Annotated in this window: 112 protein-coding genes, 1 tRNA gene and 1 pseudogene (1 of these 114 running past the window's edge); 28 read left to right on the plus strand and 86 right to left on the minus strand. The window is 34.1% G+C overall.

The window, feature by feature from the left end:
* Positions 1-445 precede the first annotated feature (445 nt).
* The 3 genes from LAB100_RS01970 (at position 446) to LAB100_RS01980 (ending at position 2,486) form a co-directional block, all read left to right on the plus strand.
* Complete coding sequence (locus LAB100_RS01970; protein WP_162894181.1) at positions 446-1,582, plus strand: CAP domain-containing protein; 1,137 nt, start codon at positions 446-448, stop codon at positions 1,580-1,582.
* A gap of 152 nt (positions 1,583-1,734) precedes the next feature.
* Entirely contained in the window at positions 1,735-2,265 is a 531-nt protein-coding gene (locus LAB100_RS01975; protein WP_119326196.1) for a hypothetical protein, read from the plus strand.
* A gap of 11 nt (positions 2,266-2,276) precedes the next feature.
* The gene (locus tag LAB100_RS01980; protein ID WP_119326195.1) at positions 2,277-2,486 is read left to right on the plus strand and encodes a helix-turn-helix domain-containing protein; all 210 of its coding nucleotides are present in this window, start codon (positions 2,277-2,279) and stop codon (positions 2,484-2,486) included.
* Between the two features lie 71 nt (positions 2,487-2,557).
* On the opposite strand, the gene LAB100_RS01985 is transcribed toward LAB100_RS01980, so the two are convergent.
* The 3 genes from LAB100_RS01985 to LAB100_RS01995 all read right to left on the minus strand — a co-directional run bounded on the left by LAB100_RS01985 (position 2,558) and on the right by LAB100_RS01995 (position 4,701).
* Positions 2,558-3,199, minus strand: coding sequence for an NAD(P)H-binding protein (locus LAB100_RS01985; protein ID WP_119326194.1), 642 nt, complete (start codon positions 3,197-3,199; stop codon positions 2,558-2,560).
* A 148-nt stretch (positions 3,200-3,347) separates the two neighbouring features.
* Positions 3,348-3,752 carry an arsenate reductase (thioredoxin) gene (gene arsC / locus LAB100_RS01990; protein WP_281273970.1) on the minus strand — a complete coding sequence of 135 codons (405 nt, stop codon included), beginning with the start codon at positions 3,750-3,752 and terminating at the stop codon, positions 3,348-3,350.
* 100 nt (positions 3,753-3,852) lie between these two features.
* Positions 3,853-4,701, minus strand: a complete 849-nt coding sequence (locus LAB100_RS01995; protein ID WP_119326192.1) for an NAD(P)H-binding protein — start codon at positions 4,699-4,701, stop codon at positions 3,853-3,855.
* 129 nt (positions 4,702-4,830) lie between these two features.
* On the opposite strand from LAB100_RS01995, the gene LAB100_RS02000 reads away from it, so the two are divergent.
* Together LAB100_RS02000 and LAB100_RS11515 are read left to right on the plus strand one after the other, a co-directional pair.
* The gene (locus LAB100_RS02000; RefSeq protein WP_119326191.1) at positions 4,831-5,418 is read left to right on the plus strand and encodes a TetR/AcrR family transcriptional regulator C-terminal domain-containing protein; all 588 of its coding nucleotides are present in this window, start codon (positions 4,831-4,833) and stop codon (positions 5,416-5,418) included.
* Between the two features lie 57 nt (positions 5,419-5,475).
* Positions 5,476-5,711: pseudogene (locus LAB100_RS11515) on the plus strand (YbaK/EbsC family protein); the annotation flags it as partial.
* Between the two features lie 215 nt (positions 5,712-5,926).
* Here the strand turns inward: LAB100_RS11515 and LAB100_RS02005 are convergent.
* The 3 genes from LAB100_RS02005 to LAB100_RS02015 are packed head-to-tail and all read right to left on the minus strand — an operon-like array spanning position 5,927 to position 8,341.
* A complete protein-coding gene (locus LAB100_RS02005) occupies positions 5,927-6,313 on the minus strand; it encodes a nuclear transport factor 2 family protein (RefSeq protein WP_119326190.1) in 387 nt (128 codons plus the stop codon).
* 17 nt (positions 6,314-6,330) lie between these two features.
* The gene (locus tag LAB100_RS02010) at positions 6,331-7,068 is read right to left on the minus strand and encodes a LytR/AlgR family response regulator transcription factor (protein WP_162894179.1); all 738 of its coding nucleotides are present in this window, start codon (positions 7,066-7,068) and stop codon (positions 6,331-6,333) included.
* On the minus strand, positions 7,061-8,341 hold the full coding sequence (locus LAB100_RS02015) for a sensor histidine kinase (RefSeq protein WP_119326188.1): 1,281 nt from the start codon (positions 8,339-8,341) through the stop codon (positions 7,061-7,063). Before LAB100_RS02015 ends, LAB100_RS02010 begins: the two co-directional genes overlap by 8 nt.
* Positions 8,342-8,631: 290 nt before the next feature.
* Between LAB100_RS02015 and LAB100_RS02020 the strand changes: the two genes are divergently transcribed.
* Together LAB100_RS02020 and LAB100_RS02025 are read left to right on the plus strand one after the other, a co-directional pair.
* Positions 8,632-9,930 (plus strand): SLAP domain-containing protein, encoded by a 1,299-nt coding sequence (locus LAB100_RS02020; RefSeq protein ID WP_162894178.1) that lies wholly within the window; start codon positions 8,632-8,634, stop codon positions 9,928-9,930.
* Between the two features lie 80 nt (positions 9,931-10,010).
* Positions 10,011-10,481 carry a hypothetical protein gene (locus LAB100_RS02025; protein ID WP_119326186.1) on the plus strand — a complete coding sequence of 157 codons (471 nt, stop codon included), beginning with the start codon at positions 10,011-10,013 and terminating at the stop codon, positions 10,479-10,481.
* 61 nt (positions 10,482-10,542) lie between these two features.
* Here the strand turns inward: LAB100_RS02025 and LAB100_RS02030 are convergent, their stop codons facing one another.
* The 12 genes from LAB100_RS02030 to LAB100_RS02085 all read right to left on the minus strand — a co-directional run bounded on the left by LAB100_RS02030 (position 10,543) and on the right by LAB100_RS02085 (position 19,834).
* Positions 10,543-10,950, minus strand: coding sequence for a cytidine deaminase family protein (locus LAB100_RS02030; RefSeq protein WP_119326185.1), 408 nt, complete (start codon positions 10,948-10,950; stop codon positions 10,543-10,545).
* 59 nt (positions 10,951-11,009) lie between these two features.
* Positions 11,010-11,678: an SAP domain-containing protein gene (locus tag LAB100_RS02035; protein ID WP_119326184.1), complete on the minus strand. Its 669-nt coding sequence runs from the start codon at positions 11,676-11,678 to the stop codon at positions 11,010-11,012.
* Positions 11,679-11,701: 23 nt separating this feature from the next.
* Positions 11,702-12,280 (minus strand): helix-turn-helix domain-containing protein, encoded by a 579-nt coding sequence (locus LAB100_RS02040; protein ID WP_162894177.1) that lies wholly within the window; start codon positions 12,278-12,280, stop codon positions 11,702-11,704.
* Positions 12,281-12,425: 145 nt separating this feature from the next.
* Entirely contained in the window at positions 12,426-13,247 is an 822-nt protein-coding gene (locus tag LAB100_RS02045; RefSeq protein ID WP_119326182.1) for a Cof-type HAD-IIB family hydrolase, read from the minus strand.
* A 93-nt stretch (positions 13,248-13,340) separates the two neighbouring features.
* On the minus strand, positions 13,341-13,754 hold the full coding sequence (locus LAB100_RS02050; protein ID WP_119326181.1) for a hypothetical protein: 414 nt from the start codon (positions 13,752-13,754) through the stop codon (positions 13,341-13,343).
* 162 nt (positions 13,755-13,916) lie between these two features.
* Positions 13,917-14,738, minus strand: coding sequence for a Cof-type HAD-IIB family hydrolase (locus LAB100_RS02055; RefSeq protein WP_119326180.1), 822 nt, complete (start codon positions 14,736-14,738; stop codon positions 13,917-13,919).
* A gap of 101 nt (positions 14,739-14,839) precedes the next feature.
* Positions 14,840-15,808, minus strand: coding sequence for an electron transfer flavoprotein subunit alpha/FixB family protein (locus LAB100_RS02060; protein ID WP_119326179.1), 969 nt, complete (start codon positions 15,806-15,808; stop codon positions 14,840-14,842).
* On the minus strand, positions 15,809-16,606 hold the full coding sequence (locus LAB100_RS02065; RefSeq protein ID WP_119326178.1) for an electron transfer flavoprotein subunit beta/FixA family protein: 798 nt from the start codon (positions 16,604-16,606) through the stop codon (positions 15,809-15,811).
* A gap of 9 nt (positions 16,607-16,615) precedes the next feature.
* Positions 16,616-17,740: an acyl-CoA dehydrogenase family protein gene (locus tag LAB100_RS02070; protein WP_119326177.1), complete on the minus strand. Its 1,125-nt coding sequence runs from the start codon at positions 17,738-17,740 to the stop codon at positions 16,616-16,618.
* A gap of 255 nt (positions 17,741-17,995) precedes the next feature.
* The gene (locus tag LAB100_RS02075; protein WP_119326176.1) at positions 17,996-18,319 is read right to left on the minus strand and encodes a bacteriocin immunity protein; all 324 of its coding nucleotides are present in this window, start codon (positions 18,317-18,319) and stop codon (positions 17,996-17,998) included.
* Positions 18,320-18,429: 110 nt separating this feature from the next.
* The gene (locus tag LAB100_RS02080) at positions 18,430-19,395 is read right to left on the minus strand and encodes a 2-hydroxyacid dehydrogenase family protein (RefSeq protein ID WP_119326175.1); all 966 of its coding nucleotides are present in this window, start codon (positions 19,393-19,395) and stop codon (positions 18,430-18,432) included.
* Between the two features lie 73 nt (positions 19,396-19,468).
* The gene (locus LAB100_RS02085; RefSeq protein WP_119326174.1) at positions 19,469-19,834 is read right to left on the minus strand and encodes a MerR family transcriptional regulator; all 366 of its coding nucleotides are present in this window, start codon (positions 19,832-19,834) and stop codon (positions 19,469-19,471) included.
* Positions 19,835-19,896: 62 nt separating this feature from the next.
* On the opposite strand from LAB100_RS02085, the gene LAB100_RS02090 reads away from it, so the two are divergent.
* Complete coding sequence (locus LAB100_RS02090; RefSeq protein WP_119326173.1) at positions 19,897-21,111, plus strand: MFS transporter; 1,215 nt, start codon at positions 19,897-19,899, stop codon at positions 21,109-21,111.
* A 41-nt stretch (positions 21,112-21,152) separates the two neighbouring features.
* On the opposite strand, the gene LAB100_RS02095 is transcribed toward LAB100_RS02090, so the two are convergent.
* The 3 genes from LAB100_RS02095 to LAB100_RS02105 form a co-directional block, all read right to left on the minus strand.
* Entirely contained in the window at positions 21,153-21,899 is a 747-nt protein-coding gene (locus tag LAB100_RS02095; RefSeq protein ID WP_119326172.1) for a hypothetical protein, read from the minus strand.
* A gap of 87 nt (positions 21,900-21,986) precedes the next feature.
* Complete coding sequence (locus tag LAB100_RS02100; protein WP_119326171.1) at positions 21,987-22,604, minus strand: ATP-binding cassette domain-containing protein; 618 nt, start codon at positions 22,602-22,604, stop codon at positions 21,987-21,989.
* 4 nt (positions 22,605-22,608) lie between these two features.
* Positions 22,609-23,319, minus strand: coding sequence for a hypothetical protein (locus LAB100_RS02105; protein WP_119326170.1), 711 nt, complete (start codon positions 23,317-23,319; stop codon positions 22,609-22,611).
* Positions 23,320-23,547: 228 nt separating this feature from the next.
* Between LAB100_RS02105 and LAB100_RS02110 the strand changes: the two genes are divergently transcribed.
* Entirely contained in the window at positions 23,548-23,955 is a 408-nt protein-coding gene (locus LAB100_RS02110; RefSeq protein ID WP_119326169.1) for an iron-sulfur cluster biosynthesis family protein, read from the plus strand.
* Positions 23,956-24,076: 121 nt separating this feature from the next.
* Here LAB100_RS02110 and LAB100_RS02115 read toward each other — a convergent pair whose 3' ends face one another.
* Positions 24,077-24,391, minus strand: a complete 315-nt coding sequence (locus tag LAB100_RS02115; protein WP_119326168.1) for a DUF2628 domain-containing protein — start codon at positions 24,389-24,391, stop codon at positions 24,077-24,079.
* A 147-nt stretch (positions 24,392-24,538) separates the two neighbouring features.
* Here LAB100_RS02115 and LAB100_RS02120 point away from each other — a divergent pair, with 147 nt between their 5' ends.
* Positions 24,539-24,943, plus strand: coding sequence for a hypothetical protein (locus tag LAB100_RS02120; protein ID WP_119326167.1), 405 nt, complete (start codon positions 24,539-24,541; stop codon positions 24,941-24,943).
* Between the two features lie 6 nt (positions 24,944-24,949).
* On the opposite strand, the gene LAB100_RS02125 is transcribed toward LAB100_RS02120, so the two are convergent.
* The 4 genes from LAB100_RS02125 to LAB100_RS02140 all read right to left on the minus strand — a co-directional run bounded on the left by LAB100_RS02125 (position 24,950) and on the right by LAB100_RS02140 (position 29,450).
* Positions 24,950-26,704 (minus strand): BspA family leucine-rich repeat surface protein, encoded by a 1,755-nt coding sequence (locus LAB100_RS02125; RefSeq protein WP_162894176.1) that lies wholly within the window; start codon positions 26,702-26,704, stop codon positions 24,950-24,952.
* Positions 26,705-26,902: 198 nt separating this feature from the next.
* Entirely contained in the window at positions 26,903-27,706 is an 804-nt protein-coding gene (locus LAB100_RS02130) for an aldo/keto reductase (RefSeq protein WP_119326165.1), read from the minus strand.
* A gap of 75 nt (positions 27,707-27,781) precedes the next feature.
* Complete coding sequence (locus tag LAB100_RS11625) at positions 27,782-28,546, minus strand: DUF2705 family protein (RefSeq protein WP_211321944.1); 765 nt, start codon at positions 28,544-28,546, stop codon at positions 27,782-27,784.
* Entirely contained in the window at positions 28,539-29,450 is a 912-nt protein-coding gene (locus LAB100_RS02140; RefSeq protein WP_119326164.1) for an ABC transporter ATP-binding protein, read from the minus strand. The genes LAB100_RS11625 and LAB100_RS02140 overlap by 8 nt, the downstream gene beginning before the upstream one ends.
* 133 nt (positions 29,451-29,583) lie before the next feature.
* Between LAB100_RS02140 and LAB100_RS02145 the strand changes: the two genes are divergently transcribed.
* A complete protein-coding gene (locus LAB100_RS02145; protein WP_119326163.1) occupies positions 29,584-30,255 on the plus strand; it encodes a response regulator transcription factor in 672 nt (223 codons plus the stop codon).
* Positions 30,256-30,267: 12 nt separating this feature from the next.
* Entirely contained in the window at positions 30,268-31,161 is an 894-nt protein-coding gene (locus LAB100_RS02150) for a sensor histidine kinase (RefSeq protein WP_119326162.1), read from the plus strand.
* 104 nt (positions 31,162-31,265) lie between these two features.
* Here LAB100_RS02150 and LAB100_RS02155 read toward each other — a convergent pair whose 3' ends face one another.
* The 6 genes from LAB100_RS02155 to LAB100_RS02180 form a co-directional block, all read right to left on the minus strand.
* Positions 31,266-31,793, minus strand: a complete 528-nt coding sequence (locus tag LAB100_RS02155) for a VanZ family protein (RefSeq protein WP_119326161.1) — start codon at positions 31,791-31,793, stop codon at positions 31,266-31,268.
* 193 nt (positions 31,794-31,986) lie between these two features.
* Positions 31,987-33,615, minus strand: a complete 1,629-nt coding sequence (locus LAB100_RS02160; RefSeq protein WP_119326160.1) for an ABC-F family ATP-binding cassette domain-containing protein — start codon at positions 33,613-33,615, stop codon at positions 31,987-31,989.
* Between the two features lie 85 nt (positions 33,616-33,700).
* The gene (locus tag LAB100_RS02165) at positions 33,701-34,432 is read right to left on the minus strand and encodes a sulfite exporter TauE/SafE family protein (protein ID WP_119326159.1); all 732 of its coding nucleotides are present in this window, start codon (positions 34,430-34,432) and stop codon (positions 33,701-33,703) included.
* Between the two features lie 73 nt (positions 34,433-34,505).
* The gene (locus tag LAB100_RS02170; RefSeq protein WP_119326158.1) at positions 34,506-34,835 is read right to left on the minus strand and encodes a bacteriocin immunity protein; all 330 of its coding nucleotides are present in this window, start codon (positions 34,833-34,835) and stop codon (positions 34,506-34,508) included.
* 488 nt (positions 34,836-35,323) lie between these two features.
* Positions 35,324-36,214, minus strand: a complete 891-nt coding sequence (locus tag LAB100_RS02175) for an alpha/beta hydrolase (protein ID WP_371851199.1) — start codon at positions 36,212-36,214, stop codon at positions 35,324-35,326.
* A gap of 118 nt (positions 36,215-36,332) precedes the next feature.
* Positions 36,333-37,442, minus strand: a complete 1,110-nt coding sequence (locus LAB100_RS02180) for a PTS transporter subunit EIIC (RefSeq protein WP_246001211.1) — start codon at positions 37,440-37,442, stop codon at positions 36,333-36,335.
* A 269-nt stretch (positions 37,443-37,711) separates the two neighbouring features.
* Between LAB100_RS02180 and LAB100_RS02185 the strand changes: the two genes are divergently transcribed.
* On the plus strand, positions 37,712-38,119 hold the full coding sequence (locus tag LAB100_RS02185) for an iron-sulfur cluster biosynthesis family protein (RefSeq protein WP_119326156.1): 408 nt from the start codon (positions 37,712-37,714) through the stop codon (positions 38,117-38,119).
* A gap of 59 nt (positions 38,120-38,178) precedes the next feature.
* Here LAB100_RS02185 and LAB100_RS02190 read toward each other — a convergent pair whose 3' ends face one another.
* From LAB100_RS02190 to LAB100_RS02200, 3 genes are all read right to left on the minus strand, one after another.
* Positions 38,179-40,071: a fructose-1,6-bisphosphatase gene (locus tag LAB100_RS02190; protein ID WP_119326155.1), complete on the minus strand. Its 1,893-nt coding sequence runs from the start codon at positions 40,069-40,071 to the stop codon at positions 38,179-38,181.
* A gap of 276 nt (positions 40,072-40,347) precedes the next feature.
* A complete protein-coding gene (locus tag LAB100_RS02195; protein ID WP_119326154.1) occupies positions 40,348-41,574 on the minus strand; it encodes a GH25 family lysozyme in 1,227 nt (408 codons plus the stop codon).
* A 292-nt stretch (positions 41,575-41,866) separates the two neighbouring features.
* Positions 41,867-42,826, minus strand: coding sequence for a S66 family peptidase (locus LAB100_RS02200; RefSeq protein WP_119326153.1), 960 nt, complete (start codon positions 42,824-42,826; stop codon positions 41,867-41,869).
* A gap of 289 nt (positions 42,827-43,115) precedes the next feature.
* On the opposite strand from LAB100_RS02200, the gene uhpT reads away from it, so the two are divergent.
* From uhpT to LAB100_RS02225, 5 genes are all read left to right on the plus strand, one after another.
* The gene (gene uhpT, locus LAB100_RS02205; protein ID WP_119326152.1) at positions 43,116-44,501 is read left to right on the plus strand and encodes a hexose-6-phosphate:phosphate antiporter UhpT; all 1,386 of its coding nucleotides are present in this window, start codon (positions 43,116-43,118) and stop codon (positions 44,499-44,501) included.
* Positions 44,502-44,774: 273 nt separating this feature from the next.
* Positions 44,775-45,863: a bifunctional glycosyltransferase family 2/GtrA family protein gene (locus tag LAB100_RS02210; protein ID WP_119326151.1), complete on the plus strand. Its 1,089-nt coding sequence runs from the start codon at positions 44,775-44,777 to the stop codon at positions 45,861-45,863.
* Entirely contained in the window at positions 45,853-47,838 is a 1,986-nt protein-coding gene (locus LAB100_RS02215; RefSeq protein WP_119326150.1) for a glycosyltransferase family 2 protein, read from the plus strand. The genes LAB100_RS02210 and LAB100_RS02215 overlap by 11 nt, the downstream gene beginning before the upstream one ends.
* Before the next feature lie 14 nt (positions 47,839-47,852).
* A complete protein-coding gene (locus tag LAB100_RS02220; RefSeq protein ID WP_119326149.1) occupies positions 47,853-49,691 on the plus strand; it encodes an ABC transporter permease in 1,839 nt (612 codons plus the stop codon).
* A 22-nt stretch (positions 49,692-49,713) separates the two neighbouring features.
* Positions 49,714-51,579 carry an ABC transporter permease gene (locus tag LAB100_RS02225; RefSeq protein ID WP_119326148.1) on the plus strand — a complete coding sequence of 622 codons (1,866 nt, stop codon included), beginning with the start codon at positions 49,714-49,716 and terminating at the stop codon, positions 51,577-51,579.
* A 54-nt stretch (positions 51,580-51,633) separates the two neighbouring features.
* Here LAB100_RS02225 and LAB100_RS02230 read toward each other — a convergent pair whose 3' ends face one another.
* The 5 genes from LAB100_RS02230 to LAB100_RS02250 all read right to left on the minus strand — a co-directional run bounded on the left by LAB100_RS02230 (position 51,634) and on the right by LAB100_RS02250 (position 55,645).
* Entirely contained in the window at positions 51,634-52,449 is an 816-nt protein-coding gene (locus tag LAB100_RS02230) for an HAD family hydrolase (protein ID WP_119326147.1), read from the minus strand.
* Positions 52,450-52,531: 82 nt separating this feature from the next.
* On the minus strand, positions 52,532-53,389 hold the full coding sequence (locus tag LAB100_RS02235; RefSeq protein WP_119326146.1) for an aldo/keto reductase: 858 nt from the start codon (positions 53,387-53,389) through the stop codon (positions 52,532-52,534).
* Complete coding sequence (locus tag LAB100_RS02240; protein ID WP_119326145.1) at positions 53,389-54,396, minus strand: alpha/beta hydrolase; 1,008 nt, start codon at positions 54,394-54,396, stop codon at positions 53,389-53,391. Before LAB100_RS02240 ends, LAB100_RS02235 begins: the two co-directional genes overlap by 1 nt.
* A 17-nt stretch (positions 54,397-54,413) precedes the next feature.
* Positions 54,414-55,148, minus strand: a complete 735-nt coding sequence (locus tag LAB100_RS02245; RefSeq protein ID WP_119326144.1) for an SDR family oxidoreductase — start codon at positions 55,146-55,148, stop codon at positions 54,414-54,416.
* A complete protein-coding gene (locus LAB100_RS02250) occupies positions 55,145-55,645 on the minus strand; it encodes a DapH/DapD/GlmU-related protein (protein WP_119326143.1) in 501 nt (166 codons plus the stop codon). The genes LAB100_RS02245 and LAB100_RS02250 overlap by 4 nt, the downstream gene beginning before the upstream one ends.
* 113 nt (positions 55,646-55,758) lie before the next feature.
* Here LAB100_RS02250 and LAB100_RS02255 point away from each other — a divergent pair, with 113 nt between their 5' ends.
* Positions 55,759-56,637 carry a LysR family transcriptional regulator gene (locus tag LAB100_RS02255; RefSeq protein ID WP_119326142.1) on the plus strand — a complete coding sequence of 293 codons (879 nt, stop codon included), beginning with the start codon at positions 55,759-55,761 and terminating at the stop codon, positions 56,635-56,637.
* Between the two features lie 44 nt (positions 56,638-56,681).
* On the opposite strand, the gene LAB100_RS02260 is transcribed toward LAB100_RS02255, so the two are convergent.
* The 12 genes from LAB100_RS02260 to LAB100_RS02315 all read right to left on the minus strand — a co-directional run bounded on the left by LAB100_RS02260 (position 56,682) and on the right by LAB100_RS02315 (position 70,226).
* Positions 56,682-57,065: a VOC family protein gene (locus tag LAB100_RS02260; RefSeq protein ID WP_119326141.1), complete on the minus strand. Its 384-nt coding sequence runs from the start codon at positions 57,063-57,065 to the stop codon at positions 56,682-56,684.
* A gap of 9 nt (positions 57,066-57,074) precedes the next feature.
* Entirely contained in the window at positions 57,075-58,064 is a 990-nt protein-coding gene (locus LAB100_RS02265; protein WP_119326140.1) for an aldose epimerase family protein, read from the minus strand.
* A 33-nt stretch (positions 58,065-58,097) separates the two neighbouring features.
* Complete coding sequence (gene pgmB, locus LAB100_RS02270) at positions 58,098-58,781, minus strand: beta-phosphoglucomutase (protein ID WP_119326139.1); 684 nt, start codon at positions 58,779-58,781, stop codon at positions 58,098-58,100.
* Positions 58,782-58,847: 66 nt separating this feature from the next.
* A complete protein-coding gene (locus LAB100_RS02275; RefSeq protein WP_119326138.1) occupies positions 58,848-61,091 on the minus strand; it encodes a glycoside hydrolase family 65 protein in 2,244 nt (747 codons plus the stop codon).
* Between the two features lie 61 nt (positions 61,092-61,152).
* A complete protein-coding gene (locus LAB100_RS02280) occupies positions 61,153-62,256 on the minus strand; it encodes an ABC transporter ATP-binding protein (RefSeq protein WP_119326137.1) in 1,104 nt (367 codons plus the stop codon).
* Between the two features lie 88 nt (positions 62,257-62,344).
* The gene (locus LAB100_RS02285) at positions 62,345-63,001 is read right to left on the minus strand and encodes a hypothetical protein (protein WP_119326136.1); all 657 of its coding nucleotides are present in this window, start codon (positions 62,999-63,001) and stop codon (positions 62,345-62,347) included.
* A gap of 21 nt (positions 63,002-63,022) precedes the next feature.
* Complete coding sequence (locus tag LAB100_RS02290) at positions 63,023-63,835, minus strand: carbohydrate ABC transporter permease (RefSeq protein WP_119326135.1); 813 nt, start codon at positions 63,833-63,835, stop codon at positions 63,023-63,025.
* Positions 63,835-64,695, minus strand: coding sequence for a carbohydrate ABC transporter permease (locus tag LAB100_RS02295; RefSeq protein WP_119326134.1), 861 nt, complete (start codon positions 64,693-64,695; stop codon positions 63,835-63,837). The genes LAB100_RS02290 and LAB100_RS02295 overlap by 1 nt, the downstream gene beginning before the upstream one ends.
* A gap of 24 nt (positions 64,696-64,719) precedes the next feature.
* Positions 64,720-66,042: an ABC transporter substrate-binding protein gene (locus LAB100_RS02300; RefSeq protein ID WP_119326133.1), complete on the minus strand. Its 1,323-nt coding sequence runs from the start codon at positions 66,040-66,042 to the stop codon at positions 64,720-64,722.
* Positions 66,043-66,215: 173 nt separating this feature from the next.
* On the minus strand, positions 66,216-67,511 hold the full coding sequence (locus tag LAB100_RS02305; protein WP_119326132.1) for an alpha-amylase family glycosyl hydrolase: 1,296 nt from the start codon (positions 67,509-67,511) through the stop codon (positions 66,216-66,218).
* A 16-nt stretch (positions 67,512-67,527) separates the two neighbouring features.
* A complete protein-coding gene (locus tag LAB100_RS02310) occupies positions 67,528-69,186 on the minus strand; it encodes a glycoside hydrolase family 13 protein (protein ID WP_246001212.1) in 1,659 nt (552 codons plus the stop codon).
* 92 nt (positions 69,187-69,278) lie between these two features.
* Complete coding sequence (locus LAB100_RS02315; protein WP_119326131.1) at positions 69,279-70,226, minus strand: LacI family DNA-binding transcriptional regulator; 948 nt, start codon at positions 70,224-70,226, stop codon at positions 69,279-69,281.
* Positions 70,227-70,528: 302 nt separating this feature from the next.
* Between LAB100_RS02315 and LAB100_RS02320 the strand changes: the two genes are divergently transcribed.
* Positions 70,529-70,906: a hypothetical protein gene (locus LAB100_RS02320; protein ID WP_119326130.1), complete on the plus strand. Its 378-nt coding sequence runs from the start codon at positions 70,529-70,531 to the stop codon at positions 70,904-70,906.
* A 134-nt stretch (positions 70,907-71,040) separates the two neighbouring features.
* Entirely contained in the window at positions 71,041-71,412 is a 372-nt protein-coding gene (locus tag LAB100_RS02325) for a YxeA family protein (RefSeq protein WP_119326129.1), read from the plus strand.
* Positions 71,413-71,419: 7 nt separating this feature from the next.
* On the opposite strand, the gene LAB100_RS02330 is transcribed toward LAB100_RS02325, so the two are convergent.
* The 5 genes from LAB100_RS02330 to LAB100_RS02345 all read right to left on the minus strand — a co-directional run bounded on the left by LAB100_RS02330 (position 71,420) and on the right by LAB100_RS02345 (position 74,915).
* Complete coding sequence (locus tag LAB100_RS02330; RefSeq protein WP_119326128.1) at positions 71,420-71,683, minus strand: TfoX/Sxy family protein; 264 nt, start codon at positions 71,681-71,683, stop codon at positions 71,420-71,422.
* Positions 71,684-71,848: 165 nt separating this feature from the next.
* Complete coding sequence (locus tag LAB100_RS11790; RefSeq protein WP_371851207.1) at positions 71,849-71,974, minus strand: TetR-like C-terminal domain-containing protein; 126 nt, start codon at positions 71,972-71,974, stop codon at positions 71,849-71,851.
* A gap of 217 nt (positions 71,975-72,191) precedes the next feature.
* On the minus strand, positions 72,192-73,109 hold the full coding sequence (locus LAB100_RS02335) for an alpha/beta hydrolase (protein ID WP_119326127.1): 918 nt from the start codon (positions 73,107-73,109) through the stop codon (positions 72,192-72,194).
* A gap of 74 nt (positions 73,110-73,183) precedes the next feature.
* On the minus strand, positions 73,184-73,933 hold the full coding sequence (gene pnuC / locus LAB100_RS02340) for a nicotinamide riboside transporter PnuC (RefSeq protein ID WP_119326126.1): 750 nt from the start codon (positions 73,931-73,933) through the stop codon (positions 73,184-73,186).
* A gap of 418 nt (positions 73,934-74,351) precedes the next feature.
* On the minus strand, positions 74,352-74,915 hold the full coding sequence (locus LAB100_RS02345; RefSeq protein WP_119326125.1) for a peroxiredoxin: 564 nt from the start codon (positions 74,913-74,915) through the stop codon (positions 74,352-74,354).
* Positions 74,916-75,082: 167 nt separating this feature from the next.
* Between LAB100_RS02345 and LAB100_RS02350 the strand changes: the two genes are divergently transcribed.
* On the plus strand, positions 75,083-75,739 hold the full coding sequence (locus LAB100_RS02350) for an HD domain-containing protein (RefSeq protein ID WP_119326124.1): 657 nt from the start codon (positions 75,083-75,085) through the stop codon (positions 75,737-75,739).
* 146 nt (positions 75,740-75,885) lie between these two features.
* Entirely contained in the window at positions 75,886-76,413 is a 528-nt protein-coding gene (locus tag LAB100_RS02355; RefSeq protein ID WP_119326123.1) for a phosphatidylglycerophosphatase A family protein, read from the plus strand.
* A gap of 303 nt (positions 76,414-76,716) precedes the next feature.
* Here the strand turns inward: LAB100_RS02355 and LAB100_RS02360 are convergent, their stop codons facing one another.
* Positions 76,717-77,130, minus strand: a complete 414-nt coding sequence (locus tag LAB100_RS02360; RefSeq protein WP_119326122.1) for a universal stress protein — start codon at positions 77,128-77,130, stop codon at positions 76,717-76,719.
* A 107-nt stretch (positions 77,131-77,237) separates the two neighbouring features.
* The gene (locus LAB100_RS02365; RefSeq protein WP_119326121.1) at positions 77,238-77,663 is read right to left on the minus strand and encodes a universal stress protein; all 426 of its coding nucleotides are present in this window, start codon (positions 77,661-77,663) and stop codon (positions 77,238-77,240) included.
* A 136-nt stretch (positions 77,664-77,799) separates the two neighbouring features.
* Between LAB100_RS02365 and LAB100_RS02370 the strand changes: the two genes are divergently transcribed.
* On the plus strand, positions 77,800-78,099 hold the full coding sequence (locus tag LAB100_RS02370; RefSeq protein WP_119326120.1) for a hypothetical protein: 300 nt from the start codon (positions 77,800-77,802) through the stop codon (positions 78,097-78,099).
* Positions 78,100-78,166: 67 nt separating this feature from the next.
* Here the strand turns inward: LAB100_RS02370 and LAB100_RS02375 are convergent, their stop codons facing one another.
* On the minus strand, positions 78,167-80,125 hold the full coding sequence (locus tag LAB100_RS02375; RefSeq protein WP_119326119.1) for an elongation factor G: 1,959 nt from the start codon (positions 80,123-80,125) through the stop codon (positions 78,167-78,169).
* A gap of 139 nt (positions 80,126-80,264) precedes the next feature.
* Between LAB100_RS02375 and LAB100_RS02380 the strand changes: the two genes are divergently transcribed.
* On the plus strand, positions 80,265-80,774 hold the full coding sequence (locus LAB100_RS02380; RefSeq protein WP_119326118.1) for a sunset domain-containing protein: 510 nt from the start codon (positions 80,265-80,267) through the stop codon (positions 80,772-80,774).
* A 281-nt stretch (positions 80,775-81,055) separates the two neighbouring features.
* On the opposite strand, the gene LAB100_RS02385 is transcribed toward LAB100_RS02380, so the two are convergent.
* The gene (locus LAB100_RS02385) at positions 81,056-81,763 is read right to left on the minus strand and encodes a hypothetical protein (protein ID WP_119326117.1); all 708 of its coding nucleotides are present in this window, start codon (positions 81,761-81,763) and stop codon (positions 81,056-81,058) included.
* 100 nt (positions 81,764-81,863) lie between these two features.
* Positions 81,864-82,055, minus strand: coding sequence for a hypothetical protein (locus LAB100_RS02390; protein ID WP_119326116.1), 192 nt, complete (start codon positions 82,053-82,055; stop codon positions 81,864-81,866).
* 591 nt (positions 82,056-82,646) lie between these two features.
* Between LAB100_RS02390 and LAB100_RS02395 the strand changes: the two genes are divergently transcribed.
* On the plus strand, positions 82,647-83,420 hold the full coding sequence (locus tag LAB100_RS02395; protein WP_119326115.1) for a potassium channel family protein: 774 nt from the start codon (positions 82,647-82,649) through the stop codon (positions 83,418-83,420).
* A 519-nt stretch (positions 83,421-83,939) separates the two neighbouring features.
* Positions 83,940-84,416: a hypothetical protein gene (locus LAB100_RS02400; RefSeq protein WP_119326114.1), complete on the plus strand. Its 477-nt coding sequence runs from the start codon at positions 83,940-83,942 to the stop codon at positions 84,414-84,416.
* 88 nt (positions 84,417-84,504) lie between these two features.
* On the opposite strand, the gene LAB100_RS02405 is transcribed toward LAB100_RS02400, so the two are convergent.
* From LAB100_RS02405 to LAB100_RS02420, 4 genes are all read right to left on the minus strand, one after another.
* Positions 84,505-84,594: transfer RNA gene (locus tag LAB100_RS02405), tRNA-Ser, on the minus strand.
* Positions 84,595-84,630: 36 nt separating this feature from the next.
* A complete protein-coding gene (locus LAB100_RS02410) occupies positions 84,631-85,149 on the minus strand; it encodes an adenine phosphoribosyltransferase (protein WP_119326113.1) in 519 nt (172 codons plus the stop codon).
* Positions 85,150-85,170: 21 nt separating this feature from the next.
* Positions 85,171-87,480, minus strand: coding sequence for a single-stranded-DNA-specific exonuclease RecJ (gene recJ / locus LAB100_RS02415; protein WP_119326112.1), 2,310 nt, complete (start codon positions 87,478-87,480; stop codon positions 85,171-85,173).
* A 141-nt stretch (positions 87,481-87,621) separates the two neighbouring features.
* Positions 87,622-88,281 carry a class A sortase gene (locus LAB100_RS02420; protein ID WP_119326111.1) on the minus strand — a complete coding sequence of 220 codons (660 nt, stop codon included), beginning with the start codon at positions 88,279-88,281 and terminating at the stop codon, positions 87,622-87,624.
* A gap of 163 nt (positions 88,282-88,444) precedes the next feature.
* Here LAB100_RS02420 and galE point away from each other — a divergent pair, with 163 nt between their 5' ends.
* Complete coding sequence (gene galE / locus LAB100_RS02425; RefSeq protein ID WP_119326110.1) at positions 88,445-89,434, plus strand: UDP-glucose 4-epimerase GalE; 990 nt, start codon at positions 88,445-88,447, stop codon at positions 89,432-89,434.
* 62 nt (positions 89,435-89,496) lie between these two features.
* Here the strand turns inward: galE and LAB100_RS02430 are convergent, their stop codons facing one another.
* From LAB100_RS02430 to uppS, 20 genes are all read right to left on the minus strand, one after another.
* A complete protein-coding gene (locus tag LAB100_RS02430; protein ID WP_119326109.1) occupies positions 89,497-89,982 on the minus strand; it encodes an NUDIX hydrolase in 486 nt (161 codons plus the stop codon).
* Between the two features lie 78 nt (positions 89,983-90,060).
* Complete coding sequence (locus tag LAB100_RS02435; protein ID WP_119326108.1) at positions 90,061-91,371, minus strand: dihydrolipoyl dehydrogenase family protein; 1,311 nt, start codon at positions 91,369-91,371, stop codon at positions 90,061-90,063.
* A 66-nt stretch (positions 91,372-91,437) separates the two neighbouring features.
* Positions 91,438-93,282: a translation elongation factor 4 gene (gene lepA / locus LAB100_RS02440; RefSeq protein WP_119326107.1), complete on the minus strand. Its 1,845-nt coding sequence runs from the start codon at positions 93,280-93,282 to the stop codon at positions 91,438-91,440.
* Between the two features lie 655 nt (positions 93,283-93,937).
* Complete coding sequence (gene dnaJ / locus LAB100_RS02445) at positions 93,938-95,077, minus strand: molecular chaperone DnaJ (protein WP_119326106.1); 1,140 nt, start codon at positions 95,075-95,077, stop codon at positions 93,938-93,940.
* 124 nt (positions 95,078-95,201) lie between these two features.
* Positions 95,202-97,067, minus strand: coding sequence for a molecular chaperone DnaK (gene dnaK / locus LAB100_RS02450; protein ID WP_119326105.1), 1,866 nt, complete (start codon positions 97,065-97,067; stop codon positions 95,202-95,204).
* A gap of 42 nt (positions 97,068-97,109) precedes the next feature.
* Positions 97,110-97,676 carry a nucleotide exchange factor GrpE gene (grpE, locus tag LAB100_RS02455; RefSeq protein WP_119326104.1) on the minus strand — a complete coding sequence of 189 codons (567 nt, stop codon included), beginning with the start codon at positions 97,674-97,676 and terminating at the stop codon, positions 97,110-97,112.
* A 16-nt stretch (positions 97,677-97,692) separates the two neighbouring features.
* Complete coding sequence (hrcA, locus tag LAB100_RS02460; protein WP_119326103.1) at positions 97,693-98,739, minus strand: heat-inducible transcriptional repressor HrcA; 1,047 nt, start codon at positions 98,737-98,739, stop codon at positions 97,693-97,695.
* A 240-nt stretch (positions 98,740-98,979) separates the two neighbouring features.
* Positions 98,980-99,915, minus strand: coding sequence for a riboflavin biosynthesis protein RibF (gene ribF, locus LAB100_RS02465; protein WP_119326102.1), 936 nt, complete (start codon positions 99,913-99,915; stop codon positions 98,980-98,982).
* A gap of 12 nt (positions 99,916-99,927) precedes the next feature.
* Positions 99,928-100,839 (minus strand): tRNA pseudouridine(55) synthase TruB, encoded by a 912-nt coding sequence (gene truB, locus LAB100_RS02470; protein WP_119326101.1) that lies wholly within the window; start codon positions 100,837-100,839, stop codon positions 99,928-99,930.
* 103 nt (positions 100,840-100,942) lie between these two features.
* Positions 100,943-101,302, minus strand: a complete 360-nt coding sequence (gene rbfA, locus LAB100_RS02475) for a 30S ribosome-binding factor RbfA (RefSeq protein ID WP_119326100.1) — start codon at positions 101,300-101,302, stop codon at positions 100,943-100,945.
* A gap of 211 nt (positions 101,303-101,513) precedes the next feature.
* The gene (infB, locus tag LAB100_RS02480; RefSeq protein ID WP_119326099.1) at positions 101,514-104,408 is read right to left on the minus strand and encodes a translation initiation factor IF-2; all 2,895 of its coding nucleotides are present in this window, start codon (positions 104,406-104,408) and stop codon (positions 101,514-101,516) included.
* Positions 104,409-104,421: 13 nt separating this feature from the next.
* On the minus strand, positions 104,422-104,718 hold the full coding sequence (locus LAB100_RS02485; protein WP_119326098.1) for a L7Ae/L30e/S12e/Gadd45 family ribosomal protein: 297 nt from the start codon (positions 104,716-104,718) through the stop codon (positions 104,422-104,424).
* The gene (gene rnpM, locus LAB100_RS02490) at positions 104,718-105,026 is read right to left on the minus strand and encodes an RNase P modulator RnpM (protein ID WP_174233485.1); all 309 of its coding nucleotides are present in this window, start codon (positions 105,024-105,026) and stop codon (positions 104,718-104,720) included. Before rnpM ends, LAB100_RS02485 begins: the two co-directional genes overlap by 1 nt.
* Before the next feature lie 15 nt (positions 105,027-105,041).
* Positions 105,042-106,256, minus strand: a complete 1,215-nt coding sequence (gene nusA, locus LAB100_RS02495; RefSeq protein WP_119326096.1) for a transcription termination factor NusA — start codon at positions 106,254-106,256, stop codon at positions 105,042-105,044.
* Between the two features lie 10 nt (positions 106,257-106,266).
* A complete protein-coding gene (gene rimP, locus LAB100_RS02500; protein ID WP_162894199.1) occupies positions 106,267-106,740 on the minus strand; it encodes a ribosome maturation factor RimP in 474 nt (157 codons plus the stop codon).
* Between the two features lie 117 nt (positions 106,741-106,857).
* Positions 106,858-111,159 (minus strand): PolC-type DNA polymerase III, encoded by a 4,302-nt coding sequence (locus tag LAB100_RS02505; protein ID WP_119326094.1) that lies wholly within the window; start codon positions 111,157-111,159, stop codon positions 106,858-106,860.
* 194 nt (positions 111,160-111,353) lie between these two features.
* The gene (locus LAB100_RS02510; protein ID WP_119326093.1) at positions 111,354-113,060 is read right to left on the minus strand and encodes a proline--tRNA ligase; all 1,707 of its coding nucleotides are present in this window, start codon (positions 113,058-113,060) and stop codon (positions 111,354-111,356) included.
* A 14-nt stretch (positions 113,061-113,074) separates the two neighbouring features.
* Positions 113,075-114,343, minus strand: a complete 1,269-nt coding sequence (gene rseP / locus LAB100_RS02515; RefSeq protein WP_119326092.1) for an RIP metalloprotease RseP — start codon at positions 114,341-114,343, stop codon at positions 113,075-113,077.
* A 19-nt stretch (positions 114,344-114,362) separates the two neighbouring features.
* Complete coding sequence (locus LAB100_RS11655) at positions 114,363-115,157, minus strand: phosphatidate cytidylyltransferase (protein WP_119326091.1); 795 nt, start codon at positions 115,155-115,157, stop codon at positions 114,363-114,365.
* Between the two features lie 18 nt (positions 115,158-115,175).
* Positions 115,176-115,343, minus strand: the final stretch of a protein-coding gene (gene uppS / locus LAB100_RS11660) for an undecaprenyl pyrophosphate synthase (protein ID WP_119326090.1). It continues 576 nt past the right edge of the window; 168 of the gene's 744 nt are visible here — the last part of the coding sequence; its start codon lies off the right edge, out of view — the gene reads right to left on this strand; its stop codon occupies positions 115,176-115,178.

Consider the following 115,343-nt stretch of genomic DNA (forward strand, 5'->3'; position numbering starts at 1 on the left):
TTCTATATTGGTTTCAGTTATTATCTTCATTTTAATAATCATTCAATTATTAAGTAAAAGTGAAAATAATTTAATCTCTGATGCCATAATCTTAATCGCAGTAATCTCTTTCTTACAAATCTATCCTTGGTCACGGCAAGTAAATGCGATTCTCAGTTTTATTTTCTTTTTACTTTACTTTGGATTATTTGGCGGCTATAGAAATTGGACCTCATGGATTGTATTTATAGTTATATCAGCAATACTATCTTTGTCACTCTACTTTATTAGCCGACTGGTGGACAAATTTAACGGGAAATCACATTAAAAATATCTGATAATTCTGCCCATTGCATTGATATTTAATTTTAATTGATTGGCTAGACACTGTTTAAATCACCAAAACTAATATAGAATATTAACTATAAGCAATACATTCGGACAAATAATGAACGGGGGGATTATCATGTTTTCAAAAATAAAAAAGACTACTATTTTGGTCATTGCTAGTACGCTATTAACTACTACCCTTGGGGAAACTGTTATAAAAGCAGAAAGCATTGATAACTCTGCTGCTGAAACTGCAACAACTAATGATTCATCCCTAATGGCTACAACACAATCAAGTTATGAGGATATCGATGTAGCAGCAGTTAAAGCAAACATGCTAACAGAATTAAATCGTTTAAGATCTCAAAATAATCTACAACCGTTAATCTCCGTAAATGTTTTAACTAACTATGCTCAGAGCAGAACTGATTCATTTACAAATACTGGTGTCGATAATCACTCCAATTGGAATACCAGTGATATGTACCCTTATAATCTAACCGCTGAAGAGAATATTTCTCAAATGCCCTATTCTATGATTGGTACAACTGATCCACTAACTATTGCCCAAAAGGTTACCAATGAATTTTATTCCGAAGAATATGATAGAACTCCTGATTACGGTCATCGTAAAAATATCCTCAATCCTTACGTAACTTATGTTGGTATTGGTGTAACAGTTGCTGATAATGGTATGATTTATTTTTCACAGGAAATAGGTAATGACGAGGCATCGAGAGATAAGTTTGATCCAAGTACAATTGCTAATTATGATGCTACTAGACAAAACGATTATGCTAATCCATCAAAATACGATATTGCTGATAGTAAACGTACAAGTGCCGACTATACTACCCGAGATGATTATCAAATAGCCGATATCCGTGGTGGAGTTTCAACCAAAAATTACAACACTCCTTTGTATGACCGCTACGGCAATAAACGTGATAATTTAGATCTATCTCCTAATTCTGATTGGTTATCTGATATCATCGCTACAATTAACGGTAAAACATATTATCATGTCAGCAACGATGGTTTTGTTTCAAGTAAAGATGTCTTGCCATGGGCTAAATTTCTTTATGGATCAAGCATCACTACAACTACTGAAGCAAACATCTACGACAATAATGGTAATTTTACCGGACGAAAAGTAACTGCTGGCAGTAAGATGGCAATTGATCGTCGGGCTATTAATCCATTAACTAAAATCAAAATGTACCATATTGGAGTTAATGCTTGGGTACAAGAAAACCAAGCTAAATTAAATTAGAAAAACAATCTTTCGTAATTGAAAGATTGTTTTTTTAATACAAATATATTTTCAATATTTTAGTTTCTTTAAATTATTGTTTTGCAATAATTAATTATTGTATTGCATATATTTATTAATGTTATACAATAACTTTTGGGGGGGTGTTTCAAATGAAATATTTAACAAATTTTATTCTAAAAGCAGTATCTATTCTAACAATTGTTGCCGAAGTTATATTCTCCTTAGGTACATTTGGAGTTATCTTCTCCACGATCATGATGTTCATTATTTCGGGAAGTGATAAAGAAGATTTCAATAAATATATTCTTTCTTCAGGAAACTTAACCAAAGGAACTCTTTTATTGGCAGGTATAAATGCGATAGTTATTTTTGCATCGCTAATTATCACAATGCATTCACTTAGAAGAGTCGTAGATAATATATCTAACAAACAATTTTTTGTGGCTTCAAATTTATTAAATATCAAAAAAATGTTAATATCAGTTTCGATAGTCACTCTTTGCAATATTTTCAGTATGTTTTTCTTTGCCAGTGCTCATGTAAGTTCATTGAGCGGTGTCTTCTCTAATTCTTGGTCTCAAATTGGTATATATATCATATTTGTTGCTATACTCTATACGATCTACTTAGTTTTCAAATATGGATTTGAGTTACAAGAGGATTCAAATACAGTAATTTAGGTGTGATATTAATGATAAAAGTAAATCTTGACATAATGATGCTAAAAGCAAATATCTCTTCCAAGGACCTCGCTAAGAAAATTGGAATTACTCCAGCCAATCTATCAATTCTAAAAACAGGGAAAGCAAAGGGCATTAGATTTACTACTTTAGAAAAAATATGCAAAATTTTGCATTGTCAACCGGGAGACATTCTAGAATACATTGACGATAAAGAATAAATGACAGTCCTCGATTAAAGGACTGCCGTTTTTATTTAGGAGAAAATGTCCCCCTCTAAAACACTAAATTATTACATAAACCTAGGCTTATCTCCCTCAGTATTAGGTTTATTCAATCCAATGCTAGCTCTCAAATCTTGACGTGGTTTGTTGACCAATTTCAAAACATAATCGGCCACGCTAGCACGAGAAACTTCTGTCCCTTTAAATGACTGGTCCAACGTTGTTTCTTCGTAATCAACTTCATCATTATTTGTTAACCAAGCTGGACGGACTTCGGTGTAATAAATATCTGAATCTTCCAATAGCTTAGCCGATTCTCTAAAGCTGGGCAAAAAGGCAGAGATTGCTTGTTCATTCCATTCACCAAATTTACCTGATACTTCGTGATGAGCACCTAAAGCACTGATAAAAATCAAACGTTTTTTGTCTGCTTCTGCCATTGCCTCCAAAATACTTTTAGTTTGAGCTCCCAAATCAGTTCCACCGACATTTGAATAAATAATATCAGCTGGTTTCATTGCTTTAGCTAAGTCCTGAGTTTTCAAAACATCCCCATCAATCACTGTTACTCGATCATTATTTTGATATTGACTAAGACGTTCTGCTTTTCTTAAATAAAGGATTAAATTATTGTCAGTTTCATTTAATAAACGTTCAGTTAAAATTCTAGCTGTACCACCATTAGCACCAATAATCATTACTGTACTCATATATAATATTCCTGCTTTCTCATGTTTTATTAACTTATGAGAATATTTTAGATTCAGTTAAATCAAATGTCTAATACCTATAATTAATGGATAGCTATGCAAAAAATGAATAATAAAAAAATGGAGTCTATTTAAGAATAAACTCCATTTACTTTATATTTTTAGCCAAATCACTAATATTTTGTTTAATTTGATCTCGAACTTCACGAAAAACTATCAGTCTTTCCATTTCATTTCCACTTGCTTGATTGGGATCTTTTAAGGGCCAGTGAATCCTTTTTACAGAACTAGGAGTAACCGGACATTTATCCTTAGCATCACCACATAAAGTAACCACGATTGAACATTGATTCAAATAATCTGTATCAATTAACTTAGAAGTGTTATGCGAAATATCAATACCTACCTCGTTCATCACTTTAATTGCTAAAGGATTAACTCCATGAACTTCAACTCCAGCACTTCTCACTTCCCAATCTGAACCTAATATATCTTTTGCGAACCCCTCAGCCATCTGACTACGGCACGAATTGCCCGTACAAAGAAAATAGATTTTTTTTCATTATCCCATATACCCCTATTTTTGAATTTAGATGTTTTCTTAATATTACTATTATTTATTATAATCACCAGATATTTCCGAGCTTTTTTAACTACTTAAATAACAATTCTTTAATTGCAACAGGTAGTTTTGTCAAAGGATGACCTAGAACTTTTTCAAATTCAGCCGAATCGGCTAAATTCTCACCATTATTACCTTTCAAAGTATATTCTTGGTATCCTTCTGAAACCAAAGTTCCTTGGCTTGAAATACCAGCACTCATCAATTCAGGTACGAACTCACTCGAAGAAACTTGCTTAATATCTAAGTCAGTATCTAAAGCTTCTTGAGTTGCTAAGACAATTTGTCCATAGGTTTTAGGTTTCCCCGCCAAATTAACAATATGACCATAGTTTCCGTCTAAAATAACTCTTGCACCCGCTTCGGCATACTCTCTTTTCAAGGCAAAAGAAAGTTCTCCCTCTTTTGAAAAATATGGAAACTTTTTAGTTTTCTCAGCATAATCAAACAAAGCCTGATTAACCTCCATATACCAACTATTTCTTAAAAAAGTATATGGAATACCAGAATCTTCAATCCATTTTTCAGTTTGCTTATGGATACTTTCTAATCCAAACTTGGCATACTCTGGTTGATAAATGCTAGTATATGCAATATATTTTACATGATTAATTTGTGCGGCCTGTACAACATTTTGCTGAATGTTAGGTATGGAAACTGATACAAATAACAGACGATCAATCCCCTTTAAAGCATCAATCATCGAATTAGCATCGGTAAAGTCACCAATTCTAACATTGACACCCTTTTCCTTCAAAACCTGACCCTTAGTTTCATTTCTAACTAATCCATATAAATTGGCCCCTGGCACAAACTTTTTTAAATAGTCAATCGCGTAACTTCCATACTCGCCACTGGCCCCAGTTATCATAATATTCATAAACTTTACTCCTTCTCACTTTCAACTTATAAATAAATATAATCGGTAATTTAAGACTTTTCATTATACAAAACATATAAAATGTATAAACATTATATATAAAGCTGAATTTATATAAGGAAGGTTAAAATGTCACTAAAAAATCAAACCAAATTATTGTTCGCCCATGAACTAGAACAAATGCTGAAAACAATTCCCATAGACAAAATACGGATCGTTGATCTCTGTAAAAGATGCAATACAATACCCCAGACCTTTTATTATCATTTCCATGATAAATATGAATTAGTTGCCTGGATATTCTTGAATGATTTTTCAAAAATCTATGGTGACGATACTCCAGAATATTCCATTTCAAGTATCATTCGTAATCTGGAACAAATGGCAAAGCGTAAAACATTTTATCAAAGAACTTACACTGATCATTCACAAAATTCTATTAATCAATACATTCAAAAATTCAATGTTGCCTCGGCTAAAATCGCAGTTGAAAGTGTATATCAAAAAGATACAACTACAGAACAAATTTATGAAATCAAATATCACTCATATGGAAGTATGGGACTATTCAAAGAATGGTTAAACAGTGAAAGTTCTATTACCATTCCAGAATTAGCTACTCTTCAATATAACCACACACCTGATTTTTTACGAATTGCTTATCAAAATTATTCATTTAAAAATTCTAAACTAAAGCCCATTTTAAATTCTGATTAATAAAAAATGATGATACACTGATATAAATGCATTTGTTTTAATTTAGGAGGAATCAATATGGAACCAGCAGAACAAGTTGAACAAGCCTTAGATAAAATGAATATTGAATACCAAATCGTTTATCATCCAGTAGCACATACTACTGAAGAAGCCGATAATTATATAGAAGAAATTGTCGGCGTTAGGACTAAAACTATGTTTCTAACTAAAAAACTGAATGTTATTTATTAATTATGGACGATGCTAAAAGATTAGATTTCCACCAATTTCAAGAATTAACTGGTGCCAAACGTCCCATTTTGTCAAAACAACTGATATTTTACAATTCGCAAAGAATTTGGACTATGAATATCATATTTTAGAATTGGATAATATTGACTAAGTACTTGAGAAAACAAAAACTAAAAACAATTTTTACTTTATACATTAAAGGGAAATGGCATCTATTAAGAAACTCAGGTATATTTTATCCACCTTGGGTACTTCTTAATAGATGCCATTTTTATTTCTAGTAATGGTATGGAAATTCATGTTCACTATTTGATTTATATTCTCTAATACTAGTAATCATCCCTTGACGATCAAACTGGATAATTGAGATTCCATCAAAATTACATGCGGTCTTCTCCACACTAGTAAAATTCCAAAGTACAAAGAACGTGTTATCCATCGTTGGCCAAATCTTTTTAACATCCCAACTCAAGATTCGCCGTTTTTGTTTCTTCTCTTCAATCCACTTTTCAATTTCTGCTAACGAAAGAAAACATTTTCCTGAAGAATCTTGATAAGTACAGTCAATAGTCATAAGATCCTCTAAATGTTCAAAATCATTTGTTAGCCACATATTAAAATATTCATGAATTACTATTTCTTTTCTCTCAATTATTGATTCCAATGTACTCCCTCAATTCATTATTCTTGAACCATCTTAACTAATTTTCGACATGCTAAAACTGAACTTATAATCTTTTCACCATTGACCATAGTTATTTCTCTAGTGTGGCGGTCGATTGATTTAATATTATTAACGTTTACTACATAAGACTTATGACATCTAAAAAAGGCATCGTTTTCAAATTCTAATTCCTTAACTGTACTGTAAAATTCAAACTGACCATCGAGTAAATGAACAATAACCTTATGTGGAACCACGGAACTCTCAAAGAACAAAATATCCCTTACTCTGATAGACCTGACATGATTTCCAGTTTTCACCTGATAATAAACCTCATTATCGACCCCGCTTCTATTAAACAGATCATTACAAGCATTGATTACCTCAATTACACGTTTTTGAAGTCCTTTAGAATCATCCTTCAAAATGTAATCCAATGCTTCAAGTTTATATTTAAAGGTCAAAAATACCATTTCGGAATGGCTAGTAACAAATACGAATTTGCCATTAAAATCACGTTCTTTTAACTTATCGGCCAATTCTATACCATTTATATCCGCATTCAAATTGATATCCAACAAATACAAAGCTCGATCAACTTTGTTCTTTTCTAAGTATTTCAAAACTTCATGCGGATCTTCCGTTGCCAAAACAAGTTCCATATCTAAATTTTCAATCAAAAGGTAATTTTTCACATAACTAACAATTTGCTCCAACTGTTTCGGATCATCTTCACAAACAAAAATTTTAATCAATTCTGCTATCACCCATTTCAATAGTTATCTTCTGTAAGAAGATGCGATTCTTTTTCATCGTTTCTAAAGTTAATGCATGGTTTCGATCAATTATTTCTGATAGGTTACTCAGACCTACTCCCCGATTATTGCCCTTAGTCGAAAATCCCTTTACTCTCATCTTCCAAACTGGCACTTCATTATCTCTGATGGAATTTTGAACAATAATCGTTATTTCTGAATCATCACTAAAAATACCTGCTTGAATGAAACCATCTGTCTGCTGTTTTGTTTCCTCAATAGCATTATCAAGGATAATTCCTAGCGCGATAACCAGATCAAGTGAATCAACGTAGAAATCAGTAATTAATTTCTTACATTCAAATGAAACTTCGATTCCCGACATTTGGGCCGAATATAACTTGTTAAAAAGAATACTTTTCAATTCTTTATTTCCAACCCGACTTAAATCTTCTAAACCATATTTTTGATGATTCAACTGTGATGATATCGGTTTGATTGAAGTATTATAGTATTTTTTCAAGCCTTCAAAATCATCCGTTTCAATATACTCATCCATCGATAAGAGAATATTTTGATAATCATGCCGAAACTTTCGTAATTCAGCGTAATGTTTTTCCATCTCATAAATATAACGATTGTCGTTTTTAATCCGTTGATCCTTGCTACGAATGATAAAGGTTCTTTTTAGCCTCATCATTTTGTAGTAACTAGCAGCTAATAACATAATGGCAATTAGAAACATAATAATCACGTTATAAACGACATTATCAAAGGGATTATCTTTTATAATCTCTGTCATTATTATCATTAGGGTAATAATAGTAATAGAAATTAACGAAACTATAGTTTCCAAGTTTGAAACTAGTAACTTTTTAGAAGGACCGATTGAGCGCATTCGTTTTAATAAAAAATACATTACCAAAACGAATAAACAATTTATAAGAATAAAAAATAGTATATAGAACGTATTTGAATTAAAATTTCTTGTCAAAATATCAGCAAAATGATCAGCAATAGTATTCAGGGTAAAGGAAATCGCTTCAATCACAATTGATACTTTAATATCCCTCGTTATTAGTAGAATATAAAGTAAAAACATAACTTGATAACCGACAATTGCTAAGGATTGTGCATATTGGTACAACAACAAGAGTGCTGGAAACAGCACGAATAATATGAACCAATCGGCTTTCTTATATTTAAAATCATTCAAGATAACTCGAATATCAACCAAAAAACAGATACTTTGACAAATTAAAATAGATACCATTATTTCAATTCCTTCTTAAATCCTCTATAAAAATACATCTGAATTATATCAAACAAATATTCTCTTTAGATTTAGTTCTCATAATCAGTACTATTTTTATCAAAATCAATTTTCGATAAAAAACATTTCCAAACAACTACTTCTCGTTAATGACTAAAAAAGTATCTTTTATGACACTTCTCTCTCTTTATTATTCTATCTTGTAAAATGTGAATGGAAGCAAATTGTTTATAATCTGGTAGTTATCAAACATTTACTAATTAAAATATATGCTCAGGGAGATGTCTAAAGTGAATAAAAAAAAGATTTTATTAGCTTCAACATTGGCAGTTTTAATTGCTCCAACAGTTTTAAATAATATCGGGGATCAATCAACAATCGCTCAAGCTGATCCTATTACTATCAATGGAGATACACTCAATAATCCCATTGGTACAGTCGATTACGGTGGGATTGATGCCGTTGACAGTAACGGTAATAAAACAGGATTATTTCTTCCTGGAAAATCATCTTGGAAACTTGGTTCAGCAATTCAAATCAATGGTCAAACTTACTATGGAATAGGCGTAAATCAATATGTCAGTTTACAAGACATTGTAGTTTCTGATAATGTTCCTCCAGTTGAAAATACCTTAGTAAAAGAAACTGGCAATCAAATTGGAACTTTGAATCAAGCAGCCACAGTTATTGATATGTCCGGGAATGCTAACGGCATTGTTTTGCCTGCTGGTTCTTCTTGGAAATTAGGAAATCTTTACAGTATCAACGGTTCCAATTATTATCAAGTAGCTACTAATGAATACATTGCAGAATCCACTGTAAATACCAATAATTCAGCAGGATCACCAGTCGTTGCAACCCCAGAAAATACTGACATTGCTTTACCTACTGACACACAGATTTTCGACGACAACGGAAATGCCACTGGCAAATACTTACCAAAAGGTAGCTTCTGGCACTCTGATTTTTCAAAATCTATGAATAACTCTAGATATTATCGTATTGCTACTAACGAATGGGTAACGCTTGGCGGAAGTTCAACTTCAAATGTTTTTGATAATGGTCCAGTTACTTTGACTTTATCTAAAAACACTCAACTTTATAACTCATCAAGCAATACTTATACTCGTACTCTTCCAGCTGGTTCGGCTTGGAGAACTTTTAGTGCTGTCAAAAATAAAAATGATCAAATCTTTGTCAAAGTTTCTACTGACGAATGGTTACCTTTAAATGGAACTAATTTGGCTGATGGCTCCGTTACTTTTGCCGATATCGTCTACGCTGCAAATTATGATGCTGAATTTGCCGTAAACTACGATCAAGACAAAACCATAACGGCTAACTTGATCAAGGATCAAAAGGTTTATGACACTTCATCTAACTCAATGACTAGAACTCTACCTTCAGGCTCATCCTGGAAAATTTCTCAAGTAGTCCGTAATAACCAAAATCAATTCTGGGGTAAAGTTTCTAATAATGAATGGCTCCTAATTGATGCTAATACTATGAGTATGAATTATGGCGATTCCGATTCAGTTCCAAGCATGGCAACTAGCGAACCATCTTTTGCCACAAATATTGCTCAATAAATTCAACTCATAATATTGCAAAAACGTATCGTGGTCTAAGTTGACTATGATACGTTTTTATTAAGTACAAGGAAAACAACATGACTGATGAAAAATCAAAAAATTTAATTACTAAAATCATCTGGATAATCTGCGGTTTAATAATTCTTGGAATCTTCGGAATACCAAAGATCTATCAAAATTATCATTCAGCTCCCTATTACAATGCCTCTGGTCAAATGATCATTATTGAAAATAAAAAGACCAACACTCACAAATTAAATAAATATCAGAAACGTCAATTCACTAAAATAGCAAAAAGTACCATTGATAAAGAAGACGGTCCTTTCAAATGGAATAACTACCGAGTTGTCTCACTCGATGTTTACAAAACCAAAAAGAGGGCTCAATATGCTTTGGTCTTGAAAACTAAACCTAAAATAAATCTGAAGAACTCACAAGTTACCAGCTCAATGATAGTAGAATTGAAACACCGTAATCTGATTGATTACTATGATCTTTCAATTAAGAAATATTCATCAGATTTTTCTAACATTTTTAATTCTAAATGATTTTTGTATCAAATAAAAACAGACTAATATTCATGATTTTTCGTGAATATTAGTCTGTTTTTCATTTCATATATCCCCACCAATTAGGTAATAGCTCACCTACGGTGATAGTTTCTCTTTTATTATAATTGACCATAATTTCAGTATCTTTATTCTTTTCGGAAAACTCCATTAATGTTTCTCGACAACAACCACAAGGTAATCCATCAAGTCCTTCCGGGGGTGTTTCTCTGAAAGAAATCATTCGTTTAACTTCCATTTCTCCGCCTTGTAACATATTAAGTAAGGCTACTCTTTCAGCACAAAGATTAATAGTCCCACATAATCCCTCAACACAATAACCTGTATAGATTTTTCCAGATTTAGCTTCTAAGGCACAAACAACATTATTAGCATAAATAAATTTATTAAGTTCAGCCGGTTTGTACAGTGGACTTGCCGCCTGATATAGTTTATCCCAAATATCCATAATTTCACTTCTTTCAAAAAGATAAGCTTAATTATAGCATTTGATTAGTTTTTATTTAATTAAATTAACGTATTTAAATTATAATTAACCTTGTTATATTTTTTTAACACCTGAGCATTATCTGTTACCAATTTATGACTATATGTCTTATCACCCTTAGAATCTCTAACAATTTTCCATAAAATTGCCGCAACCTTTATCGGATACTGATAGTTGGCTGAGGACTTATCCTTATAGAAATCTTTAACAAAATTATTCCATTGATATGTTTTTTCTTCACTATTTTCATCCGTAATCTTATTATCACTTGAAAGCAATTTTATTAAATCTGCAACGGTAGCACCATTATCTTGATTCTTCTCAATTTCACGCATTTTTATTCCCATTGACTTACGAAATGTAAATTTTTTAACTCCAAAATAATCAGCAAAAAATTTTCTAGCCTCATTATTAAGTGAAAATCCCGAATTTAATAATTTGGTATCTAAGCGAATCTCTTCTGCCAATAGCTTTTTAGAGGTAGACCTACGATTTACTCTAATCTGTTTAATATTCTTCACTGGAATTCCTCTTAGAAATTCTCTTATATACTCTGACAGTTCAGCTTTAGTCCCAAAACTTGGTAATCCATATCTTCTACAAATAATTTCTAATTCTCTTTTATACCAATAGAATTTTTGAAAATCCTCTTCACTCATATGGTCATTAAATAATGGTCTTTCAGACATTTGAGGTACCTCCATTTAACACACTAATACAAAATCATTTTAACAATTATAATTACGATAAACGATAAAAAAGCTGTAATTAATCCACTGACCAAAATCAGTAACAATTCTCTCTTCCAGTATCCCTGACGATCTTTGACTTTTTCTTCCAAGCTCAATTCCTGATTATTAGTAAAAGCTACTATCTCTTTATATGTTTTCAAATCATTCTTCTTTTTAATCAAATCTACCCTAACCGCTGCTGCAAAGTAGATTACAAACAAGGTAGCTATAACTCCAATTCCAATCCAACCTAAAAAATAAGTCATCGGAATACCCACAAAAATTGCCAATAACCAAAAAATAATCATTACACCGGTCCAAATATCCATATCATGACTACTTAATTTCTTTTTCATCAGATCAACATCTCCCTTAATTAAAGTATCTAAGGAGATTTCAAATAATGAACTTAAGCGTAGTAAATTATCTATATCAGGATAGCTTTTACCATTCTCCCAGTTGGATATTGTTTGTCTTGAAACATATATTTTTTCAGCCAGTTCCTCTTGAGAAAAATTACATAGCTTTCGATATTTTTTAATCTGTTGATATACTTTCATTATTCTCATCTCCTCAACTTTAGGATAAACTGCTAATCTAAAAGAAACTATCAAACTTCTTTGACATTGAAAGCATTTGTTATAACGCCGTTATATAGTCATAAAAAAAGAACTAGAAATCCTAAAAATTTCTAGTTCTAACAAATTAGAAAACAAACTTATTGATCACTTCAGCCAAAGCATCATGATTATTATCAGCCTGGGTCACATATTTAGCAACATCTTTTGCTAAATCGATACCGTTAGATACACTAACTGGTAGACCCACAACCTTCAACATTGGCAAATCATTACTATTATCACCAGCAGCGATAATTTCTGACGGCTTAATTCCCAATAATTCACCTAGTTGAATCGTTGCACTACCTTTGTCAGTCCCAGCTGGATTAAATTCAACATAACGTCCCGAAGAAAATGTCACGGCTAATTTACTAGGATCAACTACTTTTTCAACATCATCACGCATTTGTTTACGTTCTTCAATCGTTGGTAAAGCCATGATAACTTTCATGATGTTTTGATCTCTAAATTGTTCGAAATCAGCAGTTTTCAACTCTTCAAAACTAACGCCACGATTCTTCAAGTAAGCTGAATCATCTGCTTGAGGATTGTAGATATACATTTCATCTTGAGTATATACATGAGTAGCAACTTTATCATTAGCGGCCCCTACTTCAAAAACTGCCTTAGCTACATCAAAGTCCATGGCATTGATTATTACGGGTCGATTATTTTTATTTTCAATAACCAAACCACCGTTATAGGAAATTGAATACTCATTTGGTTGGTTATATAAATTCATTTTTTCCAAATCATTTTGAAATGAAGCATAACCTCGACCTGAATTAACAACAAAACGGACGCCCTTTTTAGTAGCAGCTCGAATGGCCTTGGCATTTGCGTCTGACAAACTACCATCATCATTCATCAATGTTTCATCAAGATCGCACACAATCATTTTATACATAGAAAAACCTCACAATTTAAAAGTTAACTATTCCACCATATCGAAACCAATCATCAATTGCAACCGCTTTTATTACTTTATAAGTTAACTATTCTAATTCTCATTTATCATTGAAACACCGTTTTTAGTATTGTAGTTAAGATAGTTTTCTACCGTTAATCCGTGTTGTTCCATCTGAGCAGTATCTACGACACTAACACGATCAGGTTTGAAGTATTGGTTTTCCCCAACTTTCCACCAAGTCTTGCCATCAAGTTTTACTTTTTGAGCATACCAATGAGTGATTCTCGTTTTAGTAGTGATCTTCATGGTCCTGTTCGTAACTCTCATCGTGCCATTAACATATTGATAAACTCTTGCATCATTATTACTATCATCATCACCAATTGAAACAACAATTGTCTCAATTTTATTGGAATCATTTTGTACATCGGCTTGAGCTAGGTTAGTCGTAGTTACTGAAAACAATGAAAAACCTAACACCACTGCGATTACCAATCTTTTCATTAAATTAACCTCCGTATTATTAAGTACATTAAGCATAACATGAATTGCAAAAGAAAAAATCATCTTAATAATCAAAAAAGAACGGCGTCTGTTAAGAAATATTCAGGCATATAAGCATACCTTCCAATCTTAATAAACACTGTTCTTTTTTATTATAATCATCTATATCAACCGACTCAAAACGTTTAAAACACCTTCGTCATTATTCGATTCTGTAAAATATTCAACTTGTTGTTTGATTTTATCTTCGGCATTATCGACCACATAACCGTAAGGCGTCAACTTCAACATTGCCAAATCATTCTCATTATCACCGAAAGTCATAATTTCGTCGTCAGCAATATTGAATTTTTTCTGTAATTCATGTAGTCCCATGGCTTTATTAACAGAGTTATCACTGATTAACTCAGTATTGTAACCCGAAGTTTGACTTGATAAACCAGCTGGTAAAGATCCACGTAAGTTATTAACCATAGTCTTTATATCAACATGAGGGCCAAAAGTTATTCCGATACTAGTAATTTGGTCCTGCAAGCGAGTTGGTGTCACAGTTCCCAAATTATTCACACGCTGCAAATGATTATAGTAATGATATGTTAAATCATAAGCCGCTTGTGAAATAGTCTGATCGACATAAGCCGACTTAACTCCCACAACCAAGTGCTCTGCAATATCGGTTGGTTCAAATTGATGATTAATAGCATCCAAAGTAGCAGTAACTGCTTTTTCAGGAATTGCTTTAATCAATAATGGCTGATTATCACTATATACGACAGCACCATTTTGAGATACGAAATCCATTTCAGACTTAAACTCATCAAATTGATCTTGCAGACGTTGATACTGTGATCCACTAGCAGCGACTACACGAATACCTTGTGAACGTAGTTTTTCTAAAATTTCACCAAAACGTTGATGATTATAAGTATTTTTGTCATTAAGAAAAGTCCCATCCATATCAAAGGCGACTAATTTAATATTCATGGCTCTGCCTCCTTAAAAATTCATCATTTTATCATAGCACAATCTTTTATTAAAAATAAAATTAAAATGCTATTCCCAATGAATTTTTTATGGAATTCTCTTTACAGGTTTGCTTCCAAGGCTTTAGCAAACTCTTGAGCATTACCAACAAAATAATAGTCAGAGTACTTAAAGATTTGAGCCTTACTATCAGTATTAGCCGAAACAACTACTTTGGCATTAGCAATTCCTGCTGTATATTGAACGGCACCAGAAATACCAAGATTTAATAATAATTCAGGTGCCACCGTCTGACCACTTTGTCCAATCTGATCATCGATCGTAAAGTTATCTAAATCTGTTAACGGACGGGTTACCCCTACATTAGCGTGAAGCTTTTGAGCCAATTGCTGTGCTGTCTTAATACCAGGATCAGTTTTATCTCCTCTACCTAAAGCTACGATTCTCTTAGCAGTTGCTATATCGTCACTAGTCTTAGGTGGTAAAACTTGAGTTTTGATTTCTAGGTTGGAATCTTTTTGCCAATCTAAATTGGTAATATCTTCAATAGTCAATTCCGGATTGTCGTATTTTTCAGCACTAAAAACATTAGGACGAGCTGTTGCCATTTGAGGGCGATGATCGGGAATGATTATTTCACACATGATATTATCACCATAAGAAGGCTTAGTTTGAATTAACAAATCATCTTCAAACTTCAAGTCCAAACAATCAGCTGTTAATCCCGCTCTCAAACGAGCCTGAAGTCTTGGCGCAATTGAACGACCAACTACTGTAGCTGGAAAAATAAAAGTATTTGGAGTTCCTTTGAGCTTAATTAGATTATTCAGGGCATTAGTGATTTCCAAATCATCACCGTTAACCAAAGCATCGTCTTTAATGGTCATAATTTTATCAGGACCATATTCTGACAGTTGGTTTTCTAACTTATCAGCTTGCCCTTCAATCAAAACTACTACCACAGGATCATGACTGATTTGATTCATCTTAGTAATCAATTGATATGTTACCGGATTGATCTTTTGTAACTCAGTTTCCGCAAAGATCCAATTCTCTTTAATCACTGTCATCTATTCATCCTCCGCCAAAACATTTTGTTTCTTTAAAGCTGCAACCAATTCCTTAGCCGCAGCAACTGGATCATCAGCCAATTTATGACCTTGTTTAACAACTTTTTCAGGCGATGAAATTGAACAAACGATTGTTGGTGAGCCAGCCTGTCCAACCCGTGAATCTTCCAAATCCAAATCTTTTGCATGCCAAGTTGTAATTGTTTTATCAAAGCTCTTAGCAATTTCAACAACATTAGTATATTCAGGTTCATTAATTGTTTCTGTTATAGTTGCTAAAAGTGGTAATTTGGCCGTTATTTCTTGCTCAACAGTACCTAAATTCCGCTTAATCAATAAATTCTCATTTTTAGCAATCATTTTATCAGCGTAAGTTACTTGAGATACTTGCAACAACTCTGCAATAATTGGACCAACTTGACCAGTATCAGCATCAACTGACTGTTGTCCTAACAATACAAGATCAACATTGCCAATTTTTTCGATTGCTTTACCTAAAACATATCCCGTCGCCAAAGTATCTGCTCCAGCAAAAGCACGATCTGATAAAAGAACCGACTTATCGGCTCCTAAAGCTAAAGTTTCTTGCAAAGAAACAGCAAAATCATCTGGTCCCATAGTCAAGGTAATCACTTCACCGCCAACTTGATTTTTAATATCTAAGGCTGCTTTTAAAGCATGTAAATCATAAGAGTTGATCACGCCACCTAGGCCACGACGATCAATATTTTTAGTTTTTTCATCAATCTTTACATTGGTAGTTTCTGGCACTTGTTTTATACAAACAACTATTTTCATAATTTCCTCCTAGGCGCGATTCTTTGCTTCAATCAAAGCAATTTCAGTTCTCATCTTTTCAACTGTACCTTCGGCAATTTCCATTGCTCGAGCATCCCTGATCAAATGTTCTACTGGATAGTCCAAGCTATATCCGTAACCACCCAATATTTGTAAAGCATTATCACCAGATTTAACAGCACTACGACTACCATAGGCTTTAGCCATAGCTGCCTCTTGTTCATAATCTTGACGATGATCTTTTAGCCAAGCTGCCTTTTGATAAAGTAATTTAGTAGTTTCCTTAGCCACTGCTATATCAGCAATCTTTCTTTGAATACCTTGCATTTGAATAATTGGTGTATCAATAGCCTTTCGATGTGTAGCGTAATCAGTCACGATATTCAATTCATGTTCCATAATTCCGGTCAAAACAGCTCCCATTAAAACACGAGCATCATTATGAGCACTATCACCAATCTCTTTACCCATACCAATTTTGCCTAATAAGTGGTTTTCATCAACTTCAATATTATTCATGACAATTTCCCCAACTGGTACACCAGTTAATCCAAGAAAATTCTCCTGCTTACCATACTCAAAACCAGGCATATCTTTATCAACAACGAAAAATGATAATTCCTTAGGAGCTGTTTTAACTAAAACACAATAAATTTCAGCTAAACCACCATTGGTAATCATAATTTTGTCACCATTAATAATCCACTTGTCACCTTTTTTCTCAGCATGTGAAGCAATTCCTAAAGGATTAGATCCTCCACTAGGTTCAGTCATCGAAAAGGCAATGATTCTTGACTTAGATTGTGGTAAATATTCATCTTTTAATGCTTGATTACCATATTTAACAATTTGGTCGATCGACTTGAAATGTCCTTCCAAAGTAACTGCTAAGCTGGCATTGCCACGAGCAATCTCATTAATCATCGCAGCAGTCGTTTCACCGTCAAAACCTGCTCCACCGTACTCTTTTGGCAACATGGTACTCAAAAAATCATATTTTTTAATTTTATTGAACAAATCATTAACGTAAGAACGAGTATGATCAATCTCCATATCAAATGGAGCTACTTCATTAGTAGTAAATGACTTCACCATTCTTAAAAGGATTTCTTTACTTATTTGTTTTTGATCCATTAGAGTTCTCCTGTATGTTAATTTTTTCACATATAATTGTAAAAAAATATCCCATCTATATTGTGATGGTTTTATCATAAATCATTCGTTTAGACTTGTAAATATAATTATTTTATATCAAAAATAATAACGATAATAAATATTAAAGCTAAATCCCTCTGGCTTGGAATTGTAACCGTAAAACAAAATATAATTTTTTCTATAAAAAAATATCCGTATAACGACCAATATAATTGGTTACTACACGGATATTACTTATTCAAATTGAATTCTTAAATCGCCTAGACCAGTTGCCGTCCACTTATATCCCTTTAAACGAGAAATATCTTTCAATTGACTGATCAACTCGCCAACTCTCTTACCGTTTTTTTCACTCACATGATAACTATTAGTAAGAACTGTTATTGAGATTCCGTTAACCGTCTTAATAGCGACGATTTGAGCTGGCATACCATTATTCAGAGCCTTACCAGCTTTTAATAATACTTCTATTACTTCTGGATTATTATTTTCTGATTTGAAAATATGATACAGTTCATCAACTATTTCAAAAACTCTTTTAGAAATTTCATCTTCCATTTATCTCAACTCCCCATGTTGTAAATATATCATAACTAAACTTAAGTTTTCACAAAATATCCTGAAGCAAGACTTTTTTAATCCTAAACGTAAATTAAAATACATTACCCTTATAATCCATTAACAATATATTTAACCGGCTCACCTTTCAAAGCTGCAATTGTATTCTCAGCTACGATCGTAGCCATTGCTTCACGGGCTTCAACTGTCGCATTACCTAAATGCGGAGTTAATATAACATTTTTCATTTGTTTTAATTCATCGGAAACTTCTGGTTCATGTTCATAGACATCCAAAGCAGCACCGGCAATTACATGTTGCTGTAAAGCAGTTGTCAAGGCATCTTCGTCAATAATTGGACCTCTGGCAGCATTGATCAAAACTGCTGTTGACTTCATTTGAGCAAATTCTTTTGCACCCAATAAATGTTGCGTATGGTTATTCAATGGCAAATGCAATGTAACAATGTCAGATTTCTCTAGCAATTCAGTTTGATAAACAAATTTAGCTCCTAACTCAACTTCTCGGCTGACTGGTAAACGATGATGTTGCGTATAAAGAATAGGCATATCAAACGCGTGCATTCTTTTAGCAACTGCTTGTCCAATTTGTCCTAAACCAATAATTCCTAAAGTTTTACCCTGCAATTCATGACCCAAGAAAAATAATGGTGCCCAACCATTAAATCCTGTTGTCCGCATTAAATGGTCACCTTCAGCAATACGGTGCATTAAAGCAATAATTAAACCTGTAGTTGATTCAGCAGTTGAAACTGTTGAAACTATCGGTGTATTAGTAACTGGTATTTTTAATTTTCTTGCATAGTCTGTATCAATATTATTAGTACCGGCACCAAAGTTAGCAATTAACTTCAATTTAGGTGCGTGGTCCAAAATATCTTGATCGACCTTTGTGGAAAGTGGCGTTATCAAAAAATCACTGTCAGCGACATGTTCTTTTAACGTTGCCGCATCAATCAATTTATCATCCGTATACATATCAATTGTCAAATCAGTTGTCTTTAGTAAAGCAGCTGCCTTATCTGGAATTTTTCCAGCAATAAAAACTTTTGCCATTATTTAGACCTCCGTCTATTAATCTGATCTTTACTTTAATTATGGTCCCGCAAAGGTTTTTTGCCAAATTTTCTTACTTTTGATTTTCTAGAAATTTAATTTTTTCTTTTAAATACTTAATACTGGCAGTAATATCACTCTGTTTCTCTTGTAATACCGCAATTTTCTCATTCATCAAACGCACACGAGTTGGAATAGTTTCCGAACCTTGTCCACGGTAAGTTGTATATGTATATATTTCATCTATTGTAAAACCAGCTGCTTTTAATCTTAATAGCAATGCAACATGATCCACTTGTTTAGGTGTATACAAGCGTAATCTTCTAGGTCCATGATGTGGATGAATAAGCTGTTTTCTTTCATAAAATCTAATTGTATCTGGACTTAATCCCGTAATTTTTGAAAATTCTCCTATTGAATATAATTTTTTATTTGACATGGACTCAACTCCATTATGTAAGATAGAATCTGTTGTTTTCAGAAAATGGAGGATTTAATATATTGAATACAAATAATTCGCTTTTTAGTCGTGATTTTTGGCTACTAGCACTAACTAACTTTTTCGTTATGACCGGCTATTATAGCCTAATGGTTACCATTGGTTTATATTCCGTGAAACAGTTCCAAGCGCCAACTAGTATTTCCGGACTAATTGTTGGTATCACTGTAATCGGTATTCTTGTATCACGATTTTCTAGCGGTTATCTAACTCACATCTTCAGTAATAAGCAATTGATGATTGCAGGTACAATTTTACTTGTTCCTGCTACTTTATTATATCAGTTGGCTAGTTCCATTGTTTCTCTGATTATCGTCCGCCTTGTTCAAGGAATCGCGATTGGTCTTATTAGTACTGTAACTAATACTGCCGTCGTTCTACTATTCCCTAAAGCCAGAACTGGTGAAGGTATCGGTTATTTTAGTTTAAGTACGATTTTGGCAACTGCCATAGGTCCGTTTGCTGGACTTCTAGTAGAACAAAATTTTGGTTTCAATACCATGTTTATTATGGAAACTATCTTAGCAATTTTGGCATTATTCTTTTGCCTATTGGTTAATGGTCAAAAAATTGCTTTTCACTTCACTGAAAAACATCCCAAAATTTCAGTCCGAGATTTTATTGAACCCAAAGCTTTACCAATCGCCAGTACAATTTTTATTGTCGGACTAGGTTATGCCGCTATTCAAGCATACTTGAGTTTCTATTCTACTGAATTAAACCTTGCAACTTATTCTTCAATTTTCTTTTTAGTTTATGCTTTTGCTATTTTGATATCTCGTCCTTTCACCGGTAAAATTGTCGATCGATTTGGCGAAAATGCTGTCATCATTCCTTCTGCTATCATTAATATGTTGGGGCTATGTTTACTTGCAGTCACTACTTCGGGTTGGATGATGTTAATTTCAGCTTTCTTAATTGGTTTAGGCTTTGGAAACTTTCAATCAACTTGTCAAACGGTTGCCGCTAGAAGTGTTCCAATTGAACGACTTTCTCAGGCAACAGCAACTTACTTTATCCTTTTTGATTTAAGTTTAGGAGTTGGTCCCTATGCTTTAGGAATAGTTGAACCATTCACAGGATATCGTGGACTCTTTTGGTTAATGGGTATTATGGTAATAGTTGGTTTAGCCTGGTATTTATTAATTCATGGACATAAAAGTAAAACCGTCGATATAGATTTACCATCAGAAACTGTTGACAAAGAATTAGACTAAAAAGTGTGATAGCCATTTTGTTATGGTTATCACACTTTTTCTTATTTATTCAACTCTTTCGTCAATTTTTCTAGTCCCCGTTTTGCCACTGGATTATCATCCAACTTAGTTAATGCTCGTGGGTTATTAAGGTGATATTTTTTATCATTAGTATTCTTAACCCACATTCCATATTTAACATTAGTTAGATTATAAGTTTTAGCAAGTTTAAAATTGTCACTCTTCTTCACAGAAATTGAATTATTATTTTGAGGATCTAAGTCATCAACTGTTCCGACTGGTATCACACCCGCAATAATTTTTGAACCGATTTTAGGAAGTGGAATCTCTTGGTATTCTACCAGAATCTCATGATTGGCCTCTCGAGTTTGATTCCCATTTCGATAAAAGCTATTTGTCGTTGTAATGCCTCCACTAACTGAAGTATATATATCAGTGTTCTTTAGTGCTTTATTCCCTTTAATCACTCTATCAACATGAATCGTAACTTTTAAATCAGCCTTATTATCGGGACTTTTCATTCTTTGCAAATTATAAACTGTTCCCTGAATAATAACTTGATTGTGTTTTTTGAAATCACTCATCGAAGTAGGAACATACTTTGAATTATTTTCTAATCCCTTTGGATGTTCCACTGGTAAATCAGCAATTTGTTTATGCCATCTTTTTTGATTTTTTTGAAGCAGGGTCATTTGTTTATCACTACTTAAAGTCTGCTTTCTATTACCACAAGCCGAAAATGGCAAAACTAAAATTATTGTCATCATAACTATTAGAAGCTTCTTCATTAAGAATCCCACCTTTGGAACAATTATCCCATGGGCTTTAGAAGCTTAATACCTCAATTATGATATAGTATCCTATCGAAATATTAATCAAGGTACAATAAGAGATTTCACATTAGAATACTTGTCTACAATAACGTTTTGACTATTTTGAATATAATTAACGATATCGGTTGCTAAAATATTATCTAATTTGTGCGTTGTTACAATAACTGTTTTTTTCAAGGTTACCAGTTCACGGAGCCACTTGAAAATCTCTTGTGAGTTTTCGATATCAACTCCGCTTTCCGGTTCATCAAAAATATACAATTCACGATCTAGCATATAATTCAAAAAAACTAAGACAATACGTCTTTCTCCACCAGATAAGTTACCAAATTTAATATTTTGGATTTTTTGAATCACTTCTGGAATTGAAACTGATCTGACATTATTTAGTTGCTGTAAAAATTCTAACAAATCTTTGACCGTTAATTCCGCATTGATATTATTTCCTTGTGTCAAATAAGCTATTTGAAATTTTTTAGGAAAGTTTTTGAATTCATTCGACCTGTTATCATCAACATCAGCGATACAATCAAGCAAAGTTGATTTACCGATTCCATTCTTTCCCAAAATAAAATTAAGTCGACCTTCCATAAATAAAAAATCAACCTTTTCAAATAATTGCCTTTGATCATACTTAAAACTGAAGTTTTTGATTTCCATTATCTTACACCCGACTTAATTGACTTTTGATTGAAATGTTATGCAGATTCCAATATCCCATGCCCAAATAAATTACTGCAAAACCCATTACTAAGTAATTCAATAATATAGAGTTCTTTGGCATTGAGTAAAGTGCTAGAACAAATTGAAATGGATTGATAAGTGTGAATAAGTAATTCCAAATACCTCCAGGCCTAAAACCTAATAAACCTATTCCTAACAGTAAAAAGATATTTATCAAAACATTAAAAGTCCCCTGTTTTACCTTAAAAAGAAACATAACTGACAATGTCACTGTTGCAAAAATAGTTGTAATAAAGGTCATTAGGATGCCATACACATAAGTCATCAATGGAATTTGAATAACCATGAAATTCACTACTAAGTTAAAAATTAATATTTCCACCTGAATAATTATCATCTGAACAAAAACTGATGCCGTAATAATAGTAGATTTAGATCCTACCATATAAGTTAAAGTCTTCAATGATCCATTTTCGCGTAACTGAACAATGCTCGACATAAAGCCATTCAAAATTGAAGTAACTACGATATAAGACCAATAAATATAAAGTACACCGACATCTTTAAAATCCGATTGATTATTCAAAAAAACTATGATGATTGGGATAACCAATGTGTAGAAAAAAACTATTTTTTCTTTCAGAGCAATTTTGAATTGCAATTTAAAAGTTGCTAACCAATTCTTCAACATTATTGTTCGCTTCACATTCAATTAGATTTTTTTAATAAAATTAACGTTATCTAATTTTAATTATAATGTCAATGACCTTTCATAGATAATTTAATATCCTAACTAGACAATAAGAACAATATCCTATCAGACAGAATATTTGCATCACACTCATATAAGAACTAACTTTAAATAGTAGTTTTGCACAAATTGATTTTTTACAAGTAAAATATACGGAGGCACTTTATAATGAAAATAACTATTAAACCCGCAGCTCAAGAATTTTTGGCCAAGATAATTCCTACTAACGGTCATGTGATTCTAACAACTGATGATGGTTCCAACAAATATTCCAGTATTGGTGCAACTTGTGAACTAGCCGATAAGTTTCAATTAATAATTCTTAACCAAGATGATCCCAAATTTTCAACTATTTTAGAAAATAACACCGGTTATGATATCCGCATGTTACCTGCTGAAGAGTATCTTCTCGGAGTAGATCTCAATATTGATTTAAAGAATACCAAACTAATTTTGCAAGATAAAAGCGGTATTCTTGATAGCAACTTATCAGTTGTTGATTGGAGAAATGTTGCTCCAGAAACTGAAAAAGAACGTTTCGAAACCATGCAACGTTTAGGTGATCAAATCTGTTAAATTTTATTATTAAAAAAGAGCAGCACCTACTAGAAGATTCGGATATATTTTATATCTCGAATACTTCTCAGCAATGCTGCTCTTTTGATTATCCAGAATTTAAAATCAATCGGCTCTTATCTCAATTATTTGGCAAATATCCATGACTTCTTAAAATATTATAAGAAGTTTGATCCGCAGGTTTATACCCTTTAAAGATCAAATCCTTAACGTAAACCGGATTATAGAAAAAAGCAAAAATAAAAGTTACTAAGAAAGCTCCTCCGCTCCAAGTAAACGCTCCAAAAATAATTTCAGCCAAAGCTAAAATAAAGCACCATTTTAAATCACCTCTAAAAAGAGCAGTCCAAAAGCCAAAGAACATTTCTGTCCATGAAAAACCAACTTTAACGCTTTTATAATTCTGATATCTTTCATTTACTAACCTGGCATACATAATTTTTCTCCTATATTTATATACTCATTGTAGCAAATCAAAAAATCCTAATATGAATCTTTAAGTCAATATTCTAGCTATTATTAGCTCTATGTTTAAAATTCAAATTGAAAACATATCTAATCGTAAAAGTAGAGGTATAAAATCATGAAAAAAATTCACGATGAGAAATTAATCAATAGAAATCTTAAAAATATTCGTCTTGATTTTGCAATTGAAAACTTGCTCATTATTTCATTACTAGGCTGGCAAATTCTTCGCGGTGCTAACTGGTATAAAGTTACTTCGATGAGTAATCCACTATATGCAGTTCTAATAATTACGGCACTTGTATTAATAGTTCTTTCAATCAATGTTAGTGCACCCATGGAACATAAGGCAAAAACAACTTGGACTACATTGATTGTACGTTTTGTCATTGAAACCGTAGTTTTCTCGGCTATTTTCTTCTTTTTAATTGAAGGTAATCACCTTATTGTCAGTCTTATTTCTGGAACAGCAATTGCCCTAGTCTTGCTAGGACTAAATCTTTATGCAAATCATTTCCGCTAAAAATAATTAATATTCTTCAATATCATTAGCCTTAACAAATTCATTAGTTCCAACTCGGTAATACTTCTGTCCTTTAATATTTACGATAAGGTCACTATACCACTGGGATTGTGGAGCCAAGGCTCGATTAGTAATCAAAAAACCTTCAGCCTTAAATAATTTCTTAAAATTACCTTTATTAGTTTTAATATTAACTGAATGGGATTGATACACATAAACGTTTTCAGATTTTACCCATTCGTTTGTCGATACACGATAATAATGTTCTCCATTGATACTTAACATTTCATCACTAAACCAACCTGAATTTTTTTGAAGAGCTCGATTAGTAATCAACTTCATAGTTATCTTTGAATCCCAAGAATATAGTCGAACGATTGGTTTATCACTATATGTCATTACTGTTGAGTTATGCTTAATTAGCTTAGTATCAGGAGATTCATGGGAATTACTAGTGGAAAAATGGTGTGAATTTCCCATTGAGTAGTGATGTTCTTCATTCTTTTTGTAAAATACTTTTTCGGTGGTGGTTATTGAACCGTCAACGTTAATTATTGCTGAAACGTTCTTTTTATCGGCTGTATATCCCTTCACTACAGGTACTTCGACCTTGATAGTGTCACCGATGTTTCCATTAACGTTATGAATTGTTTGATCGGCAAGATTCGATTTTATTATTAAATCTCCTGATCTATGAGGATCAGGAATAAAAGTATCAATTGCAAATTTATCTTTCTCCAAGTCTGAAAGTGGATATTCAATAATATTAGATCCATCGTAATAGTCAGAAATACTAGCGGTAGAGAATACTTTATCTTTTTGTGGATCTTGACTTGTTCCATTGCCAATATTGACCCAACGATTAGTATTTCTAGCCGGTAAAACTGTATTCGCCGTAAATTGATTTAAATTACTTAACCTAATCGACTGTAAGTTCGTTCCTTTAAACATTGTCGAAGTATCCATCAACTTTCCTTTGGTATACATCTTCCAATTAGAGATATCTAACGTCTTTAGGGCGCTATCATTTAAAAACATATTCTTTACATTAGCTAATGATGCAATATCTTCATATGGAGCTTGCTCAAAGAATTTTACTCCTACGTTTTCGAGTGCTGGATCATTAGCAAACATACTCTCCATTGTCATTACGTTATCGACATCCCAACCTGATATATCGACACTAGTTAAGGAAGTATCATTTTCAAACATATGCGAAAAGTCTAAAAAACATCTTGTAATAGAACCGTCCCAAACTGGAAAATTCATCTCTTTCAATGCTGGATCACCACTAAATGTCCCCGTCCAATAGCTCACTTCGGGAAGTGACAAATTATCCAGGTGCTCAAATTCAGTTACATTTTTTAAGTTAGCAAACAAATATTCAATATGCCTTGGCAAAACTACTTTTCTATCAAATGAAACTTTAGTGATATCATCTGAATATTTGACCCAAGGCGATGTCTTACTACCATTATTCTCGGCTATATTTCCTGACCATAAATGAAGAACCTTATCACTCGAAATATACCATTGTGGATCAGTAATTCCTTTTTCGCCATAATTACCACTGAAAAGTGCATCTTTAGGAACTATTAAATTTGTATCTGTATTCTGCTCCACTCTAGTAGATTCTTCGGTACTAGCCTTAACGATAACTCCAGAATTTATCAAACAAATCATACTAAAAGAAATTCCCAATACAATTGCTTTATTTCTAAAAATACTACAATACGAATGATGTTTTTTCCTTATTATCATGAATATCCCCCTCATTTTATAGAATAAGTACATATCAACTTTAGTATTCTAATTTCAAAATGGGGTGAATTATGCATAACTGTTTATTGATATTTTATATACATAAAACCATACAAAAAGAGAATTGAAATTATTACTTTCAATTCTCTTTTTGTATTGATTATTATAAATAATTCTTTTTTATTAAATCTCTATTTACTAATAATTAAGGTGCTTATCTTGATCCAAAGCATTGATTTCTTTAACTTCTTCATCAGTCAAATTAAAGTCAAAGATATCAAAGTTTTCCTTAACTCTTGAAACCTTTGATGATTTTGGAAATACTACGAATCCAGTATCAATATGCCAACGAAGTACTACTTGTGCAGCAGTCTTATTATGGGCCTTAGCAATCTTGTTAATTGTTTCATCTTCAAGAATCAAGTGTCCATGTCCAATTGGTGAATAACCTTCATTAACAATACCATTATCAGTATCAAACTTGCCTAATTCAGCTTGAACCTTATATGGATGACGTTCAATTTGGTTAACCATTGGCTTAACTTTAGCCATGGCAAAGACTTCTTTTAATTGCTTTTCAGAGAAGTTGGAAACACCAATAGCTTTAACTTTTCCTTGAGCATAAAGAGTTTCTAAGGCTTTCCATGTATCAAGAGTCAAATTAAAGTCCTCTTCATTTGGCCAATGGATTAAATACAAATCCAAGTAATCCATTTGTAAATCTTTGATTGTTTGGTCAAATGCAGCCAATGTCTTGTCATATCCTTGATCAGCATTCCAAACCTTTGATGTAATAAAGAGATCTTCTCTTTTTACTCCTGACTTTTTAAAAGCCTCTCCAATTTCAGCTTCATTGCCATAAATATGGGCACAGTCAAAATGACGATAACCCGCATCCAAAGCACCTTGAATTGCATCAGCTACGTCAGATTTTTCAATCTTATAAGTTCCAAATCCCAACATAGGAATAGAAACACCATTACTTAATTTTTCAAATTGCATAAAACGCCCTCCTTACTATTAATTAAACTACACCTTCAGTAAAAATTACAAAGATACTAACTTAAATAATTATATTTATAATTCTTTTTGCTTAATTAGTACAACTGATAAAATCATCGTTACTATTAGCACGGCCAAACTCACCAGTACATAATTCCATAATTGATTGCTAGGGGTGAGCTTCAAACTGATTTTCATAGCTGCACTAAAGAAATCAAAGTACTTTAACCAATCCCAATTAGCAATATTATGCAAAGTTGTAATCAATATTGGAAAAATGACAATAAACAGAGAACCTATTACAACTGACGAAGTTAAAAGCAAAACTAAAATTGCCATTCCAAAAACAACGCTTATAAAAAAGGCGATTACTAACGAAGTATTGAACACCATCGAAAACAAATTCTGCCAACTTGTTCCAACTGTTCTTGAAGATATCATTCCGCTAACAATACTTGTCAAAAAATAAATCAAAATCAGGCAAAAAATATTTAGTAACATAATTAAATACTTTGAAATAATAAATTGTGAACGAGTAATTCCCGAAACCAAAGTATTTTTATAAGTTTTTTGGCTGAATTCATAGCCAATTGTCATAACGAATATACCAATAAAAATATATACCAATAAGGTTGATGATAAGGTACTGGCATTTATGCCATCTTTTAAAGTCCACGACACAACACTAAGTTTTGACATTGAATCTCCTGTTACCATAATGCCACCAACGATACTATTACTTGTAATGATAAATGAATAAGCAATAGTAAATACTAATGTCAACAAAATCCCCCAAGTGTGACTCAGTCGATAGAGGTCTGTTCTTAATTGATTAATCATGCTTAACACCTCCTATCAAATTAGTGTAGTAATCCTCCAAAGATTTTTCCTTTTTGGTCAAACTGATCACAGACACGTCATTCATAACTAAAACTTGGTTTAACTTTGAAGAATCAATATCTAAGGAATGAATCAAAATATTTTTATCATCAAGAACTGTAAATTTATCAGCAAATTTTGCATCAATTATTCGAGCTGCTTTAGCAACATTATCAACCGTTAAAATCAATCCGGATTGATTAACCTTATCCAATTGCTCTTTAGTTATTTCTTTAATCAATTGTCCATTGTAAATAAAACCAAATCTTGTTGAAACATGATAAAGCTCCGTCAAAATATGGCTTGAAATCAAAATTGTTATTTGTCTTTCATGATTCAATTTCTCTAATAATTTTCTAAATTCAATTATTCCTGAAGGATCAAGTCCATTAATGGGTTCATCCAGGATCAATAGATCAGGTTCTGGCAAAATAGCAATTGCAAGTCCCAATCTTTGCCTTTGTCCAAGTGATAGATTTTTAGATTTAGTATTAAGCTTTTTTTCTAGTCCGACAAATTTAATTATTTTCAAAATCTTTTTCTTATCATTAATGCCACGTTGAATTGCTACTAACTTAAGATTTTGTCGAACCGTTAACCTATCAAAAGCTACTGGAGTTTCAATAACAGCTCCAACATGTTTGAGAGCCTGTTGATTGATTTTTTTATCAAAGAGTTTAATTGAACCACTTTTGAGTGGCGATAATTGTGTAATCAAACGCATTATGGTTGTCTTACCCGCACCGTTAGAACCAATCAATCCATAAATGTCACCCTTTTGAAGTTCAAAGCTAACATTATCTATTACCTTATTTTTTCCAAATGATTTATTAATATTACTAACAGAAAGAATTGTTTTTTCCATGAGAATCCCCTCCTCTTCAATTAACATATTAATGATCATTAATTAACTTATCTTATAAATAAACCTTAATTAATTATTAATTCTAAAGAAACCATAATTCTAATAAGATAAACTTTAATTAATGGAGGAATTTATGAATTCTAAAATATTAATAATTGAAGATAATGAGGATATTCAATCACTGTTATTTGATGTACTATCTAATAATTATTTAATTTATAAAGCATTAGACGGTATTTCTGGTATCAATGAATTCAAAAATATTCAGCCTGATTTAATTATTCTAGATTTGATGTTGCCACAAATTAACGGTGAAAGTGTTCTTAAGGTTATTCGAGAACAATCCCCTGTACCAATAATCGTATTGACCGCTATTCAAAACAAGTCCACAACTGTTGATCTTTTAAATAATGGTGCAAATGATTATTTGACCAAGCCCTTTGATATTGCTGAATTACAAGCTCGAATACAAGTACAATTACGCAATCGAATTCAAGTTCAGAACGAACACTTACTTGTCTACGATAATATTAAGCTGAATAATCAAACCCACCAAGTAATTGCTAACAAACAACAAATAGTCCTATCTAAAAAAGAATTCAATCTCTTACAAATCTTTTTAAGTCACCCTCATCAAGTCTTTGAAAAAAGTCAGTTATTTCAAATGGTCTGGCACGAAGAGTATTTTGAAAGTTCTGATAACACTTTAAACGTTCACATAAGTAATCTACGCCACAAATTGGCTAGTGCCACCGGTCAAAATTATCTTATTTCTATTTGGGGAATTGGCTTGAGATTTATTTGAGGAGGTTCCACTATGACAATCTTACTAATAATCATTTGTTTAATTCTGCTTATTCTACTTGCATTGATTATTCATGATATCATTCGTATAATTAACGACTTGAATTATATTAATCAAAATAACTCTAACGGAGAAGTTACTACTAGTACTAATTTTCCACTGCTTAAAAAACTGGCTCAAGCCTGTAATTTTAATCTCAAAACAAATCAACATCTAAAACAAGAACAAGCCATCCAAAATAAACAATTTAATCAGATGTTAACGAATTTAACTCATGATATTAAAACCCCTTTAACTGTTTCAATCGGGTATGTTCAACTATTAAGTCAACAAATTGACGGTAAACAAAGGCAAGACTTATTACGTGTTCAAGATAACCTCAATTCTGTTAATTATTATCTACACTATTTAATGGATTTTAATTTAATTCAAGAAAAGAGCAAGAATCTAAAACTTACTCAATTCAATCTTTCAGATACACTTCAAAATGAGCTATTTAACTATTATGATCAATTAACTAGTAAAAATATCAATGTTCATATCAAAATAGTTCCTAATATTATCGTAAATAGTGACGAAATGTTATTTAAACGTATTTTTCAAAATCTTATTGGCAATATAATCAAATATGCCACTTCCGATACGACTGTTATATTGTCTAAAATCAATAACATAATTCAAATCACTTTTGAGAATCATACTCTTGAGAATATTAACAATGACAATTTACTTTTAAATCGTTTTTATACGGCTGATGATTCTCGTAATAATCATAGTGTCGGACTAGGACTAAGTATTGTTCAATCACTTGTTACAACTCTCGGCGGCAAAATTACCTTGAAAACCAGCAATCAAAACTTCAAAGTGATTCTAACTTTCAAACACCTAAAATATAAGGTCCATTGAAAGTTAACAAACGCGATTTATAACCAATTGAAAATAGCAACTTACTAAGAGATATACATCTTAATAAGTTGCTATTTTTTTATATCTTAAAATTAAATAATTTTTCAAATTTCGGTTCTACTTTGTTTCACTATCTTAATAGTGCTAGTCCCAGTGATGTATTCATAAACAATCATCAAGATGGCACCAACAACAATTCCCAAAGCATTGGCAAGCACGTCATTAATATCGCTAGTTCGATTGATTAAGAAAATATGTGATAAGTAGTATTGCATAGTTTCAATTCCACTACCGATCATGAACCCAGATATTGCCATAGAAATAATTGAAGTATGAGAAAAGTTCTGTTTGATTAAAAATCCCAATGGAATTGTCAAAATAATATTCTCAACAAAACCAACGTCAAAAATATCCAATTGATGCAAATTAACTTGTCCAATTCCAGCTGACATGACATAAACTGATGCACCGTCAAAAGAAACCGGCGTAAAAAGAATTGTTCCTAATAATGTTAAATAGATTAAACTGATTAAACTAAACTGACGTTTTTCAAGATTAGTGACTGTTTTGATGATATACAGACCACTAATACTTGCAATGGTCAGAACTACTAATAATGGTATCCAACGCATAACAATCACTTTCTTTCTAGTTGATAGTTATAAGCTTACACATAATTTATTTAAGCAACCTTAAAAAGAATTGATGAATTTATGAAGGATATTCTTTATTTTTATGTAGAAATAAATATTTAAATTCAATACAAAAAATACAATTCTAAATAAAAAAGCTTCATTTCCAATAATAAACTGGAAATGAGGCTTTTTATTCTGCACTATCTAATTCAGCAATTTGTTTTTCGATTTGTTCATTAGTACGGAATTCATCATAAGTAGTATCAGCACGATCAACTACACCATCATTTGTTAAATAAATCAAACGATTAGCAATAGTTTGGATGAATTGATGATCATGTGATGCAAACAAGATTGACCCTTTATAATCAATCAAGCCATCATTCAATGAAGTAATTGATTCCAAATCCAAGTGGTTAGTTGGGTCATCCATTAATAGGACATTAGACTTCAAAAGCATCATCTTAGACAACATGACACGAACCTTTTCTCCACCGGAGAGAACGTCAACATGTTTAGTAACATCGTCACCAGAGAACAACATTCTTCCTAAGAATCCACGCAAGAAAGTATCATCATCTTCACCCTTCTCCGCAAACTGGCGTAACCAATCAATAATTGGTGTTGGTTCGTTAAACATAGCATTAAAATCTTTTGGTAAATAAGCCTGACTAGTCGTAACACCCCAAGTAACTGTTCCAGAATCCGGTGTTAAATCACCGCTTAAAACTCTGAATAATGCTGTGGTACGCATATCATCTTTTGCTAAAAAGGCTACTTTATCATCCTTATTTAGGATAAAACTAACGTTCTTCAATACTTGCTTACCATCAATTGTTACCGATAGGTTATCAACTTTCAATAGGTCATTACCGATATCACGATTTGGCACAAACTTGATAAATGGATAACGTCTAGAACTTGGTTGAATATCATCTAAAGTGATTTTATCCAACATTTTCTTACGAGAAGTAGCTTGCTTTGACTTAGAAGCATTAGCTGAGAATCGAGCGATAAAATCTTGTAGCTCTTTAATTTTTTCTTCTTTTTTAGAATTTTGATCTTGTTTCATTTGTTGAGCAAGTTGTGATGATTGTTGCCAGAAATCATAGTTACCAGCGTAAAGTTGAATTTTACTATAATCAAGATCCGCCATGTAAGTACATACTTTATTCAAGAAGTAACGATCATGGGATACAACAATAACAGTATTTTCAAAATTGATTAGGAATTCTTCTAACCAATCAATTGACTCAACATCCAAACCATTTGTAGGCTCATCCAAAAGCAAAACATCTGGTTGACCAAACAATGCCTGTGCCAATAAAACTTTGATCTTTTGACCAGCAGTTAAATTAGCCATTTTTTCTTGATGCAATTTTTCGGGAATATTTAAACCTTGAAGCATTTGAGAAGCTTCACCTTCAGCTTCCCAGCCACCCATTTCACCGAATTTAGTTTCTAAATCGGCAGCTTTTAAACCATCTTCTTCATTAAAGTCTGGCTTAGCGTAAATAGCATCCTTTTCTTGCATAATTTGATAGAGGTCAGTATGCCCCATCAAGACAGTTTCCATAACGGTATATTCGTCATAATCGAAATGGTTCTGTTTCAAAGTTGCCAAACGTTCATTAGGTCCTAATTTAACGGAACCAGTTGAAGGCTTGATTTCACCTGATAATACTTTCAGAAAAGTTGATTTGCCGGCACCATTAGCGCCAATCAAACCATAACAATTGCCAGGAGCAAACTTAATATTTACATCCTCAAATAACTTTCGATCAGCAAAGTGCAAACTAACGTCACTAACAGTAATCAAATATATAATCCTCATTTCTTCAATGTAGTCTAGCAAGCATTATACGGACTATTGTCGTGTGGTGCAAGCAGTTAGCGTATTCATTTTATAAAGCCGTTACCAAATAATAAAGTCCACTCAGACCAATAAAGACATAAATAAACATTGTCATTAACTTAATATTTAGGTGACTAACTAAACGATTGGCCAAAATGGTTCCTAAAATGGCTCCAATGATCCCAATTAAAACAAATTTCAAATTATCTAACGTTAAAATTCCACTAGCAAACCGGACGCCTGTCATTAAAAAGGTATCTACTAAGAAAAAGGTTTGAATACTAGCTAAATAATTCTCCTTTGAATCAGATATCGTTAAGAAATAAAGAGCCATTAATGGTCCTCCAATACCAAACATTCCATTAAAGAATCCCGATATCAATGAAAAAGCAATCATAACGTAAATAGGTATAGCCTTTATCGTAATCGACTTAATATTCATAACTGAATAATATAAAGAAAGAATAACCAACAATAATCCTAACAGTAGTTTTAAATATCCCACTGTTAAAAATTCACTTAAATACAGCGATCCAAAGGCAGTAAGAATATAAATCAAAAATGGTGTAACTAACCGTTGCCACTTTAAGTACTTGCGATAACGCCAAACAACCATGACATTTGCTACCAACATAGTCAACGTTGAAACCCCAGCACTTTGATTGATTGGCAAAAGATGTGGCAAAAAGATCATCATAACAATCCCTGATCCAAATCCTGTCACACCTTGTACAAATCCTGCCATCGAAGCAGCTAATATCATTACAATTATCCAACCCAATAAATTATCCTCCTACTACTAATATGATAACTTATCTACAATAAAAAGAGGATATTAATTGGGCTTTCATATTTTACTCGAACCAAGTTAAACCAGCCTGTGTAGCACTCCAATTGATACCGTCATACTCTAGTCCTTCAACTTTAACTCGGTAATATAGATCTATTAATGATTGTGGATAATTCTGATTATTCATTAAATATGTCTGACCAATACTCTTACACAATGCCTCAGCAACTAAATCAACATTCTCGGTTTCTTGTAATTCACGCATATATTTGGCAATCATCTTTTGTAAATCAGGTCGTCTAACAACCATTGGATCTAAGCTAACTTCATTTAATTGATCCAATATCGTACTTGATATTTTATTAAGTTCTACTTGTTTCTTGTACTTATTCATAATTGTTGTTTCCTCTCCTTATGTTAAGAAATAGACAATATACATAAATAAAGAATATAGTTTAAAAAGTTTTTATTTTATAAGAATTTTCTTTTCTATACTTCAAAACTACGCACACAATATAGAACGGTTGGTCTGGCTTTACAAGCGATATGCCTAATTAAATGCATTATAATTTTAATATTCAATTATTAGTGAATGCACACCGGATTTTATGATCAATATAGTAATATTTTTACAAGCAAGTATTTCATTGAAATTCTTTCAAACTTATTAATATTATTTCATAGCGGCATTTTATTTGATATGAAATTATTTACGTAAATAACGATTTTAAGGAGGGATAACTAACTATGAAAAATAGGCAAATATTTATTTTTTCTTCATTAGTATTACTAGGACTATTCAAAGTATTCTTTTACAGCTTTTTCCTCAAAAAATATTTGCAAAAAAAGAGCAATGATTAAAAAACATTGCCCTTCGTAATTTTAATTGTTTTTATCGTTTAAATAAGTTGAATTACGTCTATTTTTTGGTTGTGTCTGTGGTGTATCGTTTTTATCAAGAATATAACGTTTAATCAAATCAATTATTTGATCATTTTGAGGAAGGTCTGAATGTTGTGCGTCAGAGCCTGATACCGAAACAGTAGTAAAATGCTTTACTTGTCCTTGATAGATATACTTACCTGCCATAACACTGCCCAATGGAACCAAACCATCTGAATTATAGGTTTGTGTTCCAGCAACAATATAAACATTTAAGTTAGTTGGAATTTTTTGACGGTTCTTGACAAAGTCCGACAACATTTGTGTTCGATGACGATCCGATTTTTCATTAAAATTATAAGGTGATCCAATTGTCATAAGTCTTTTGATAGTAATTCTTGAAGAATAATTCGAATAATATTTTTCCAAAAAGGCTGTATATATCAAACCACCATTTGAGTGTCCAATCGCTTTGAAATTATTAAATTTATATTGATTAGCCAAAACATTAAAAGCAATATTAAAACGACGTGCCTGTTGTTTAATATTGCTATAACCATCATGGTTATTTTCAAATCCAACTACAATTATCGGTTCGTTATCTCCCTGACGAACTTGTCCAGAAAAATGCAGTTTATCATCATTAGTTACTTTCACCTTAACTAAACTATGCTGGTTCTTAGTATTCTTATTTAATTTCTTAACCAACGTATCAAAACGATTCTCTGTCGCTGAACTACCAGGTATCATAATCACTGGAGACATTTTAGAATTATGCCATTTAGTTAATTCAGCAACATTGGAACGTGACCATTGTAAGGACATGACAATCAAAATAATCGCTATAGCCAAGCCAAAAATCCATCCCAACCAACGTTTAAATTGTTTCATCATGATCCCCTGCCTTCTCAGCCACTTGATCAGACAATTCAACAAATGGTTTATAGATCATTACATCAATTCCAATCAAAATTGCTCCAAAAATTAACGTCAACCAATTTCCATTAGTTCAAATAAAAGCAATCAAAGGACCAGGAGTTCCAGAAGGTACTGGATACGCCGCAGCTGGAATCCAATGGATCGTCAAAAATAAAGCCGACAGTAACATATTTACTAACGGTGCTATTAAAAATGGAATCAAAAAGATTGGATTGAATAAAACTGGTATTCCTAACATCATTGAATAATGACTATTAAAGATGGCTGGAAAAAGTGACCATTTTGATACTAATCGTTTATTTTGATGTCTTGAAAACAACAAAATAGCGATAATTAAAGCCAACATAACTCCCGTCCCACCAAAATTTGCAAAACTATGATACATCGTTGTATCAGTATATTTAAAGGGAACATTCCAAGATGATCCAGCCTTTAAAGCTGCATTCAAATTAGCCATTGCCGGTGCATCAGTAAAGGATGGACTATTATTAAACGGTCCGCCAAAGGCCATCCAATCCGTAAAATTAGTTAAAACTCCCATTCCTAAGACGTATAACAATGCATGTGCCTGTGTATGTTGCATTACAAAACTTGCCACGTAAGTTGGAACTTCAAAACGTCCTAGTAAACCCAATAAGAAATTAAAAACTGCTGCAACTACAATGACTATCAAAACCGGTTTAATCATTTGAAATAATTCATCTTTATCATCATCAACAAATTTGACAACTGCCAAACCACACAAATAGCCGACAATTAAAGAAATTAACATACCCTGTGACATCAAGCGTAAATTAAAGTTTGGCAGTCCGGAATTATTAGGTTGGAAAGCAATAATCAAAAAAGCTACCAGTCCAACAGCTCCAGCAATAGAAGTTTTTTTTCCATACTCTTTGGCTGTAAAATGAGCCGCTCCAAAAGCTGTATACAAAGCAATCATATCAATAGTACAGTGAAATATTGCTCCCATCGACCAAGCTAATTCACGATGAAATGGTAACCAATTAGTAATTCCAAATATAGTCGCCATAAATCCTGTTGAAGTTAGAAAAGTCATTTTGATAACTTCGGCAAAACTACCAATTAGCATAATAGGAAACATCATTTTCAAGGTATCACGAATAATACGCATGATTCTACTGCGATATATCTTAGTTGTAAAAATAACTAATCGATTCAATACCAACATCCCCAAATTCCTCAATTTACACTTAATTATAGAGCTATTTTTAAGATAGAAAATACTATTATTGTTTAAATAAAAAAACTTTTACCAATAATATATTGACAAATATTTTCAATTTTAATCTATTACTTACTATTCAATGATAAAAATATTGAGCATTATATTTGCACCCTTTTTAGATATGAGTTAATCTTATACATGTAATAAAGATTTAGCACGAATCAATTTTACACAATCGATTATCCATGAAAGGATCTTTTAAAATGAAAATTAATATTAAACCAGAAGCAAAAACATACTTAGAAAGTAAAATCCCTGGAGTTACTCGTATGATTCTTACGACTGACGATGGTTCAAATAAATATTCAAGTCTTGGTGGAAGCTGTGCTATTGGTGATAAGTTCCAATTAATTATCCTAAAAGAAGATGATCCTAACTACACTATTGATTTGGAAAATGATGCTGGCTACGATCTTAAAACTTCAGAAAATGATGCCGACCTTATGACTAACGGACTTAATATTTCCGTATGGCACAATGCTTTAGCTCTTAAAGATAATAGTGGTATTCTTGATGGCAATCTTTCAGTTGTTGACTGGAGAAACGTTAAACCTGAAACTGCTGCTGAACGTCGTGAAAAAATGCTTAGCCTTGGCGATAAAATTTGTTAATAAATATATAAATAATAAAGAGAGCTCTGAAATTTCAGGGCTCTCTTTTTGTATCCTATTTAGAATTTATTTAACTGTTGTGACAACTCTAATATTTGTTTTTTGATTTTACTACCAACATCAGTATTGGCTATTGTTTTTCTTTTAACAGACTGCTCAATTACTCGTTTTGTTGATACAACATCCGTCATTTCCGTAATGGCTTTTTCCCTAGTGGTAAAGGGCTCGTGTGTGACTAATTGCAATCCATAAGAATTGGATAACAATGTATAACCGCCAATTCCCGTTGTTTTATGATAAGGCTTCGACATACCTCCATCAATAACAAAAATTTTTCCATTAGCCATAATTGGTGAAGTTCCTGCCTTAACTGGTGTATGACCATTAATAATATGTCCATCTGCTTCTAATCCAAAATCTTTGAATAGTTTATCAGCAAACCACTCTTCTTTACGTAAAGTATAATAGGCATTTAATTTTTCAATATGTAACTGGGCATCATCAATAAAGTAACGTTCAAATGTCGTCATTTTATCTTTTCCAAACAGCGGTGACATCTTGCCAGTCCACAAATACCAAATAACATCAGAATTAAAATTATCCTTCATACTAGGATTGTTTAATCCTGCTCTGATAACCTCATCAAAATAATCAAATAATTTTTTACCAGCATAAGACTTGCCATGTACTTGCCAACTCTTTAGGTTTCCAACTTTGTCTACAGGAACACAACCATGTAATAACAAATTCCCATTGTATTTTAAATACATTGAACCTTTGCTAACCAAATAATCGATATGCTGACGTAATTTCTCAGAGTGCATAAATTGCTCAATTAAATCTTCCACCATCTGTTGCTCTTCATTAGTCAACTGGTATGGATCATCTTTATCAACTAATTGGAAACAACCATCTTTTATTTGATATTCCTGATTATCAATTACAATTGAATTTCTATCTGAGCTCAGTTTATCCAATAACAGACGATTTTCCATTTTGAAATCAGGATTACGTCTAATAGTTGGACCTTCCAATTTAAATTGCATAATAGCCGCCGCTTGTTGCAGACAATTATCAAGTAACTTAGTTTCCAAAGGTATCTCTTCACCTGTATCTGATTTAGGCGTAAATGATTTCAATGGTTGATAATTTTTTATAGCAAATTGACTTACCGCTGACAAATCAATTCCATACGCATCTGACAAAATCGACAAGTTATTGTACCGAGCACAAATTCTTAACAAATTTAACATGCAAAGCTTTGACCCGGCAACACTACCCATCCATAAAATATCATGATTGCCCCATTGAAAATCAAAACTCTGTTGATGATGAGTTAAATGTTCGATGATAAAATCTGGGTGTGGTCCACGATCATAGATATCACCAATGATATGCACGTGATCAACTACTAATCTCTGAATAGAATGACAAGTTGCAACAATGAAGGCATCTGCCATTTTTAAATCAATAATACTAGTCATGACATTTTGATATGACAATTGCTTAGTTTGAGCATTAGTATCAGCATACAAAAGCTCTTCTGTTACATAAACAAAATCAGGATCTAGTGCTTTTCTAACTTTAGACCGAGTATATTTATTTGCTGTATATCGTAAAACTTCAATCAAATTATTAAAAGTATCCATATACCATTGATTGAGCCGTTCAGTATCATTTATTTCAGATTTAGTCTGTTCTAATATTTCTGATGGGTAATATATCAAAAATGCCAGTTTCTTTTGACTCATTGGAGTAAGTCTACCCGTAAATAATTCAGCAATTTTCTGCTTAGTATTACCAGAACCATTACGCATAATATGAGCAAATTCATCGTACTCACCATGAATATCACTGACAAAAGCTTCTGTTCCTTTTGGCAAACTTAAAATAGCTGATAAATTAATAATCTCAGATTTTATTTCATTCTGTGTAGTCAATTTTTTATTCATCAATTGTATAGACCTTTCTGGTAGAAAGTTGATTGCAAAGCACGTTTTAAACTATACCATTTTATGATAGCGATTCCAAGATGATAAAATATTAGCTTGTCGATTAGTTATTTAAAAATTTAAAAAAAAAGACAGTTATCTATTATGAAATTAAAATATATTTTTACATACCTTAAATTTCCAATAAATACTGTCTTCTTTAATCAAAATTTCTAACGCGTTTTTGCGGACAAGTGTATTTTAAACTAATTAATTAATATTAAAAACTTCTCACAATTAACCAACAACATAACTTGCAGCAACCCACTCGTTTGTGGCAACACGATAATAAGTAATACCATCAATATCTTTGGTTTGATCTGTTTGCCAAGAAGTATTATTTCCTAATGCTCGATTAGTAACGTTCTTCATCGTACCATCTGATTGTAATGCCACAATTTGAACATAGCTACCAGAATTATTATTAACTTTAATAACATTCATATTTGTAGCTGCATCCGTCTGACTAGAATCAGATGAATTATTGTTACTCAAATACTTAGCATTGACCCATTCGTTAGTAGCTACACGATAATACGTTTCGCCATTAATTTCTTTAGTCTGGTCTGTTTGCCAAGAAGTATTATTTCCCAAGGCTCGATTGGTAATTGTTGTCATACTGCCATCACTTTGTAATGCAACTAATGGAACATAACTACCAGAAACATTGTTAACGTTGATAACACTTAGATTAGATGTGCTTGAACCGGCACTCGAATCTGATCCACTGTTAGTTGTTGCGGAATTGTCATCAGTCGTTGTACTGCCAGTTGGTGATTCATAACTTGTAAAGAAATTATCATATAGTTCTGACACGTCAAAGTTTCCATAGCTACCACTAAATGTATAAGTACTTGACCATTGCCAACCATGATTAGATGTATACCATTCTTGACCAGTTGGATCATATGGATATGAAGCTATCCATCCGGAATCAACTGACATAACAGAGCCAACCCATGAACCCATGGTATAAATCGTTGAACGATAACCATATTTAGCTACTTCATTCATAAATGCTTGATTATCAGCATCATTTTGAGCTTCTGTAGTTGAACTTTGTTCCGAACTCTCAACATCAGTTGCTAACACTGCTCCTGCTGGTAATCCATCTTCTTTAGCCAACTTAGCAGCATAATCAGCTTCAGCAATGGCACCGTTTACACTATTGTATCTTGCATAATGATAACCATTAACATACATCCCAGCAGATTTGGCGGCCGCAATATTACCTGCCGCTGTACTATCCTCAAAAGATGTTCCCTCACTGATTTTTGTAACCATTGCTTTAACGCCATAGTTATTGTACATATCCTGAAAATTAGATACTGTCATTGCCCCATTATTATTAGAGACATCGACCATATCAGCTCGAGCGGCATTAACAGTTGTTGCACAGAAAAAAACGGCAATTAAAGACATCACTGTCGTAATAGCAGCAATAACCCTTCTCTTTAAAACCATAAATTCTATCTCCCTTTTGTTGCTTTAGCAACATAACGAATTATAGGTCTTAAAATTTGCTTATTACGAAAAGTTACAGATCTGTTTTTAGAAATTAATATCGTCATTATTTTTTAACTGAATAGTAATTTATTTAATCATTTTGTAATAAATAATTATTCTATATTTAGAATAATTATCATTAGATTTTATTGATATTTCTTTTATGTCAGCAATGAAAGCTTAATATTGCAAATATATCATTCTTTTATAATTTCATTTAATTAAAATATTTTCCTATATATAATGAATCTTAAAAATCTTCAAAAGTAACATTCATCTTTGAAACATCAAACTTAGCTTTTGCACCTAGAGGAGTTGTTATCATCGGCACAGTATGACAAGAATCATAATCGTAAATTATTGGCACAATATTATTGCCTAATACTTCACGTAAAATATCAATCGGCTGACGTCCTGTTTTTAGATCATCGAATAAGGCGTGCTTACCTAAAATAATTCCCTTCACTTTTTTAAAGACGCCAAAGTTATTTAACATAGCAAAATTTTTCTCAACAATTGAAGCATCTTTTTCGGCATCTTCAATAAACAGCAAGTCATCTTTGGTAAAAGTTGGAAAATATTCAGATCCAATAATTCCTGCCATTGTGTCTAAATTACCGCCCATTACTCGACCTTCAAGAACACTTTGACCGATATACCCCCAAGTATTAGGTTGCATTTTTTTATCTCGTTCGAAATCATTCCAATTGATAGCTTCATCAGTCCATTCCTTTGGTGCAAAAATAGTTACTGGTGTTTTTTGATAATTAATAATTTTTTCAAAATCCGCAAAGGTTTGGTCGACAATCGGTGCAAATTCACCAAACGAGGCCACCAAAGCCGGTCCATAAAGAACCCGGCAATTAGTTTTAACTTTAGCTGCTAACAAAAAGGCAGTGCTATCTGAATAACCAACAATAGTCTTTGGATGATCATTCAAATATGCAAAATCAATTTTTGGTAAAAGAGCATTGGTATTCAATCCGCCAATTGTAGCCATCAAAATATCAATCGAATCGTCATGAATCAATTGATTGATTTCATTAGCACGATCGTCAATTGACCCCGCACGATAAAAATCACTTTTACCTGTCAAATTTCCAGGTACTAAAGTAATACCTTTAGATTCCAAAAATCTTTTGGCACGTAAAAAACGTTTTGGAGATATCGCTGTGATCGGTGTTGAGCTTGAAAAGAAACCTATTTTCATTTTTATCCCCCCAGTTAATATTCTGAGAATACCACTTTTTACTGATTTGATAGCATTTATTTACATTTTTTCTTGTTATCGAACCGGTTCGATAAACTAGAATAAAAATGAATTAAGTAAATTTATTCAACCGCATTCATAGATATTCTGATTCTTACTTGAGTTCAGTTACAGCAGTTGGGTTAATAGAAGGTTGAGCTTGAGTAAGATCCAATATTTTTCTTTCTACATTGTGTGATTGTTTTATACTTGATTTGGGCAACAAGTTTAGTTTGAGGGGGAATTTATTATGTTGCACTATTTTGATTTGAAACGACCAGCTAAACTGGGGCTCTCAATTGACGAACAAAAAAGTCGTTGGTTCCGTGAGTTTCTAAAGTCTTTTCTGGTTGTTTTCTTTGTTTACTTCTGTATGTATTTGATTAGAAATAACCTATCAGCTGCACAACCATTATTGGTTAAACAAGGCATCTCTACTACTGCTTTAGGCTGGATCGGTTACGGATTTTCATTGGCTTACGGAATCGGTAAAACTGTTTTAGGATACGTTGTCGATGGCAAAAACACTAAACGCTTTATGTCATTTCTATTGATTTTAGCCGCCGTTATGACTTTGATCATTGGTGTGGCTTTACTAATGAATCAAGCTCCTGTTGGTTTGATCTTAGTACTTTGGTCATTGAATGGTATCTTCCAATCTCCTGGTGGTTCAGCTTCTCTATCCACTATTTCAAGATGGACAACTACAACAACACGTGGTCGCTACATTGGTATTTGGAACATTTCCCACGAATTCGGTGGTGCCGTTGCTGGTGTTATCGCTCTTTGGGGTGCTAACCATCTCTTTAGCGGTAATGTCGGTGGTATGTTTATTTTTCCTGCTATTATTGGTTTGATTGTTGGTTTCTGGGGTCTTTTCTTTGGTGCCGACGATCCGCAAGAACTCGGCTGGGATTCCAGCGAAGTTATTTTTGGCGAAAATGTTTCAAAAGCTGATCAGTCAGCTGCCAAAATGAGCAAATGGACTATTTTCAAGACCTTTGTTATGAAAAGTCCTTGGGTTTGGTTGTTATGTATCGCTAACGTCTTTGTTTATGTCGTTAGAATTGGTATCGTCAACTGGGCACCACTTTACACTGTTCAACAATTACACTTTACAGTCGCTCAAGGTGCTAACACACTCTTGTTATTCCAACTAGGTGGAATTATTGGTAGTGTTGTTTGGGGCTGGTTCTCAGATCTATTGAAGGGTCGTAGAGCGATTGTTTCTATTATTTGTTTAGCATTAACCGCCTTCGTCGTTCTTGGATATCGTTACGGAACTACACCAATGATGATCAATACTTCCCTATTCTTCTTAGGAATGTTGATCTATGGACCTCAACTTCTAATCGGTGTGTCAGTTATCAGTTTCGTACCAAAGAATGCTTTGAATGTTTCTGATGGATTAACCGGAACTTTTGCTTACATCTTTGGTGATTTGATGGCTCAAGTTGGTTTTGCTTCAATCGCTGATCCAAAGGCTAACGGACTTTCATTCTTAGGAATGAATCTTCACGGTTGGAACGATACCTTTATCGTCTTCTATATTGCGGTTGTTTTAAGTATCATTGTCTTAGCAATAATTGCTATTGGTGAAGAGAAACGTATTCGTCAACAGTTAGCTATTAAATAATTATTCAAACAGCAAAAGAGCATGTATTCGACAAAAATATCGGATACATGCTCTTTTGTTATATTTTAAGTTATATATTTATAATTTATTAAATAAATAGACTATTTATGCGAAGTTTCAATCATTAAATTATCAAATTATATTATAAAATTGACTATTTTATAAAAATGTCGATATAAACATATTTTGCACTGTATACTTAATTTAACCAATGTGATAGGTTAATTTAGTTAAATATTTTCAATATAGCACCAAACATAATAGGTGGGTATTATGTTACAAATTGGAGTTATTATTCCAGCACTCAATCCTGACGAAAAACTAATCACTTTAATTCAAGAAATCACCAATAAAAAAAATTTAAATTTACCAATAACCAATCTAATTATCATTGATGATGGTAGTGACTCTGATCATGACAATATCTTTGATCAATTATCAAAACTTGCTATTCCTAAGCTGACCATTTTACATCATAAAAAGAATCTCGGTAAAGGTGCAGCCTTAAAAACTGGCTTTACATTTGCTCAAAAACATTTTCCAGATTTGACAGGCATTGCAACTATGGACTCCGACGGGCAACATACTGTAGAAGCTCTAAATAGTTGTCTCAAAAAATTTAGTTTAAATCCCGACCAACTAGTTATTGGTGTCCGTCACTTCACTAACTCGGTTCCCTTTCGAAGCCAATTTGGTAATGTTTTAACTAGTAAATTAGTACGTATTTTAACTCATCAAAACATTTCTGATACTCAAACAGGTTTACGAATTATTCCAATGACATATACCAAGGATTTAATAAGCTTTCCAGGAAATCGTTTTGAATTTGAATTCGATATGCTACTACAAGCAAAAAAATTCAATATTAAAGTAGTCGAGCAACCTATTCCTACCATTTATTTGGATGGAAATTCCTCCTCTCACTTCCGAGTTATTAGGGATTCTTTAGCCATTTATGCTCGTTTCTTCAAATTTGCGACTAGTGGCTTCATTTCATTCATTGTCGATGTCAGTTTATTTTATTTAGTTCTTTTTACCATTGGTAATCATGTTTTGAATAGTATTCTTATTGCTACCATTATTTCACGAGTTCTTTCTTCCGTCGTTAATTATGTTATAAATCATCGTATTGTCTTCAATCATGCTGGTCAAAGGACCTTTATCAAGTATGGATGTCTATTTATTGTGCAAATGTTAGCCTCTGGTTTCTTTACCAACGCTCTAACTTCCTTATTGCCAATCACTAATGGTCAATTGATGCCAACTGTGGCAAAAATGATTGTAGATTTTATTTTATTTATCATTAGTTATCAGATTCAACGCGATTTTATTTTTAAAGAGGTATCTCAAAATGTCCAATAAACGCCGATTTCTTTATTTTTTGGCAATTGCTTTGTCAGTAATCTATTTAATATGGCGAATCTTCTTTACTATTCCCTGGCATTCTAATATCTTTACTCTAATTTTTGCTTTATTACTTGTTATAAGTGAAATTCTATCTAATTCAACTGGATTCATTTTAATATTTTTTAGAATGCTATCAACTAAAAAGAAATGGGATTTAAAAATTCCTGATTACAGTACTACTCAGCCTTTACCAGATGTTGATATTATCATTGTTACTCATAATGAAAGTGTTGATTTACTTCGTAAAACCATTAATGCTGCTACTTTTATTGATTATCCTGATAAAAGCAAGGTTCATATCGTAGTAGCTGACGATGGAAACCGTCCCGAAGTTAAAGCTTTAACAAAACACTATCATGTTGGATATTCTGGGATGGAAAATAATAAGCACGCCAAATCGGGAAATATCAATAATACTTTAGCAAAACTTGATTCACCACTTTTTGCTATCTTTGACACTGATATGATTCCCTTTTCGGGTTTTCTACGAAATACTGTGCCACTTTTCACGGAAAACTTTCAACAATTAAAAGATGATCCCGACCACACTGATCCACTCGGATTCGTACAAACACCTCAAAGTTTTTACAATGCCGATATTTTCCAATTCAATTTGTTTTCGGAAAAAATCATTCCTAATGAGCAAGACTTCTTTTCAAGGGACGTTAATATCTTAAATGGTGGTAATAAACGTGCCCTTTTCACAGGCTCCAATGCCGTTTTCTTACGCAAGGCTGTTGACGATGTAGGTGGCTTTCCAACAAATACCATCACTGAAGATTTTCAATTAGGAACTATGCTTAATATGGAAGGTTATATCAGTTTGGCTACTAAAGTTCCACAGTCAAGTGGTATAACTCCAATTGATATGAAAGGTGTTATAAAACAGAGAACTCGATGGGCACGTGGAGTTATTCAGAGTTGTCGAAACCTTCATATATTCACTAATCCAAATTTAACTATAATCAATCGTATTATTTTGCTTAATACCTACTTTTATTGGTGGGCCTTTTTTAGACGAATGATTTATATGATTGCTCCTATTTTGTATGCCCTCTTTAAAATTCAAGTTGTTAATGCTAATTTTTGGATTCTAATGGTTATCTGGGCACCAGGTTACTTCCTATTGCACTATGTCATGGGAGATACTTCAGGCATGAAGGACAAGGCAAAAATTCGAAATGAACGTTGGGGTGAAGTTCAAGAAACATTCTTTGCACCCTACCTATTTATACCAGTAATTCTAGAAAGTCTCGGCATCAAAGCCAAGAAGTTTAAAGTTACTTCTAAAGATGTAACTTATTCTATTAAAGATAAGTTGTACATATTACCATATTTAATTTTATGGACCATCACTTTGATAGCAATCATTAAATTCAACTATGGTAAGTATGGTTCAGAAATATTGGTTGGAAGTGTTATTACCTTCTGGTTATTAATGCATTTCATTAATCTAAGCATGTGTCTATTCATTTCATTAGGAAGACCAGTTTATCGCAAAAGTGAACGTTTTATTCGTAAAGTCAAAGGAAAAGTAATAACTAAAAATGGCGATTCATTTCCAATTATTACTGAAGATGTTTCCGAAGGTGGAATTGCTTTTAAAATCACCGATAAAAAAACTGCTGACATAAAAAACGATGATGACATCAAACTTATTATCAAACATCATAATTTTGACATTCATCTAACTGGAAAGGTTGCTCGCATCAGTAATCGCGAAAACAATCCTATTTATAGTGTTCAAGTACAGGTCCCACCTGATCAAAATCGAGATCACTATTTACAAATAATTTACGATGGGGCTAACAAAACTTTACCTAGTGTTCAAGATACCTGGGTTACTCCATTTGATGAACTATATATGAACTTAGTCGTTCGTGCTCGTGCCATTGAACGCAAAATAAGTAGCCGTTTTAATCGGTTTTAGGGAGAATTATTCTTATGTCAAATTGGATTGGGTTTATTTTATATACCTTCGGTCTGTTGGGATATAACAGTACTGTACGTCGGCTTGGTGTTAGTCCCTATTTAGCCTGGATCACTTCCATGCTTGTTCAAATCTTAATATTATATGTTTTTGCCATGACTGGATTTTTAAATCTCGGGATTAAAATAGTAACTTATGTCGGTATCATACTAGCTATTTTCTGGTTTATTATGAGTTTAGCTCGAAAAGGTCAATTAAAATTTGAAGGAATCCATTTGTTTGATTTTTGGATGATTGGATTAGGAATTGCTACTGGACACGTTCTTTGGAATAGTCCTCTTGTGCATTATGATAATTTTTCCCATTGGGCAGTTATGGTAAAGTTCATGACTTTTACTGGACATCTACCTGGAGCTAGCGACAAGCTCATCTCATTCACTTCATACCCACCAGCAACTGCTTTATTCATAACCCAATTCGTTCACTGGGTTGGTTTCAGTGACGGTGCCATGCTAGTTGCACAATTCATCTTAATCTGGGGCGCTGCATATTCTATTTTTGCTGGTCTTCGTGACCGTACTCGTGCCCTTACTAGTTTTATATTATGTTTCACTTTAGCAATTTCTTTTGTCTTTAATGTAGCAATTCGTTTAAATAACTTATTGGTTGACTACGTTTTGCCTATTATTACCATTGCCGCTTTAGTAGGTATTTTTGTTTATCGCAAACGTCCTTTCTTATTATGCGGTCATGTAAGCTTATTCATTGCTACATTATTGTTGGTTAAAAACTCTGCTACATTCTTTGTTGTCATAATTGGAGTATATTTCTTATACACATTAATTAGTAACCATCATTGGAAGTGGCGACGCCTTCTCACCGTACCAATACAATTTGTTACCACTATTGGTATCGGAATAATACCATTTGCTTGGTGGAACTATCATGTAAAAAATACTTTTACTATCTCTAAACACCAAATCAGCACTCAGGCATATGCTAAACAACTTAATGGTGAGAGCAATCAGACTTTAACAAAAATTGCTCATAAATTTATTGAACAAATAGTTAACTGGAATTCCCTCTCCACTAAGGGCATTTTATTAATAAATGCTGTTCTTATTTTGACTTGGCTTTTTGTCAAAATTCACGAAAAACAACGCAATAATCTATTAGAAATGGCTATCTTACTCGACATTTCTTTCGTAATTTATTATATAAGTCTATTTGGTATGTATGTCCTATCTATGCCTTATGCTGAGGCGATTCAACTCGATGGATTTGAAAGATATATGGCTAGTGTCGTTATTTTAAACTTATTCATTGCCGCAATTTGTTTAGTTAGAGTAATTGATCGACAGCAATTTGAACAAAATTTTCAAAAACGTAACACTCAAGCCTTCAAAAGTGCTTTAACTAAAAATATTTATCAAATAACAACCTTGGTCACTGCTTTCTTTGCAATTACTATGATGTATTCAGAGATCACCGGTACTAAATTTACCAATGAAATGAATCACAATACATTGCCTTTACAAATGAAACGTGTTTCAAAACCTTGGAATCATCTAAACCATCGAAAAGTTTTGATTGTTGATCCAGAAATTGTTGATGTTAATGATTATTATGCTGGCTACGTTGGACGCTACTATTACTTCACTGATAAAGCTGTTGGACAAGAAAACTTCATGATGACGCCTGAACAATTTAAACAAACCGTTGAAAATTATCAATATGTAGCTATTCCTGAGTCACATAGAACTTTTACAGTTCTAACTCAAAAAGTCTTCCATCAACATGTAATTACGGGATTATTTAAAGTTACTAAAAATGGTTTGATACGTATGCATTAATATAAAGAAAGTAGGTATTATTTTGGCAATCCTAGGATTCTTATTCTTAGCTTTATCATTGATCGGTTACAGTAGTACACTACGCTTACTACACGTGAATCCTTACTTTACTTGGATCACAAGTATTTTAGTAGAGATCATGCTTCTATATTGTTTTGCCATGTTAAATTTATTACGCCTCGGTATCTGGACAGTCACTTTATTAGGTGTATTACTATTAATTGCTCGTCTAATATTAGGTTATATGGGAAAAGTCAGTATTCATCACGAGTATTTGCATCTATTCGATGTTTGGATGGTCTTTTTAGGAACTGTTATGGCTTTGGTTTTATTACATAGCCCCTTAATTCACTATGATAATTTTTCCCACTGGGCAACTATTGTAAAATTTTTATACTATAACGGCCATCTACCTGGTGTAGCGGATACGATCATTTCCTTTACCTCATATCCACCAGCAACTGCTCTTTTCATAACTCAATTCGTTACCTTCACCGGATTTCACGAAGGAACTATGTTAGTAGCACAGTTCATTCTAATTTGGGCAGCCAGTTATACTATTTTTGCTTCCTTAAAAGATAGATCTCGTGGTCTAAATTCAATGATATTGTGTTTGGCGATAGCTTTATCTTATGTATTTAATATCAATATTAGATTGAATAACCTATTAGTTGATTATGTATTAGCAATCATAACAGTCGCTGCATTAGTTGGTATTTTTGTTTACAAAAAACGTCCCAAAATGTTAATCTTTCACGTTGCTCTTTTCAGTGGAACACTATTGCTCATTAAAAATTCAGCAGCATTTTTTGTTGCTATAATTGCTATTTATTACTTATATACAATTATCAAACAAACAAAAGCTGGCAGTTTACTAAAAAAGGGATTAAAGGTTACTAGTTTATTCTCAGGAACTTATTTAATGGCAGCTATCCCCTTCATTTGGTGGGAAATTCACGTTCACTCAACCTTCACAAGTTCAAAACATGAAATTAGTGCATCGGCTTATCAAAGTCAATTGGCACATGATGGTTTAAAGGGATTTCTTAGTATTGGGCAGGCCTTTTTACATCAAATTTTTAACCTGGGATCATTGTCCACTCAAGGATTAATTTTGATTAATATTGGTCTAATAAGTGCTTGGGCAATAATCAAGTATGCTTTCAATCATCCCAATAACTTATTTAAGTTGTTAGGATGGTTAGATCTAATAACTTTGCTTTACTATGGAAGTTTGCTAGGAATGTACATTTTATCAATGCCCTTTGCTGAGGCTATTACTTTGGATGGGTTTGAAAGATATATGTCAACTGTCATCATCTTAAATCTGTTCATAGGTATTCTTTGTATTGTCTATGTTATAGATGAAACGTATTATGAACAAGATATTTCAAAGCGAAGTCCCCGCAACTTTCAATCAATTTGGACTAAAAATAGTTATCAATTAGCCACTTTTTTAACTATGTTTTTTGCGATTATTATGATGTATTCAGAAATTAACGGAACCAATTTCACCAATAATTATAATCGTCGTACTTTACCCGTTATGTTGACCAAAGTTGCCAATCCATGGACTAAGCAGAACAATACTAAAATATTAATTGTCGATCCTCAAAAAGTCGAAGTCGTAACTTACTATACTGGATATTTGGCAAATTATTATTTCTTTACTAACAATGCTACCGGTCAGGCAACCTTTAGCAAATCTAAAGTTAAGTTCAAAAAAGATCTTAACCAATACAAATATGTTGTCATTCCCAAGTATGATAAAAGTTTTACTCATGGTACTACTAAGTTTTATCATCAAAAAATCAAAACCGGCTTTTATCGAATTCACAAAAATCATTTACAAAAAATAAACTTAAAAGATAAAACAGAGTATCAATAAAAAACGGCATTTATTGGGAAATCCAGAATGTATGGATTCTTAATAAATGTCGTTTTATTTTTTCATTATTTTAAAATATTTTTCCAAAAATACTGCCAGGCCATCTTCTAGGTTGGTAGAAGTTACATAGTTAGCTTGCTTTTTCACTTCCTCTAGACCATTACCCATCGCAACTGACATTTTGGCTTCTTTCATCATTCCAACATCATTCATTCCGTCACCAAAGACGAAAGTATGATCATAGTCTACACCCTGTTCTTGTTGAATCTGTTTGACTGCTGTTCCCTTATCTGTATTTAAAGGAATCATCTCGATATTGTCAGGTCCTGATGATGACACTCTCAATAAACCACTGGCATTCAATTTAACACGTGCTCGATCCAATTCATCCATACTTCCACGGCTCAAAATGACACCATTAGTAATCTCATTCTCTACTTTTTTTAAATCCGACAAGCCCTTGATTTCTCTATATCCAAAAGCATCATCAAAATTACCAGCATTTTGAGCAATAAAGTGAGGTATTTTCTCTGAAAAGTAAGCCTTCTCAGGTGTAAAGAACATGATTGGTAGTTTGTTAATTTGAGATATTTGATAAGCTAATTCAACCGCTGTTCCACCTAATTTTGTGATCTCCCGACCATCTTTACCATCAAAAACCGCTCCATTAGAAGTAATCATTCTAACTTGGGAATTTAATCGTGCTCGTGTGATCTTTGCTAATTCGTACATTCGACCTGTAGCAATATAAAACATTACGTCCCTTTGCTGTAAAAATTCAATTGTTAATTTATTTCGTTCTGAAATATGCTTATGGTCACTTTCTAAAAGCGTTCCGTCAAGATCCATAAAAACTAAGTATTTTGGCATTCCCATCTACCTCGTAGTATACAAATAATTATACATACTATTGTAGCAGACTATTGCAATCGGTTACTTTTTAAACTTGGAATTAATTTTCAGCTCCAACTTTTTCACCACGTACTATTTTTTCAATATCTCGAGGATCTCTTCGATCAAAAAATTGGCTTTCATTCTTATTCAGTTCTGCTATTTTGTTCATTTCCTCATCAGTTAATTGGAAATCAAAAACATCAATATTCTCTTTCATTCGAGAAACATGAGTACTCTTGGGGATAACTACAATATTACGTTGCAATAACCAACGAAGTATAACTTGTCCATTGGACTTACCGTATTTTGAACCAATATCCTTTAACAATTCATTTTGAAAAATATCATGTTTTCCCTCAGCAAAAGGTGCCCAAGCTTCTACTTGAATATCTTCTTGTTGATTGAATTTTACTTCATCCAATTGCTGATTCCATGGATTGACTTCCAATTGATTAACGGCCGGTTTAATATCATTGAATAATTCTATATTTTTAACTACATCACTATAAAAATTAGAAACACCAATTGATCGTAACTTTCCAGCACGTTTAGCATCTTCTAAGGCACGCCACTCCCCCATAGTATCGCCATATGGTTGATGAATAAGATAAAGATCAATATAATCTGTATCTAAATTCTTCAATGATTTCTTTATCCCTTCTTGCGCCTCTGCATAATTACTTGATATCCAGAGCTTTGATGTAATAAAGAACTCTGATCTTGGAATACCGCTTTTCTTAATAGCCCTGCCAACAGCAAGTTCATTTTTATAAATAGCTGCTGTATCAAAAAGTCGATATCCCACCTTGATAGCATCACTTACTACTTTTTCACATTCGTTTAAATCATCAACTTGAAATACCCCAAAACCTAATTTTGGTATTTTATTGCCATCATTTAATTTAAAACTATCCATTACAGACTCTCCTTAAAGAAACTTGCAAACTTATCAAATGGTATCAAATTCATTTGATCATACAAATCCGTATGAGTTGCTCCTGGTACGATTACTAACTCTTTATGATCTTTCAAACGATTATATGATTCTTCCGCCATATAACGTGAATGAGCCTTTTCACCAGTAACGATCAAGACTGGACGTGGTGAGATCTTATCAATATGCTGTTGTAATGGAAAGTTATAATAACTCAATGGACTTGTAGCTGTCCAAGCCGCTGCTGAATTGACTGAGCGGGGGTGGAAGGCACGACCACGATAATAATTAAAGAATTCCGTCGTAACTGAATCAGCACCTTCTGGAAGCTTCTCAGGGAAAAGAACGTTCGATTGCATAGGACGATTATTTTCATCAAATGGCAATTCATGCAAGCCGCCAGCTGGTTGACCATTTTCAGCATCTTCCCAACGTTGTTTTGCTAAAGTTTGTTTTTCAATTTCTCTTTGTTCTTCTGTTTTAGAATTATTTAGACCCATCCACATTGAATCAGACATATCATACATAACTGATGTAGCAACCGCCTTGATTCGAACATCGATTGATGCAGCAGTTAGGACGTGACTACCTAAGCCACAAATTCCAATGGCACCAATTCTTTCTCGATTTACAAATTTTTGCAAACCAATGAAATCAACTGCAGCCGAGAAATCCTCTACAAAAATATCAGGCGATGCAACGTTTCTGACACTACCTGAACTTTCACCAGTAGTTGATTGGTCAAATGCTACTGTAACAAAGCCTTTTTCAGCTAATGTTTGAGCATATAAACCACTTGATTGCTCCTTAACTGCCCCAAAGGGACCTGAAATAACGATAGCTGGATATTGTTTTGCTTCATCAAAATTCAATGGTAAATATAAATGTCCAGCAAGAATAAAACCGTAACGGTTCTTAAAACGTACATTTTGAACTTCAATTCTCGGATCAATTTTGAAAACCCTTGTGTCATTTGCTAATTTACTCATATTTAATTTCCTCTTCTCTAAATATCTTGTTTAATTGGACGAATTATAACTTCATTTACATCCATATTATTTGGTGAATCAACGGCAAACACTACTGAAGATGCAATATTATCTGCTGAAAGACCAATCTGCTTTTCAACTTCGATTTCTGCTTTACGATTATCTTCATTACCGATGGAATTATACAATTCCGTTGCAACTGCACCAGGAGAAACAATAGTGGTTCTAATATTGTTAGTATGTTGCTCTTGACGCAAGCCTCCCATAATTGCCCTTACGGCAAACTTAGAGCCATTATAAACAGCCAAGTTAGGAACAACTACATGTCCAGCAACTGAATCAGTAGCTAAGATATGTCCTTGCTTTTGTTCAACCATAGTTGGCAATACGGCTGCAATCCCATTTAGAACTCCCATGATATTAACATTTAAAATTCTTTGCCATTCATCGTGGGCTCGATTAATTAAGGCATTGACTGGCATCACTCCGGCGTTATTATATAGAACATCAATTCGACCAAAATTCTTAATAGCTGTATCTGCTAAAGCCTGAACTTCATCTAGTTTAGTAACATCTACTTTTTGTGTAATAATTTCTTCATCGGGGAATTCAGATTTTAATTCATTCAAACGATCCAATCTTCTAGCACCGATCACTAATTTAGCGTGTTTTTTTGCTAAAGCTCTAGTAGTTGCTGCTCCGATACCACTTGAAGCTCCAGTTATAATAATTACTTTACCTTCAATACTCATCTTTTATCCTCCAATATTATTTCGGCTGGATTTCCTGCAACAACTGTATTTTTTAAAACTCTTTTCGTAACAACAGCTCCAGCTTGAATTACGGCATTATTGCCAATAGTTACTCCAGGTAAAATAATGGCTCTTCCACCAATTTTGACATTTTCTTCAATCGTAATTGGTGCGATTCTTTGACTGCAATCTGTCGTCAGAAGAGATACACCGGGACCAATTACAACTCCTTTAGCGATTGTAATGCCACCGATATCTGACATAGTGACATTACAATTGATAAAAACATCTTTGGCAATTTGAATCTTACGACCATAATCGGTATAAAATGGCAATCTAATTTCAGAACTATTTGCTAACTGATATCCCAATATTTCACTTAATAGTTGTTTAGTTTCACCTTGACTGTGACGTTCAGTATTCAAATGTTGCAAAAGTCGCTGATTTTGAGCCATTAATTGTTTTTCAACTGTCGTTAAAGTATTTATCCAAGCCATATATTTCACCTCCTTGTAACTGATTGACTTCAGTATAAGGACACTTGAGTAATATGTGAAATACTTCTAAAATATAGCTAACCATAACTAAAAACTATGGAAGGAGCAAAACTATGGAACTAAGAGTTTTAAGATATTTTTTAGCCGTTGCTCAAGAAAAAAACATCACTCGGGCTTCACAAAAACTATTGGTCTCACAACCAACACTTTCTAAGCAATTATCTGATTTGGAAGAAGAATTAGGTGCAAAACTATTTACTCGTGGTCATCGACAAATAACTTTGACTTCTGAGGGAGAATACTTACGCTCAAAAGCTGAGGAAATAATAGATTTAACTGATAAAACTTCCGCCAACATTCAAACTGATCAAATCATTAGCGGTGAATTAACGCTGGGAGCTGGGGAAAGTATTGGCATGAAAAGAATTATCAATATTATAAGTGATATCACTCAAGATTATCCTGACGTTAAAGTTCATCTAGTCAGTGGTAATGCTGAAGAAATGGAATCCATGCTTGACCGTGGTACTTTGGATTTTGCTGTATTGATGGGTGAAAGAACATTGGAAAACTACCACTATCTTCAGATTCCCGAAACAGATCAATGGGGTGTTTTAATGCTAAAAGATAAACCTTTAACTCAAAAAGATGTTATTACACCCAAAGACTTGGTTAATAAACCTTTAATCATGTCCTCACAAGCCTTACAAAATCATCGCTTCCAAGATTGGTGGGGAAATCTTGGTCCTAAAATGAATATTTTAGGAACGTTTACCCTCGTTTATAATGCCGAATTATTAGCTGAAAATAGTGGAGCTTATATGATTACATTCAATAACCTTCTCAACAATTCCCCTACTCAAAATTTAATCTTCCGTCCGTTATCACCAGAATTATTTGAACCTATCACAGTAATTTGGAAGAAAAACACAGTTCAATCAAAAGTGAATCAATTATTCATTCGTCGTTTAAAAGCTTCTTTTGATAATTAAAAAAATGCTCACCTAATAATCAATTGATTATTAAGTGAGCATTTTTAAACTGTTAATTCAATTTGATTGCCTTCTGGATCGCAAACAACACTTTCGTAATAGCCATCCCCAGTAACTCTGGGGCCACTAAGATGTTTGTAACCAGCTGCAGCAATTTTTTCTGTTAAAGCATCAACTTTTTCCTTAGAACCAAGTGCCATGGCAATATGCACATAACCCAATGGATTCCCAGGTTCATGATGCTTATTCAAATCTTCCCTTGTACCAACTTCCAAACGCGCACCGTCAGGAAATGTTAAGAAGACCGAAGAAAATGTTGTAACGGGATTACGATATGTTCCCGAGGCACTAGCCTCAAAGAACATTTCATAAAATTCAACTACTTTCTTGAGATCTCTGACAAATAATCCCACGTGTTCAATCCTCATAAAACCCCTCTAATCTGATAACTTTCGATATTTATATTTATTGATATAGCTAACTTTTTGACCAGCATTTATAACTGTATTTCCAAAGTCATTATGGTTAATTGCATCAGGCAAAGTCTGTAATTCCATCGCAAGAGAACTATAATCATGCTCATCGGCTTTTTGTGCATCTTTAGGATTAGCAGTAAATATCACTAATCCATCACGATCAGTATAAAAATCAATTGCCCGCTTAATGGATTTCAAGGTAGCCGCCTTTTTTCCAACAACAAAAGCATTGTCATATTCAAATTTATCTAAAGGTTTCAGCTGTTTGAGCCCTTGACCAATTTTTTTGAAATTCTTAAAGTCATAAGCATTTGTTGTCGACAAGAATTTACCAGTTGGAATCTTTTCATCATCAACATCAACGAACTTTTTGGAATTGATTTTTAATTGCTGCTGACGAATATTTTCATCACCAAGATCAAAGTAAACATGGCAAGTTGGATTAAACAAAACATCGTGATCTGTTTTGGCACTATACATGATAGTAACTTCATCGTCGTCATTCAAACTATAACGAATATCGACCTGCATTATACCCGCAAATCCATCTTCACCAGTAACTGTATGACTTAACAACACTGAATTATCGGAATCAATCGAACCGTCAAAATTTTGTGATTGCAATCCTTTATCACCACTATGCAACAGATGTTTTCCAAAATTAGGCTTAAATTGATAGTTCACACCATTAATTGCAAACCTAGCATTCTTTATTCGACCGGCCACAGGACCAATTGTCTTACCAACTTGATAAGGAGTTTTGATATAATCAGCTAAATTGTCAAAATTTTCAATCAATTGATGCTTAATACCATTTTCAACAACCTCAAAGTTTTGCCAAGTGGCCGCATAACTTAGAACACTAATACTAGTTTGATTTTTATTTGTTATCTTGTAGAGATAAACTGGCTTCTGACCAATTTCCCCAAAAATTGATTTTACAACTACCATTCTTTACCTATCTCCATAACTCAATATTTCGTTTTAGACTCTGACACTATCCAAGGCATCCTTAATGTTTGCCAAAGTTACTTCTGAAGTATTGGCAAAATTAATATCTGCTTCATGTAACAAATTAGCATCGCCAATTCCAACAGATGTTTCACCAGCACCATTAATTGACTTAACGCCGGCAATTGCATCCTCTAATCCGATACATTCTTCTGGTCTAAGGTTCAAAACTTCAGCACCACGAACATAAATCTCAGGATCTGGCTTGCCATGCTTCAAAGTCGCAGGATCAACCTTGGCATTAAAATATTGTGACAATCCCAATTTTTCCAAAACTCTTGGTGAGTTCTTTGAAGAAGAAGCTAGAGAAATCAAGTAGTTATGGTCAGCAATATCTTCGATGAATTCTTCCATGCCAGGTAGAATTTGTGATTTATCCAAAGTTTCCAATAATTTTAGATAATTATCATTTTTTTCAGCAGCCAATTGAATTTTTTCATCTTCTGTATAATCATTCAATTTACCACCATATTCTAGAATCATATTAAGTGAATCCATACGACCAACACCCTTTAATTGATTAGCTAAGTCGTCAGTCCAAGTAACGCCTAATTTATCAGCCAATTGATGCCAAGCTTCAGCATGATAAGTTGATGTATTAGCAATAACTCCGTCCAAATCGAAAATAAAACCCTTTATTTGCTCGAATTTAACCATATTGTTAGCTCCTTTTCTAATAAAAAGATGTCTGAATTCATTGATCCAGACACCCGTATTTTACAATTATTTCAACATTAATGGTTCATTAAAGACTTTGATCTTAAGTGGTTCTCCAGAGATGAGTTTGAAATGTGGTCCATCTTCCTTGACAGAAATCTCAATTACTCGACCTCTAAAGACTTGTCTAAATGAGTAGCTATTCCACTTCTTAGGCAAGAATGGCTTATAACTCAATGATCCATCGTTATCAACTCGCATTCCAGCGAATCCTTGAACCATAGCCAACCAGCCACCGGTCATCGAAGTAATATGAAGACCATCTGCGGTGTCGTTATTATAATTGTCTAAGTCTAGTCTAGCGGTTCTTTCATATAATGCAACCGCTTTCTCTTCGTAGTGAAGATCAGCCGCTAAGACAGAATGAATAGCCGGTGAAAGACTAGATTCATGTACTGTCAGTGGTTCATAGAAGTCAAAGTTACGTTTCTTTTCTCGTTCTGTAAAATCACCAATAAAGTCCCAAATCCCTTGAAGAACATCACCTTGCTTGATGTATGGTGACCGTAAAATCTTGTCCCATGACCAGTGTTGATTAATTGGTAATTGATCCTTAGGAATTGAACTGACTGGTTGAATATCCTTATCCAAAAAGCCATCATGTTGTACAAATATTCCAAGATCCTCATCATATGGCAAATACATTTTGTCTACAATATCTTGCCATTTAGCTTTTTCAGTATCAGAAACATCCAACTTGGCATATTGTTCTTGGGAAACTTCCTTTAAAATTTGCAAAGTATATTTCAAAGTCCACTTGGCAAGAAAATTAGTGTACCAATTATTATCAACATTGTTCTCATACTCATCAGGTCCTGTTACACCATGAATCATATATTGACCGTTACGTTCACTGAAATGGACCCGATCGGCCCAGAAGCGTGAAATCTCGGTTAAGATTTTACTACCTTCGTTAAGTACAAATGATTCATCACCGGTATAACGAGTGTAGTTATAAATAGCAAATGCAATATCACCGTTACGGTGGATTTCTTCAAAAGTAATCTCCCATTCGTTATGACATTCAATACCGTTGAAAGTTACCATTGGGAACAAAGCACCTTTAAGTCCTTGCTCCTTAGCATTAACATAAGCACCCTTTAATTGGTTATAGCGATACATTAGGAGATTTCTCGACACTTCGGGATTTGATATTCCCAAATAAACAGGAATGCAGAAAGCTTCGGTATCCCAATAAGTTGCTCCTCCATACTTTTCACCAGTGAATCCTTTAGGACCGATATTAAGTCGAGAATCTTCACCGGAATAAGTTGTAAAGAGTCCAAAGAGATTAAAGCGCATACCTTGCTGTGCGTCAGTATCGCCATCAATCTTGATATCAGATTGATTCCAACGTTGAGTCCAAACATTTTCATGAGCCTTTAAAAGTTCCGAATAAGCTACTTTGGTAACTTTAAAAGTAATACCTTCCATAGCGTCACGTAAATTGTCGACCTCTTTATAATCACGTGAAGTTACTACGACTACACGTTTTTCAATCATACCAATTTCTTCTGGCTTCAAAGTTTTAGCGAAGGTCTGACTAGTTTCCAAATCAGTCACTTTTTGATTTACTTTTGGCAAATCAGTTACATAATGAACTTGCATTCCTGAAGTAAATCTTGGTGTACCAAAATCATTAAGCTTAGTTTTAGCAATCAAACTGTTATCAGTTATTTCCAAAACTTGCCAGAAACGTTCATCGTAATTAGCATCTTCATTTTTGACATCAGCATCAATCGCTGAGATCACTTTGATATCAACTGTCTGATCAGAAAGATTTTCGAAACTGACCTTTTGTACTGATAATTCCTTTTGAGCAACACTCAAAAATCTTACAAAATTAAATTTTACTTTAATACCATCCTTGTCAACGATAAAAGATCTTGTTAGAGTGGCATTTTTCATATTTAAATCTAAAGTAAAATCACTAATAATATCTTTATTTAAATCTAACTTAGAGCCATTGATCAAAAAGTTCATTTTAATAAAATTAACGGCATTGATAACTTTGCCAAAATACTTGGGATATCCATTTTTCCACCAACCCACACGGGTCTTATCGGGATACCAGATACCGGCTAGATAAATTCCAGGAAGATCATCCCCTGAATAATCTTCTTCAAAATTACCTCTCATGCCCATATAACCATTGCCTAAACTTGTTAAACTCTCTTGAAGACGTTTATTTTTTTTATCCAATTTGTGGGTTACAACATTCCAAGGATCAACCTCAAAAATTCTTTGCATCTACGACACCTCCTATAAAAAAAGGTAATTAGGTAAAATACCTAATTACCTTTCTTAATCCTTAAAGAATTGTTTCGTCTGTATCTTTGTCAAAGTAATGTGCTTTTGTCATTTCAAAAGCCATACGAACGTTATCACCAGGCTGACGATGGTCACGTGAATCAACTTTTGCAATAAAGTCAGTTCCACCGAGATTAGAGTAAAGAATTGATTCTGCACCTAGCAATTCAGAAACTTGAATCTTAGCATTAATTATGGCATCAGGGAAGGCTTGAATTGCGACTTCTTCGGCATGAATGTCTTCAGGACGAATACCAAATGTAAGCTCCTTACCAACATAGCCTTTTTGTTTAAGTACTTTATATTGACCTTCAGGAACAGCAATATTAATTCCGCCATCGTTAACAATTTTGCCATCTTCAAGTTTGACATCAAAGAAGTTAGTTGCTGGTGATCCGATAAATCCAGCAACGAATTTATTAGCAGGCTTGCTGTATAGCTCAGATGGTGTACCAACTTGCTGAATCATACCATCATTCATAATAACGATACGGTCAGCCATAGTCATAGCTTCAACTTGATCATGAGTAACGTAGATAAAGTTGCGTCCCAAACGTTGGTGCAATTGAGCAATTTCAGTACGCATTTGTACTCTCAATTTAGCATCCAAGTTTGATAATGGTTCATCAAGTAAGAACAGATTTGCATCACGGACAATGGCACGACCTAAGGCAACACGTTGTCTTTGACCACCAGATAGAGCAGCTGGTTTACGTTTTAGATAAGGAGTTAATCCTAAGATCTTAGCAGCATTTTCAACTCGTTTCTTAGTATCTTCCTTGTCATTCTTACGAATATTTAAACCAAACGCCATATTATCAAAGACAGTCATATGAGGATACAAAGCATAGTTTTGGAAAACCATGGCGATATCACGATCTTTTGGTTGTACCTTATTCATGACTTTGTCATCCATCTTGAAGTCGCCTTTTGTAATATCTTCTAGTCCCGCTATCATACGCAATGTGGTGGATTTACCACATCCGGAAGGTCCAACGAAGACAATAAATTCACCATCTTTAATGTCTAGGTTGAAATCACTAACTGAATAGTCAGTATTACCTTGATAGCGTTTGTAAATGTGTTCCAGATTAATTTTTACCATTTTTAACGCTCCTTTTATTTTTTGACTTCCAGTTAACTAATAAGTTTAATCTTACTAATCAATCTAGATGTGTCCTCCACACCCAAAGTCAATCCTTTTTGGCTACTTGACCACCTAATAATCTGTATGAAACATACGTTGAAAGCGATATACTGCAGATCACACTTAAAAAGGCCAATTGCAAAACGAAATTCAACAATATCAAGATTAAAAATACTATTACTGAGATAATAATGGGCAAAGGTCTTTCAACAAATAATGTTAAGTAATTCGCAAATTTAGCTGTTGCCAATTGAAAACTGATTGTTACCAGAGCCATAAAATAGACAAAGGTTAAAATCAAAACTGCCATATGCCATTGCGGATTTCCAACCGTAAGTTTATTCAATAAAATGAACATACTAGCGAAAAAGCCTAACCCAAAGTTGAGACGATAGTTTTTCTGAAAATCAAACCATTTTTTAAAAAAGTACTTAAAGAAACTTATACTACCATTTATTTGCCATTCTTGAACCGCAGCGTAACTTGCTGCTAATCCAGGAATCGTAAATACCGACATCATTAACCAAAGAATTATTAAAACAACATTATATGTAACAGAGAACTTCAAATTGAACAAAATTATTGCTGTCAATATTACCGAGAAGTTAATGATAAAGAATGAAAAATTTATCGTGAACAAAGACCACAGCCAGTTACCACTCGCTATTAATCGTTGTCCGTTCTTAGATTTAAGATTGATCACAATAATTTGTCCTTTCTTTAATTACTTAACAGCACCATCAGTAACACCCTTGATAATCCATTTTTGGGCAAATAGATAGAAGAGAATAACTGGAATGATGGAAATAGTGATACCAGCTAAGGCTAAATGCCATTGCTTTGTGTATTCACCGAAGAAATTAAACATTTGAAGTGGAATTGTATATTGCGCTTGTGGCAATACTAGTGATGGCAATAGATAATCGTTCCAGATAGCAATAATATTTAGAATTGCTACGGTAACTGTGATAGGGCTAAGCATTGGGAAGATAACTTTTGTAAAGATCTGCCAACGACTTGCTCCTTCTAGTTCAGCTGATTCATCCATTGCAATAGGAATACTTGATAAAGTACCTTGATACAAGAAAACTGACAAACTGCAGTCAAAACCAAGATACATAACAACTAGTCCCCACATGTTTAGAAAATGTACAGCACCAAAGTTGGCTGTCAAAGGAATCATTACTGATTGGAAAGGAATCAACATAGCTGAGATAAATAGCATCAAGAGAGCGCTACTTAACTTACTGTGATTTCTTTGCAATGCATATGCGGCCATTGATGAAGCCAAAATAATGACTAAAACACTGCAAACAGTGATGATCAATGAATTTGTCAATGAAGTGATGAAATTCAAAGCATGAAATGAATTAACATAGTTCGTACCGGTACTTGGATGTGGTAACGATAGAACTGAGGCGAAGATCCCTTTAGGTGTCTTAAATGAGTTAGTCACAATTAAGTAAAATGGGAACAACCACAAGATACCCAACAAGATTCCGACGATACCAATGGCACTTCTACTCTTCTTGTTCATTAGAGATCCTCCTCCCTCTTACGGTTATAAGCAACTTGCAATAGTGAAATAGCAGCAACGATGATAAAGAACACAATAGCCTTTGCTTCTGACAAGGAGAAGTTAGCTGAGTTATAAGCGGTATTAACAATATCCATCGCTAACATTTGTGTTGAGTTATATGGACCACCATTTGTTAATGACAAGTTTTGATCATAAATCTTAAATCCGTTTGATAATGTTAAGAACATGCAAACTGTAAATGCCGGAGCAATCATCGGGAACGTGATCTTAGTGAAACGTTGCCATGCTGAAGCCCCATCAATTTTTGCAGCTTCAATGATTTCATTAGGGATATTTTGTAAGTAAGCAATGTAAATGATCATAATATAACCACTCATTTGCCATACAGTAACAATAACTAATCCCCAAAAACCAGTTGTTTCATTAGTCAACCAATTTTGTAGCCAATCCATATGCAAGGCATTACCTAAAGCTTGAAATCCTTGTGTGAAAATGAATTGCCAGATGAAACCTAAGATTAAACCACCAATCATATTTGGCATGAAGAAAACGGTACGTAGGAAATTATTTCCCTTGAATTTTTGTGTAACTAGTAATGCTAAGCCCAAGCCTATTACGTTCAGCATAATGACAGTGACAATTACAAACCCCACTGTAAACCAAAAGGCGTTAATAAACGCCTTATCGTGGAACAATGTTATGTAATTTTGAAATCCTACCATCTTGGTAAAAGTCAAACCGTCCCAATCAGTAAATGAATAAAAGAGACCTTCAATTACCGGAATAAATACTACCAAAGCTAACGCAACGAGGGTTGGTGTTAAAAATAACCAAAATGAAAGACTCTTATTTTTCATATTCATTGCCCTCTTTTGTTACTTCTACTTATTATTTGATGATTTTTGTTGTTTAGCCCAACCATCTTTCATATTTTGAACTGTCTTATCCCAGCTTTGTTTGCCTGATAAGTACTTTTGTAGATTTGGTTGTGCAACGTCTGGATCCCATGAAGTACCAGTGTATCCTGGGAATGCCCAGCCAGTTGTCTTGTGAGCTTGTGAGTATTCAAAGACTGCTGATGTCAATGGATCGCCCATCTTGAAGTTATCGTAACCCTTGTAAGCAGGTACAAAGTGCAATGTGTTTACAACTTGTTTCTTACCTTCTTTAGATGTGTACATCCAGTCTAAGAAGTTCTTAGCAGCTTTTTGTTCTTGTGTAGATTTTTGACTATTAACAGCCCAGTATAGTGATGTACCAACAGGCATCTTGCCTTCTTCACCAGGTACTGGAATAGGAATCATACCAATATCGTTCTTAGCAAAGTCTTTATCAATACCTTCAACTGTAGGATAAATCCAGTCACCTTGTTGAATCATAGCGGCTTTACCTTGTGAGAAGTATTGGTTAACTTGTGCTGAATAATCTAGTTGCATGATAGGCTTGATTGAGTAATCTTTTTCAAGATCGATCATAGTCTTCATGTCGTTAGCCTTTGTAAATGGCATTGTCTTTGACTTGTAAAGCTTTTGAGCATTACCGTTAAAGTCTTGTGCTAAGTAAAGGTTTGCCAAGTGATCTGAGAATACCCAGGCTTCCTTACCAGGTGTAGCGAAGACTCCCTTGATACCTAATTCGCTCTTTTGTGAATCCAATTGTTTGATAGCAGCTTCCAAACTGTCCATTGTTGTCAAACTGTTTGGATCAATACCAGCCTTTTCAAAGACCTTCTTGTTATAAACTAAACCATAACCTTCAACGTTGAATGGAAGTCCAACAGTCTTGCCATTTGACTTAACAGCATCCAATGTTCCTGGTTGTGCTGCCTTAGCAGCCTTTGTATTGGACAAATCAGCTTCGTGTGCTTTAAATTGTTGAACATCAGCTGGACCAGCCAAACTAAAGATTGTAGGTGCATTACCAGATGAAATTCTAGTCTTTAGAACTGGATCATATTGAGTACCACCACCGATTGATGTAACTTCAATCTTTACATTTGGATGGGATTTCTCATAATCCTTAGCAATTTGTTTGAATTGCTTGTTGTTCTCAACCTTTCCTTGAAGAATTGTGATCTTAACATCCTTACCTGAGGATGAACCATTGCTACTACTGCTGCAGGCTGCCAACATAAATGTTGCACCGGCTGCTAAAGCAACAACTGCGACACGTTTACCTAAACGTTTCCAGAAGTTCTTCTTCATTACCAAAGCCCCCTATAAAAATATCATTTCTTTATTACAATTCCCATTATTGTTCGAAAGCGTTTACTTTGCAACCGCTTTCGAAATGTTACCGATAACAAGTTTCAATTTTGTCCAAAAAAAGAGTAGTTAATTCACAATTGAATTAACTACTCTTTATCAGCTACAAAGCCTTATGCATTAGTCTTTCCTTGAATAATAATAGGATCATAATCAAGGGTCACGATACCATTTTGTACATTAACTAACGAATTATTGATCATGTTTGTGTAACTATCACTTGGTAAAGCAACTGGAACTTCAGCAGACATTCCCTTCAAACTAAAAATACCAATCCGAATAAGATCACCTAAACGATAAGTTACTTCGACTACATCGTTTTCAATTGGTGTTATCTTATAATCTCCCTCGACTTGAATCTGAGATTGACTGAGCTCATGCATTGTCAATATCAAAGAGCTTAGGTTCATCTTAGGGGAATCCCAATCTAATTTGTCAGTATCAAACAAGCTAGGAGTATGTTTCATTCCGAATTCTTGCCCAGCATAAACTAAAGTTGAACCCTTCTGGAATTCTGAGAAAGCAGTCCAATTATAAACATCATTTTCATTGATAAACATACTGTGTGCACGTGGCTGATCATGATTCTCTAAGGCCCGCATCTTAATATAGTTAGATGGATAAATAACACCTTGAGTATTTAAGGCATCAATATATTTCTTCAAAGTAACGTCACCTTTAACATAACCACGCCAAATAGGATCTATATCATAGTCATAAGTCATATCAAATGCACTATACAATTCGGCATCAGAAGAAACATGATATCCTTTAGCACCAAGTATTTTAATATAATCTTTCCCTGTCGATTCAGCCAACCAGACTGTCTTAGGGTTAACCTTAGCAACTTCTTTTCTAGCTTCTTTCCAAAATTCAATTGGAACTTGTGGAGCCACGTCACATCTGAAACCATCGACAATTTTGGCATAACGTTTCAAAGTTTCAATTTGATAGTTCCACAATGCCTTATGAGAATAGTCCAACTCTGCTACATCGGTCCATTCCTCGTTTTTATTGAAGAGGTTTCCCGCATTATCACGTAGGAACCAATCTGGATGCACTTGTAATAAAACAGAATCACGTGAGGTATGATTATAAACAATATCAAGCATAACCTTCATACCATGATCATGAATTGCCGCTACTAATTTCAAAAAGTCTTGCCAAGTACCTAATTCTGGATCAACGGCACGATAATCCTTAATTGAATACGGTGAGCCCAATTTTCCCTTACGATCTTTTCGACCAATTGGATTGATTGGCATTAACCAAATACAATCAGTTCCCAAAGCTTTGATGCGATCCAAATCTGGTTCAATCGCTTTTAATGTACCTTTTTTTGTATGGTTTCTTACAAAAATACAGTAAATTTGCATTTTTCTAAGCTTAATATCTGTTTGACTTGCCATAATTAATTACACCCCTTTAAGATTTTGACTCCAAAGCACAGCATCCCCATGGACCTAACTTTAAGATCTTATCATTCATCTGAATCTTTTCATTAGACAAATTATCACTCCAATCACCCTTCGGTAATTCAAAAGTTTTACTTTGATCCGAAAAGTTGATGACAACTAATCCCTGATTATGATCTGTCCTACGCAAATAAGCGTAAATCTTGGGATCAGTAATCAGCAGTCGATAAGTCCCACTAGTAAAGCATTCATGCTTTTTCACTCGTAAAAGTTCTCTATAAAACATCATAACGCTATTAGGATCTTTTATTTCTTGGTTAACACTTGTTGTGTCAGTTTGAGCCCAATTCCAAGGTCTTTTCTTAGAGAAACCACGGTACTGCGAAGTGTCCCATTGCATCGGACCACGGGCTGTCATTTCATCTTGATTATTTAATAATTGCAGAATTTTTTGATCATCGAACGACTTACTGCGTAAATTATTGATCAAATCCAAAGCTCTTTGATCATCGAAATCAGAAATATTTTTGTATTTAAGACCATGCATCCCAATTTCTTCACCATAATAAATTACTGGTATACCACGTTGTAAGAACAACATCATCGCCAATAGTTCTGTTACTTTATCATTTTCTACTGGTAAATTTAGCCGATCTAATACTCGACTAATATCATGATTACCCCAAGTTAAAGTAGGTAAACTAACTTTTTCCAAGACGCTTTCCCATGTAACATAAGTTTGTTTAAGAGTATCTAAAGATAATTTACGTGACTGAAAGAATTTAGGAATATCAGGATCTGTTTCATACTCTTCCCCAAAGTTATCTGAATTGACGACAACATCGCATACATTCTCATTGGGACGTGTATACTCAGCCGCATCTCTGGCCTTTGCTGAGGCAGCCTCTCCAAATAAAAATGCATCTGGTTTAAATGCCTTGATTTCTTTCACGAAACCAGACATATAATCCTTTACCGCTGGCAACTTAGCGTAAAAAGTATCATCAATAGGAAACTTTTGATCAGTTAACAGTGAATTTTGTTCCAAATTTGCCTTAGCAATATGAATAAAAGCATCCAATCTAAAACCATCGACACCCTTTTCAAGCCAAAACTTAGCGATATCAGCGACGGACTTTTGTACTTCAGGATTTTTCCAATTCAAATCAGGCATTCTTTTATCGAATAGATGAAAATAATACTCTTTGGAATCATTGGGATTTTTCTCCCAAACACTACCGCCAAAGAAAGAACCCCAATTATTGGGTTCATGTCCATCAACTTGATCATGCCAAATATAATAATCCTTAAAAATACTATTAGAATTACTAATGGCATCTCTGAACCACGGATGTTGATCTGATGTGTGATTGATTGGTAAATCTAAAATAATATGTAGACCTAAACGATGTGCCTTCTCAATCATTTCTGAAAAATCATTGGTATCTCCTAAAATTGGGTCAATTGCAAAATAATTAGAAACATCATAACCATTATCAACTTGTGGCGATACGAAAATTGGATTCAACCAAATAGTATTAAACCCCATATCTTTAATATAATCCAAATGTTTAATAATTCCCTGCAAATCTCCGATACCGTCGTTATTAGTATCTTGGAAACTCTTAGGGTAAATCTGATAAATAATTGCCTTATCATACCAGCTCACAATAGTTGCCCCCTTTTGTAAACCCTTACACACCAGTATAAAAAAGTAAGCCCTACCTAAGCAAGGCTATCTTCCATGTTATCGGTAACAGTTTATTCTCTCAAAGTGCCACCAAAACTGATTTTAGGTTCAAACACAAGGGCCCCTTGTTGCTCATTACTTTCAATCTTATCCAAAAGATTTTCACCACAAGCACTGCCCATTTCAATAATCGATTGTTTAATTGTCGTTATTTTAGGAGATGCAACTTGATTCAAAAAAACACCATCGAATCCAGTTACACCAAAATCATCCGGTATTTTGCCTCCACAGCGAACGATTCCTCTTTCAATTCCAATTGCCAGACGATCAGAAGCACAAATAAAAGCAGTATTTTTGGGAATTTTATCCCAATTTTGTTCCACAAACTCCTCAGCCAAATGACTGTGATTATCGAAACGATGTAATTCTGGCACCATTCTCTTTTCTTGAACCTGTTGTAAGTATCCAGATTCTCGAGAGTATTCAAATGATTCCTTACTATCTATTCCAACATAAATCAAATGCTGATAACCTTTTTCTAAGGCTAACTGCGACAAAATATAAGTGCCAGCTTTGTTATTGGTATCCACATAGTCAAAACCATAACGGTTTTCACCAAACAAAACGACTGGTTTCTTTAAATTTTTAATCCAATCGACGTCTTGCTCGCGCATCCCAGTAATAATATACCCATCACAATTACCAATATCGAAATTTTTCCGCGTAACCAGTTGCAAAGAGTATTGATGCAGATCCAAAGTTTTAGCTATACCAATCATTAAGTTCATATAGTATGGCTCGGTCGTATCAATATCCTCTAGAATACAGAGTTTAATTATCCTAGTACTTTTATCCACTAAAGCCCTAGCAATCATATTAGGATGATAATCCAATTCACGCATGGCTTGGTACACTAACTCTTTTAACTCATCAGTAACCTTATCTGGGTGATTAATTACTCGCGATACGGTCATTTTAGAAACATTGGCTTTCCTTGCTACATCAACTAAAGTCGTCATGCTCTCCCCCTATATATACCCATGACCTAATTATACCAATTTAAAACTATTACAACTATTTTTTTATAAATTATATATAGCTTTATAATAATAGGAAGAAAAAAGGCCGTCCAACAATGGACGACCTTCTTCTAGTTACGGAGTCAACATAACTTGCATGTACTTTTTTTATTTGATAAATGTCTCTGACATCTATCGTGTATAATTATCTCTATAAGACTTCCAAATGTAAATAACTAATCAACCTTATAACTAAAACGTTAGTTTTATGTGACATTTTTGTAAGATAGGAGTGTATTACAATGTCAACAACCACACAAATGATTTTTAATATTACAATTATTTTTATCACTGTTACTTTAATTGTAGGGGTGATTTTAATTTCCATCGCTTTATTTCGTATTATTCATGCCTTAAAATATCGCAATCAAATGCTCAAACAAGTTAGTCGGCCTTATCTAACTTGCCACATAAACCATCAGCAGCTTGAAATTCACAATATCAGCCAAATACCAATTGTGATTGATGAAACTCAAAATATTAATTTAAATCAAATCATTGGTCAAACTTTACCTGGTGGTCAATCATTTTATTATCCAATTGAAAATAAGCCACAAAGTGCTATTTCCATTAAATATCACGATCAAATAGACACCTATACTCAACAATTCAAACTTTAAAACTAACAATTTAAAGTTATTAAAAGTTTGATATCAAAACATTTTTCTTTTTACACTTACAAACCTTACAAAACCGTTAGGACCAATACTATTGTTTCTATGATATTATTCCAAGTGAACTACGGAGGGATAATATGAGTAAAAGAATTTGGGCAATAGTTATAGTAATTATTATTTTATTAATACCATTAGTAGGGTACGAGTTTTGGTACGTTCCTAATTATTCTGGCGACGATTACTATACTTTCGTTGGCAACTCCTACAAAGAAATCATCGAGAAAGATGACTCTGGAAATGATTATCGTGAATATTACTATAATCAAAAATCTTACGATAAAAATGGCAATGAAAAACTGCTCAAATTTGACAGTGCTTTAGGACGTCCTATTAAAGCTAATAACTACTTGAAAGTAACTTACAATGATAAACGTAAACGAGTAATGTCCTGGGAAAAAGTTCAAAAAAATCAGGTTCCTCGAAAATCACTAGAACAAATATTAAAATAGATAATTTTTAATTATTCTTTCTAAAAAAGACTAGTAATTCCTGTTTCTTGTCATCTGATAATTCTGTATAAGGAACATCTTCAATAGCACCTTCCAAGGAATAAAGCATCTGAATGCAGTAGAATCTTTCAGGGGCATTTAAAGATTTTAATTTTAAGAAAGTCTCCTTACTGCCTAAGCTATCCAATTCATCTTCATTCGTGATATTTATCTTTGATAACTGTTGATCCAATACTTTTCCAATATTAGGAAGCTCTATTAATCTAGTCATATTAACTACCCTCAATTACTAATTTATTTTTACTATATCACTAATTCCAGTAATTCATATATTAATCATAAAATAACCAACTCAGGTATAACAATGAAAAGGGCACAGAAACTACTTTGGTTTCTGTGCCCTTTTTATATATTTAAAAATTTCAATTCAACGTTTTTATATTAAATCTCTGATTATTTCAATTGTTTGTTGAGCCTTTATTTCAGGTGGTTCTTTACAATCAGTGGCTATCCAATAAAGAATAACATTCAAAAAACCATAAAGGACAAAACGAACGCCAATTTAATTACTATTTTTAAGGATATAAAAATACATATTCATAATCAACTAACAAATGCATTTTTTAAATTATATCAATGGGAATTACCTTTTATATATTGAGCCTCTTAACTATTTTTATTTTTAGTAGAAAGAAATTATAATTCTTTATATATAAAAAAGGAAGTCCAGAAATATAATTAATCTCTGAACTTCCTTTTTATTTTGGAACGATTGAATCTTACCTAAAATATCTCTTTGCAAATTTTAGTGTATTATCAGTATACTTCTGACCAGCTACCCTTTTAGATTGCGCATGACCTGCACCTTTAACGATCCATAACTTTTTAGGACCTTTAGCATAATCATAATTCTTATAAGCGTTCTTTGTCGGTACAAAGTTATCTTTTGAACCATGAATTACATATAAGGGTACTTTGCTATTCTTCAAAGTCTCTTTGGTACTAGCCTGATAAAAGTTATATCCGGCTAAAGCATCAGCATAAAGACTAGCTGTCGGTACGATTGGAAAACTAGGCAAACCAAACATATCTTTCAACTGATAGTCAAGTTCTCCTGAAATAGTTGAATAACCGCAATCTTCAATCGCAAATTTTACATTATCCAATTTCTTTCCCAAAGTATACATTACTGTGGCAGCTCCCATACTGACACCAAAAAGTCCAATTTGAGAATTTTTACCATTGTTTTTATTAACCAGCTTGACCCAATTGGCTAAGTCATCACGATCCTTCCAACCATAACCAGCATACTTACCTTGACTCATACCAAATGAGCGGTTATCTGGTGCTAGAACGTTATAACCAGCCTGGTGAAACATTTTGACATAAGACCCCATATATTTACTAGCACTACCATAACCATGGACAACGATAACTGTTTTAGCAGTTTTCTTAGTTGCTGGTAAATATCTTGCCTTGAGTTTAAGATCATCTTTTGATGTCTGCTCCCAAATTGTCTGTTTCTTCTGATCAAGTAGCCAATGATCGTCTTTTTTCAACGGACCTTGGGACTTACTACTATAACCATCTTTGCTAAATGCATAATTGAACATATAACCACCGGCAGCTACATCAGCTACCAGTACTACCCCAATCACTACTAAAAGAAATACTTTAAGAAATTTTTTTAATCTCATAATCTACCCTACTTAAAATTATTGTCGCTAAATAATAATAAGCTAATTAGCAAATCAATTGCAACTATTCAAAATTAAGCTTGTTCTTGTGAGATTTTTTCATCACGAGCACGATTAGCACTAGCATCTTGATGGAACCAGTGAATATGTGAATCGAAGAAAGCAATCATATCGTTCATGAAGTACATGATGTAAGTCAAGAATAGAACAGGACTAGCATCACCTTGTGTGGCTGTAACACCCCAAAGAATGATTGACATAACACCTTGAACAGTCCAGAAATAATATTGTTCACGGAAACGTAAAGTACATAGTAGTGCACCTGTAAATCCAATTGCAGCAGAAACTGAATCAATAACAGGACGAGGACTGATAAATAGACGTGTATCCATCAAATATAATAATCCCCAAGCTGCAAAGAAGAACACTGCCGTTAATAGCCATTTCATACCTGTTAGACCATGAATATGCTTTTCAGCATCCTTAGCCCATTGTGGACTGATCAAAACAGGGATATCTAGTAAAACAATATAACTTAGTTGAAGAACAACATCTGAGAAGTTCTTTGCACTGATAGCAACATAAATATAAATAAGAGCTGAAACTAGTCCCAAAACACCATTTAAAGGCTTAGCATTAGTAATGGCAACTGTACATGTAAAACCAAGTGTACCAGCTAGCCATGTCCAAATGGCGATTGCATTTATTTGATGTGACAAGGTTGAAGCAGTGATAGCCCCTAAACCAAACATTAATAGCATGTAACTTCTGAAACTCCAGTGTTTCATTTGTTCAACATACCATTTTGGATTAAAAATACTCATTTTTGAATCTTCTCCTCTATGACGTCATGAAATACTTAAACGTGGTAATTGTATTCCAATCCAATCAAAATTTATTTATCCCTCAAACTGTATTTATGAAAAAATATCAATTTAACCGACAGCTAAAATCATACCACCATTTCCAATAAATTTGGTAGTTACAATCTCAAGTGTATTGATGACATATCGCTGTAAAGCGCTTTACTTGCTTGATAATTGGGGAATTTATCATTTGATACAATATATAGATTTTTTAAATTTCGTATCACTATATATTGTTATAACGACTAAGAACTTTTTTAACATATCATCATATGATAGATTGATTGGAACCATTCTCATCAATAGAAAAAGTCAATTTGACATTGAAGGTCAAATTGACTTTTTATTCATTTCCGTAATATAAGAATAAAAACTTCTAAATCTTACCAACTAAATCAGCACCAGGTTTAATTGTATCTTCCCCGGGATGCCAGTTTGCAGGACAAACATTATCACCGTGTTCTTCAACAAACTGTGCTGCTTGTAAGGTTCTTAAAATTTCTTTGGCATTTCTACCAATGCCCATCGCATTAATAGTATATGACTTAATAATTCCCTTAGGATCAACGATAAAGACCCCACGGTACGCTTGACCGCTTTCATTATCCAAAATATTGAAAAAATCTGTAAGTTGATGCTTTTGGTCTGATAACATTGGATATTCAATCTGACCAATAGTATCAGTTGTTTGTGCCCATGACATGTGTGCAAATTGACTATCAACTGAAACAGAATAAATCTCTGCATTAGCAGCTTTAAAATCGGCGTATGATTTTTCTAAATCACTCAGTTCTGTTGGACAAACAAACGAAAAATCAGCTGGATAAAAGAACAAGATTGACCATTTACCTAACAGATCTGACTTAGCAACTGTTTTGAGTTCACCTTGTTGATATGCATTAACATTGAAATCTGGTATTTCTTTATTAATATAATTCATTTTTAGGTCCTCCTAAGTTATATTTTAATTGTAGTTCAATTTTGCCACTATGCAAATAATTACACACCAATTTAATCGTTTTCATAATAACAAAGATTTCGATTCAATTTAAATATAAGCGCTTTTGTGTGACAATATAATTATTCATTCAAAAAGGGATTGATCTTATGACCTACGAGGAACAAATTAAAGCTATTCGAGATTATTCATATCGAAAAATGAGTGGTGATTCTACTGGTCACAATTGTGACCACATCGAACGAGTCGTCAAAACTGCCAAAAAAATTCTACAACAAGAATCTGCCGATTCTTTAATAACCATCGCAGCTGCTTATCTTCACGACGTAGCTGACGATAAATTAGTTACCGATCCTGCCCAATTAGAAAATGAGATCAAGGATTTTCTGAACAGTTTGGAGCTTTCAAAAACACAAATCGATGAAATTCTCTACATAACTCACAATTTATCATTCAGTAAATCACTCAGTGAGAATCCACCCCGGCTGTCTTTAGCTGGTCAAATCGTTCAAGATTCCGACCGTTTAGATGCCATCGGAGCAATTGGAATTACCCGTGCCATATATTATGGTGGAGCAAATTCTGAAACTATCTATGATCCTAAAATCAAACCTCGTCAAAAGATGAATAAGAAAGAATATCGTAATTTAGACAACGAAACAATTATTAATCACTTTTACGAGAAATTATTGAAATTAACTGGTATGATGAATACCCCTACCGCTAAGAAAATTGCTGAAAGTCGTCATCAGTACATGCTCGACTTTCTCGATGAGTTTAAAAATGAGTGGGATACTGAAAAGTAACGAAGTCACTTAGAAAAAGGCCGAGATTTGAAATAATTTGTAGAATTGGTTCAAACTCATACTCTCTATGTTCCAGCCCAATTTTCTTTGTTGCAGAGGACGGCATCATTAACTAAAAAAGAGCATAACGAAAGGAAGTATACATTTTGGTTTCATACGAAGAACAAGATAAGCAATATTACGAACACATTATTAGAAATCTTAAGGATCGTGGTGTCGAGTTGAAGGACATCGCCGAAATAGTTATCTTTTTGGAAAAGGATTACGTTGAGGGTCTAAACGAAAAAGTATCTATTTATGCCATCAACAAGGTACTTCACAAACGTGAAGCCCAAAATGCTATCATGACAGGAATTGAATTGGATGTTCTCGCTGAAAAAGGCCTATTGTCAGCTCCTATGCAACGTATTATGCAAACTGATGAATCAACTTATGGAATTGATGAGAATATGGCGATCACTTTGGCTAGTCTTTATGGTTCCGTTTCTGTTACTAACTACGGTTACGTCGATAAATTAAAACACGGTATTCTAGGAAAACTAAATGATAAATCTACTGGCAAGATCAATGTTTTCTTAGACGATCTAGTTGGTGCTATTGCTGCCGCTGCATGTGGTTGGTTAGCTCACAATGAACGAGAAGTAGAAAAAATGTTAAGTGAAGTTGCTGAATAAAAAACATTTTGAAATTTAAACGAAAAAAGAACAGTATCTATTAGGATATTCAGGTATATTGACCTGAAGAAGCTTAATAAACACTGTTCTTTTTATTATTGCTTGCCTTTAAAATAGATAATTAACAAAATAACATATTGGTTCGGAACGACAAGAAAATGGGCTCAGTAATGAAATTCTACTTAGCTCATGCAGTAAGGCTATTAGAAGGTCGAGATTTGAAACAATTACGAATTTCAATTGGTTCAAATTCGTACTCTCTACATTCCAACCCAATTTTCTTGTTGTGGCGAACGGCAATTTTTAACTAACAATTAAAATGCTTGTTTTAGAATGTTCAGAAATATATCTCGTCACTGATCCCGTAAAGAGTCTTTCCAAAGCATGAGTACCTGACTTGCCTATTACAATTAAGTCGATTTGCTTTTCTTTAGCAAAATTGATTATTTCTTCTCGAGGCTCGCCACTCAATAAATTAGCTTCATAATCTTGTCCAGAGTCCTTGACGATTTGTTGAGCTTTAGCTAAATCTGTGTGAACATCGTCGGCAATATTCTCTTCCAATTTTGGAGCATAGGATACACCAACATTAGTGGGCAGAACGCATACATTAATGACAGAAACAACGTAAATCTTTGCCTTAAATTGTTTAGATAATTCCAAAGCTTCATTTAAGGCATCGTATGAATTATTACTTCCATCTATAGCAACTAATATTTTTTAAACATTATTTTCTACCTTCTTTCACTGATCTCAGACAGATTGTATCAAGTTCCAGAAGGTATAGTTTAGATGGAGTATAGCCATTGTGTATATTAATTTCTTTAAACTACTATTAACACATTAATATCAGAGTGTTCAGAAACAAATCGTGTAACTGAACCAACAAATACCCTTGTTAAAGCATTGGTACCAGTTTTTCCCATTACTATTAAATCAATGCCATTTTCTTGCGGAAAAATAGTTAACTCTTCTCGAGGTTCGCCATCAAGCAACTCAGTCTGATAGGTCAAACCTGTTTTTGAAACGATTTGTGCCGCTTTATCTAATTCCCTTTTTGAAGAATCTCTTAAATCTTTTGTTAAACCTGGTACGTAAGAAACACCGACGTTGGTTGGTAAATTAACTGTATTGACTACCGATACTAAGTACAACTCTGAATTAAACTGTTTGGCCAAAGTCACAGCTGAATCTAAGGCATTAAAGGAACTCTTACTACCATCGATGGCTACTAATATCTTTTTAAACATTAATCAATACCTCCATTCGTAATTCTTCCATAATTTTACCAAGTTCCGGAAAATTATGTTAATTATTAGCTATCCATCAAATGCAACTTTGTTATACTGAAACTGAATAGTAAATAATTTTAGGGGATTAATTATTATGCAGACAAAACGAAGACTGGAGCTCATTGAACAAGAATGTCAAAAACGCATCAATTTTAAAGAAATTCAATTTACTCATTACTTTTCCAATCAATTTATGGAAAAACATACACAATTTTTCTGCATCGAAGAACTTTTAGAATCATTAGGCATCACTTGCAAGAATGATTTAGAATCTCTTCCTATTAATACTTGGGAACAAAAGATCCAACAATCAACTACCTTCTCCTCTTGGCAAGAAATGTTAGATCAAGCCGGATCTGAATACTCTTTAAAAAATTTCCCAGCTGGAGTTTAATTAAAAAAGGATACTAATTTTGAGATAACGTACACATCGTATGTATATCTCAAAACGAGTATCCTTTTTAGTTACTAACTGAATTCAAATAAGGTACATGCGCCATCTTGGGCAATTGATCCCATGGTACTGGATATCCTGCTCCGTGCGCACAGAAAACTGAATCTGGTGTGTTTTCCAAATCTGACACTGGATCATAATCTTTTTCCGATATTATTTCGACTTGATTATGGCATGGTCGATATCCTTCCACGATACATTCCAAATGACCTTGTCCATGAGTATAAGAATTTACTTCTTGAGAGTAACCTTGCATCTCAGATACTGGAGCAACACCATTTAAAACCGTAAATTGCTCCTCTAAACCATCTTGAATTTCTGGTGTCTCAAAAGTTCCATGCATCTTTTGAATGTCATTCATGGCTCGACCGACCTGATCTTGTCCTATCTCAAGTCTGAAACGATACCAAGGTTCCAATAACTGACATCCCTGATTTTCTTTTAACATCATTAGACCTTGACGAACTGCACGCCAAGTAGCTTCTCGAAAATCACCACCAACTGAATGAACATTGCTTGCTCGTCCTCCGATAAGACTTATTTTCATATCAGTAATTGGAGCTCCAATTAAAACTCCTAGATGCTCTTTAGAACCCAAATTAGTTAACACTTGATGTTGCCAATTACTAGCTAAAACATCCAAACTACATCTACTTTCGAATGACAAACCACTACCAACTGGTGCTGGTTCCATCAATAAATGAACTTCCGAATAATGACGCAAGGGTTCAAAATGACCCACACCTTCAACATTTTTGGTAATTGTTTCCTTATAAAGGATACTACCTTCATCAAAGGTGACATTCAGATCAAAACGTTTCAATAATATTTGCTGCAAGATTTCCAACTGCACTTCACCCATAATTTGAATTCGGATTTCTTGTAATTGACTTGACCATGTTACATGTAACTGTGGATCTTCATCTTCTAATTGTCGCAAAGCAGTCAGTGCCACATGATTATCCACTTCTGTATTAACTTTATAATTTAAAATTGGTTGCATCATTGGTACCGGACTATCTTTTTCATTACCTAATCCAATTCCCGGATAAGTATCTGTTAAACCTGTAATCGCACATACTCCGCCAGCAGGAATTTCTGATTGTAACTCATACTTAGCCCCATCATAAATCCTTACCTGATTAGCTTTTTGATCTTTCAACAAGACCATCTTATTCTGTAAAACGCCACTTGTAACTCTAACCCAAGTTAAGCGCTCACCCCTTTCATCGTGAGAGATTTTAAAAACTCGAGCGCCGAAATCAGTTTCATAAGTATTTTCTTTAGTCCACTTGCCAAAGCCAGTTAAAAAATTTTCAACTCCGTCAATTTTTAAGGCCGAACCAAAATAGCAGGGAAAGACCTGACGTTGTTTAATTAAATTTTGAATAATATTTTCGGATAATTTACCAGTATCCAAGAAACCTTCTAAAACCTTATCATCTTGCATGGCAATTTCTTCATAAGATTCTTCTGGTAACTCATTAGTTTCATTATTATTAAAAGCAATACAGCCACTTGAAAACACTGACTGCAATTCGTTTAACACACGTTTTTGATCTGCCCCATCAGCGTCCATTTTATTAACAAAGATAAAAGTAGGTATTTGATAATGATTCAACAAATGCCAAAGCGTCCTAGTATATCCTTGAATACCATCGGTTGCAGAAATCACCAAAATAGCATAGTCCAAAACTGACATGACTTGTTCTGTTTGTGTGGCAAAATCAACGTGCCCTGGAGTATCCAAAAGCGTTAAATCTAAATCTTGATATTTCAAATTAGCTTGATGTGAAAAAATCGTAATGCCACGTTTCTTCTCTAATTCATCAGGATCTAAGAAGGCATCACCCTTATCAACTCGTCCCAATTTACGTAATTCACCAGCACGATACAACATGGCTTCTGATAAAGTAGTTTTACCCGCATCAACATGGGCCACAATTCCTGCTACAATTGATTTCATAATCTTCCTCTTTTTTGTTAAATCGTCGATAATTAGTTTATCACAATTAATGAGATAAACCCTTTAATAAGAAAGCTTCTATAAAAATAGATCATCGTTTGATACAATTATATTTATAAAGCTTATAGGGGGAAATATCATGAAAAAAAGTCTTATTTCTAGTCTTATTGCATCAACTTTATTACTGGTAGGGGCAGCCTTTCCAACAATAACTAAAGCTAACACTACTACCATTGGTGATATAGATTACGGTACTCAAGGCACAGTAACTACTAATCAAATGGCGTTTTTACATGGATTAAGTGAAAATGTTTTATACCAGATCACTAATCGTGGTCTTGCCGCCAACTCACCATGGTACTATGATCAAACAATTACAGGAGCTGATGGTATCAAATACTACCGTGTCGCTACTAATGAATGGGTCGGTTCTAATTACCTTGGTCAAATCAACGATAATTCTATTACTACTAATAATAACCAACCTAGCGATCTAGTGAATACTGACGGTAAAATCGTTGGTAATTCTGAATCCAAGATCTATCATCTTCCTTGGCAACATAACTATAAAATCAAATCAACCAATATTGTTTACTTCAACTCTGAACAAGATGCTATCAATGCCGGTTATCAAAAATCAAAGAGATAATGAAAAAAGTGAACCACTTAGTTTGGACAAAAATCCAACTAAGTGGTTCACTTCTTTTTTATTTTACACGTAATTTCTTTGTTGATTTACTAATTGAATATATTTGAGACAATGGCAATGTCAAAAGTAAAATCATCATTACCAAATTCACGGCTAACATGTTCACCTTTAGATCTTCTTGTGTTACGAAGGCTAATACTGAAATCACAAGTTCATATAGAACGATAGACGCCTCCAGGAGTTCATCTAATATTTTACGTATTAACCATTCTCACTCCTATTTACTCTTCCTTCGACATTATTGTGTTGATTTTTTTTGTTATTTTATTAATTTCTTTATTCTGAATATTTGTATAACCTGGATTATTTGGTTGGTATTTATTTCCTTTTTTTATCCAAAACAATACATAAGGATCACTCATAGGATAGAAATTTTTAGGCGTTAATTTATACATATTTTTATAATTTTCCCGCTGTCCTTTACTGACAGTTGAAAAATTCACTACTTGAGTCACGATTTTACTTCCAATCTTAGGTACAGGGAACGCTGGACTGTAAGCATATATCTTGGTATTTGGATCATTAAATCCATAATTTTCCCCATAATAATTTCCTTCAGGGTCAGTATATAAATATTCTACTTTTGTCAATCCACCCCGAAATTCTGTTTTTATTGTGCGGCCTTCTAGTGATTTTCTCCCACTAAGTACCTTGTTCACAAGTATAGTTACTTCAGTGGTAGGTCCTATAACCTTACCTTTCATTTCATTAAAATTAATGACTGTTGCATTTATTACGGTATTCTTTTTAAAAAAAGTGGATTCAGTTAAATTACTATCTTTCAAGCCCTTAACTAACTGTAAGCTAAAATTCAAATGATCGTCCTCTATTGAGTCAGTGATTGAATTCAATCTAGCATAATCTACAGTTGGTACATTTTTGACCTTATTGTTCCATTTCTTTTTATTGGACCTTATTTCAGTCTTCAAAGAGGAGTCCTCTTTTGTACTTGGTAACTTCTGAGATTGTGTTGAGCAGGCTATGATAGGTAATACACAAAAAATTATCATCGAACAAATTATTATTTTTTTAATCATTGTGGATTTCATGATTTATCTCATTTGTCATTAAATTCAATTTATTGACCATTTCTTTTTCACCATTATCATTATTTGAATTTTCAGGTACAACTGAATCAACATAATCATCAGACGTATGGTTTAGTTCTGGATTATTTAGCTCAAAGCTTCGTCCTTCTTGTTTCCAAATAACTTTATCCAATTTCTTACTTCTAGAAGAAACCTTTTGTATGCTCATCATATCACAAAATGTAGCTTTTTTTAAAATTATATTTATGGATGTGTTTTATTTATTGAGAATTGTTAAATTTTGAACGGTACTGTTTTGTTTGACTCAAACTCTACTTCCAATTACTGATTAATAAAGATTTATTAAATATTTCAATATTATTTTCCAACAAAAAATGAATGAATTTTCATAAAGCCTGAACTGAGTTATGAATACGAACGATATAATTACAAGAAAAATTCTAATAATTAACAATATAATAGAAAGAACTTTTAAAAAGTGATTCTTTTTCCTATCTTCAATTTTATTATTCCATAGATAAATTATTAATGTGCACAATGCAAGTGCCAAAAAAACTCCTCAAGCCGTTAAACATAATAGATAATTTTTCGTAATGCAACCCCACTGCTACTACTCTAGCTATAATATGAATGAAGTCTGCTAGATATGGGGAAATAAAATATTCAATATGATCCAGAAAAATAATTCACTTGTAAATGTATCTAATGCAACCGTTAGTGCTATATTACAAATTAGTAAGATTATTTAATAGGGTTGATAAAAATGAAAAAATTTCATAAATTTCTACATTCTGACAGTTATTATGTGGTGATTGTTTTAGCCGGATTAGCATCATTAATAATTCTTGTCTTAAGTTATATTCCTGGCTTTGATGTAGCCCAATCACCATACATTGAAATTGATATCGCTACATTATTAATTTTTGCTTTTGACTATTTTGGCAGACTTTATCTAGCAAAAGATAAATCTAAATTCTTTCGGCATAATATCGTTGATTTATTAGCTATTTTACCTTTTAACACCATTTTTAATGCCTTTCGAGTTTTTCGGATCGTCAATGTGATTCGTTTTGCTAAAATTTTTACTCTAGTTAGATTCATTGGAACCGCTGGTAAGCTACAAAAAAATGCCAAAAAATTTCTCAAAATAAATGGTTTTATCTATCTATTGATTATTTGTGCCATCGTTCTCGTTACAGCTGCCATTACATACTCTTTAGCTGAGAATGTTTCTTTAAGCAATTCATTCTGGTGGGCTATTGTTACCGCGTCCACGGTTGGTTATGGAGATGTCGCCCCCAAAACCTTGGTCGGTCGAATAGCTGCTATCTCTTTGATGATCATTGGGATTGGTTTTATTGGAACTTTAACAAGTACCATTACGAATTATGTAACTAGTGAAAAAAATGTTCAAAATGAAGACAAACTCGATAAAATTTTAAAAAAATTGGATAAATTAGAAAAAGACAACCGTAATTTACGCAAAGAATTACTTGATTTAAAAGATAGTCGTTCTGATAAATCTCACGACAAATAAAATATACTCATTTGCTATAAATATAAAATCTATTAATTGCTATTAATCATGTCAAAAAACGTTTTCATATATATAATTTTAAATACACCTATACTTCTTTGTTACTGTTGTAATATAATTATTTTGTTAGAAGAAACCCAAAATATGCAATAATACGACTAAAATTCTCATTAGTACGATTCTTCTATAGAATAACTCTTCTAACGAAAAAGACACTACTTCCCAGTAGTGCCTTTTTAATTTATTGAAAATAAATATTTCATATTAATATATTAAATCAATTTTTATTATATAATATATTTGCTAGGGATATTTATTTATATATAACCTAGAAAAATCTATTCAATCACACTTATCCCTTTTTACACTATTAGAATCACTCCTTCGAGTGATTCTTTTTTATTAGTAATAATTATTATTTTTAAGTAATCAACCAATAGTTTCCTATATCAACTTCGTGTGGAATATTCTCTTATTTAGCCATTATAATTAGACAAAATAATTAAGGAAATCTAATAAATGATGAAGCTAAAGAACCTATTACTATGTGGTGCCCTAATCGTCTCATTAATATCTAGTATGGAGATCTCTATTCAAGCAGCGGTAGAGAACGAATCTATTACCGCCCCACATAATGAAAGGCTGAAAAAGTCTGCTACAACAACGGAAAAAATCAACCATGCTATTAGTCAGCAACTTTATAATAAGAAAACGTATCTCAGTGGTCATTGGACCTCTTTTATTAGGAAAATCAATTATCTCAAAAATAATCAATTAGAGATTTATGTAACTGATAGTTTTAAGAAAATTTCCGAAAAGAAGCAAACTAAAATAATCAATCTAGTTCAACATCTATCATTAGATCATGTGGAAGAATTAAAAGGACTTAGTACTGTTGACTATCAGGCTGGTCTGCCAACACTTATTTTTTGTAATGGCAAACTTTTAGGTCGATCAGAGTTTTTGAACTATAAGGAATTTGTTTGGAACAAGTAATTTTATTAAATAGGATAAACGTTAAAGACAGAAAAATAACCACAATAGCTAAAAAAGACTATTGTGGTTATTTTGAATTTATTTTAAAAGGAGAGTACAGGATTTGAACCTGCGCGCCTGCTATAAAACAGGTTCGTCGGATTTCGAGTCCGATGCATTACCACTCTGCCAACTCTCCATAGATAAGACTTGAACCATTCAAGTCTATTTTAAATTAATATTGCATCAGAGTAAACATGTCATACCCTTTAATTTTATCACGGCCATGTAAATCTTTTAATTCGATCAAGAAGGCTGTACCAACAACGATACCACCAAGCTTTTCGATCAACTTAATTGTAGCAGCCAAAGTACCACCAGTTGCCATCAAATCATCAACAACCAATACTTTTTGGCCAGGTTTGATAGCATCTTTTTGCATATAAAGCGATGCTTGACCATACTCGAGATCGTATGAAACTGAAACAGTCTCACGAGGTAGTTTACCCTTTTTACGAGCAGGTGCAAAACCAATTCCCATCTTATATGCGACTGGGCATCCGACGATGAAGCCACGTGCTTCAGGTCCTGCAATCATTTCTGCACCACGGCTCTTAGCGTATTCAACAATCTTATCGGTTGCTGCGGCATATGCCTTACCATCAGCCATTAATGGTGAAATATCTCGAAATAGTACACCAGGTTCTGGAAAATCTTGAACATTAGCAACATATTTCTTAAAATCAATATCCATTTTTTAAATTCCCCATTCAACCTAACAATGGCAATCAAAATCACTCATCCAAGACAAGAGATCGTCAAAATTAGATTCAATTAATATTTTTTCAACATCATTGCGTTGTAACCTCTTCAAATAAGTCGGAGATTCAATCAATTCACGTTGTTGTGAAGCATTAGCTTTTTCAACAAAACCATTTACTATTTTAACAAAATTTAACTCAAAAAACACTTTTAAATAAAAATCAACGTCAACTTTTTGCATATTTAGATAATTTGCGACCAAATCCATTCCATCCATGGTGATATTTTGATGAGTATAAAGATACTTTAAAAGCGTCTTCATCTTTGTCATATCAGGTTTCAGATAACGTCCAGTTAAATCTGTGTGGAAGAACAGAGCTGTATGTTGAGTTTTATTTTTTTTGATAAATTCTTTAAATAAATCAATATCATGTGGTCGATCATAAAGTAAAATATTCTCATTTGAGAAATCTTCATCATATCGAGCTAATTTAGCCTCTACATCTGACCTTTTGGCTGCCTCATAATAAGTTTCATTGAAGAAAACGATTTTATCAAAATGATTCATTATCGATGTTGACAGACGTTTATTACGATAATCAAGATAAACTTGTTTCATATCGGCAATCTGTTGTGCTTGTGGTGAAACTTGAAAATCATCTAGCATCAATTGTAGATTCTTTTTACCAGCCCACTCGTTAATACCAATTTCACCATAAACATCACAAACATCAGTATTAGTCTTCTGAGCTTTTTCAAACATTCCAAATCCAATAGCTGCAACTTGACGACTATTGTCAGTAACAATTGTCTTTAAATGACTGGCATCTTTACCAATAGAACGTGATTGTGCTAAGGAAACATTGCTCAACTTGATAACGGGTTTAGGATTTCCCATACCAAAGGGCGCTAATTCATGAATCTGCTTAATCAGATCAAGGTTTAAATCACCAATCTTTAAGTCTAGATCATAATCTTTAACTACCGGTGCTTTAGGATCAAAGTGTTGATTCTCTGGTTCCCCCTGCAATAGCTCAGTCAACTTATCCAATTGTTCTTCTTCAATTGAAAAACCACAAGCCTGTGCATGTCCACCAAAAGCCGTAAATAAATCATGGTACTTATTCAAGGCGGTAAAGAGATTGAATCCCTCCGGACTTCGACCTGACCCTTTCATAACACCACTATTTTCATCAAACTGTGTCGCCAAAACAGGCTTATTTTCTTGATCCATAGCCCGGCTAGCGACAATTCCTAATACTCCTTGATGCCAATCGTTACCTTTCAAAACTAAAATATCATTATCTTTTTGAGCTAAAATTTGACTTTGAGCGTCATTAAAAGCTTCAGAAACTAATTCTTGACGTCTTGAATTGATTTCTTCAGTTTCATCAACGATTTCTTTAGCAAAAGATGCATCCCCAGTTGTCAGCAATTCTACTCCAGAAGAAGCATTTTCCAAGCGACCTAAAGCATTAATACGTGGTGCTAGTTTAAAGGCAATATCTTCTTCACTGATATCTGATAATTTAACTTTGCATTTCTTGAGTAAGGCACTTAGACCTACATGATGATTTTGTTTCATCTGCTTAAGTCCCTCAGTAACAATAACTCGATTCTCACCTTTTAAAGCCACAGAATCGGCTACAGTGCCAATTGCGGCTAAATCAATCAATTCCATTGCCTCATCACCTAATAAGGCGTCAGCAATCTTAAAGGCCACACCGGCACCAGATAAATACGGACAAATATATTCTGAACCAGGAATACTTGGATGAACAATAGCGTCAGCTTCAGGTAATTCTGCTGGCAAATCATGGTGATCAGTAACGATAACTTTGATACCACGATCCTTCATGTACTTGATTTGTTCCTTACCGCTAACCCCATTATCAACAGTAATTAATAAATCAATTCCTTGATCGGCCAAAAATTTATATCGATCTAGATTAGGACCATAGCCATCTTTAAAACGATCAGGAATATAAAAAATTGGTTTATTACCAAGTTTTTGGAGAGTTAATTTCATAATTGATGTACTTGTAACACCATCAGCATCATAGTCACCATAAATAGCAATTTTAGCCTCTGACTCTACCGCCTGATCAATTATTTCTAACGCTTTATCCATATCGTGCAAACCAAATGGATCTTGTAATTCAGTTGCATCACTATGCAAAAACGTTTCAATTTCAGTAGTATCGGTTAAATCTCTTTCAAGCAACAATTCCGCTACTGTCGGAGTAACATGTTTTTCTTCAGAAAATTTTTGTATTTCTTCTTGTGTGGGATTCTTACGCTTTTCCCAATTTATTAATGTCAATCCATCACCTACTAACAATTAGTTAATTATATCAATTATCAAGCGCAAAAAAAAAGCCTTGAAAAATTATTCTTGGTTTTTGAGGGGAAGGATTTCGTCCTCCACAATGAAAAATTGATTTCAAAGCTTTTTAAGGAATCATTAAGAAAAGACTGCTAGAGTACTTTTATTGGCTGGTCGACTACTTACTAATGAACCTTGTAGAGCCCAGCGATTAGTACCACCATCAGCACAAGTTATCAATGTCAAAATACTCTGATTCTTAACATCATCTAATAAATAGACAGCTGTTGGTGGAACGATTTTTTTATAGTAGATTTTGTAAGTATAAACACGCTTCATATCAGTAATATAAGCTAAATCACCAATTTGAGCATTCTCTAATGGTGAGAACAATGCCCCTTTATTAGTCATATAATGACCAGCCAAAGCATAGTTCGACTTACCCATTTGTTCATTTTCTTTCATTGTGCCACCACCAGTTGAAAGAGCGTTGTCACTTAATCCAACGACAATTGGCAAATGTAAGTTAACTGAAGGTACTGCCATCTTACCGATTACAGCAGCATCATTATTAACTGCCGCTTTAGCTACCTGAGAAGCTGAAATAGGTTTTACTTTATTAAAATCAAATTGTCCTTTCTTCTTGGCGTTATCGCTAGCCTTTTTGGCTGTTAAAGTAGTCAAATTTTGCTGCGATATCCGCTTTACCGCATATTCCTTAATCGGTTGATTAAAAATCAAGACCAATGCGATAAGAAGTAGAAGGACAGTTCCAAAAATTGAAAAGAATTTTTTCATTATTTTCATTCCGTTCCAATGAATTTACATTATAAGTTAATACTAAAACATCTGCAGATAAAAGTTAAGTTTTTAATTTATTGCAATGTTTACTAAGTTTACTAAATTCTATAACCTACAAGTAAGCTATAATAGAATCATAAATGAATCTGGAGGTAATTTTATGAGTATTCTTGTTTTAGGTGGTGCCGGTTATATCGGTTCACACACAGTCGATCACTTATGTGAACTAGGTTACGACGTCATTGTAGCAGACAATCTATCCACAGGTCACGTGCAAGCTATCAATCAAAAAGCCAAATTCTACCAAGGCGATGTTCGTGATAAAGAATTTTTGATTAAATTATTCCAAAATGAAAAAATCACTGATGTTATTCATTTTGCGGCCTTCTCAATCGTCCCTGAATCAATGAAAGATCCTCTTAAGTATTTCGATAACAATACTAGCGGTATGATCTCATTGCTTCAAGTAATGCATAATTTTGGTGTTAAGCATATCGTCTTTTCATCAACTGCTGCAACTTATGGCGAGCCTAAACAGATTCCAATCAAGGAAACTGATCCAACTGTTCCTACTAACCCCTATGGTGAGAGTAAACTTGCTATGGAAAAAATCATGCACTGGTGTGATGTCGCTTATGGCATTAAGTTCGTAGCTTTAAGATACTTTAATGTCGGTGGTGCTAAACCAGATGGTTCAATTGGTGAAGATCACAATCCTGAAACTCATTTGATTCCGGTTGTCTTACAAGTTGCCGCTGGACAACGTGATGAATTGACAATTTTCGGTGACGATTATGATACCAAAGATGGTACTAACGTCCGTGATTACGTTCACGTTGAGGATTTAGCTGAAGCTCATCGTCTGGCCATGGAATACCTTCGTGCAGGACATGATAGTGATGTCTTTAACCTTGGTTCTTCAGATGGATTCTCTAACAAAGAAATTTTGGAAGCGGCTAGAAAAGCTACTGGTAAAGAAATTCCTGCCAAGATTGGTCCTAGACGTGCCGGCGATCCAAGCACTTTGATTGCCGACTCAACTAAGGCCAGAACAATTTTGAAATGGCAGCCAAAATATGATGATGTTGAAAAAGTTATTAGTGATGCTTGGAACTTCAAAGCTAAACATCTAAATGGTTATGAAGATTAATCTTCTTTTAAGGTCTTAATGATTTTATAGTCATTAAGACCTTTTTTATGTAGATATAAAATTCAAAGTACATCCCATTTATTCAAAGAAATATCTTTAGTTTCAAAAACTCCACTAACAATATATTTCTTGGCCAATAATACTAATGGGGAACTATTATTTATATTTAAATTATTTAAATCAATAAATCCACTTCCTAAAGAATCTTGTCCTACAAATTGAGATACCATACTTTGGGAATTACCTTCATAATTTTTCACAAGATAAAATACACATATATGCTCATTCCATGTATATCTTTGATACTTCCATGGATATCTAAAAGCAACTGTACCTAATTGTAAAAAGTCTTTTATTTTAATCCCAGTTTCTTCTAATATTTCCCGTCGAACAGCTGCACTTAACCCTTCGCCTTGATCCAAACTTCCTCCTGGTAAATCATACCTATTAATATAAGGACCACCATTTTTTTCAATTACTAATAGTTTTTTATCTTTTTCGATAATTCCATATACACCAAAAGCTGTATGAAAAGTTTTATTAGCCATGATTTTTCTTCCTACTTGCTACAAAAGATACCTCTAAAGTCATATAAGCTTTAGAGGTATCTTTTGCAATATTATTCTCTATATCAAATATTCTAAATCGCTAGCAGCTGTTGGATAAGCCATAATTTCTTTAATTACATCGGCGTGGGTCATATGACGCTTAATAGCCATCGTCAACAAATTGATCATACTATCAGCTTCGTTACTTAATAAAGTTGCACCAATGATTTCATCTTTTTTATTCAAGACAATTCTTACTTTTGCTTTGGGTTCATTAGTGTGACTATACGTAAACCAACTAGTTACATCTTGATCTACAACCTTATCACTTTCTTGAACACCTACTTTGGCTAATTTAGGACTGCCATAAATAACCGTTGGAATCAAAGGTAAATCTAAATCATCATTAGCTTTACCTGTTATAAGGTCACTAACATAGTTGGCCTCAAAGCCACCAACCGGTGTAAGTTTAGGTTGCTTTGTTGCGACAACATCCCCAATGGCATAAATATTTTCATTAGTGGTTTGCAACTTATTATTAACCACAATACCATGGCGAGAATAATCAACTTTAGCTTTTTCCAAGTCCAGAAAATCGTCATTAGGAATTCGACCGGTTGCACCAATAACTAGATCAGTTTTCAATTCAAAACTATCAGCTTTAAGAAAGTATTGACCATTAGTTTGTTGAATAATTGCTTGAGTATCAACATTGAAGTTGAAATCAATCCCTTTTTCTTCTAACTGTTTGACCAATTCCATAGCATAACTTTGATTGAATTCTTTCAATGGACGGTCATTATGATGAATAATATGAACTTTTGCTCCAGTGGCATTAGCAATCGTTGCCAACTCAAAGGCAATATAACCGGCGCCAATAATCGTGATATCCTCAGGCATCTTTTTTAAGGATAAGAAATCAGTACTAGAAAGTAAGTGTTCTTTTCCTTCAATATTCAAATAACTTGGGCGTTGTCCCGTTGCTATAATAAATTTATCTGCTTGATAGTGATCTTGTCCATTAACAACGAGTTCTCCTTCAGATATGAACTTAGGTTGACCGTCAATTGCTGTAATACCAGCTTTAACAACTCCATCACGACTACCTTTAGATACTGGATCAGTAAATTTCTCTTTAAACGTTTCTAACTGTTTCCAATTAACAAAAGGAACTTCATCAAATCCCTTACCCTGTAATTGAGCTATGCGATCTCTAGCTTCAACTCCACTTAAGAATACCTTTTTGGGATCACAGCCACGATTAGGACAAGTTCCTCCCCAAAGATTATTTTCAATAACAGCAACCTTTTGACCGTTACTCTTGAGGTCATAGGCCGCTGCCAATCCGGCTGGACCGGCACCAATAATGATCGTATCGAATTTTTCCATATGAATCCCTCCAAAATAAAAAGCACTTATAAAGTAACTACTAGTTACATTATAAGCACTTATCTATTATTTACTGTCTTCTTTGCCTCGGTTAAGGTCAAGAACTGACATGAAGGCTTCTTGCGGTACAGATACCTTACCAACTTCCTTCATACGTTTCTTACCTGCCTTTTGCTTGTTCAACAACTTATCACGTCGAGTTCTATCACCACCATATAACTTAGCAGTAACATCCTTACGATAAGCTTTAACATTAGAACGAGCGACAATCTTATTACCAATAGCAGCTTGAATTGGAATTTCAAACATTTGTCTAGGAATAACTTCCTTCAAACGAGCCACAATATCACGACCACGTTTTTGAGCAAAATCTTTATGAACGATAAAGCTTAAGGCATCAACTGGTTCGCCATTAAGCAAAATATCCATCTTAACCAATTCACTTGGTTCATAATCATCAACATCATAATCAAGTGATGCATAGCCCTTAGTATTAGATTTCAAATCATCAAAGAAATCAAAAATAATCTCAAGCAATGGCAACTTATAAACCACATTTACTCGATATTTATCTAGATAATCCATAGTTACGAATTCACCACGTTTACGCTGGCACAATTCCATTACCGGACCAACAAAATCTTCAGGGACCATAATTTCAGCCCTAACAAATGGTTCACGAATTTCTTTGATATCAGTAGCATCTGGCAATTCAGCCGGATTATCAACGATGATTTCCTCACCGTCAGTTTTAGTAACATGATAATCAACTGATGGCGAGGTTGTGATCAAATCAAGGTCAAAATCACGTTCCAAACGTTCTTGGACAACATCCATATGCAATAATCCTAAGAAGCCTACACGGAATCCAAATCCTAAAGCTTGCGAAGTTTCAGGTTCATATTCCAAAGCCGCATCGTTTAGTTGTAACTTATCTAAAGCTTCGTGTAGGTCTTCATATCTAGCATTATCAACTGGATAAAGACCAGCATAGACCATTGGTGTACTCTTACGATAACCCGTCAAAGCTTCATCTGTTGGGTTATTTGCTAAAGTAACCGTATCACCAACTTGAGTATCCTTAACTGTCTTAATAGCTGCGGTGATATAACCTACATCCCCAGCCATTAAATAATCACGTTTAACCGCTTTAGGGGACATTACACCAACTTCTGTAACTTCAAAGGTCTTCTTATTACTCATTAATTCAATCGTGTCTCCGACCTTTACAACGCCTTCTCGAACACGTACATCAAGAACAACTCCACGATAACTGTCGTAAACAGAATCAAAGATCAAAGCCTTAAGAGGTTTATCTAAATCGCCTTCAGGTGCTGGAACATCAGAAACGATTCTTTCCAATAATTCATCAACACCAATACCAGTTTTAGCACTCATTAAAACAGATGATTCCGCATCAATTCCGATGGTTTCTTCAATTTCTTCTTTGACTTTATCTGGTTCAGCTGATGGTAAATCAATTTTATTAATGACCGGAACGATTTCCAAATCATTATCAATTGCCAAATAAGCATTAGCCAATGTCTGAGCTTCAACACCTTGAGCAGCATCAACTACCAACAAAGCTCCCTCACAAGCAGCTAGAGAACGTGAAACTTCATAGGAGAAGTCCACATGTCCTGGAGTATCGATTAGATGGAAAATATAAGTTTTGCCATCTCTAGCTTCATATTCAAGTTCTACCGCGTTTAACTTAATAGTAATTCCACGCTCACGTTCCAAGTCCATATCATCTAAGATTTGAGCTTTCATCTCACGTTTTGAAACAGTCTTAGTTCTTTCCAAAATTCGATCAGCAATCGTTGATTTACCGTGATCGATATGCGCTACGATAGAGAAATTACGAATTCTTTTTTGTCTTTCTTTTAACTTATCGAGATCTAAATCCATAAATTATTCCCTTCTATCAGAAATTTATCATTCTTTCTATTTTACACTATTGTACACTGATGTTCTAGCTAACAAAACTCTATAAGAAATTTAAGATTCTAATTAAATTTCCCGTCCTTCGCAACAAGAAAATTGGGCTGGAACGTAGTGGGCACGACTTGAAGTCTTTTGGCTTTGCCAACAGTCTTCAAGATTGGCCTTATTCTAAGTGACTCCATCACTAAGAATAATTTCACTACTGAGCCCATTTTCTTGTTGCTCCAGATTAATGTCTTGTTTTGTTTACTTGTTACTCTTAAATCTAATTTAATCATAATAGAAAAATATTCAATCACTTTAACTATGTAATCAATCCAACTAGAAATATAATCAGTACTTAACGACTTAAATATATGATTTATTTCCGTTAACAAAAAACTAGATGAAGGGGTCTGGAGAAATCAATATGGACCTCAGCTGTGAAATTGTCCTTGGCAATTTATTGCCTAGAACAAGACCGAGCTTGAAGACAATTACGAACTTCAATTGGCTTCAAATCGTGTCCACAGCGTTCCAGTGTCCATATTGATTTACCCAGGCCCCAGAATCGACAGTGAACCTAAAACAAAAAAATCGTTTCTAACTCCTATTTGAAGTTAAAAACGATTTTTTAAGCTTATTCGCCTTTAAAGGCATCTCTTACTTTATTGAAAAAGTTACTATCTTTTTCTTTAACTTTGTCGCCACCAGCTTCAGCGAATTGTTTCAAAGCACTACGTTGTTCACTAGACAACTTACGAGGTGTAACGATATTAACTGTTACTTTTTCGTCACCGATACTCTTGCTATTTAAAACAGGAGCACCCTTTCCACGTAATCTAAATGTTGTTCCTGTTTGAGTACCACTTGGGATATTCAATTCAACAGGACCATGAACTGTATTAACTTTAATTTTGTCACCCAATGTTGCTTGAGGGAAACTGATGTTTACTGAAGCATAGATAGTTGATCCATCACGTCTGAACTCCTTACTTGGAGCAACGTGAAAGACAATGTACAAATCACCATAAGGTCCACCGTTAGTTCCGGCTTCACCTTGTCCGTCAAGACGCATTTGTTGTCCGTCTTCAACACCGGCAGGAACAGTTACTTTAAGTTCATGCTTTTCATTTACCTTACCTGAACCATGGCAAATATTGCACTTTTCTTTAATTTCTTTACCAGTACCATTGCAGACGTCACAGACAACTCTTGTACGCATACGGCCAAGTGGAGTTTGACGATCGACTTCAACATAACCTGAACCATGACACTTAGAACATGTCTCGGGATGTGTTCCAGGCTTAGCACCAGAACCATCACAAGTTGAACATTCCTCTTCACGATTGTAAGAAATGTTAGTCTTCTTACCGAAAACTCCTTCTTCAAAAGTTAAATCCATTCGATATTGAAGATCGGAACCTTGTCTAGGGGCATTAGGATTTTGACGAGCGGCACCGCCGCCACCAAAGAATTGACTAAAGATGTCTTCAAAACCACCGAACTGATCAGAACCAGCTCCGCCTCCGAAGCCACCAAATCCACCTTGTCCACCATTCATACCAGCAGAACCATATTGATCATATTGTGCACGTTTTTGCGGATCTTTTAAGATTTCGTAGGCTGCATTAACTTCCTTAAACTTTGCTTCAGCATCAGGAGCTTTATTCAAATCGGGATGATACTTCTTTGAAAGTTTACGGAATGCCTTTCTTATATCATCGTCAGAAGCGTTTTTATCAACGCCAAGTACGTCATATGGATTTTTATCTGCCATTAAATCACCTTTATGTAATAGAACAAAATCTTCTATTCCTTTTTAACGCTCAAAAGAGCAGTTATTGTTCTTACTATACCATAATCGGTTTTAGTAATTAAACCACTGCTCTTTATCACAATTATTATTTCTTATCTTTATCAGGATCTACTTCTGAAAAGTCGCCATCAACTGTATTGTCATCGCCTGACTTCTTATCATCAGTTGAGCCTGTACCAGCAGCACCTTTATCGCCACCAGCTTGCTGTTGTGCTTGTTGAGCTTGTTGATAAAGTTTTACAGAAAGATCTTGAACAATCTTGTTCAAATCGTCGCGTTTCTTCTTCATGTCTTCAAGATCACCTGAGTCTTGAGCTTTCTTCAAAGCATCACGAGCATCTTGGGCCTTCTTGATTTCATCGTCAGAAACTTTACCTTTAACGTCTTTTAGAGTCTTGTCTGTTGCAAACAATGTTTGTTCAACGTCATTCTTAACATCGACTTCTTCCTTACGTTTGTTATCTTCCTCTTCGTGTTCTTTAGCTTCCTTCATCATCTTATCAATTTCTTCATCACTCAAACCTGATGAACTCTTGATAGTGATCTTTTGTTCCTTATTTGTTCCCATATCCTTAGCAGAAACATTTACGATACCATTCTTATCAATATCGAATGTAACTTGGATTTGAGGTACACCACGAGGTGCAGCAGGAATATCTGTTAATTGGAAACGACCTAAAGTCTTATTGTCAGCAGCCATTGGACGTTCACCTTGTAGTACGTGAATATCAACAGCACTTTGGTTATCAGCAGCAGTTGAGAATACTTGTGACTTGCTTGTTGGGATAGTTGTATTTCTATCGATCAACTTAGTGAAGACACCACCCATTGTTTCAATACCAAGTGATAGAGGTGTAACATCAAGTAAAACAACGTCCTTAACATCACCAGAGATAACACCACCTTGAATAGCAGCACCAAGAGCAACGGCTTCGTCAGGGTTGATTGAGTGATCTGGAGCTTTGCCAGTCCACTTAGCAACAGCATCTTGAACAGCAGGAATACGTGTTGAACCACCATTTAAGATAACCTTGTCGATATCTGAATTTGTAAGATTTGCATCCTTCAAAGCATTGTCAACAGGGATCTTTGTTCTTTCAACAAGATCTGATGTTAATTCGTCAAACTTAGCACGTGTCAATGTTTCTTCCAAATGAAGAGGACCATTAGCACCTGATGAAATAAATGGAAGACTGATTGATGTTTGAGCAACACCTGATAAGTCCTTCTTAGCTTTTTCAGCAGCATCCTTTAATCTTTGTAGAGCCATCTTGTCTTGACTCAAATCAACGCCATTCTTAGCCTTGAATTGTTCAACTAACCAGTCGATAACCTTTTGATCAAAGTCATCACCACCAAGATGTGTATCACCATTTGTTGAAAGTACTTCGAAGACACCGTCACCTAATTGAAGAACGGAAACATCAAATGTACCACCACCAAGGTCATAAACAAGGACTTTTTCGTCACCCTTATCATTATCTAGACCATAAGCAAGTGCTGAAGCTGTTGGTTCGTTAACGATACGTTGAACGTTTAAACCAGCAATTTTACCAGCATCTTTAGTAGCTTGTCTTTGTGAATCATTGAAATATGCAGGAACTGTGATAACAGCATCTGTAACTTTTTCACCTAAGTAGTCTTCTGAGAACTTCTTGATGTGTTGTAGGATAAATGCTGAAATTTCTTGTGGTGTATATGATTTGCTGGCTACAGTAACCTTGTAACCTGCTTCACCCATGTGACGCTTGATTGATGAAACTGTATCTGGGTTAGTGATTGCTTGACGTTTTGCAACTTCACCAACTTGAATTTCACCATCTTTGAAGGCAACAACTGAAGGAGTTGTTCTTGCGCCTTCTGGGTTTGTAATAATCTTTGGAGAACCGCCTTCAAGAACGGCTACAGCAGAGTTTGTAGTACCTAAATCAATACCAATAACTTTAGACATAAACCTAAACCTCTTTTAATTTTTATTTATTTCTTACTATATTTATTGTGCAACTACGACCATTGCGGGACGAAGCACACGATCTTCTAACTTATAACCTTTTTGAAGAACTTGAACAACCGTATCCTTTTTATGCTTATCATCAGCAGGAACAGTTTGAACAGCTTGACTATCTGCCGGATCAAATTTCTCACCAGCATTATCAATAACTTTCACATGGTTATCGGCAAGCGCTTTAGCCATATGTTGTTGTACCATTTCAATGCCCTTCTTGAGTTGCTTGCTGGCTTCGTCGTCAGCATCAACTGCTAAGGCACGTTCAAGATTATCAATAACTGGAAGAATTTCAGTTGCTAGCTTCTGACCATCATATTTAAGGATATTAGCAACTTCTTTACTATGACGTTTATTCATATTTTGAAGTTCAGCCTGTGTTCTTAAAAGATTGTCCGAAAGTTCATCATTTTTAGCCTTAAGATCTTTGATTTCTTGATCTTTGGGATCAACTTTAGCATCCTTTTTAGCTGATTTTTCATCGGCCTTCTTATCAGTCTTTTGAGCTGCTTCTTTAGCAGTCTTCAAATCTTGATCTTTCTTATTATCTGCCATTACTTCCTCCTAAATTTCAAGAATCATCATACCTTGAATAATAATCAATTAATCTTTTGGCCAATTCAACTCTGAATTCACCAAGCAAACCTATCAACTGTGAATAATGCATTGTCGTTGGTCCTAATAAAGCGATGACACCTTTACCGTGATGGCCAACATCATAATTAGCAGTAATGATACTGTAATTTTTTAATGCATCAGTCCCAAGTTCACTTCCAAGCCGAACTTTAATAGCGTCGTCTGAAATACTTGGATCAATCAGTTTTCTTAAATCAGTACTTTGGTTGATGATCGAGAACAATGATTGAACCTGCGATAAATCATCATTATTAGCATAATTCAACAGATTCAATTGTCCATCAACATAATACTTCTCAGCACCAGCTTTTTTGAAGAGCTGATCCATCATATCCAACAAACCATCTGTCGAATACATATACTCTGAAAGAATTGCTGGTACATCGCTATGTAACATCTTAATAACCTTTGGTAAAGGCTGTCCGACTAATTTATCGTTGACGATGTTTACAATTTTTTCAATTAATGAAGTATCAAAATCATCATCGATTGTATAAATATTATTCTCAACATTATTATCACTTGTGACAATGATTGCCATCAATTGATGTGGATTCAAAGGAACAATTCTAAAACCTGTTAAAAGAACTGAACTGCTCTCTGGTCCTAATGTGATTGCTGTATAACTAGTTAGATGAGATAAAATCTTGGCAGATTGTTCGATAATATCATCAATTTGATGATATGTTTTACCAAAGTCATCGTCAATTCTCTGTGCAATATCTTGCGGTACACTAGTTGGTTGTACCAGATGATCCAGATAATAACGATATCCCATCGCTGAAGGAATTCTACCTGATGAAAGATGGGTTTTCTCAAGATACCCAACTTCTTCAAGTACTGCCATTTCATTTCTGATTGTCGCAGAACTTACATGAAAAGGTAATTCATTCATCAATGTCTTCGAACCAACCGGCTGGCCGGTATCTGTAAATATGCGCACGACTTCTCTCAAGATTGCATCTTGGCGTTGTGATAGCATTTATACCGTCCTCCTTTTTAGCACTATTCATACTTGAGTGCTAACAATGTAAAATATAACAATCTATCCCAATAGTGTCAAGTATGCACGCTCAATTTTCATAATTATTTCGCAAAAATTTTCAAAAAGTAGCATTAATTGAATAGAAACAAGAAAAACCTCTATTAAGAAATTCGAGTATATATTTTTATATACCGTCCTAATAGAGGCTGTTTCTGCTTTTATATAATAAAATACCCATTAATTATTTTGTAAAACTGCAATCGAATTTAATTTATCAAGTTCCAATTGTTTTACTAAGCCATCAGCTCCATCAAACTTAACTTCACCACGTAAATACTTAACCCACTCTAAGGCAACACTTTTGCCATAAATATCAGCATTAAAATCAAAAATATTAGTTTCAATCGTAATTCCAGTATTTTCCTTAAAGGTCACGTTATAACCTACTGAAGTCATTGAATTATACCAAGTTCCGTCAATTTTGATTCTAGTAGCATAAACACCAATCGATGGAATTACTTGATCCCCCTTAGTTATCAAATTGGCTGTTGGATAACCCAAAGTACGACCTCTTTGTAATCCATGAACAACTGTCCCTTGATTCTGATAAGTATATCCTAAAAATTTATTAGCCTCTTCAACCTTATCCTTAATAATAAATTGTTTAATGGCACTAGAACCGATTTTTCGTCCATTAATAACCTGTTCGGGTACAGTAACGACTTCAAATTTTTGATGAGCATACTGAGGCAAAGTTTGCATATTAGCAATATCTTTTTTGCCATAAGTATAGTCAAAACCAGCTACAACATACTTAGCTTTTAAATCGATCATATATTGATCAACAAATTCTTGAGGTTTCAATTGAGCGAATTCTTCAGTAAATTCAACAAAATAAAGTCTATCTACTCCCAAATCTTTAACTAGTTCCGCTTTTCTTTCCATAGTTGAAAGATACTTAAAATCTTTTTCATGTTGATATACCGTCCTAGGAGAACGATCAAAGGTCAACAAGGCCGACTGTAAGTTATGTTTCTTAGCTAACTCTACTCCAGTCCTTATAACCTTTTGATGACCAAGATGTACACCATCAAAGAACCCCATAATCAAGACTGTGTCTTCAATGGGAACCTGTTCTGCCTGTAACGGATGTTTCACTTTAATAATCTGCATGTTCAATCTCTTCTACTTATTATTTAATAACATTAAATCTGGAATCCACATATCTCTTACTTTATCATACTTGTAAAGCGCTTTCGTTACTCCATCTCTTTGGACACGCAATTTATCTTCTTTATCAGAATCAATTTCAGGCTCCAGAAAACCACCATGGGAGACCCGAACTTCCCACTCTTCATCAGTTAATTCGTGTTTAGGAACATCGGTTAAAACATCGTCAATTGATCTCAAAAAGCTGTAATCATTATTATCCATCATTTGCTCAATTTGACCGTAAGTAAAGGTCTCTTCAATTGGAAAACCAGCACTCTTAACTCGCGTCAATTGCGACATATAGGCTGGCATTCCAAGTAACTTTCCAAACTCCACAGCTAAAGTCCTAACGTAAGTACCCTTAGAACATTTAACATGAAATTTTATAACTTGATAGCCAGTCTTAATATCAAAAATTGGTTCCCCCATAATATGAAAATCATAAATATGAATGTGACGTTCAGGACGTTCAACTTCAATTCCTGCACGAGCATATTCATAAAGTTTTTTACCATTAACCTTTACAGCAGAAAACATCGGTGGAATTTGGGTTAAATCACCTGTCATTTTATTAAAAGTATCTTTTAGATCATCTTCTGAAAATGGATTAATCAACTTCTTCTCTTCAACAGTTTCACCTTCACGATCCTCAGTCGTAGTAGATCTTCCTAAAGTGATTTCACCCTCATATTCTTTGGGTGAGCCAGTCAAAGTACTTACTAATTTAGTAGCCTGACCAACACAAATTGGTAAAACACCGTTGACCAACGGATCCAAAGTTCCAGTATGACCAATCTTTTTGGTATGTAATAATTTTCTTAACTTATAAACATAATCAGAACTTGTCTGACCAATTTCTTTATTTAATGGAATTACTCCGTCCATAATAATCTCCGTATCATTAATAATATCATTATAATTTTACTAGCATTCCAAACAAAAAGGTAGGCAAACCGAAATCGATTTACCTACCCTTTGCAAATACTTTTTAACGATTAGCTTCGTCTTGATGCAATTTAGCAATCAATTTATCGATCTTTTCACCATAACGAATGGATTGATCTTGCTTGAATTCTAGTTCTGGAACTTTATACAAAGTTAATTTTTGACCAAGTTCACGTCTGATCAAACCCTTAGCTTTATCTAAACCAGCTTGAGTCTTTTCTACATCACTAGCCTTTTCAGACAAAATACTGTAATAAATAGTTGCTTCTTGCAAATCACCAGTCATTTCGACACCAGTTACTGTAACGCCTTGAACTCTAGGATCACGAACACGTTTAAGAAGAATATCATTAACTTCTTTTTGAACTTCTTGTTCAACTCGACCTATACGATGCTTTACCATAGTTATCCTCCTACACTTTAAATCATTATTTAATAAATCTTTTTATTAACAGCCTCAATTAGCCATCATTACTTTTATTCATCACTGCTTGATTATATCACAGAAATAGTTGAAACCCTTTATGGTACATACGGTTTTTAAATTATAATTCCAAAAAAATAAAGTCAAAATGTTATAAAACATCCCGACTTTATTTTTTAATTTACATCAATTATTTAACAGGAACTTCTTCCATTACGTAAGCTTCAATTTCGTCGCCAATCTTAATATCGTTATAGTTTTCGATTGTGACACCACATTCGAATCCTGAACCGACTTCCTTGACGTCATCTTTGAATCGTTTAAGTGAAGCAAGTTTACCTTCCATGACAACAATGCCATCTCTGATAAGTCTTACGCCACTCTCACGTTGAATCTTACCACTATTTACATAACAACCAGCGATTGTACCAATCTTAGAAACATTGTATGTTTCACGAACTGTCAAGTTACCAATAACTTTTTCTTGGTAAACTGGTTCGAGCATACCCTTCATGGCTGCTTCGATTTCGTCAATAGCCTTGTAAATAACTCTGTGAAGACGAATATCAACATTTTCATCCTTAGCTTGAATCTTAGCTTGGGCTGTTGGACGAACATTAAATCCAATGATGATTGCATTACTTGCAGCAGCAAGGTTAACATCACTTTCAGTAATAGCACCAACAGCAGAATGAATGATATTGACACGAACGCCTTCAACCTCGATCTTCTTCAAACTTCCGGCAATGGCTTCAGCAGAACCTTGAACATCGGCTTTAATAATAACGTCGACTTGTTTAAGTTCTCCTTCTTTCATTGTCTCAAATAAGTTATCAAGTGTAACAGGGTTAGTGTTTTGACGTTCCTTTTGAAGGGCACGACTAGCACGTTCCTCACCAGCTGCACGAGCAGTCTTCTCATCATCAAAGACAACAAACTTATCGGCAGATTCTGGAACATCATTCAAACCAGTAACTTCGACTGGTTCTGAAGGTGTTGCCTTAGCGATATCTTTACCATTATAGTTTGTCATAGTTCTGACACGACCAAAGGTATTACCAACAACGATTGGATCACCGACATGTAGTGTACCTTGTTGTACCAATAGTGATGCAACTGGTCCACGACCTTTGTCCAACTTAGCTTCAATAACTGTACCAATAGCCTTTTGTTCAGGATTTGCTTTCAATTCCAAAACATCAGCTTCTAGTAAGATCATTTCTAGCAATTCGTCGATATTTGTTCCCATCTTAGCAGAAATATCAACAAAGATAGTATCTCCACCGTAACTTTCAGGAACAAGGTCATACTTCATAAGTTCTTCAGTAACGTGTTGAGGGTTAGCACCCGGCTTATCGATCTTATTGATAGCTACGATGATAGGGTCATTTGCGGCCTTAGCATGGTTAATGGCTTCAATAGTCTGTGGCATAACACCATCGTCAGCTGCAACAACTAGAATAACGATATCAGTAATATCAGCACCACGAGCACGCATATTTGTAAAGGCAGCATGTCCTGGAGTATCCAAGAATGTAATTAATCTATCCTTTAGACGTACTTGATAAGCACCAATATGTTGTGTGATACCACCGGCTTCGCCAGCAGTAACGTGTGTATGTCTCAAGTGATCAAGCAAGGTTGTCTTACCATGATCAACGTGTCCCATGATAGTTACAACTGGTGGACGTGTAACAAGGTTCTCAGTTGTATTAACTTCAGCATCGAAGTACTTGTCGATATCGGCAACATCTTCTTGTACCTTTTCTTCAGCCTTAATACCATAATCTTCAGCTAACAATTCAATGGTATCTTTATCCAATGATTTGTTTTGGTTAATCATAATACCAAGCATGAACAACTTCTTAACAATTTCAGCTGGTTCTCTATGAATCAACTTACCAATATCTTGAGCATTCATACCAACTGAATATACCAATGTTTCTGGCAATGGACGATCTTTTCTTTGTGGCATTGGCTTCTTAGGTTCGGTACGTTGACGTTGTTGACGCTTGCGTTCCTTCTTCTTCTTACGACTACCAAATGGATTAGCAAGATTTTGTCTGTGGCCAAAGTCACGATTATTGTTAGTTGGTTTTGCCTTCTTGTATTCTGGCTTTGGAACATTAACATTTGCTACAGTTGACTTTGGTGTTTCCTTAGCCTTTGCTGCAGTTGTGTTATTGCTTGGTCTTCTGTTTTGTTGACCATTACGATTGTTGTTACTATTATTGCTATTACGGTTATTAGTATTATGGTTGTTGTTATTGTTTCTGTTATAGCGATTTTGACCTTCGCCATTGTTAGGACGGTGATTGTTCTTATGAGCATTATCACTATTGTTGTGATTATTATTAGGACGACTATTATTATTTCTAGTTGGATGACTAGGAATACGACTTGCATCTGCAATATTTGTCTTAAATTGTTCTAGATACTTGTTACCAGCACTTTGTCTTGGACGTGGTGCTTGACCTTGTACAGTAGAACGATCACGTCTGTTATTGTTGTTGCGATTACGATTGTCACGACTTTGTGAATTACGGTTTTGAGCATTACGATTATTAGGATTGCTTCTATTATCGTTGCTACGGTTACGGTTATCACGTGATTGTGAGTTACGATTATCGTTTCTATTGTTACTATTGCTATTGTTATTGGCAGTATTATTGCCAGTACTTGAGCGATGGTAGTTACTGTTGCCATTATTGCTGTTTGGACGATTACTGTTGGATGTGTGATTGTTGTTACGATGGTCAAAATGACCCTTACCCTTATTAGCATCTCTTCTTACAGCAGTAATCTTGATCTTAGTTTTATGATCACCTGAATTATGATTACTACCTTCGCGCTTGTCATCTGTCTTAGGTGCAGACTTATGTTGTGGTGCTGGTTTAGCAGCTGGCTTAGCACTAGTAGCTGGTTTACCACCCTTTAAGTTACCCACAATTTTCTTTTCTGCAGTTTCATCTACTGATGACATATGGTTCTTAACATCAATGCCTAATTTGGCAGCGGCATCGAGTACTACTTGATTCTCAACACTATTTTCTTTTGCAATAGTATAAATTCTTTTTTTGACCATCCTATCACTCTCCTTAATTGTCCATAAATTCTTTTAACCTTTTAGCAAATCCGAGATCTGTTATTCCCATAACTTTTCTGTCTTTTCCAATAGCCATTTTTAATTCATCGCTACTTATTGTATCTACCACAGGTACATTATAATAACTTGCCTTATTGTGCAAATCTTTTTTTGTCCGGTCACTACAATCTGAAGCCATGATTACTAATTTAACTTCGCCACTACGAACTCCATTAATAGTTAATTCGGTCCCACTAATAATCTTTCTGGCTCTGACTGCTAAACCTAAAAAATTTAAAAATTCATTCATTAATGTTTCTTCCCAAGATCTCCAAAAAGATCCATTCTGGCTCTTTGGTGATCAACAAAGTCAAATAGTTCATCATAAAAGTCTGCCGGAACTGCATGAGAAAATACCTTTTCCAACGACTTCTTTGATTTTGCTTCTTTAACGGCTGCTGGATCTAGACCCACATAAGCACCACGGCCAGGTTTCTTTCCGGTAGGATCAATTGAAATATTGCCTTCTTTATCTTTGACAATTCTTACCATTTCTCTTTTGGGATACATCTTATCTGTCAAAATATCTTTACGCATGGGTATCTTACGAGTTGCCAAATCCATCACCCCTTTTTAGTTTTCTGAATCAGTTGTATCTGTTTCTGAATCGTCTGAATCATCAGTTGCATCATCTGAAGCTGCAGGATTTTGTGCATCGTCTGCATTAGCAGCATTCTCACGAGTCTTTTCAATGTCGATTTTACCACTCTCAACATCATTAATATCAACGTCTTGGTCGTTGTCATCAACAAACTCAACTTGAGATTCTGGCTTGATATCAATCTTATAACCAGTTAACTTAGCTGCTAAACGAGCATTTTGACCCTTTTTACCAATAGCCAATGACAAATGATAATCAGGAACAATAACGATACATTGCTTATTATCATTTTCATCAAATTGAACTGCAATTACTTCAGCAGGATTCAAAGCGTTGGCAATGAAATCTACTGGATCATCAACATAAGGTACAACATCAATATTTTCACCATTCAATTCATCAACGACTGCTTGAACACGGGCACCCTTTGGTCCAACACAAGTACCAACGGGATCAACATCAGGATTATCTGATTTAACAGCAATCTTAGTTCTATCGCCAGCTTCACGAGCAATTGAAACAATTTCAACTGTTCCATCATAAATTTCAGGAACTTCTTGTTCAAATAGACGCTTAACTAAACCTGGATCAGTTCTGGAAACAAATACTTGTGGACCCTTAGTAGCATTTTCAACCTTAGTAACATAAACACGGATTCTATCACGTGAGTTATAAGTTTCACCAGGCATTTGATCAGACTTAGGCATAACTGTTTCAATACGACCATAAGTAATGTAAACATATCTACTATCGCTACGTTCAACAGTACCTTGAATAATTTCGTGCTCATATTGGCTATATTCATTATAAATGATATCGCGTTCAGCTTCACGTACACGTTGCATAATTACTTGTTTAGCAGTCTGCGCAGCAATACGACCGAAGTCCTTAGGTGTGACCTCTTCCTTGATATGGTCACCAACTTCATAGCCCTTGCTCTTTTGTTGAGCATCTTCAAGACTTACTTCCAAACGATCATCAGCTACATCTTCAACGACTTCTTTAACCGCATAAACATGTATATTACCCTTTTTAGCGTCAAATTCAACATCAACGTTTTGAGCTTGGTTGTAATTTCTCTTATAAGCGGCTACCAAAGCGGCTTCAAGTGATTCAATCACATATTCTTTTTTAATACCCTTTTCGCTCTCAAGCGCATCAAGGGCCTCAACCATTTCTTTACTCATGATTTTCTCCTTAGAATTCGATTGCAAGTCGAATCTTAGCGATATTGTCTCGACTAATTTCTACTTGTTTTTTTAAATTCTTAACTTTAACGATCAATGTTATCTTCGTATCCGTTACTTCAGTCAATGTTCCTTCAAAAGCTTTTTGACCATCTTGTTTTTGGTAAAGAGAAGCATGAATATAGTCGTCAACGTAATCTGAAAGACTTTCATCATTCTTCAAAGGACGTTCAGCGCCTGGAGATGAAACCTCTAAGTAATAGGCTGGTTCAATTGGATTTAATTCATCCAATTTTTCACCATATTCTTCACTGATCACGGCACAATCATCAATACTGATCCCGCCTTTTTTATCTGCATAAACTCTTAAATACCAGTCTCCACGTTCATGTACGAATTCCAGATCAACAAGAAAAAAATCATGTTTATCTAAGACTGGTTGTAAAATGGCTTTTAATTCTTCAACTTTTGTATCCAAGGACATTCCTCCAAAGTAATTGGCAATAAAAAGAGTGAGCATTCCTGCTCACTCATTAATCAATAATTAACTAGTAGTTAATTTAACATATATTTACTATTAAAGCAACTTATAACGCTATACCTAAAACAATGATAACTGATTTTCATCTGGCATGCCATCTAAAACATGATTTTCAGTCATATATTCAATAACCGTTTTAGAAACTTTTCCTCGAGTACCTAAATCTTGTTTAGATAAGAAAGGTTGTTCTTCACGGGCAGCAATTATTTGTTTAGCAACGTTATCACCAAGTCCAGGAATAGCATTGAATGGTGCTAATAAAGTGTGATCATCGATAATTTTAAATTCAAAAGCATCTGACTTTTCAATATCAACCATCTTAATCGTAAAACCACGTTCCAAACATTCATTAGCTAATTCCAAAACCGTCAATAAGTTCTTTTCCTTCGTTGATGCATCCATTCCTTTATCGTTAATAGCTTTCATCGACGCTTTAACCGCATCTTTACCAGTAGTCATCGCTACTAAATCAAAGTCATCAGCACGAACTGTAAAGTAAGCACTGTAATAATAAAGTGGATAATGAACCTTAAAGTAGGCAATTCTTAGTGCCATGATAATGTAAGCGGTCGCATGAGCTCTAGGGAACATATACTTGATCTTCAAGCATGAATCAATATACCAATCCGGTACATCGGCATCTTTCATCGCTTGTTTCCAATCATCAGGAATACCACGTCCCTTACGAACATGTTCCATAATTTGAAAGGCCATCTGTGAATCCATACCATAGTGAATTAAATCCATCATAATATTATCACGACAACCAATAACTTCTTTCAAAGTAACGATTCCCTTGTCAATTAACTCTTCAGCATTTCCTAACCACACGTCAGTACCATGTGATAGACCAGAAATTTGTAATAACTCGGCAAAAGTCGTGGGATGAGTTTTCTCAAGCATTCCTCGAACAAATCGAGTACCAAACTCTGGAACACCTAATGTACCTGTCTTGGAGAAAATTTGTTCCGGCTTAACACCTAACGAATCAGTTCCTCTGAACAATTCCATAACTCCAGGATCTTTAACAGGTAAAGTTTTAGGATCAATACCTGATAAATCTTGTAGCATACGAATCATAGTCGGATCATCATGCCCCAGAATATCAAGTTTCAAAATATTATCATGAATCGAATGGAAATCAAAATGGGTTGTTTTCCAAAGTGCACTTTGATCATCTGCTGGATATTGAATTGGTGTAAAGTCAAAAATATCCATATAATCAGGCACAACAATGATACCAGCCGGATGTTGTCCAGTAGTTCTCTTAACACCTGTTGAGCCCATAGCTAAACGTTCCTTTTCAGCATTACGAAGATTTTGTCCAGTTAATTCTTCATAGTTCTTAACGTAACCAAAAGCAGTTCGATCAGCAATTGTACCGATAGTACCAGCTCGGAAAACATGATCTTCCCCAAACAAAACTTTCGTATAATTATGTGCTACTGGCTGATAATCACCCGAGAAATTCAAATCAATATCAGGAACCTTATCACCTTTAAAACCTAAGAAGGTTTCAAAAGGAATATCCTGACCATCTTTTGCTAAATCGGCACCACACTTAGGACATTTTTTATCTGGCAAATCATATCCTGAACCAACCTCACCTTTAGTAAAGAATTCTGAATACTTACACTCAGGGCAACGATAGTGTGGTGGTAAAGGATTAACTTCAGTAATTCCAGTCATTGTCGCAACAAAACTGGAACCAACAGATCCACGGGAACCAACTAAATATCCATCTTTATTTGATTTATAAACCAAACGTTGGGCAATCAAGTAAATAACTGAGAACCCATTTCCAATGATACTCTTCAACTCTCGATCCATTCGCTTTTGAACTAACTCTGGCAAAGGATCACCATACAATTCATGAGCTTTGTTCATCGTCAAATTTTGAATTTCATCTTCAGCACCATCCATCTTAGGTGTATAAAGTTTATCTTTGACCGGCGACATTTCATCAATTGAATCCATTATTTTCTTAGGATTATCAACAATAATTTCTTGGGCAATTTCTGGGCCCATATAATCGAATTCATCAAACATTTCATTAGTTGTTCTAAATTGAACATCAGGAAGTTCTGGTCTTCTTGCCAAGGCATTACTCTTCACGGCCTTGATAACAATGTCACGATAAACTTTATCATGCGGATCAAGATAGTGGACATCCCCCGTAGCAACGACCGGTTTGTTGAGTTCTTTACCTAGTTTAACAATATTCTTGAGAATTTCTTTAAGAGCATTTTCGTCTTTAATAATTTTAATATCAATCAAATGTTGATACAACGAACGAGGCATGACCTCTAGATAATCATAATATTCGGCTAACTCACGAGTATCATCATATCCCTTTTGCATCATACTAGTGAAAACTTCACCATTTTCACAAGCTGATCCAACAATGATTCCTTCACGATACTTATTTAACAATCGTCTAGGAACTCGAGCTGTTCGATAATAATATTGAGTCATTGAATAAGAAACAATCTTAAACATATTCTTCAAGCCAGCCTGAGTCTTAGCTATTAAAATAGCATGACTTGGTCGAGCTTGTTTATAAGCCTCTTCACCACCGATATGATCGTTTAATTGTTCAACATTATTTGTTCCAAACTTATCTTCTAATTCGACAAATAACTTATACATTAGATAACCGGTAGTTTCAGCATCGGAATCCGCTCTATGATGATGTTCCAAAACAATATTGTAACGTTTAGCCAAAGAATCCAACTTATGATTGCGATATTCAGAATGCAATGTTCGAGACATTTCCAAAGTATCAATTACAGGCATTGACAAACGTTCTCGACCCATTCTTCTCAATGCAGCATTCATAAATCCCATATCGAAAGTAACATTGTGACCAACCAAAATATCATCACCAATAAAGTCCATAAATTCACCAACAATAACAGTTTCGTCGGGAGCATCTTTGACCATATCAGTTGTAATACTTGTCAAATTAGTAGTTATTTCAGAAAGTGGATGACCTGGATTGATAAATTTATCAAAACGATCAATCACTTCACCGTCTTTCATCTTTGTTGCACCAATTTCAATAATAGAATCATAAACCGCTGAAAGACCCGTAGTTTCGGTATCGAAAATAACGTACTCTGATCCTTCTAACTTTTGATCTCGAAGATTATAAGCAATAGGGTTACCTTCATCGACTAAATCAATTTCAACACCATAACCAATTTTTACGCCAAACTTTTTACCGGCATTGTAGGCTTCTGGAAATGCTTGCAAAGCATGGTGATCGGTTATAGCAATTCCAGTTTGACCCCAATCACTTGCACGTTTGATTAAATCGGTGGCACTAGGAATGGCATCCATCTGACTCATATTTGTATGAGCGTGGAGTTCAATTCTTTTATTGTCATCTTCAGCTGTGTCCTGACGTGATTGATGCTTAATAACGTTGATATCTTGTGCCATAACAACTAATTCTCTAGAGAAGTTATCCTCTTGAACACTACCGCGTACCCGAATCCAAGCACCCTTATCAAGTGAATTAAAGAAATTTTCATCATCTTCACCATTAGAGAATTTTTTGATACTAAATGAAGAAGTATAGTCAGTTACCTTCAAAATCAAAAGCGAACGACCTGACTTTAATTTACGAACATCAATGTCAAAAACATAACCTTCAACAATCTTATTACGCTCTTCTTCGACAATATCAGCCATTTGTGTAACTTCTTGATCATCAGGAATCTTACGGCCAACTTTAGAAACATTTCCAGCCGGTTTAGCAGCTTTTTTCTCACTAACTTCTTTAGCCTTAGCTTGAAGCTGTTTAGTTTTTTCAGCGTTAGCTGCCTTAATAGCAGCTTCTTTAGCCTGTGATTTATCTTCGTCAATATTAGTTCTGATTTTAAAATCTGGGAATCCTAAACTACTGTATTCCGATTGCAATCCATTAATAATCTTTCCATCTACAAAATCAGCCATGAATCCATTGGAAACATCTAAAAAGACTTGTCCATTTTCAATTCTTGGTGGAGTTTGACTAATTTTGTCTAAAACCATCGGTGAATCAATCGTGCAATCATTTAAAACATAATTCCAATATTCTTTAATATCTTTTTCTCTTAATTCAGCATTAGTTGTAGCAATTTCAAAATTGACTTGAGCAATCCCTTCAAAACTTGCACGTAATGCTTTAACAAAAGTCAGAAATTCATTAAATGGCAAAACATCTTTGAACTCAAAATAAAAAGTCCAACGTTTACTATTCTTATGAACTTCCAATTTATTTAATTTACCATCAACAAATGAGTCATTAGAGCCCAACAAACTGTCTAATTTAATTTGTTTAACTAGTATTTCAAAAAGTTGTTTTGTATCTGACATATTCTACCCTTCAAAAATAAAAAAAAGGCCTAAGCCTCATTTTGAATTTTCTTTTTAGATTTGATCAAAAATACCATCTTCCACAACAAAGCCGATTGGGCTCTGGAACGTAGTAGACACAGAGTTTTTGCGGACGACGACATCCTTAACTAACTTAATTAACATCAGTTTTGACCAAAGTTAAAAAGATACTCTTATTGATTCTTAAGCAAAATTTTTACTGAATTTACTAATTCATCTTTACTTACTTCGATTGTTTCACCAGTACTTCTGATCTTTAATTCTACGATTCCATCAGCAGCTTTTTTACCAACTGTAATTCTGATTGGAACGCCAATTAGATCTGAGTCGGCAAACTTAACGCCTGGACGTTCTTTTCTATCATCTAGCAAGACATCATAGCCTTCATCTTGTAGTAAATCAACAATTTCGTCACTAAGTTTTCCTTGAACATCATTGTTGTACTTGATAGGAACAACGTGAACTTGATATGGTGCCAAACTTACAGGCCAAATAATACCGTTTTCGTCACTGTGTTGTTCAACGATAGCTGTTAGCAATCTAGAAATACCGATACCATAACTTCCCATGATCAATGGATTTGATTTACCATTTTCATCCAAGAAGTTAGCACCTAAAGCCTTAGAGAATTTAGTACCTAATTTAAAGATATGACCGATTTCGATTCCACGAGTAAATTTAATATTACCATGACCATCAGGTGATGTTTCACCTTCTTTAATAACACGGAAATCTCTAAACTCTGGCATTTCTGAAGTGATATCTTCGAAGTTAGCATTGATGTAATGTCTATCGGCTTTGTTAGGTCCGACAACAAAGTTTGTCAAACCAACCAATGAACTATCATACAAAACTTTAACGTCGTCACTCATACCTTTAGGTCCGATAAATCCTGGCACACTGTGGAAAACGTCTTGAACTTCCTCAGGAGTTGCTTCACGTAAGAAATCAGCTCCTAAGTAGTTCTTCAATTTAACATCATTGACATCATAGTCTCCACGAATCATTACCATAACTGGCTTTTCATCAGCGATGTAAGCAACAGCCTTCATAATTCTAGCTGCGTCAACTTTAAGCAATTCAGCTAAAGCATCAATTGTATGGACATTAGGTGTATCAACTTCTTCAAGCTCTTTTTTATCTTCTTGAGGATTTTCAGCCATCTTACTTGCAGCCATTTCCAAGTTTGCTGAATAATCAGAATCATCGGAATAAGCAATGGTATCTTCACCAATAGCAGCAATAGCAGAGAATTCTTTGGAATCTGTACCACCCATGGCACCAGCATCACCAATAATAGCGCGATAGTTCAATCCGCAAAGATCAAAAATATTACGATAAGCTTGTTCCATTTGGTTAAAGATAACATCTAATTGTTCTTTATTAGCTGTGAATGAATATGCATCTTTCATAATAAATTCACGACCACGTAATAGTCCATTACGGGGACGATCTTCATCACGATATTTCATCTGCATTTGATATAAAACAAGTGGTAATTTCTTGTAACTGTTCAACCCTTCCTTAACAACACTAGTAAAGGTCTCTTCATGTGTTGGTCCTAAGATGAAATCACGTTCGTGACGATCCTTAAATTTGAAAAGGTTGTCACCGTATGTTTCATAACGACCACTTTCTTTCCAAAGGTCAGCTGGCAAAATTGCAGGCATACGCATTTCGGCTGCATCAATCTTTGTCATTTCTTTACGAACGATATTTTCAATTCTTTGGATTACTGACCAAGCAAGTGGCAAGTAAGCATAGACACCGGCAGAAACCTGTCTAATGTAACCGGCTCTCAACATTAACTGATGACTAATAGCCTCAGCATCTGAAGGAGTTTGTTTTAATGTTGGAATATATAATTTTGATTGTTTCAAGTTCTTTTATCCCCCTATTTTATAAAGAAACGCTGGATATCATTCCATGTAACGGCAATCATCAAAAGTACTAAAATCCCGACCCCTATCAAGGTAATAACATTTTCATATTGTTCTGGAATTGGTTTTCTTCTAATTGCTTCAACAATATTAAGTAAAATCTTGCCACCATCTAAAGCAGGAATTGGTATCAAATTAACGATTCCTAAATTCATCGATAACATTGACGTAAAGAGAATGATATTGATCAAACCAGTTGAGGCAACTTTAGAAGTCATTGAATAAATTCCAACTGGACCTGACAACTGATTAATACTGAATCCGCCTGATACCATCTTACCCAAAGCATGGAAAATGGTTAATGATGTACTCCAGCTATATGTAAATCCATACTTGATCTTCCCAAGGACACTTGAATCCAACTTAGCCTTTATTCCAATCAAGCCATAACTTTGACCTGACGATTTGACTGTTTTAGGAGTCAATTTAACTTGTTTAATCTTATTACCGGATTGTACATTCAACGTTAATTTCTTACCAGGATTATTCTGAATACTCTCGGTTAAACTAGCCCATGAACCAGTTTTTTTACCATTAACGCTTAAAATTTTATCATTGCTCTTTAAACCAGCTTTTTGGGCCACAGAGCCTTTTTCAATGCCACCAAGTTGATTTGTTCCAGTACCAACTGAACCCATCATAAAGGCAGCTAAAATAGCTGCTACGATAGCTAGAATAAAGTTATTAAATGGTCCAGCAAAATTAGTGATCATTCGTTTCCAAACCGAAACTGACTGTAACTGAACGTCACGCGGTGCAATTTGAACTTCAGTTCCATCTTCTTCAACAATGGTTGCATCATGATCAACCGAATATTTCTTAGTGACAGTTTCATCACCATTTTCATATCCTTCAATTACTAAATCATCTACAAGATCGGCCTTAGAGATTTGAACGGGAACCGCGTTTGCATCGTAAACTTTACTTGAAGTTATTATTTTTGTTACTTTGTCGTCATCATTTAAAACTAAAGATGCCATCGTTCCTGGTTGAATTTCTGAATCATCTTCTTGTGCTCCAGCCATTCGAACATAGCCACCCAAAGGCAAAAGTCTCAAGGTATATGTCGTATGATTTTTTCGATAAGCGACGATTTTAGGACCCATACCTACAGAAAATTCACGAACTAAAATTCCTGACTTCTTTGCAGCATAATAGTGTCCAAATTCATGAACGATTACTAAAATTCCAAAAACGATTATAAATGTAATTATCGCGGTCATTTTAACCTCCACAGGCTGTTTATACTAAACCAAAAATGTGTAACAAAGGTAGCACGATCAACATGCTATCGAAACGATCCAAAATTCCACCATGTCCTGGCAAAATATTTCCTGAATCTTTTACTTTGTAATATCTCTTATAGGCAGACTCAATCAAATCACCCATTTGTCCCATGATTGAAAGTACAAAAGCAATCATTAACATAGTTGTCATTGAATATTCTTGTGGGACAAAGTACATATAAATTCCAGATAGAACCAAAGCCATAATAATTCCGGCAATAGTTCCTTCCCAAGTCTTATTAGGACTGATTGCCGGCCATAACTTGTGCTTACCAATTTTTCTACCAAATGTATAAGCAAAAATATCAGTTGACCAAACAACGATCAAGGCATACATCAATAAACCTAAACCAGGAGCGGAATTTCTAACGGCTGCTAAATAGTGGAATCCAGTACCAATATAAAGCATTGATACAACAGACACACCCGCATCCTCAAAATTAAATTTATTTTTTGTTAGAACTGTAATGACCAATAAAATGATCGAAAATACGTAAAATAAATCAAGACGCGAGAAATTCTTTGGGAACCATCCACGATAGAAACCATTTGGTACAACTAAGGCTAAAGTACCAAGAATAGTTACTAAAAAGTCAATGGAAACAATAATCCTCTTACGCATGATGTAAACTTCAAAAACTCCAACTACGGCTAGTGCTGCGGCAGCAACTTCTAGCCACACTCCGCCAGCAAGCAATATGGGAATAAAGATTGCTAAAGCAATAACGGCAGTAATTACACGTTGTTTCATAATTTTCCCCCAAACTAACTAAACAGATCCAAAACGGCGATCTCTTCTGTCAAACTCCTTAATATCTTCAATTAGATTATCAACCGAATATTCAGGCCAATAAGTTTTATCAAAGACCATTTCCGAATAAGCCAATTGCCACAACATGAAATTGGAGATTCTTTCTTCACCACTGGTTCTGATAAG

This window comes from Companilactobacillus musae (assembly GCF_003967595.1).
In the GTDB taxonomy this organism is placed as follows: Bacteria; Bacillota; Bacilli; order Lactobacillales; family Lactobacillaceae; genus Companilactobacillus; species Companilactobacillus musae.

Excerpts from the sequence above, each read along its gene's own strand:
- LAB100_RS02185 (WP_119326156.1), top strand. The coding sequence starts at position 37,712 with ATGAAAATTAATATTAAACCAGAAGCAAAAACATACTTAGAAAGTAAA.
- LAB100_RS01995 (WP_119326192.1), bottom strand. The coding sequence starts at position 4,701 with ATGAATATTATGATAACTGGGGCCAGTGGCGAGTATGGAAGTTACGCG.
- LAB100_RS02400 (WP_119326114.1), top strand. The coding sequence starts at position 83,940 with ATGATGAAGCTAAAGAACCTATTACTATGTGGTGCCCTAATCGTCTCA.
- LAB100_RS02170 (WP_119326158.1), bottom strand. The coding sequence starts at position 34,835 with ATGAATAAGTACAAGAAACAAGTAGAACTTAATAAAATATCAAGTACG.
- infB (WP_119326099.1), bottom strand. The coding sequence starts at position 104,408 with ATGGTCAAAAAAAGAATTTATACTATTGCAAAAGAAAATAGTGTTGAG.
- LAB100_RS02315 (WP_119326131.1), bottom strand. The coding sequence starts at position 70,226 with ATGACGACTTTAGTTGATGTAGCAAGGAAAGCCAATGTTTCTAAAATG.
- LAB100_RS02305 (WP_119326132.1), bottom strand. The coding sequence starts at position 67,511 with ATGGCAAGTCAAACAGATATTAAGCTTAGAAAAATGCAAATTTACTGT.
- LAB100_RS02060 (WP_119326179.1), bottom strand. The coding sequence starts at position 15,808 with ATGACAGTGATTAAAGAGAATTGGATCTTTGCGGAAACTGAGTTACAA.
- LAB100_RS02175 (WP_371851199.1), bottom strand. The coding sequence starts at position 36,214 with ATGAAACAATTTAAACGTTGGTTGGGATGGATTTTTGGCTTGGCTATA.
- grpE (WP_119326104.1), bottom strand. The coding sequence starts at position 97,676 with ATGGCAGATAATAAGAAAGATCAAGATTTGAAGACTGCTAAAGAAGCA.
- LAB100_RS02365 (WP_119326121.1), bottom strand. The coding sequence starts at position 77,663 with ATGTTTAAAAAGATATTAGTAGCCATCGATGGTAGTAAGAGTTCCTTT.
- dnaK (WP_119326105.1), bottom strand. The coding sequence starts at position 97,067 with ATGTCTAAAGTTATTGGTATTGATTTAGGTACTACAAACTCTGCTGTA.
- LAB100_RS02055 (WP_119326180.1), bottom strand. The coding sequence starts at position 14,738 with ATGAATATTAAATTAGTCGCCTTTGATATGGATGGGACTTTTCTTAAT.
- pgmB (WP_119326139.1), bottom strand. The coding sequence starts at position 58,781 with ATGGTTAAATTCGAGCAAATAAAGGGTTTTATTTTCGATTTGGACGGA.
- LAB100_RS02220 (WP_119326149.1), top strand. The coding sequence starts at position 47,853 with ATGTCAAATTGGATTGGGTTTATTTTATATACCTTCGGTCTGTTGGGA.
- LAB100_RS02200 (WP_119326153.1), bottom strand. The coding sequence starts at position 42,826 with ATGAAAATAGGTTTCTTTTCAAGCTCAACACCGATCACAGCGATATCT.
- LAB100_RS02325 (WP_119326129.1), top strand. The coding sequence starts at position 71,041 with ATGAGTAAAAGAATTTGGGCAATAGTTATAGTAATTATTATTTTATTA.
- LAB100_RS01975 (WP_119326196.1), top strand. The coding sequence starts at position 1,735 with ATGAAATATTTAACAAATTTTATTCTAAAAGCAGTATCTATTCTAACA.
- LAB100_RS02115 (WP_119326168.1), bottom strand. The coding sequence starts at position 24,391 with ATGTATGCCAGGTTAGTAAATGAAAGATATCAGAATTATAAAAGCGTT.
- LAB100_RS02145 (WP_119326163.1), top strand. The coding sequence starts at position 29,584 with ATGAATTCTAAAATATTAATAATTGAAGATAATGAGGATATTCAATCA.
- LAB100_RS02120 (WP_119326167.1), top strand. The coding sequence starts at position 24,539 with ATGAAAAAAATTCACGATGAGAAATTAATCAATAGAAATCTTAAAAAT.
- LAB100_RS02125 (WP_162894176.1), bottom strand. The coding sequence starts at position 26,704 with ATGATAATAAGGAAAAAACATCATTCGTATTGTAGTATTTTTAGAAAT.
- LAB100_RS02040 (WP_162894177.1), bottom strand. The coding sequence starts at position 12,280 with ATGAAAGTATATCAACAGATTAAAAAATATCGAAAGCTATGTAATTTT.
- LAB100_RS02265 (WP_119326140.1), bottom strand. The coding sequence starts at position 58,064 with ATGGTAGTTGTAAAATCAATTTTTGGGGAAATTGGTCAGAAGCCAGTT.
- LAB100_RS02140 (WP_119326164.1), bottom strand. The coding sequence starts at position 29,450 with ATGGAAAAAACAATTCTTTCTGTTAGTAATATTAATAAATCATTTGGA.
- LAB100_RS02370 (WP_119326120.1), top strand. The coding sequence starts at position 77,800 with ATGCAGACAAAACGAAGACTGGAGCTCATTGAACAAGAATGTCAAAAA.
- LAB100_RS02335 (WP_119326127.1), bottom strand. The coding sequence starts at position 73,109 with ATGAGATTAAAAAAATTTCTTAAAGTATTTCTTTTAGTAGTGATTGGG.
- LAB100_RS02250 (WP_119326143.1), bottom strand. The coding sequence starts at position 55,645 with ATGGCTTGGATAAATACTTTAACGACAGTTGAAAAACAATTAATGGCT.
- nusA (WP_119326096.1), bottom strand. The coding sequence starts at position 106,256 with ATGAGTAAAGAAATGGTTGAGGCCCTTGATGCGCTTGAGAGCGAAAAG.
- LAB100_RS02155 (WP_119326161.1), bottom strand. The coding sequence starts at position 31,793 with ATGCGTTGGATACCATTATTAGTAGTTCTGACCATTGCAAGTATTAGT.
- LAB100_RS02420 (WP_119326111.1), bottom strand. The coding sequence starts at position 88,281 with ATGAAAAAATTCTTTTCAATTTTTGGAACTGTCCTTCTACTTCTTATC.
- LAB100_RS02240 (WP_119326145.1), bottom strand. The coding sequence starts at position 54,396 with ATGAGTAAATTAGCAAATGACACAAGGGTTTTCAAAATTGATCCGAGA.
- LAB100_RS02065 (WP_119326178.1), bottom strand. The coding sequence starts at position 16,606 with ATGAAAATAGTTGTTTGTATAAAACAAGTGCCAGAAACTACCAATGTA.
- LAB100_RS02080 (WP_119326175.1), bottom strand. The coding sequence starts at position 19,395 with ATGGCAAAAGTTTTTATTGCTGGAAAAATTCCAGATAAGGCAGCTGCT.
- LAB100_RS02235 (WP_119326146.1), bottom strand. The coding sequence starts at position 53,389 with ATGGATAGTTTTAAATTAAATGATGGCAATAAAATACCAAAATTAGGT.
- LAB100_RS02215 (WP_119326150.1), top strand. The coding sequence starts at position 45,853 with ATGTCCAATAAACGCCGATTTCTTTATTTTTTGGCAATTGCTTTGTCA.
- LAB100_RS02280 (WP_119326137.1), bottom strand. The coding sequence starts at position 62,256 with ATGGTAAAAATTAATCTGGAACACATTTACAAACGCTATCAAGGTAAT.
- uhpT (WP_119326152.1), top strand. The coding sequence starts at position 43,116 with ATGTTGCACTATTTTGATTTGAAACGACCAGCTAAACTGGGGCTCTCA.
- LAB100_RS02190 (WP_119326155.1), bottom strand. The coding sequence starts at position 40,071 with ATGAATAAAAAATTGACTACACAGAATGAAATAAAATCTGAGATTATT.
- LAB100_RS02320 (WP_119326130.1), top strand. The coding sequence starts at position 70,529 with ATGTCAACAACCACACAAATGATTTTTAATATTACAATTATTTTTATC.
- rimP (WP_162894199.1), bottom strand. The coding sequence starts at position 106,740 with ATGTCCTTGGATACAAAAGTTGAAGAATTAAAAGCCATTTTACAACCA.
- LAB100_RS02260 (WP_119326141.1), bottom strand. The coding sequence starts at position 57,065 with ATGAGGATTGAACACGTGGGATTATTTGTCAGAGATCTCAAGAAAGTA.
- LAB100_RS01985 (WP_119326194.1), bottom strand. The coding sequence starts at position 3,199 with ATGAGTACAGTAATGATTATTGGTGCTAATGGTGGTACAGCTAGAATT.
- LAB100_RS02030 (WP_119326185.1), bottom strand. The coding sequence starts at position 10,950 with ATGGATATTTGGGATAAACTATATCAGGCGGCAAGTCCACTGTACAAA.
- LAB100_RS02295 (WP_119326134.1), bottom strand. The coding sequence starts at position 64,695 with ATGAAAAATAAGAGTCTTTCATTTTGGTTATTTTTAACACCAACCCTC.
- ribF (WP_119326102.1), bottom strand. The coding sequence starts at position 99,915 with ATGCAGATTATTAAAGTGAAACATCCGTTACAGGCAGAACAGGTTCCC.
- LAB100_RS02505 (WP_119326094.1), bottom strand. The coding sequence starts at position 111,159 with ATGTCAGATACAAAACAACTTTTTGAAATACTAGTTAAACAAATTAAA.
- hrcA (WP_119326103.1), bottom strand. The coding sequence starts at position 98,739 with ATGCTATCACAACGCCAAGATGCAATCTTGAGAGAAGTCGTGCGCATA.
- LAB100_RS02095 (WP_119326172.1), bottom strand. The coding sequence starts at position 21,899 with ATGAAGAAGCTTCTAATAGTTATGATGACAATAATTTTAGTTTTGCCA.
- LAB100_RS02195 (WP_119326154.1), bottom strand. The coding sequence starts at position 41,574 with ATGGTTTTAAAGAGAAGGGTTATTGCTGCTATTACGACAGTGATGTCT.
- LAB100_RS01980 (WP_119326195.1), top strand. The coding sequence starts at position 2,277 with ATGATAAAAGTAAATCTTGACATAATGATGCTAAAAGCAAATATCTCT.
- LAB100_RS02085 (WP_119326174.1), bottom strand. The coding sequence starts at position 19,834 with ATGTCAAATAAAAAATTATATTCAATAGGAGAATTTTCAAAAATTACG.
- LAB100_RS02105 (WP_119326170.1), bottom strand. The coding sequence starts at position 23,319 with ATGTTGAAGAATTGGTTAGCAACTTTTAAATTGCAATTCAAAATTGCT.
- LAB100_RS02380 (WP_119326118.1), top strand. The coding sequence starts at position 80,265 with ATGAAAAAAAGTCTTATTTCTAGTCTTATTGCATCAACTTTATTACTG.
- truB (WP_119326101.1), bottom strand. The coding sequence starts at position 100,839 with ATGGACGGAGTAATTCCATTAAATAAAGAAATTGGTCAGACAAGTTCT.
- LAB100_RS02430 (WP_119326109.1), bottom strand. The coding sequence starts at position 89,982 with ATGGCTAATAAAACTTTTCATACAGCTTTTGGTGTATATGGAATTATC.
- LAB100_RS02025 (WP_119326186.1), top strand. The coding sequence starts at position 10,011 with ATGACTGATGAAAAATCAAAAAATTTAATTACTAAAATCATCTGGATA.
- rbfA (WP_119326100.1), bottom strand. The coding sequence starts at position 101,302 with ATGGTAAAGCATCGTATAGGTCGAGTTGAACAAGAAGTTCAAAAAGAA.
- LAB100_RS02395 (WP_119326115.1), top strand. The coding sequence starts at position 82,647 with ATGAAAAAATTTCATAAATTTCTACATTCTGACAGTTATTATGTGGTG.
- LAB100_RS02035 (WP_119326184.1), bottom strand. The coding sequence starts at position 11,678 with ATGTCTGAAAGACCATTATTTAATGACCATATGAGTGAAGAGGATTTT.
- LAB100_RS02275 (WP_119326138.1), bottom strand. The coding sequence starts at position 61,091 with ATGCAAAGAATTTTTGAGGTTGATCCTTGGAATGTTGTAACCCACAAA.
- galE (WP_119326110.1), top strand. The coding sequence starts at position 88,445 with ATGAGTATTCTTGTTTTAGGTGGTGCCGGTTATATCGGTTCACACACA.
- rseP (WP_119326092.1), bottom strand. The coding sequence starts at position 114,343 with ATGACCGCGATAATTACATTTATAATCGTTTTTGGAATTTTAGTAATC.
- LAB100_RS02045 (WP_119326182.1), bottom strand. The coding sequence starts at position 13,247 with ATGTATAAAATGATTGTGTGCGATCTTGATGAAACATTGATGAATGAT.
- LAB100_RS02435 (WP_119326108.1), bottom strand. The coding sequence starts at position 91,371 with ATGGAAAAATTCGATACGATCATTATTGGTGCCGGTCCAGCCGGATTG.
- LAB100_RS02375 (WP_119326119.1), bottom strand. The coding sequence starts at position 80,125 with ATGAAATCAATTGTAGCAGGAATTGTGGCCCATGTTGATGCGGGTAAA.
- LAB100_RS02245 (WP_119326144.1), bottom strand. The coding sequence starts at position 55,148 with ATGAGTATTGAAGGTAAAGTAATTATTATAACTGGAGCTTCAAGTGGT.
- LAB100_RS11655 (WP_119326091.1), bottom strand. The coding sequence starts at position 115,157 with ATGAAACAACGTGTAATTACTGCCGTTATTGCTTTAGCAATCTTTATT.
- LAB100_RS02100 (WP_119326171.1), bottom strand. The coding sequence starts at position 22,604 with ATGGAAATCAAAAACTTCAGTTTTAAGTATGATCAAAGGCAATTATTT.
- LAB100_RS02210 (WP_119326151.1), top strand. The coding sequence starts at position 44,775 with ATGTTACAAATTGGAGTTATTATTCCAGCACTCAATCCTGACGAAAAA.
- LAB100_RS02110 (WP_119326169.1), top strand. The coding sequence starts at position 23,548 with ATGAAAATAACTATTAAACCCGCAGCTCAAGAATTTTTGGCCAAGATA.
- dnaJ (WP_119326106.1), bottom strand. The coding sequence starts at position 95,077 with ATGGCAGATAAAAATCCATATGACGTACTTGGCGTTGATAAAAACGCT.
- LAB100_RS02410 (WP_119326113.1), bottom strand. The coding sequence starts at position 85,149 with ATGGATATTGATTTTAAGAAATATGTTGCTAATGTTCAAGATTTTCCA.
- lepA (WP_119326107.1), bottom strand. The coding sequence starts at position 93,282 with ATGGATTTAGATCTCGATAAGTTAAAAGAAAGACAAAAAAGAATTCGT.
- LAB100_RS02290 (WP_119326135.1), bottom strand. The coding sequence starts at position 63,835 with ATGAACAAGAAGAGTAGAAGTGCCATTGGTATCGTCGGAATCTTGTTG.
- LAB100_RS02255 (WP_119326142.1), top strand. The coding sequence starts at position 55,759 with ATGGAACTAAGAGTTTTAAGATATTTTTTAGCCGTTGCTCAAGAAAAA.
- LAB100_RS02070 (WP_119326177.1), bottom strand. The coding sequence starts at position 17,740 with ATGGATCAAAAACAAATAAGTAAAGAAATCCTTTTAAGAATGGTGAAG.
- pnuC (WP_119326126.1), bottom strand. The coding sequence starts at position 73,933 with ATGAGTATTTTTAATCCAAAATGGTATGTTGAACAAATGAAACACTGG.
- LAB100_RS02050 (WP_119326181.1), bottom strand. The coding sequence starts at position 13,754 with ATGAAAAGATTGGTAATCGCAGTGGTGTTAGGTTTTTCATTGTTTTCA.
- LAB100_RS02150 (WP_119326162.1), top strand. The coding sequence starts at position 30,268 with ATGACAATCTTACTAATAATCATTTGTTTAATTCTGCTTATTCTACTT.
- LAB100_RS02130 (WP_119326165.1), bottom strand. The coding sequence starts at position 27,706 with ATGCAATTTGAAAAATTAAGTAATGGTGTTTCTATTCCTATGTTGGGA.
- LAB100_RS02000 (WP_119326191.1), top strand. The coding sequence starts at position 4,831 with ATGTCACTAAAAAATCAAACCAAATTATTGTTCGCCCATGAACTAGAA.
- LAB100_RS02300 (WP_119326133.1), bottom strand. The coding sequence starts at position 66,042 with ATGAAGAAGAACTTCTGGAAACGTTTAGGTAAACGTGTCGCAGTTGTT.
- LAB100_RS02485 (WP_119326098.1), bottom strand. The coding sequence starts at position 104,718 with ATGAATGAATTTTTAAATTTTTTAGGTTTAGCAGTCAGAGCCAGAAAG.
- LAB100_RS11625 (WP_211321944.1), bottom strand. The coding sequence starts at position 28,546 with ATGATTAATCAATTAAGAACAGACCTCTATCGACTGAGTCACACTTGG.
- LAB100_RS02345 (WP_119326125.1), bottom strand. The coding sequence starts at position 74,915 with ATGAATTATATTAATAAAGAAATACCAGATTTCAATGTTAATGCATAT.
- LAB100_RS02015 (WP_119326188.1), bottom strand. The coding sequence starts at position 8,341 with ATGGTATCTATTTTAATTTGTCAAAGTATCTGTTTTTTGGTTGATATT.
- LAB100_RS02230 (WP_119326147.1), bottom strand. The coding sequence starts at position 52,449 with ATGCCAAAATACTTAGTTTTTATGGATCTTGACGGAACGCTTTTAGAA.
- LAB100_RS02075 (WP_119326176.1), bottom strand. The coding sequence starts at position 18,319 with ATGGAAGATGAAATTTCTAAAAGAGTTTTTGAAATAGTTGATGAACTG.
- LAB100_RS02350 (WP_119326124.1), top strand. The coding sequence starts at position 75,083 with ATGACCTACGAGGAACAAATTAAAGCTATTCGAGATTATTCATATCGA.
- LAB100_RS02330 (WP_119326128.1), bottom strand. The coding sequence starts at position 71,683 with ATGACTAGATTAATAGAGCTTCCTAATATTGGAAAAGTATTGGATCAA.
- LAB100_RS01970 (WP_162894181.1), top strand. The coding sequence starts at position 446 with ATGTTTTCAAAAATAAAAAAGACTACTATTTTGGTCATTGCTAGTACG.